Source organism: Caproiciproducens galactitolivorans (genome assembly GCF_004768785.1).
Lineage (GTDB): Bacteria > Bacillota > Clostridia > Oscillospirales > Acutalibacteraceae > Caproiciproducens > Caproiciproducens galactitolivorans.
Map to the genome: position 1 here is coordinate 1 of NZ_SRMQ01000004.1, position 115,343 is coordinate 115,343.

A 115,343-nucleotide genomic window follows, 5' to 3' on the forward strand; every position below is an offset into this window, starting at 1 on the left:
GCGTGTGTAAGCACGGTAACGTGTTCAGCTTGGCAGTACTAATAGGCCGAGGGCTTGACCATATTTTTCTTGGTCTCCCTCATTTCTCACTTCTGCTTTGTTTCCTTTATTCAGTTTTCAGTGTACAAATGAAAGACCTGTCCAAAAAACAGGTCTTTTTGTTATCCGCTTCGGTGTATACAACCAACCGTTCTGCTAACGGAATCAAACACGGATAGCGGTTTTCATTATTTCGAAGCCGAAAATCGGACAATGCATTATAATTTAAGCGATAGGGCTTGCGGAAATGGCTCCGTTAACGGGCCGTAGGGCCATGTAATATGCCTATCGTTTTCTGAAAAAACGATAGGCGCTATGGTTCTTTATATGCGAGTGCATATCGCGTGTGTTTGGCGCTTGGTATTGCTTATTATACGAATACCCCCGGGTTATGGAGGCTCCGGTTACTTCGCATTGAATAGGAAAACCAAACGAAACGGCACCCGATCCATTTATTATTTCAGGACACTTCTACGGCAGGGATCTCCAGCAGGCGCATCGTGCCAAGGTGCTTTTAATCATTGCAATTGTTTTGCTTGCTTTTGTTATCGTGGCGGGCATTGCCTGTGCGGCTAGCCTTGTTTCCAGTATTCTTTCTTCCGCAGAAGGAATATTTTACGAATAAAAAAATTAAAAAAACACTTGCAATTTGTCGGCAAACGTGGTATTATAATAAAGTCGTCACGAGAGATAATAGTTGGTGCTGATGATGATGAGGGTCCACCCGTTCCCATTCCGAACACGGAAGTTAAGCTCATCGATGCCGAAGATACTTGGCTGGCAACGGCCTGGGACAATAGGAAGGTGCCGACATCTTAAAGCAGTCATCCAATAGGGTGGCTGTTTTTTTATTTGTTTTGTAATTCGAAAGAATCTGGTTATAGCCCGGATTTCGAAAGGTTTCGCGGCGAGCAAAAAGGCAAGCGGATTTTATTATAAATAATAAGGATTCATGCGCTACAAGTTGCAATTTCCGAATATCCATGATAAGATATTTAGTGATTTAAAGCATAAAGTAATTGAAGTGACGAAAGAAAGGAATCCTCTAACCGGGGAGTGGGATAGATCTTATGATTATTGTAATGAAAAAGGATTCTACACAACAGGACGTGGAGAAAATCGTTGAAGTCCTAAAGGAGCACGGTTTAGGCGCGAACCTTTCCACCGGGTCGCAGGCGACGATTATCGGCGTTTTGGGCGACAAGACAAAATTAGGCGATTTTGATTTTGAATTAATGGAAGGCGTTGAGAAATGCGTTCCGATTATGCATTCCTATAAGCTGGCAAGCCATGAAATGTGCCCGGACGGGCGTGTGGTAGAGGTCGGCGAGCTGAAAATCGGCAAAAAAAAGCTGGTCATAATGGCAGGCCCGTGCGCGGTTGAGAACGAGGAGCAGATTATGCATGCGGCTCTGGGTGTAAAAGCCGGCGGCGCGCAATTCCTTCGTGGCGGCGCCTATAAGCCGAGGACTTCCCCCTATTCCTTCCAGGGCATGGAAGAGGAAGGACTTAAACTGATGCGCAAAGCCGCCGACGCCACCGGATTGAAGGTTATCAGCGAAGTAGTGGCGCACGACCAGATTGACACAGCCGGAAAGTACTGCGATATGTTGCAGATTGGCGCGCGCAATATGCAGAACTTCCGCCTTCTGCGGGAAGTCGGGCGCTCGAAAATCCCGGTGCTTCTGAAACGGGGAATTTCCTCTACGATTGAGGAATGGCTCGACGCGGCGGAATACATTATGAGCGAGGGTAACTATAATGTCGTGCTCTGCGAACGAGGGATCCGCACCTTTGAAACCGCCACGCGCAATACGCTGGATGTTTCCGCGGTTCCGGTCGTGAAGGAGCGGAGCTGCCTGCCGATTATCATTGACCCGTCCCACGCGGCGGGGAAAGCAAGGTATGTTGCCGCCCTGTCGCTGGCGGGGATTGCCGCGGGTGCGGATGGGCTGATTATCGAGGTGCACCCGAACCCGAAAGCCGCGATGAGTGACGCCGCGCAGCAGCTCACCCCGGAAAGCTTCGGACAGTTAACGAAAAAAGTCGGAGAGCTTGCGCGTGTTGTCGGACGCGAAATATAGAGAAAGACGACCGTTTTTCCGGCCGCCATTTTTATGTGTATTATCCGGCATAGGGGAACGAGGTCAACGTGATGGCTACAAAATACTTGCGCGGTTGGCGCAAATCGATGGGACAGCGTGGATGATCCTTTAGATTTCACCGATGAAAAAGCGCCTTATCGAAGAGGAAATAGAATATACAATATGTATAATAAAACAAAAATATTACAAAAGGCGAAATCCTTGCTATGCGCCATCATGACAAAAATAGAAGCCGGAACATATACTCTAGGGATAATTATTTTCTTATTATCCAGGTAGTTGTCAATTTTATTTGTCAAAATCTATACAATTGGGAATAATTTCGACTGAATTAACGCTTTGTTGATCGCCGGGGCAAGTATGGCGCAGGCGGCAAGTTTCAGGCAGTCAAACAAGACAAAGGGGAAAACCGTCGCCGAAAGGGCCTTTACCCAGCCGACGTTTGCGGAAACTGCGAAAAATACGGAGCCGAAAAGGTAGCAGATGAAAAGCGCAGCGAGCATGGCGGGAACACAGGCGGCGGTGTTTTTCTTTTTACTCCGCTCCAATATGAAAGCTGTTGCGAACGCCATAATCGGATAAGCGACCAAAAAGCCGCCGGTCGGGCCGAAAACAACGCCAGGGCCGCCCTTCCATCCGGCGAATACGGGCAGGCCGACAATCCCCAGCAGAAGATAGGCAAGCTGGGACAGAACCGCAAACCGCTTCGGCAGAATCGCCCCGGACAGGAACACAGGAAGCAGGGAAAGAGAAAGCGGCACCGGCGTAAACGGCAGCGGAAGAATGAGTTGGGCAAAGACTATCGTCAATGTGGTGAAAAGTGCGGTAACTGTTAGTTGCTTTGTTTTCATAAAATTCTCCTAATCTTTTTTATTTTAAAGTATAGCATTGAAATTTTAATTGTCAACCTTTATATTAATTATAAGTTTACGATAGACAAAAAATGAAATGACGCGCTCGTAACAGTACGATACAGCCCAAAAGCGCGTGAAATTAAGAGATATACGTCGGCAAATTAAAATATTGGCGATTTGCTCTTGACACTGCCGCCGCAATATGGTACTATCATACATGCAAATCCTTTGCGCCGGATTCCAGCGCGCTTTTTTAAAAGGCTGCCCTGCCAAAGGGGCAGGGTTTTTTATAGGATTCAAACAAATTTCAGGAGGTATAGTCATGTCCACCTATATGCCAAAGGCCGGCGAAGTTGAGCGTAAGTGGTACGTTCTCGACGCAGCAGGCAAACCGCTGGGGCGCGTAGCCGCGCAGGCCGCCATGCTGCTCCGCGGAAAACACAAAGTCACCTATGCCCCGCACGTTGACTGCGGTGATCATGTGATCATCATTAACTGCAAAGATGCGGTTCTCACCGGAAAAAAGCTGGAAAAGAAATATTATTATCATCACACAGGGTATATCGGCCATTTAAAAGCGGTTCGTTATGACACCCTTATGGATCAAAAGCCGTGCAAAGCCATGGAACTTGCCGTTAAAGGCATGATCCCCAACAATACCATCGGCCGTGCAGCCATGGGCAGACTTCGCTTGTTCGAGGGCGCAGAGCATAAGCATGCCGCCCAAAAGCCGCAAGTCTGGGATCGATAAGGGAGGAGGACTAGAGAATGTACGAGAAAGCACCCTATTTTTATGGAACCGGAAGAAGAAAAAGCTCCGTTGCCCGCGTAAGGCTTTATCAGGGCACCGGCAAGGTTACCATTAATGACAGAGATATCGACGATTACTTCGGATTGGATACCTTAAAGCTCATCGTTCGCCAGCCGTTGGTTCTGACCGGCACGAACGAGAAGTTTGACATTGTCTGCCGTGTTGCAGGCGGCGGCGTTACCGGGCAAGCCGGCGCAATCCGCCACGGCATTGCAAGAGCGCTGCTCCAGTACGATTCCGAAAATTTACGTTCTCCTTTGAAGAAGGCCGGGTTCCTGACCCGCGACCCGAGAATGAAGGAGCGCAAGAAGTACGGTCTCAAAGCGGCCCGTCGCGCACCTCAGTTCTCAAAGAGATAATTTCCATCTTCAAAACGAACGTTTTCGTGGGAAATCCACGAAAGAAAGAGCCTCCAATTGTAGGATTGAAACCTACGATTGGAGGTTTTTGTTTGTGCTTAAAAGAGGTTCCCTGATGCGGAAGCAAGGAATCGCATCCAAGCGAAATGCTTCTTTTCCGGCGCGAAAACCGATTTTTCCTTTTCTAATATATATTATAGAAGTAAGTCTGTCGGCTGTTTTTACCCCCGGATTTTAAGCGGGAAACCGGTTTCAGAAGTACAAATTTCCTTAGAATTTCAAGGCGAAAATGGATCGGAACAAGGCGCTTTCTTCAAAGGGAAATAATGTTCTTGCAGAAGAAATGGATAACCAGCGGAAAGTATGTGTGTTTCCCACATATTGGAAAATCTAGTGATAGAATCAGTTCCAATTTTAAAGCTCCATGGGAGAGGATTTCCCTTACATTATATATGGAGTTTTTACCCCTTTTTACGCTTTTCCTTTCAAGCGTTTCCTATACTATATATAGTATGTTCTCCGGACGGATATCGAATCTTTTAAAATAAAAATAGGGATGTGTAACGAAGGGATATTCTAGACGAGAAAAAACGGGGAAACTTCGTTCTTGGAACAGCAAGCTAAGTTCGACACGATTCGTCAATACAAAAAGTACAGTGAAAAAATCCAGGTACAGAGCCAAAATTTGAAGATTTTCTCTTTTTAAGATAAGCTAAAAAAAGAAAACTGTTGTCAAAAAATAAAGAATAAACAACGCTGTAATAGTTGTAACAACTTTGTAACTATGATTTTCTTACACTTTGCACAGAAAAGCCATTTTTAAAAACCGTAAGGAATGTGAAAATAATGTCAAATCAGCAATTACAGAAGGGAAAGAAGATTTTAATGACTTTTAGCATTGTGCAATATGCACAAACCAAGTCGTGTTAACAATTTGACAGCTATGCATTCGGTGGATATAATTACGCCATTGACGCATATCCTGAAAAATAGACGTGTGCCAATGTGGTGGGTAAAGCCCATATTTACTGTGCAAAAGCAAAGAAAAGGGTGACTGAATGCGAAATTTCATACGAAATAGAGCAGATTTTAAAAGCACAATAAAAAGAGTGGCTGCGCTTGCAATTATGATTATGATTACGGTCGGTTCGGTCGTCACGGTAGCGGCTGCAACTCGTAACGCTGTAATCGACTATAACGGTGAAAAGAAGAGCGTTCAGCTTTTTAGTGACGAAACCGACGATATCCTTACCGCGGCAAAAATTACGGTAAGCGACGAAGATTTGGTTGTACGCAGTCCTCAAACCGCTTCGGACGGTTCCATTCAACTGATTGTCCGCAGCGCGTATTCGGTAAATATTGAAAACGGCGGCGAAACAAAAGCCGTCACATTGCACTATGGTGACACAGTGGCGCAGGCACTTGCACAAGCGGGTGTTACGCCGGGGAAAAACGATGCAGTTTCTCCTGCGGCGGACACACCGATTACAGGACAGACCGATATCAAGGTGATAAAACGCTATAATGTCAGCATTGCGGCGGACGGGAAAACCACCCCGGTGGTCGTCAGCGAGGGCACAGTAGCGCAGGCGCTGGACGAAGCTGGTGTGGAAGTCGGGAAAAACGACATCGTCAGCGTGAAACAGGATGCCGCCGTAAGCGAAGGCATGAAGATCGCCGTCGCAAGGGTCGAGTACCGCCAGGTTACCGCCCAGCAGGCGATTCCTTTTCAGAACCGCACGGAAAAGAGCGCCAGCCTTTACAAGGGGCAGAAGCAGATCCGTATTCCCGGAAAAGCCGGCGTTAAGTCGGTTGTTCTGAATCAGAAGTTTGTCGACGGCAAGCTTGCCGGCAGTGAAGAAATTTCAAGCACAGTAATTTCGCAGCCGGTGGAGCAGGTGACCGTAGTAGGTACGAAGAAAAGAGTCGGCACGGTTGAAAACGGCGACGGAACCTTTACCGACAAGAACGGGAAGGTCGTACGCTACCGCAAATGCGTTTACGGAAAATGCACCGGGTACACCGGCGGCGGCTGGACTTCTACCGGTCAGGCGGCGGCGTTCGGGCTGGTGGCGGTAAATCCGCGGATTATTCCTTACGGAAGCAGGCTGTATATCACTTCGCCCGACGGCAAGACGGTTTACGGCTATGCAATTGCGGCGGATACCGGCGGCGGTGTTATGAACGGCAGAATTGTTGCCGACCTGTATTTCAATACAGTTGGCCAGTGCAGGCAGTTCGGCATCCGCAACATGAATATCTACGTTCTGTAAAGCGAAGCGGGGGAAACCCCGCTTTTTCCAGGAAAGAATAAGCGAGGCGGTTTTATGCGATACCTGTATTCCGCGATGTGGTTCGCGGCGGGGTTGATCCTGATTTTCCGTCTGGGCAGGGAAAACCGTATTTTTTATATTGCGGGGACGTTCTTCCTTTTCCTCGGCGGATGGTGGCTTGCCTTTGCGGCGGGAGCCGCTAACCTGTTTGCCGGCGTGTGGGGCTGGGTTTACCGCATTATTACGGCGGCGGCGCTGGTGATCTTCTGCTTTGCTTACTATAAGGAAACACAGAAAAAGAAAGCGGAAGAAACGGGCGGCAAGCCGGGTGAAGATGAATAACAAGAAAAGAGCTTCGTTTTTACGAGGCTTTTTTACTGCCAAAAAACGGATTTGTGCATACAATAGTGTGCGGGGCAAATATATTTAAACCGCTTTATTATAGATCGTCTGCCGGGACTCGCTCCCGGCAGGCACTATATAAAGTTTTGGGAACCGGTTCCAAGAAGTTGAAATCCTTGTGAAATTAAGGTAAAATAAAATATATATGGATGGAGGGATGAAAATGTTGATTGCACCTTCCGTGCTCTCTTCGGATTTTTCACAGCTTGGAAATGAAGTAAAAAGAATGGATATCTGCGGCGCAGACTGGATCCATCTTGATATAATGGATGGGCATTTTGTTCCCAACCTTACGTTCGGCGCGCCCGTTGTGCAGGCCGTGCGCAAATTTACGGACAAGCCATTTGACGTGCACCTGATGATTGACGAGCCGCTCCGGTATATGCCGGACTTTTTAAAGGCCGGCGCGGATATTGTTTCGTTCCATCTGGAAGCGCAGTCCGACCCGCGCGAAACGATTGCTGCCATTAGGGCGGGCGGTGCAAAACCGGCGATTGCCATTAAGCCGAAAACACCGGTGGAAGAGGTGTTACCTTACCTTGACGATCTTTACATGGTGCTGGTCATGACGGTAGAGCCGGGCTTCGGCGGCCAGAGCTTTATGGCCGATATGATGGAAAAGGTACGCGCGCTGAAAGCGAAAAAGCCAGACCTGCTGGTGCAGGTGGACGGCGGCATCAATCCGCAAACAGCCGTTACGGCGGCGCAGGCGGGCGTGGATATCTGCGTTGCCGGAACAAGCGTATTTAAAGCCGAGGACGCGCGCGAGGCGATCGATGCCCTGAAAGCGGCCGACGAACAAAAATAAATTCAATTTGTCCTTGACTTGATAGAGTAAATGGGGATGACGGTGTGATATTGCGGCACGGCATAAAACTGGATCAGCAAAAAGCGGCTTCCCTTCGGCACAAAATTCAGGATCTTCCGACCGCGGAAAATCAAAAAAAAACGGAGTGGCTTCCGCTGCGAAAAGGGGAACTGAATTCCAACGCGATTATCGCGGCAGCGCAGGCCGCCGGAATTGTGGACGAGTTCGACGGGGTGCCGCTTTTTCGAAAGCTGAAAAAGCTGCGCCGCCTAAAACCGGATATGATCGTCGCGTGCTGCTTTGACGAAGACCCCTGCACGACCAGCGCGATGGCCACACTTCGGGAAAATACGAACGCTATTATCGCGGGGCTGGTGCTTGCCGGGAAAGCGTGCGGCGCAAAGGAAAACAAAATCGCTGTCGCTACGAAGCACGAGGCGAAAATGATACAGAAAATAAACCCGCAGGCCGATCTGATTCTTGCCGGCGAGATGTATCCGGCGCGCGCCCTTTTGAAAAGGAAGCTGTTTGCGAACAGGAAAAATGCCGCCTATATCGGCGCGCAGGCCTGCGCTGCCCTTCTTGCTGCCATAGACGACGGCGAGCCCCAAACCTCTACGGTCGTAACGGTGGCGGGCGACGGCGTGGAGCATTGGCGCAACGTCCGGGCGCGTATCGGAACGCCGCTGAAGGAACTGCTTGAATTCTGCGGCTTAAGTGAAAAAACCTCGCTGGTGGTAACCGGTTCCTCGATTACCGGCAGGGCGGTAACGGATTTAAACGAGCCGATTGCCGCCACAACGCGCTGTGTGATTGCCTTGAAAAAGGCTCCGAATTATAAAGAGTATCCCTGTATCGGCTGCCAGCGTTGCGCCCGCGCATGCCCGCGCGGTATTGTGCCGTGGAAGATACAGCAGGAGATGCAGAACGCGAAGCCGAACCTGGTCCGGCTGACGAATGTGCAGAAATGCATCCGTTGTGCCGCGTGCACGGTCGCGTGTCCTTCGGGAATCGATTTGACCGGCGCCGTCCGGAAAGCGGCGCAATTAAAGAAAAGCGGTGACTTCATTGACATTACTTAACGCGAAAACTCCGTATCTGAAAAAAGAAACCTCCGTTTCCTCCATGATGCGGGACACGTTAACCGCGCTCGCCTTTCTGCTGGTTCTGCCGGTTGCGCGCTACGGCGCCCGTCCGCTTGCGATGGCGGCAGTTACCCTGGTAGCCTGCGTGTTGTGTGAAATCGCGTGGAGCCTGCTTCAGTCAAGAAGCATCAATACGTCCGACTGTTCCTCCATGGTGACGGGCCTGATCATTGTAATGCTGATGCCGCTGAACGCGCCGCTATGGCTTCCCTGTGCTGCCGCTGCGTTTGCAATCTTGGTTGCAAAAAAGCCGTTCGGCTCTACTGGGCATACGCCCTTTAACCCTGCGGCGGCGGGCATGGCGTTTATAACGCTCCTGTGGCCGCAGCGGATCTTTTCCTATTTCAACCCGTCAGCGGGTGAAGTGCTTCCTGTGTTTGCGGACTGCAATGTCGAAACCGCCCCTTCCCCAGCTGCAGTCCTGAAAAACGGGCTGAAACCGGATATCCTTCCGTTTGATATGCTCTGGGGTGTGTTCGCAGGCCCTGTTGGCGCAACCGGGATTCTGGTACTGTGCGCCTGCGGGCTGTATTTGTTTTTGAAACGGACCGCGAACTGGGAAATTACGGCCGGTTGCCTTTTTGCGGGCGCAGTAATGGCGGCGCTCTGGCCGCGGATTGCGTGTGCCCCGCTGACTTCCATAAAATATGAGTTGATGTCGGGTTCCCTTCTGTTTTGCGCTGTGTTTATGCTGACCGATCCGGTCACTTCGCCCCGGACGGGTTTCGGAAGGGTGCTTTACGGACTGCTTGCCGGTGTCCTGATCATGCTTTTCCGCCGCTACGGCGCGTATGAGCAGGGAGCCTGGTTTGCGATTCTGCTTGCAAACGCCGTCGTACCGCAGATCAACAGCCTGGTTTGCGGCGACCGCAGATGGGGGGAGGAACTGTATGAGGAATAGAAGGGTCCTTCTTCGGGAAACCGGCACGATCTTTTTAAACGGCGTGCTTTATAAAAATCCTGTGCTGGTCGGGGCGCTTGGGATGTTTCCGGTGGTTTTTGCAGGGAACGATTTGAAAAACGCCGCCGAACTTTCCCTTTTGTATTTTTTTCTTTCGGTTCCCTTGTCGCTCTTTTTCTGTCTTGTGGGGGAAATGGTTCCTGCGTGGATGCGCCCGGGATTGGTGCTGGCTTCTTCCGCGCTTTTTTACCTCCCTGCGGCATGGCTAACCGATAAGATTGAACCGGGTTCGATCGCTTCGCTCGGTATGGCGGCAAGCCTGATGATCTGCAATTCCATGATGCTTTCCCGCGCGAACGAATACGCGCCCACGCATATCGGCTGGGCTGTGGCTGCCGACGCGCTGGGCTGTTCCGCTGGATTTATGCTGGTAATTACGCTGACCGTATTGGTGCGCAGCCTTTTGATGACCTACGCCGACACCCAAGGGGCCATCAGCGTTTCCATGCCGTTTTTCGGTTTTTTGATTTTGGGCTTTTTTGCCGCGTTTGTCCAATGGATTAACGAGAAACGCAGCCAAAAGTCCATAAAGAAGAGGTAGCGTATGACGACTTTTGTGCAGATGCTGATCGCGGCCCTGCTTGCCGTTACAGCGGAAAACATCCTGTTTAACGGCGGTGTGGGATTCAGCCACGTGCTCCGTGCAGCGCGCCGCCCGAAGACGCTCGGCGTATATTCGCTGTTTGTCACACTTTTTTCCCTGCTTTCCTCCGTGGGCGGATTGTGGATTAGCACGCAGATGGCGAGCAGCGTATTCCGCCCGGTTTTGTTTCCCTCCGTCGTTGCTTTTTGCGCCGTACTGGAGTATGTTTTGGCGGCAATGGTTTTGAAAATGCTGTTTCTCCCGTTTTATAAACGGTACGGGCAGGTGCTCGCGCCAGCGGCGATCAATACCGTGGTGCTTTCCATACCGTTTGCTGTGAACCGTTTTTCGCTAAGCCTATCCTCCGCGGCGGGGTATGCGCTTGGAACGGGAATCGCTTTTTATTTCGCTGCGGGGATTTTGGCCCACGCGATGCCGGGGCTGAAAAACGATGCGATGCCAAAGGCGTTCCGGGGGCTTCCCGCAATGCTTCTCTATATTGGAATCCTTTCCATGGCCTTCGCTGGGCTGACGGGTGCCAAGCTCTTTTAAGGTTGGGGTGCACAGCGTTTGCTCCTGTTGCCTTCAAAAAAATCCTCCCGGCTGGTTTCCGGGAGGATTACTTAATATTTGACTGCTTTCATAAAATCGTCCACTTGATTTTTGTGGGTGAGGGTTGCTTTGCCGTAAATGACCGTTTTATTCATGCGCACCAGCGTGTGGGTCAGCTCGCCGTTTACATAGGTGTATTTGTTATAGGATGAGGAGTCCACATTGGTAGCTGTTCCGCCTGCGCCGTTCGATATGCTGGATTTTATGCTTTTGTAGGACTGCTGCGCGGAAGTTTCGGAGGAAAAGGCAAGATACGTTATCGTTGTGCCGGTTTCGCTTTTTGTCGCTTCGAGGCTTTTTTCAGCACTTACGCTGGAGCCGCTTGTGTCGGTTACTTTAAAGCCCTGGGCTTCGGCCTGCTTTTTAAATTCGTCCGCTGTAACTGCGGTGCGCGCCGAACAGCCCGCAAGCGCGAACAGGGCGGCAGCCGCGAGCACGGCGGCGCATACTTTCCACATTCTTTTCAATGTAAAACCTCCAATTTTCGGGAAAACTTATTACGCTCATTATAATACGGAGCGCCGCCGTTTACAAGCGAAAACAGGCTTCCGAAAAAGAAATACCCCTCAGAAGGAAGAAAAACCAGGGCGCTTCCGGTTTTCTTTTAATTTATTTTATGTAATTTATTAAAGAAAATCGTGAAAGAAACTGGGGCAAAATTTCCCAAAATCAACCTTGTAAAATCTTGCATAGCTTCGCTTTTCCTGCGGATAATAAGCAATGACAACACCGTAACAGGAGGGAAATAAATTTTGAAAGCTACAGGAATAGTCAGAAGAATTGATGATCTAGGCCGCGTTGTCATCCCAAAGGAAATCCGCCGCACACTTCGTATCCGCGAAGGCGATGCGCTTGAAATTTTTACCGATACGCAGGGAGGGGTTATTTTTAAGAAATATTCTCCCGTGGGTGAACTCTCCTCTTTCGCCGGGCAGTATGCGGACGTGCTTTCCAAGGTGGTCAGCCTGCCGACCCTTGTCTGTGACCGCGACCATGTCGTTGCGGCGGCGGGGGTTCCGCGCAAAGAGTTTTTGGAGCGCCGCGTTACTCCCGAACTGGAGGAGTATATGCAGAATCGGCAGAGCTTCGTGAACAAGGGAAATACCCCGCTCAAGCCGATTGAAGGCATTGACCGCACAGCGGAAGTTATCTGTCCGATTATTGCTTCCAGCGACGTAACGGGAGCTGTTATCCTGCTGTCTAACGACGGCAATGAAACCCCCACCGAAAGCGAAACAAAGCTGGCGCAGGTCGCCGCGTCGTTTTTAGGAAAGCAAATGGAAGAATAAGCGGAAAAAGGTGCAGATTTGCCCTTGCATTTAAGCGTTTGTTGTGATATTATAAACAAGTAATATTATGAAGGATGAAAGAGTGGGGCGACCCGCTCTTTTGTTTGTATTATGAGGTGAACGGATTGTCAAACAGGAAAAAGGGCGGGAATACCGTTGACGTGGTCTGGAAGCTTGCCGCTCCGATTGCGGCCGGCCTTGGCCTTACGATTTGGGACGTACGCTTTGTGAAGGAAGGGGCTGGTTGGTTCCTGCGCATTTTTATCGACAAGGAAGGCGGCGTGGGCATCGAGGACTGCGAGGCTATGAGCCGCGCGATCGACGATCCGCTCGACCAGCTTGACCCGATTGATCAGTCTTACTGCCTGGAGGTTTCTTCCCCCGGAATGGAGCGCGAGCTTGTCCGCGAGGAGCATTTCTGGGCGTTTTTGGGGGCAAAAGTCCGGGCAAAGCTGTTTCACCCCCTGGAGGACGGTCGGCGTGAGCTTATCGGAACGCTCCGGGATTTTCAGGAAGGTACGATCATTTTGGAAACGGAAAAAGGAGAAACCGTTTCACTTGCCCAAAAGGATGCCTCGTCCGTACGGCTGGTGGAAGATGATATTGTTGGAGGTATTGAGGAATGAACAGCGAAGTTTTCGAGGCTCTTTCCCTTCTGGAAAAGGAAAGGGGCATCCCGGTCGATTTTATGATCGACAAAATTAAAAAAGCGATTGTTACGGCCTGCAAGAGCAGCTACGGCAACGATGATTGCGTGATTAACATGGAACCCGAAACAGGTACGTTTGAGGTCTACCTGCGCAAGGCCGTCGTTGAGGACATAACCCATCAGGGAAAGGAAATCCTTTTGGAGGATGCGCGCAGCATTGACCCCACGGTGGGGATCGGCGACATGGTCAATGTTCAGCTCAATACCAAGGAGTTCGGGCGCATTGCGGCACAGACCGCGCGCAACATTATCCGCCAGGGCATCCGCGACGGCGAACGCGGCCAGATGATGCAAGAATTCCAAAGCAAGCATCAGGAACTGGTGAGCGCGCTGGTTGAGCGCGTTGACCCGCGCACCGGCGCGGCGACGCTGTTGATTGGAAAGGCGGAGGCAATCTTGCCGAAAAGCGAACAGGTCGGCGACGAAAAGCTGACTGAGGGCGACCACATCAAGGTGTACGTGGTCGATGTAAAGGAAACCGAAAAGGGACCGCGCGCCATGATCAGCCGCGTCCATCCCGATTTGGTGAAACGCCTGTTTGAAACCGAAGTGCCGGAAATTTACGACGGTACTGTGGAAATAAAAGCGGTGTCCCGCGAAGCGGGCTCCCGCACAAAGATTGCGGTGCTGAGCCATAACCCTGATGTAGACGCGGTCGGCGCATGCATCGGCGCGCGCGGCGCGCGCGTATCCAACATTGTCAACGAACTGGGCGGCGAAAAAATCGATATTGTCGAGTACAGCGAGGATCCCGCGAAATTTATCGCTTCCGCGCTTTCACCCGCCAATGTCCTTAAAGTGGTTCCCGCGGAGGACGGTTCGCACGCGTGCCGCGTAACGGTGCCGGAAAACCAGCTTTCCCTAGCCATTGGCAACAAGGGGCAGAATGCCCGCCTTGCCGCCAAGCTGACGGGCTGGAAAATTGATATAAAGCCGGAGAGCGGATTCTACGGCGAAGACGAGGAAGAATAACCCAGATAAGGCGGTGAGAGCGATGCAAAAGAAGAAAATACCGCTTCGCATGTGCGCGGGGTGCGGGGAAATGAAGCCAAAAAAAGAACTTGTGCGGGTTGTAAAATCGCCCGAAGGGGAAATCTCCCTTGACCTTACGGGGCGCAAACCGGGGCGCGGCGCGTATGTCTGCAAAAGCATCGATTGCCTGAAAGCCGCACGGAAATCGAGAAGATTTGAAAAATCCTTCTCCTGTAAAATTCCCGATGAGGTTTACGATCGTATGGAGGAGGAAATCAGCCAGAATGAATGAAAAAATACTGCAGCTTCTTGGCATTGCGCGGCGGGCCGGAAGGCTTTCGCTCGGAAATGACGCGGTGATCGAATCGCTGCGAAAAAGAAGCGCAAAACTCGTGCTGCTTGCAAAGGATCTGTCGCGCCGAACGTCGGGCGGGGTACGGTTTGCAGCCGACAAGGAAGGAATCGCTGTTCAGGTGCTTCCCTCCACGATGGACGAAATCAGCATGGCTCTCGGAAAGCGAACCGGAGTTGTTGCGGTGAATGATGCCGGGTTCGCTTCCAAGTTGCTTACGCTGTGCACAGCGGAAACGGCCGGAACTGAGGAATGAGGAGGAATTTGATATATGATGATAAAATACAGGGTTCATGAGGTGGCAAAAGACCTGAACGTACCGAATAAGGAAGTCATCGACACATTGCAGAAATATACCGGCGAAGTAAAAAAACATATGACCGCCCTTGACGAAAACGAACTCGATCTTGTTTTTGAAGCCTTTACGCAGAAGAACAGCTTGGAAAATCTGGACGCGTATTTTGCGGAAGGGAACCAGAAGGAAACCGTTGTCGAACCGGAAAAGCCGGATGTTTCCATCCAGCCGGAAAAACCCGCCGCATCTTCGCAGCCCGCAAAAGAGGCGCAGAAACCCGCGCGCAAAGCGGTGAAACCGGGCAAAATTACGCCGGTTGGCCCGAAACCGCAGCAGAAAACACCCGTTCCTTCCAAACCGGTTCAGAATACCCAGCCGAAAAAACCGCAGCCGGTGCATAATACCGACAACAGCATCCGCCGCCCCATGGGCCGGATTGTCGACACCCGTGCTTCCCATGTGGAGCTGGATAAATACAACGAGAAGTATGACCGCCTCGCTTCCGAGAAGATCAACACTAATAACACCGTACAGAAGCAGAAGCTGACCCAGCGCAGCAGCCAATACCGCAACAAGCCACGCAATTCCCGCAAGGAAACCGAGGCCGAGCGCCTGCGCCGTATCGCGATGGAGCGCAAGGCAAAGCCGATTACCGTTCAGATTCCGGAAGAAATCACGGTTGGCGAGCTGGCTATGCGCTTAAAGGCAACCGCCGCGGAAGTCATCAAAAAGCTGATGGGCTTGGGCGTGTTTGCCACCGTAAACGATGTGATCGACTTTGATACGGCTTCGCTTGTGGCGATGGAATTCCACGCGAAGGTGGAAAAGGAAGTCGTCGTTACCATCGAGGAGCAGATTATCGACGACAGCGAGGATGAGGACGACAACCTTGTGCCGCGCGCGCCGGTTGTTGTCGTTATGGGCCATGTTGACCACGGAAAGACCTCCCTGCTCGACGCGATCCGCCACGCGAACGTTACCGCAACTGAAGCAGGCGGAATTACCCAGCATATCGGCGCCTATCAGGTAAAGCTCGGCGACCGCGAGGTTACGTTCCTGGATACGCCGGGTCACGCCGCGTTTACCACCATGCGTGCAAGGGGTGCGCAGGTAACGGATATCGCGGTTTTGGTTGTCGCTGCGGACGACGGCATCATGCCGCAGACCGTTGAGGCGATCCACCATGCGAAGGCGGCGAGTGTTTCGATTATTGTCGCGATTAATAAGATGGATAAACCCGGCGCGAATCCCCAACATGTTATGGAACAGCTTACCGAATACGACCTTGTGCCGGAGGAATGGGGAGGCGATACTCCGTGCATTCCGGTTTCTGCGTTGAAGAAGACCGGCATTAAGGATTTGCTCGAAATGATCATCTTGGTCGCCGATATGAAAGAACTGAAGGCAAACCCGGACCGCGCGGCAAAGGGTACCGTAATTGAGGCAAGGCTCGACAAGGGCCGCGGCCCGATCGCTACGATGCTGGTGCAGAACGGTACGCTCCATACGGGCGATATTCTGGTTGCCGGCACCACCGTCGGGCGTGTGCGCGCCATGACGGACGCGAACGGCAAAAAGATTGATTCCGCGGGTCCGAGCGTTCCTGTGGAGATTACCGGTTTGGACGATGTGCCGACGGGCGGAGACATTTTCAACGCCGTTTCCGACGAACGCCTTGCAAGGGAGCTGGTGGAACAGCGCCGCAACGCGCTGAAGGAAGAGCGGTTCAACGCTCGCACGAAGGTTACTCTTGACAATCTGTTTGACCAGATGAAGCAGGGCGATATGAAGGAACTCCAAATTATCGTCAAGGCGGATGTGCAGGGTTCCGTGGAAGCGGTAAGGCAGTCGCTGGAAAAACTGAGCAACGACGAAGTCCGCGTGAATGTCATTCACGGCGGCGTCGGCGCGATCAGCGAATCCGACGTTATGCTTGCAACCGCGTCCAACGCTATTATCGTCGGCTTCAATGTGCGCCCCGACCCCGTTGCCGAGGAAAATGCGAAGCGCGACGGCGTGGATGTGCGTTTGTACCGCATTATTTACGATTGCATCGACGAAATCGAGTCCGCCATGAAGGGAATGCTTGCACCGAAATACCGCGAGGTTGCCCTTGGCAAGGCGGAATGCCGCGAAATTTATAAAATTTCCAATGTGGGCACCATTGCCGGATGCCATGTTACGACGGGCAAGATTACCCGTACCGCGGAGGTCCGCGTTGTACGCGACGGCATCGTGATCACCGAGGATAAAATTGCGTCCCTGCGCCGCTTCAAGGATGACGTAAAGGAAGTGGCCGAAGGCTACGACTGCGGCATCGGGCTTGAAAAGTTCAACGACATTAAGCAGGGAGACATTTTGGAAGCCTTTATGATGGAGGCTTATAGAGAATAAGGCACAGACTGATGGCAAATCTTTGCAACCGCAAAATTGTTCGCAATTTTGCCTCCTAAGTTGGCTGCGCTTGCAAATTCCGGCACATACGAAAGTATGCTCCTCCCTTACGGCGCTTGCCTCCTTATCTTGCACGTTTTGTCACAGGCTGCCCGTTTTCCAAACCGAAGGTTATTTAAGAATAAACCCAATGAGTGTTATATTACGGAGGTATGAAATGGCCAGCCACAGAATGGGGCGCATTACCGAGGATATTAAACGCGAGCTTACGGCCATTTTCCGCGAGCTGAAAGACCCGCGGATCCAGGGGCTGATCAGCGTTGTCCGGGTAGAAGTTACCAACGATTTATCTTTCTGTACAGTTTATATCAGCGCGATGGAGGGAATGGAGCGCGCGAAGCAGGCGGTTACCGGGCTGAAATCCGCTTCCGGCTTTATCCGCCACGAGCTCGGCGCGCGCCTGCAGCTCAGGCATGTGCCGGAGCTGCTCTTCAAGCCCACCGATTCCATTGAATACAGCGCGAATATTTCACGGATACTCAATGACCTAAGGAGTGATAAAAAAGATGGTTAGCCGGAACGAAGCGGCTGAGTTCCTGCGCGGGGCGGATGATATCCTGATCCTGTGCCACCAATACCCCGACGGCGACACCCTCGGTTCGGCTACGGCGCTTTGCCGCGGGCTGCAAAAGCTTGGGAAGCGCGCCATGATCAAATGCTCCGACCCGATTGTGCCCAAGTACGATTACCTTTTCGGCGGCGTGGAGAAGCAGGAATTCACTCCGAAGGCGATTGTGGCGGTGGATATTGCCGACACACAATTGATCGGTGAGCCGAATCAAAGCTTGTACGGCGAGAAAATTGACCTATGCATCGACCACCATCCCTCCAATATGGGGTACGCGAAGCGTTCCTGTGTGGACCCGAAAGCGGCGGCGACCTGCGAGATTATTTTTGACGTGCTGAACCTTTTGAATGTGGAAATCGACCGTCAAATCGCGGACTGCCTTTATACGGGGATTACCACGGATACGGGCTGTTTTAAATACATTAACGTCACGCCGCGGACGTACCGCATTGCGGCGGACTTAGTGGAAAAGGGCGCGGACGGCAACCGCATCAACCGCGAAATGTTCGACACGAAATCCCGCGCGCGCATCGGGATGGAGCGCCGCGTGATGGAAACCATCCGTTATTATTACGATAACCGCGTCGCGGTCATTAAAATAACCTTGGAAATGATCCGCAGCACCGGGGCGACGGAGGGCGATATCGAAGGGCTTGCTTCGATCCCGCGTGCGATTGAAGGGGTGCTGGTCGGCGTTTCGCTGCGCGAAAAGCCGGACGGCACCTGCAAAGTTTCGCTGCGCGCTCGCCCGCCCATCAACGCTTCCGATATCTGCGCCGCATTCGGCGGCGGCGGACATGCTGGTGCGGCTGGCTGCACGTTTGATACCACCATGGATCAGGCGGAAAAGCAGATGCTGGAGGAAATTCGGAAACATATATGAAAATGCGAGGGAGGACGCGGCGTGAACGGCGTTATTGTATTGGATAAGCCGCGGGATTTCACTTCGTTTGACGTGGTCGCGGTGATGCGCCGGTTGTGCGGCGAGAAAAAAATCGGCCATACCGGCACGCTGGACCCCATGGCGACCGGGGTGCTGCCCCTGCTTTTGGGAAAGGCGACGCGGGCGGCTTCGCTTTTGACGGACACGGACAAGGAGTATGCGGCCGGGTTTGCGCTTGGCTACTCTACCGATACACAGGACAGCACCGGCAAAAAGCAACAGGAAAGCGCAAAAAAGGTAACAAGGGAACAAATTGAGGCGGTATTGCCCTATTTCCGGGGAAATATTTTTCAGCTCCCGCCTATGTACTCGGCGGTGCAGGTCAACGGCCAGCGGCTTTATAACCTTGCCCGCCAAGGCGTCGAGGTCGAGCGCGAAAAGCGCCCGGTAACCGTTTACCGGTTGGAGCTTACGGATTTTGACAAAAATACCCAGAGCGGCGGCCTGCTTGTGCGCTGCTCGAAGGGGACGTATATACGCACCCTCTGCGCGGATATCGGCGAAAAGCTGGGGACCTTCGGCGTTATGACCTCGCTGAGGAGGACTTCGGCGGCGGGCTTTACCCTTGCGCAGGCGATTACGCTGGACGAAGCGCGGGTGCTTTCCGTTCAGGGTTCGCTTTCGAAAAAGCTCCTGCCGGTGGAAAGCCTGTTTTTGCATTTCCCTGCGGTTCGGGTAACCGGGGCGCAGGCGAACCGGTTTCGAAACGGCGGCGGGCTTTCCCTGGACCGCACGTCCATTTCCCCCCGCGCCAGGGAAAACGGCGCGGTTTTCCGCGTCCTTTCTCCCAACGGCGTATTTCTGGGGCTGGGGAACGTGGATACCGGAAAAGCGGAGCTATGTGTGCTTCGCCTATTTTGTGACAGCATGGACAAAACAGATGGAGCGAAGACAAAATGAGGATAAACTATGATTTAACACCCGCACTCGCTAATACTGCGGTCGCGCTCGGTAGTTTTGACGGCCTGCACGTCGGCCATCAAAAGGTAATCGGTTCGGCGGTGGAAGCGAAAAAAGATGGGCTTTTGCCCGCTGTTCTTACCTTTGCGCGCAACCCGCTCGCCGATCTGGGCGGCTGCGCGGGCGGTGAAATCCTTTCGCAGGAACAGAAAATCCATATTCTGGAAAAATTCGGCGTGGAACAGCTCTATATCCTGAATTTTTCCACGATCAAGGATTATACCCCGGAGGAATTTGTGGACCGGGTGCTGATTCGGGTCTGCCATGCAAAGCAGGTTTGCTGCGGATTCAACTTTACGTTTGGCTGTGGCGGAAAGGGAAATAGCCACACGCTGGAGCAGCTTTGCGGCGAGAGGGGCTTGAAAACCAAGATTGCCGAAGCCGTCCTGCTGGACGGGGACACCGTCAGCTCCACGCGTATCCGCGGTTTGATTGCAAACGGGGACGTGGACGAGGCGGCCCGCCTTCTGGGAAGACCGTACGGTTACCGCTCGCCCGTTCTGCACGGGCGCAAGCTGGGGCGCAGGCTGGGAACCCCCACGCTGAACCAGGCGATTCCGAAAAATTTCGTGCTTCCCCGGTTCGGGGTTTACGTTTCCCGGGCTGTTTTTGGCGGGAAGGAATACTGCGGCGTGACCAATGTCGGAATTAAACCGACGGTCGGCTCGCCTTGCGTTTTAGCGGAAACTTGGCTTCCGGATTACAGCGGTGAGGATTTTTACGGAAAAACCGTCCGCGTGGATTTGATGAAGTTCCTCCGCCCGGAGAAAAAATTTGCCGGGTTGGACGAGTTGCGAGCGGAAATCCACAAAAACGGGGAACAGGCAAAGGAATATTTTCAAAAAAACAGGGCAATATTCGAACAAGGCATATAGAGGGCAAAAAACAATTTACAAAAAAAGTTTAGCATGTTATAATAAAAAAGTATGATGCCCCTTTCCCGGATAAAGGAGCAAGCCCCGCTGCGGGGAATTCACCAGCCTTTTTCTGCGATTGAGGGTCTATTATTAGAAAGGGTGGAAAATAATGTTAAAAGAAGAAAAGACAGAGATTATTAAAGAGTATGCTTTGCATGAGGGCGACACCGGTTCTTCCGAAGTGCAGATTGCGATTCTTACCAAAAGAATCAACGATCTTACCGAGCATTTGAAGACGCACCAGAAGGATCACCATTCCCGCCGCGGTCTTCTGAAAATGGTCGGTGCAAGAAGGAACCTGCTTAACTATTTGCAGAAACGCGATATTGAGCGTTACCGTTCCATCATCCAAAAGCTTGGTATACGCAAGTAATCCAGTCCTTTAGGGCAGGCGGCCATGCCGCCTGCCTTAAGGCTTTTTTATTAAAATCAAAAAACGGGCTGAAACGGGACTTAGCAGTGAAACGGGCGCCTGCGCGTTGGACGTCGGTTTTATTGCTAAACCTGTTTTTCCCGTTTGAATTGGAGGAAAACTATGTTCGAAAACTTTAAAGTTTATGAAACAGAGTTCGCCGGGCGTCCGCTGGTTATTGAAACCGGTAAAATGGCCCAGCTTGCGAACGGCGAATGCTTGGTTCGTTATGGGGAAACCGTGGTTCACGTTGCCGTAACCGCTTCCCCGAAACCGCGCGAGGGCGTGGACTTTTTCCCGCTTTCCGTTGACTTTGAGGAAAAGCTCTATTCCGTTGGCCGTATCCCCGGTTCTTTTCTGAAACGCGAAGGCCGCCCGAGCGATAAGGCGATTTTGACCTCCCGCGTCATCGACCGCCCGATTCGCCCGCTGTTCCCGAAGGATATGCGCAACGACGTTTCCGTTGTCTGTACGGTTATGTCGGTTGACCACGATTGCTCGCCGGAAATTGCCGCCATGGTCGGTACTTCCATTGCGCTCAGTATTTCCGATATCCCGTGGAAGGGCCCGATTTCGGGTGTTTCCGTCGGCTATGTGGACGGGCAGTATGTTATTAACCCGACCTCTGAACAGCGCAAGGTTTCCCAGATGGCCGTAACCGTTGCTTCCACCGAAACCCGCATTGCCATGATTGAGGCGGGCGCAAACATCGTTTCCGACGAGGTGATGTATAACGGCATTATGGCCGGGCACGAGGCAAACCAGAAAATTATTGCCTTCATTAAAGGGATTCAGGCTGAGATCGGCAAAGAGAAGTTCTCCTACCCAAGCAATGAGCCGGACGAGGAGATGCTCAACGCGATCAAGGAATTCGCCTTGGAAGATGTGAAGCTCGCCCTCGACACAGACGATAAAAACGTGCGAGACGCAAGGCTCAAACCCATTTATGAAAAGGTACACGCGAAATTCGACGAGATTTACCCCGACCAGGAGGCAAAGATCGACGAGTGTATGTATAAAACGCAGAAATATATTGTACGCCGCTGGCTTCTTGACGAGCAGAAGCGTGTGGACGGCAGAAAGATGGACGAGATGCGCCCGCTTGCTGCGGAAGTAAGCCTTTTGCCACGCGTGCACGGTTCCGGTATGTTTACCCGCGGCCAGACGCAGGTTCTGACCGTTGCAACCCTCGGCCCCGTCAGCGATGCCCAGATTCTGGACGGCATTGACGAGGAAGAAACCAAGCGCTATATCCACCAGTACAATTTCCCGTCCTATTCGGTCGGCGAAACAAAGCCGAGCCGCGGCCCGGGCCGCCGCGAAATCGGGCACGGCGCCCTTGCGGAGCGCGCGCTGGTTCCGGTTATCCCGAGCGTGGAGGAGTTTCCGTACGCTTACCGCCTTGTTTCCGAGGTGCTTTCTTCCAACGGTTCTACTTCCCAGGCATCCATCTGCGGCTCCACGCTTGCGCTGATGGATGCCGGCGTGCCGATTAAGGCACCGGTTGCGGGTATTTCTTGCGGCCTGATTACCGAAGGCGACCGCTGGATGACCATGGTTGACATTCAAGGGGTGGAAGACTTCTTCGGCGACATGGACTTTAAGGTTGCCGGTACGCACGAAGGAATTACCGCCATTCAAATGGACCTGAAAATTGACGGCTTGACTCCGGAAATAATCAAGGAAGCCCTTGAAAAGACGCATAAAGCAAGAAATTATATCCTTGACGAAATCATCTTGAAGACTATCCCGGCGCCGCGCGAAAAGCTTTCTAAGTACGCGCCGAAAATGTTCTCCACTTTAATTCCAATTGATAAAATCCGCGAAGTCATTGGCTCCGGCGGAAAGATTATTCAAAAGATCTGCGCCGAATGTGACGTGAAGGTTGATGTGGAAGAGGATGGGCACGTGTATGTTTCCGGCCTCGACGCCGAAAACTGCCAGCGTGCGCTGACCATCATCGACACGATTGTGAACGACCCCGAGCCGGGTGCAATCTACAACGGTAAGGTTACCCGCATTATGGACTTCGGCGCGTTTGTTGAAATTGCGCCGGGCAAGGAAGGTCTTGTCCATATTTCCCGTTTGGATGTGAAACGCACCGAGAAAGTGACCGACGCTGTCGATGTCGGCGACGAGGTCATGGTCAAGGTGCTTGAAATCGACGATAAAGGCAGGCTGAACCTTTCCCGCCGCGACGCTTTGATCGAGGTGGAGGGCCTGAAGCCGGAAAATGAAATTTCTGACGCACCGCGCCGTTCGTTCCCACGCAGGGATGACCACCGGCATGACGACCATCGCCGTAGCGACCGTCCGCGCGCAAGTAACGGTTTTATTGCCAATACCAATAAACCGCGCGGCTCCAAGAGCTGATCAAATACAATTTTTCTCCTGGGGTATCTGCCCCGGGAGTTTTTTTCTGCCCAGTGCAATTGATAGTAGCGCGGCCGAACCGACCGCGCTTTTTCTTCGATTTTGCGTATCATTCGAAACGCTTCTTCAAAATCATGTGAAAATGTGCTATAATTTTACTTACATGGACCCTGTAAAAGAATGTGAAAAACGGTTTTTCAGGCGGTGCAATGGCAGCCTGCCGGGAAGGAAATCCGCAAAAACAGGATCAATAAAATTTAGGAGAAAAGATATGTCGGCAATAACACAGGCAAAAAGAATCGTTGTCAAGGTAGGCACATCCACCCTGACGTATGAAAACGGAAAACTGAACCTGCGCAGGATGGAAACGCTGTGCAAGGTGCTGAGCGATCTGCAGAATTCCGGCAGGGAAATTATCCTTGTCACGTCCGGCGCAATCGGCGTGGGCGTTGGAAAACTCGGGCTGCCGGAACGACCGCAGGAAACGGAACGCAAGCAGGCGGTCGCGGCGGTCGGCCAGTGTGAGCTGATGTTTATGTACGACAAGCTGTTCGGCGAGTACAACCGGATGGTGGCGCAGGTTCTTCTGACCACCGACGTCATTGCGAATGAACATAATAAGCGCAATACCCAGAATACATTCAATGAGTTAATCAAAATGGATATTATTCCCGTTGTGAACGAAAACGACTCCGTTGCCATCGACGAGCTGGTTGGCAACAATTTTGGCGACAACGACACGCTTTCCGCAACGGTGGCAAGGCTGGTCGATGCCGATTTGCTGGTCATCCTGACGGATATCGACGGCCTGTATGATGCGAATCCGCGCGTGGACGCGAATGCCAAACGCATCCCCTATGTGCCGGAGGTCACCGATGAAATCCGGCGACTTGCGGGCGGCACTGGCTCCAACCGCGGTACGGGCGGCATGAGCACTAAGGTGAGCGCGGCGGCTTATGCCAACGAAGCGGGTATCCCTTGCTGTGTGATGAGCGGCGCGGACCCGAAATCCCTGTACCAGCTTTTCGACGGCGTACAAATAGGGACAGTTTTCGGCACGAAAAAGAAGTAAGATAGAACAAAGGGGGTAACGGCATGACCGTATTGGAGCAGATGGGGAAAAACGCGAAGGAAGCGGCCCGCGCGCTGGCAACGGCGGGGTCGTTAAAGGACAAGGCGCTTCTTCAAATGGCCGCGGCAATTGAAAGCGGCGAAAGAGAGATTCTTGCCGCCAACGCGCAGGATGTGAACACCGCGCGCCAAAGCGGTATGAGTGAATCTCTGCTGGATCGTTTGACGCTGAACCGCGACCGTATCCTTGGCATGGCGGAGGGGATCCGCTGCGTGGCGGCGCAGGAAGACCCGGTCGGCACCATCGTGGGCGGGGGCGTTCGCCCAAACGGGCTGAAAATTGAGCAGGTGCGCGTCCCGATCGGAGTTATCGGCATGATCTACGAAGCAAGGCCGAACGTCACGGCCGATGCGGCGGCGCTCTGCCTGAAAGCGGGCAACGCGGTGATTCTGCGCGGCGGAAAAGAAGCCTTCCTTTCCAACCGGTGCGTGGCGGAAATCCTGCGCGGCGCGATTGAAAAAGCCGGGCTGCCGAAAGACGGAATCCAGCTTGTACAGGATACCAGCCGCGCGTCCTCCTTAGAAATGATGCAGCTTACCGGATATCTCGACGTGCTGATTCCCCGCGGCGGGAAAAGCCTTATCCGGTCCGTGGTGGAAAATTCGCGGGTGCCGGTGATTGAAACCGGCGCGGGCAACTGCCATGTTTATGTGGACGACAGCGCCGACATCGATATGGCGGCGGAGATTATTTTTAACGCAAAGACTTCCCGCCCGTCCGTCTGCAACGCGATTGAAACCATTCTTGTCCATAAGGATATTGCGGAAAAGGCGCTGCCCGCCATCAAGGCGCGGCTGGACGAAAAGCATGTGGAAATCCGCGGCTGCGAACGGACGCGCGCAATTCTGGGCGGAGATATCGTCCCCGCGCAGGAGGAGGATTGGGTGACGGAATACCTTGATTTTATCCTCGCGGTCAAAGTGGTGGACAGCATCGACGAAGCGATTGACCATATCGCGCGGTATTCCAGCGGGCACAGCGAGGCCATCGTTACCCGAAGCTATGAGCGCGCGCGGGAATTTACCGAGCGGGTCGATTCCGCGGCAGTCTATGTCAACGCCTCCACCCGTTTCACCGACGGCGGCGAATTCGGGCTGGGCGCTGAAATCGGAATTTCCACACAGAAGCTGCACGCGCGCGGCCCCATGGGCGTAAATCAGCTTACCTCCACAAAGTTTATTATCAGTGGAAGCGGTCAAATACGATAGAAAGCGGAGTTTATTCAGATGAGCAAAAAACGAAAGAAATCCATTCCGGGCTTTTCAGCCGACTATCGCGATGCTTATAACAAGCCCAATCAGAAGATAGACCCCGTTGAGCCGGAGGAAATGGAGATCGACGATTTCCTTCCAGAAGACGAAACCAACGGCGATGAAGAGCTTTTAGCCAAATGGGATGACGGTTTGAACCCAGATGAGCCGGAGGATGCCGTGGAGCCGGAACAGCCGGCAGAGCCCAAGCGCACCGGTACGCACCGGCGCCGCCGTTACGGCGTGGCGGCCGGCACCCTGGTGCTGCTTCTTGCGCTGGTCGGCGTATGCTTTATTGCCGGGACAATCGGAAAGAGCATTTACCGCGCGGCTACCGACGACAGCAAGCTGCGAGCCTATGATTCCTTCCTTACAACCGTCGTCATGCAGGATCCGCAGCCGTTTGCTTCGCCGGATAAGGCCGATGAGGAATTTGTGCTGAACGCTTCGCTTTGGAAAACGATTACGGCGAACGGCGGTTCCAACTACAACAGCTACGACGACAGCGGAAGAGTCCTTGTTCCGCTTGGCGACGTGGTAAACGCTTGCCATGAGCTTTTCGGGCCGGACTGCCAGCTTCAGCCCAAAACACCGGCCAAGGAAACCTTTTTTGAATACAATTCCGAAAAGAACCAGTTCCATGTCGCACTATATTCTTCGGACAGCAGCTTCACGCCCTATACGGAAAGCGCAAAAAAGCAGGGGGATACCACCGTGCTGCGTGTCGGATACGTTTCGCCAAGCGACGCGTCGCGCAACCAGACCACGAGTGCCGTTGTAACCCCCAAGCCTACAAAATATATGGAGTACATACTCAAATCCGATCCGAAAACAAATCAGGAATACATCTACGCCATTCGGACACCGCAGGAAAAGTAATCACAGCACCAGATAAAGCAGCGCGAAGATCAGCCCGGTGTCCGCGCGCTCTTCAATGAGGAGCAGCATCAGCACTAGGATGAGCGTTCGCTCGCTGTCGTCGAACAGGGTGTCGAACAGATTCCGGAACGGAACCATCTGACCTCCTGTGTTGTTGGAATGCTGCGGAGTGGGCTTTTCTGCCGGGGAAGCGGTTGGCGCAGCCGCCGAACGCTGGGAGGACGGGGCATTGTTGCGTGCCTGGTTTGCCCCCGGCGGATTCGGGATATTTCGATTCGACTGTGAAACAGCAGCCTGTGCGCGCGACTGCATTTCGCGCGCGCGCCGGATTGCATCTTGCTGTAGGCGCTGCATATCGTAATTGTAACTATCAGCCATGTTCCACCTCAGAGAATACCGCTGCTTCTTAGCAGCGGTAGCAACCGGACCAGTTGAAGGATTTTAATGGATTCGTCCAGCTTTTTTTGGCGCGCCGGGCTTAAAAGCGGCCGCAGGGCGCGCAGCAGCCGTGTGTTGTCGTCTTCCTGCCGGAAGTTGGACAGCAACGGCATAATTCTCGTAACCATTTGCAGGACTTCCGTATCAATTCCCGGGGAGCCCCCCTGCGCCGGTTCCTCCGGCGCAGGGGGCGGCTGTTCTTGTACCGCGCCGCCCAGAAGCCCGGCAAGGCTCTTCAGCTTTTCCAGACTGCCGGGATTGTTCAGCAGCTCGCCGAGCTTCGCGGCAAGATCATCCATTTATTTTCCTCCCTTGAATTTCTTCATCATCTCTTGCGCCTGCGGCGTGCTTAATATTTTTTCAACCTGTGTTTTATCCGATAAAATACTGTCAAGCTTCTTTTTGTCTTCCGGGCTGAGCTGCTTGAGAAGACTTTGCAGGAGCTTTTGGTTTTCCTCCTTGCTTTGCATACAATCACCCCGCTATCATTGTATGATACGGGAGTTTAATATATGACGGCCACGGGCCGCGAATCATCTGGAGGTTTTGTTCATGCGAATATTAGTGGTCTCGGATACGCACCGGGACGAAGCAAATCTTCGGCAGGCGATTTTAAGCCAGCCCTCCGCCGAAGTGGTTATCCATCTTGGCGACGGTGCCGACGAAGCGTTGCAAATGAAAGACAGTTTTCCTGAAAAAATGTTTCTGCTTGTCCGCGGGAATTGCGACTGGAGCAGTACGCTGCCGAACGAAGGGGAAATTACCCTTTGCGGCAAGCACATTCTATATACCCATGGGTATACATACAATGTAAAATACGGATTGTATAATATTACCATGGCGGCGCGCGAACGGAAAGCGGATATTGTCCTGTTCGGCCATACCCATGATGCGCTGACCGATTACGAGGACGGGCTGTATCTGATGAACCCCGGTAGCCTGCATGGATCCAGGGGAACATATGGAATAATCGACCTATCCGCCGCCGGTGTTGTGACCAATATCCTGAAAATTTGATTGACACCTGGTAAAACAAATGGTAATCTTTAGTTGTTGATAAGCAAAAAATCTCATGAGGAAAGGGATGTCTCTATGTCTGAATTTGAAAGATGGCTCCGTATGGAGCTGGACGACTCCGATTTGACGGAAGAGTTGAAAAGTATAAAGGACCAGCCGGATGAGATAAACGATAGATTTTACCGCAATTTGGAATTTGGAACAGGCGGGCTTCGCGGCGTAATCGGCGCGGGAACCAACAGGATGAATGTTTATACCGTCCGCAAGGCAACCCAGGGACTTGCGAATTATCTGAACAAGCACGGGAGAAATCCGTCGGTTGCAATTGCGTACGACAGCCGCATAAAGTCCGACGTGTTCGCAAAGCAGAGCGCGGCGGTCCTGGCGGCAAACGGTATTAAAGCGTATATTTATCCGAAGCTTTCACCGACCCCAACGCTTTCCTACGCGGTTCGTCACTTAAAATGCGATGCGGGCATCTGCGTTACAGCAAGCCATAATCCCGCCAAATACAACGGGTACAAAGTTTACGGAAGCGATGGCTGCCAGATTACGCTGGAGATGGCGGACGAAGTTCTGAGTGAAATTAACAGCTTGGATATTTTTGAGGACGTTAAACGCATCTCTTTTGACGACGGTCTGAAAAACGGCATGATTGAGTATATTAAGGATGAAGTAATCCACGCATTCCTGAGTGATGTGCTTAAGCAGAGAGTTCTGAAGGACGACTGCTCCAACCTGAAAGTGGTGTACACGCCGCTGAACGGCACGGGGCTTGTCTGTGTAACCCGTATGATGAGCTTAATCGGCATTCAGGATGTTACTGTTGTTCCGGAACAGGAATATCCGGACGGAACCTTTAAAACCTGCCCGTTCCCGAATCCCGAAATCAAAGAGGCGCTGCAGAAGGGATTGGATCTTTGCGAAAAGGTACAGCCGGATCTGTTGCTTGCAACCGACCCGGACTGCGACCGCTGCGGAATCGCGGTAAACCAGAACGGGAAATTCGTACTGATGAGCGGCAACGAAGTCGGTGTGCTCCTGCTCGACTTTATCGCCCGCCACCGCAGGGAGAATGGCACTCTGCCAAAGAATCCGGTTGCGGTGACAACCATCGTCAGCACCGATATGGCGGACGCGGTTGCGAAGGACTACGGCATAGACATGGTGCGTGTGCTTACCGGTTTCAAGTATATCGGCGACCAGATTGGCCTGCTGGAGGCAAAGGGCGAAGCCGACCGTTATATTTTTGGATTTGAAGAAAGCTATGGCTATCTTTCCGGCAGTTATGTCCGCGACAAGGACGCGGTAAACGCAAGCATGCTCATCTGCCAGATGGCTTATGCTTATAAGCAGAAGGGCATGACCCTGGTAGACGCGATGGAAGCGCTCTATCACAAATACGGCTACTACGAAAACGCGCTGCTGAATTTTGCCTTTGAGGGCGAAGAGGGCATGAAGCGGATGGCCCGGATTATGCAGAACCTGCGCGAAAATGTGCCGGCGGAAATTGCTGGCGTAAAGGTGGCCGGCTGGAGCGATTACGAAGCTTCCAAGCGCTGCGACGCGGGCAAGATAAGCGAAATCAAGCTGCCGAAGTCCAATGTGCTGGAATACCGGCTGGAAAACGGAAGCAAGCTGACGGTACGTCCCAGCGGAACCGAACCCAAAATCAAGATCTATATTTCTGCGAAGAGCAAGGAAAAGGCGGCTGCGGAAGAGCTGATTGAAAAGCTGAAAGAAGCAGCGCCGGTAGTTTTTGGAATTCAATAAAAAATAGCAAAAGAGTATTGACAAACAAGTTTGTATGTGCTATTCTATCTATAGTTATACAGCACAGAACAATCGAGGTTCGCGCGATATATTGGAATTAGCGCCATGCATTTTTGCATACCATCCGTTGGATGGTAAGGTCTGTATAATCTGTAAGAACAAGAGGTTAGGGAATCTTCCTTAACCTCTTTTTTTGAATTTTCTACAAAAAATTAGCTATTAGAATACGAAATATCCGGCATTAGGGGGCTCTGAGGCGCTCTATTTTGCGTCGGGTTTTTCCCTTTTCCGCTCGACCATTCGTTGCGGCAAACAAGCTTTCTCAACGCGCTTTCGGTGCATTTTCAGCGTGTTTATTTTATAAAGCGAATACGGGGAAAGCAAGAATCTTTCATGTTTTTATTATATAAAAAACAGCCCCGCCCTTCCCGCAAGGAAGGACGGGACTGGATTGTTTTATCCGTAGAGGAATTAGATTCTTGCCACGCCGGATTTGCGGGCAGCTTCGGCAACTGCCTTTGCAACGGCGGAAGCAACATTGCGGTCGAGGGCGCTCGGAATGATGTAATCGGCAGAAAGCTTGTCGTCGGAAACAAATCCGGCGATTGCATACGCTGCCGCAATCTTCATTTCGTCGTTGATGTCGCTTGCGCGTACGTCAAGCGCACCGCGGAAGATGCCAGGGAACGCCAGAACGTTGTTGATCTGGTTGGGGAAGTCGCTGCGGCCCGTGCCAACAACGGCTGCGCCTGCGGCGAGGGCAATGTCCGGCATGATTTCCGGAGTCGGGTTTGCCATCGGGAACAGGATCGGGTCCTTGTTCATGCTCTTGACCATTTCCGCCGTTACGCAGTTTGGAGCGGAAACGCCGATGAATACGTCGGCACCCTTGAGCATGTCCGCAAGGCTTCCGCTGCGCTTTTCGTGGTTGGTGATCGCGGCCATTTCCTCTTTCTCTTTATTCAGGCCGTCACGTCCCTGGTAAATCGCGCCATGGCGGTCACACATGATAACGTCCTTCAGGCCGAGCGCGATCAAGAGTTTAATAATTGCGATGCCGGCCGCGCCCGCGCCCGAGGTAACAACGCGGATTTCGTCCAGTTTCTTGCCGGTCAGCTTCAGCGCGTTGAGCATGGCGGCAAGGGTTACAACGGCGGTGCCGTGTTGGTCGTCGTGGAAAATCGGAATGTCGCAGCAGGCTTTTAACTTTCTTTCAATTTCAAAACAGCGGGGTGCGGAGATATCCTCCAGGTTAATGCCGCCGAAACTTCCTGCGAGCAGACGGATCGTGTTGACGATTTCGTCCACATCTTTGGATCGAACGCAAAGAGGGATCGCGTCCACATCACCAAAGGTCTTAAATAACGCGCATTTACCTTCCATAACCGGCATGCCGGCTTCCGGGCCAATGTCGCCCAATCCGAGAACTGCGGTGCCGTCGGTTACGACTGCCACCAGATTGGAACGGCGGGTCAGCTCAAAGCTCTTGTTAACGTCCTTCTGAATCTCCAGGCAGGGCTGCGCTACGCCCGGAGTATAGGCAAGGGAAAGATCCTCGCGGGTCTTTAGCGGTGCGCGGCAAATCATTTCGATTTTACCGTTCCATTCGTAATGCTTTTTCAGCGATTCCTGTGCGTAATCCATGAATATACATTCCTTTCAAAACAAATTAAATATTGAGAGACGAAATAGTTTCCTTCAATACGTTTGCACTATGGACGAATTTTTCCTGTTCCTCAGCAGTCAGATCGGGCACCTCCATCGGCGCTGCACCCCGCGCGTTGATAATGTACGGTAGGCTCAGGCACACGTCGTTAATGCCGTAAGCGCCGTGCAGCATGCCGGAGCAGGTGACAACGGTGTTGGTGTTGCGGAGGATGCAGGTGCAGATATGGCGCGCCGAAAGTGCGATGGCATAGAAGGTGGCGCCCTTCAGCTTGATAACCTGTCCGCCGGAGGTATGTACATCTTCCACGATCTGGTCAAGGTCAAGACCCGGGAAGTCCGGATTTTTTGCCTTCATTGCGTTAAGATAGTGGTTCAGCGGCATGCCGCCAATGCTGGCGAGGGACCACGGAACCATGGAAGAATCGCCATGCTCGCCAAAAACATCCGCGTGAACGTTTTTGGGGCTGATTTCGATTTTGCTGGCGATGATTTCGCGCAGGCGGGCGGAATCAAGCAGAGTGCCGGAACCAATTACATGGGATTCCGGAAGACCCGTCACTTTCATGATCGTATAAGTGATGATGTCGACCGGATTGCTTACAACGACATAAATCGCGTCCGGCGCGTAACGAACCGCGTCTGGCATAACGCTCTTGATAATGTTGACGTTCCCCTGTGCAAGGTCGATCCGGGTCTGACCTGGTTTGCGGGCGCTGCCCAGTGTGACGATGACAATGTCGGAATTCTTGATGTCGCAGTAATCACCGGCATAGATGTTGACCGGCGGGCATAGTGCGGTGCCCTGGATAATATCCATTGCTTCGCCCTTTGCTTTGTTTTGATTGATATCGACCAGTACGATTTCAGAAGCGACACCGCTTACCGTAAGGGTGTATGCGATGGTTGCGCCAACGTTGCCCGCACCTAAAATGCTGATTTTCGTCCCTTTTTTCATAACAATCCCTCCGACTTAAATGTAAAATTTCCCAATAGAGCGTTTAAATGCCGAAAGTAACGAAATGGATAAATTATGCTAAATTTCATTACAAGCGAAATAAAAGAACTAGTGTTAAAAAAATAACGCATATTTTTACAATAATTTGCACAAAAAAAAGTAAGATCACATTTTTCCGCTCACGCTCATGCGGTAGCCGACCCCGGCTACGGTTTGGATGTACCTTGGATGTGCTGGGTCCTGTTCGATTTTTCTGCGGATATTGGCCATGTTTACCCGCAGAATCTGGTGGTCACTTTGCGCAAAATTTCCCCAGACGTGGTGAATAATGTGCGAATACGTAAGTACATTGCCCGCGTGGCTTGCAACCAGCGATACGATTTTGAATTCAATCGGCGTCAGATGTACGTCCCTGCCGTCTACGGTGACAAGATGCCTTTCGAAATCGATGAACAGACCACCCCTGCGGTAAACCCCGCCGGGAAGATCTTCGCCGGATTCCATTTTCATGCCATGACGGATCGCGGTGCGGATTCGGGCAAGTAATTCGGCTGTGCCGAACGGCTTTGTAATATAGTCGTCAGCGCCCGAGTCAAGCGCCTGAACCTTTGTTTTTTCATTTCCCCGTGCAGACACGATAATAATCGGAATTCCAGACCATTTCCGAACGGCTTTCAGAACTTCCATTCCGTCCATATCGGGAAGGCCTAAATTCAAGAGGATAACATCCGGACAATGTGACGAAACCATCGATAAGGCAAAAGCACCGGTTTCGGCTTTGAGCGGACGATAATTGTCGGCGGCCAGTACGGCAGCAATATGATCGCTTACGGCGGCCTCGTCCTCAACAATTAAAACTGAAGCTTTGCTCGTCATCTTATTCAGCTCCCCTCAGCGGCAGCTATATTTCCGTTCCCGCTCCATTATCGCCTGCTTTGTTTTCCTTTGCTTTTTGTGTCATGGATCCCTTTTTGCAAGCGGACTGCGGTTTGCAATCAAAATGGAGATAGGGACAACTCCTTTCGGCTTGGTTATGCAGGTTAAAGCGTCCTTTAATCTGCATACCGGAACACTTGCCGTAGCATGAACCCGACCCCTGTTCAATTCTCTGATTCCAATCACTTCCCGCCAGTATCATAGTTTATTAAAAAATTACGGTATTCGCATATATTATATCACAGGTTATTTAAAGAAAGAAAGGGCAAAACCATAAAGAAAACGTTAAGAATTTCTGTGTATATTGTATATTTGGAATAAAATGTAATTTTGGGGACAAGTAAATTCGGAAAGCCGTTTCCCTTGTGGGCGGACCATGGTATAATAAATAAGAATTAAGAAAAACACAGGGGGAAAATACATTGAACATTAAGCTGATTGCGCTGGATATGGATGGCACCTCGTTAAAAACAGATAAAACCATGTCGCCGAAAACCACCCGGGTTTTACGGGCCGCAGCGCAGCGCGGAATACACATCGTTCCGGCGACCGGGCGCGTACGCAATCTGATCCCCGACCAGATTCTGGAAGTTGGCTCCATCCGGTATGCAATCACGGCAAATGGTGCAACGGTTGTGGATTTGGAAAACGACACCGTGATTTACGAGAACCTGATGACCGAAGAACAATCCGGCCGCTTGGTAAAATACCTGATGGGCTGCAATGTGCTGGTGGAAGCCTATACCGGCGGAGACTCCTATGTGCAAAAAAGCCAGCTTGACCTGGTTTCAACCTTTAAAGATTATCCGCAGCTTTATGTCGATATGTTTCTGAAAAAACAAATTGCCGTAGATGATCTGCCGGAATTTCTGAAAAAGGGGAAAAGAAGGCTGGAAAAAATCAATGTTCCTTTCATGGAACCGGAGGTGCGGGAGAAAATCTGGAACAAGCTCAGCGAAACCAATGAGTTTGCCCTGACGTCCTCGTTCAACAATAACCTTGAAATCAACGGTGCCACCACAAATAAGGGGGACGCCCTTCGGCATCTCTGCGAAAGGTTGGGCATTAAAGCGGAAGAGGTCATTGCATTTGGTGATGAAACCAATGACCTTAAGATGCTTGCATTCGCCGGATGCGGCGTCGCCATGCAAAACGGCTGCGACGCGGCAAAGAAGGCTGCCGACTTCGTAACGCTCTCAAACGACGAGGACGGTATTCCCTACGCTTTGGAAAAGCTGGCGGGAATTAAAGCATAAGCCCGGGGATGTAACATAAAGGAAGTTTTTCCAAATACATAAAAATGCGCCTCGATTCAGCCGGTAAAGCTGTTTCAAGGCGCATTATTCATACGGTTATTTCCACCGGTTTCGTTGCAGGACGACAACCCGCCTATTTTCCGCTTTTGCGCTTCTGCATGTGGTAGGCAACTTTCAAAAGCTGTTTGTCCGGCAGGAACCTTCCGAATCCGTGGGCGAGTTTCATGGTTATTCCCGGAACAATAACCAGCTTTCCCCGGAACATTTTGCGGATAGCGTATTCGGCAACATACCGGCTTTCCAGCCCTTTTACGCTGAATTTTACGTCGGCAACCTCGTCGAACTCCGTCCGGACGGGGCCGGGGCAGAGCGCACAGATGCGTACCTTGCTGCCCGCGCGCCGAAGCTCCTCGTAAACTGCCTGCGTCAACCGGAGGACATACGCTTTTGTCGCGTAATAGGACGACAGAAGCGGACCGGGCTGGAAAGCGGCCGCGGACGCAACATTCAGAATATAGCCGGAATTCCGCGCTTTGAAATCCCGCAGGAAAAGCTTTGTCAGGATATGCACCGCCCGGACATTCGTATCGATCATCCGAAGCTCCCTTTGCAGGTCGGTTTCGTCGAACGCGCCGAAAACGCCAAAACCCGCGTTATTGATTAGGATATCAATGTGCTCGCCCTTTACCTGTTCGTAAAGCTGGATGCACGCGGCGGCGTTGGACAAGTCGGCGCAGATGATTTTCACGTTGGTTTTTAATTCGTTCTTTACCTGCTCCAGCCGTTCCAGCCGGCGCGCGACTAGAATCAGATCAAAACCCTGTTCGCTCAGCACAGCGGCTATGTCGCGCCCGATCCCGGAACTGGCGCCTGTAATCAATACTTTCATACAATCTCCTTTTTCGGCTTCTTATTGCTCTACTTTCAAAATAAACTCAAAAAACTTGCATTGTTCATAATTTATTCATTGTTTATTAAAATAATTTGTGCTATACTACAAACGAAAAAGAGGAAGAGGAAAATAGCCACGCAATACAACTATTCAGAAGACCGTCATGCCGGACTGCACCGGATGGCGGCCTTTCCGTTTTTACAGGATTTTTACTGTGTCCGCATAAAATAGGCAAGGCACTTCCCAAACGCGGCCGGTATGCTGTACGTTTCCGCAAGCTCCCGCTGCCCCGCCCAAACGAAGGCCTGCGTTTCCGGCAATGCGATGGGGACAAGGTAGTTGGTCATATGCCATTCGATATGGGAAAAAATATGCTTGGAAGGGGGGATCGGTACGATCTTTTCCGCCGTAACGCCCAAGATTTTCAACTGTTCTGCCGCTTCCTGTGGAGAAAGCTTGCCCAAAACATTCGGAAATTCCCAGAGCCCGCCTAAAAGCCCTTTGCCCGGCCGCTTTTGAAGCGCTGCCCTGCCTTCGTGAAGAAGCAGGAAAACCGTCCGCTCTTCGATTTTCCGCTGCTTTTTTGCAGCTTTTATGGGCAGCTCCCGCTGCGCCCCCAGCGAATGTGCGGTGCAGAGCGAAGAAAGCGGGCATTCCCCGCATTTCGGTTCGGCGTTTGGAAGGCAGACCGTTGCCCCCAGCTCCATCAGGGACTGGGTAAACGTCCCAGCCTGCTTTTTCGGATAGATTTTTCTTAACCTGTCCGCAAATTCACGCTTTACGGCGGTTTCACTAATATTTGACCGGTCACCCGTCACGCGCGCGATGACGCGCAGAACGTTGCCGTCCACTGCGGGAACGGGCTCGCCGTAGGCGATAGAGGCGACTGCCCCGGCGGTGTATTCCCCGATTCCGGGAAGCCGGAGCAGTTCCTCCGGCTTTTTGGGAAGAACGCCGCCGTAATTTTTCATAACAACCCGCGCCGCCTTTTGCAGGTTGCGCACGCGGCTGTAATAGCCCAGCCCCTCCCACAATTTTAAGAGCTGTTCCTCCGGCGCGTCTGCAAGCGAGGAAATCGTGGGCAGCTCGGACAGAAAACGTTCAAAATAAGGTTTCACAGCCTTAACCCGTGTCTGCTGAAGCATAATTTCGGAAACCCATACACGGTACGGCGTGGGGTCGTCCCGCCACGGGAGGGCCCTTGCGTTTTCCGCGTACCAGCAAAGCAGAGGCTGCACGATTTTCGTAAGTTGATTTTCCATGAACCGTCCTTTTATTTTTCTTTGATTGTACCGCTTCGGTAAGCCTGAAGCAGTGCGTCCAGTTCTTCAATCTGCCGGCTTAGGTCGGCGCCATTGTCCGTATCCGCAACGGTCACACGCTTTTTAATTGCTTCCACAACCATGACCTTCGGTGAATTTTCCTCTACGCAGCATCCGGTTTTCAGCGGTTTATGTTCCGCCAGCGCCAGATAGCGCGAGTTGAAGATGAAGGTGTACCCCCCGATTCCCGTCTGCGATTGGTACGCCTTGGAAATACCTCCGTCGATCATAAACAGAAGCCCGTCGCCCTTGACCGGGTTTTCGCCTGCCTTGACCGGCACATGACCGTTGATAATATGGGACGTTTCGGGGTCAAGGCCGAATTCCCTTAATATCATTTCGCAGGCGGAACGGTGTTCAATATGGGTGTAATATGGATTCATTTTCTCATAATGCGTTTCCTTGTCTTCGATGAAATAGCGTTCGAAGGTGGAGAGCTTTTCTTTGCCGAACAGCGGCGATTTCGCACCGCACCACAAGTACCACATCATATCTTTCGCATTTTCTTTTTCGGCGGAACCGCAGGGCGCAAAATAGGCGTTTCGCGCCACACCGTCGAGGAATTCCAGATATTCGCGTCCGGAATGGTTTGTTCCGAACGATTTGATGACGTCCAGCCGGCCGTCTTCCGTCAGCGGGATGCAGCCGTGGTAAAGCAGGTTACCGTTGATGCGCAGGTACATGCTGCCGTGGGAATATAAGAAGCGGATATGCTTATGAAGCCGTTCGCTGTGGCAGAACGAAGCGGTGATGGTTTTCATCAGCTCGGTCTCGGCTTTCGTAAGCTCTAGCGGGTTGTTGGGGTCTACGGTGGGGAACAGGTTGTCGCGCAAAGGATATTCCTTTCCATCAAGCTTGATGGTTCCCTTTTTAAAGTCGATTTTATCGAGAAGGATACGATCATCCATTCCGTATTCCGGATGTTTCTTAATCAGCTGCCCCTCCACCTTGAACTGGATAATCGCCATGGCCTTGTGCATTTTTGCGGCCAGAGGGATGTCGACCGGGTCGTACTGGTTTTCGTCCAGAATATGCGGGATAAAGACTTCGCACGGGTCGTCGCGGTAAGTCTGCTCCGCAAAAACGGACAGCGGGCGCAGGTTGATTCCGTAGCCGTCCTCCAGAAGGTCAAACGTATTGTAGCTGATGCCAAGCCGGATTACGTTGGCGATGCAAGCCCAGTTCCCGGCGGCGGCACCCATCCAGGAAATGTCGTGGTTGCCCCACTGGATATCGACGTCGTGGCAGTTGATTAGCGCGTCCATAATGGCGTCGGCGCGCGGTCCGCGGTCATAAATATCGCCGATAATATGTAGTTTATCAATCAAAAGCTGCTGAATTAAGTGGCACAGGGCGGTGATGAATTCTTCGCTCATGCGCGTTGCAACAATAGAACGGATAATTTCGCTGTGGTAGTGCGGCTTGTTGCTGCAGTCCGCGTGGAGCAGCTCGTCGATGATATACGCGAAGCTTTCAGGTAGCTTTTTCCGGACTTTTGAACGCGTGTACTTGGAAGCGGCTTCCCTGCACACCTCCACTAGACGGTAGATGGTGATGCGGCACCAGTCGTCAAAATCCTGCTCCTGCTTCCTCTTTTTGGGATATTCGGTTTCAGGGTAATAAATCAGTTTGGCCAGAGCGGTGCGCTCGCCTTCCGACATGGACTGCTCGAACAGCTCGTCGATTTTTTTTCGTACAACGCCCGAAGCGCTTTTCAGTTGATAAAGAAACGCTTGTTGTTCTCCATGCAGGTCGCTGAAAAAATACTCTGTACCCTTTGGAAGGCTGAGAATGGCTCTGAGGTTGATGATTTCGGACGCGGCGGCCTGTGCGTTCGGGTAATCCTTTGCCAGAAGCTTTAAGTATCGCTCGTCAATCATGAAATTTACCTCCTCATTTTATTCAGCTTCAGGGGACGCTGATAGAGTTTAGATGCGTTTGTAACAATAATATATTGAGATTCTTGTATATTTTGTCATTCTTACCTTATAGTTTAGACTATTTCAAAAAGAAAATCAATGATCATGATGTAAAATATTAATGAATGAAAGCGGATAAAGAGTTGCATTATGTTGAAATATGGGATATAATAAAAAGAATGCAAAAAAATAATTAGTATAATACGGAGGGATATTTTTTGTCAACCAAACAAACCGTAACGGGCTATCTGCCTGATGAAAGGCCGCCTTTTTTTAAACTCCTGCTGTTCGCCTTCCAGCAGATCATCGTCATGTTCCCGGCAACCGTACTGGTAGCGCTTCTGACCGGCTTTCATGTGTCCACCACGATATTTGCCAGCGGGCTTGCCACCATTGGATTTATCCTGATTACGGGGAGACAAATCCCTTTGTTCTACGGCTCCAGCTTTTCCTATATTACTGCGATCTGTTCCATTACGGGCGCGAAAGCGTTCGCCGGACCAGTTGCGGACGACAAGATTGCCGCCGCGCAGTTCGGAATCGTGCTTTCCGGCCTTGTTTCCATTGCGGCGGGCCTGATTATTAAGCAATTCGGGCAGGAAGCGATTGAAAAGGTTCTGCCTGCAACCATCACCGGCAGCATCGCCCTGGTGATCGGCCTTTCCCTTGCCGGAACCGCGCTGGGCGATCCGGTCAACCTTCCGAACGGGGTTTCCGAGGCTTCCAAGGCGCTGGCACTAAATCTTTCTTGGACGATCTGTATTGTTACGCTGCTTGCTACTATCCTGTTTTCCGTATATTTGAAAGGCACCTGGGGTCAGATTCCGATTCTTCTAGGGCTTCTGACGGGATATGTCTTGGCTCTGATTCTCGGTGCTGTCAACCATATCCCTTTCTGTGATTTCAATAAAATCCCGGAAACGCAAACGCTCTTTTCCATTCCCGCAATTGGCTTTGCGCTTCCCCATTTTACCTTGCCGAAGGCAGATTGGGCGGCGGTCGCGGCCATTATGCCGATTGCAATCGCAACGATTCCGGAATCCACCGCGCACCTATATCAGCTGGATATTTACGTCAATAATCTTGCAAGGCGGAAAGGCTCGGACAAAAAGTACCCCATTTCGGACAAGCTCGGCCTGAACCTTGTCGGCGACGGCCTGGGCGACATGATCTCCGCTTTAATCGGCGGTCCGGCGGGCACCAACTACGGCGAGAATCTGAGCACCATGGCCATTACGAATAACTTTTCCACGCCCATGCTGATTACAGCGGCGATTATCACCATGATTATTTCCTGCTTTACACCGCTGACCGCAGCGGTCTACTCCATACCGAACGCGGTAATCGGCGGCATTTCCATTTACCTGTTCGGCGTTATCGCTTCGCAGGGTATTACCATTATGATCAGTAAGAAAGTCGATATGTTCGATTCACGCAACCTCGCGGTTATCGCTACGGTTTTGATTATCGGCATCGGCGGCAGCTTCGCGTTTTCCGACGGAATGATCCCCATGTTCGGCGCAAAATTCCCGGCGATTGCGACAGCGGCTATTTTCGGTATTCTCCTGAACCTACTTTTGAACATCGGCAGGCCGAAGCCCGAGGCACAGTCTGAGGACTAACAATAAAAAATGCTTTCAGGGCGTCCGTTTTAACGGGCGCCTTTTTCTTATTTGTGTTTATGAAACTCCCTTTTGTGACTCCGTAAAAGAAAGAAGAAAGCAAACTTTTGTTAAGAAAATAAACAAATGTCCAAATATGACAAATGGCGGAGCAATGTAGAAATTGTTCGAAATGTGAGGAATATTGAAGGGAAACGGGAGCTTCGTTTTGGTATTGGTTACAAATCTTTGGTAGATTGCGCCAAAGCTGCCCATTGAATCTTTAGTGAATATAACAGCGTTCTTCTATTGCATAAAGAGAATAATCTGCTATAATTAACTTACAAATTTTTACAAGCAAAAAAGGGGGAAGGCAAGCTTGAAAATTCGGAAATATCTCATCTCTTTATTGGCTGCCTTTTCCATTGTTCCCGTGCTTACGGTTATGATATCAAGTATCTCACTCTTTCAGAGTAAAACGGCGGAGTTTTTGCAGAAAAATGCCGAAAGCGAAGCCACGCAGGCGGCGGATATTGTCGACCAGTTTTTTGCGCAGAGAAAGTCGTCGCTGGAGGTTACGGCGGATCTACCGGGCGTGAAAGAGCTTTTGTTTTTTTCGAACGAAGGAAGGTCGGAGAGCGAGCTTGAACCATACCGTCAAATGGCGATTAATATATTGAAAACAATGACCTCCAGGCAGACGGCTATCCGCGATGGAAATTCTCGGGGAAATTACGTAAAGCGGTCGTGTCTGGTGAACCGGGAAAATATCGTCATTGCTTCCGACGACAGCGAGATTATCGGCACGCGTTCCACGATTGGCGAAAATATGCGTGAGCTTTCGGCGGATAAAATGTATATATCCAATATTATGAAGAATCCGATTTTTTTACAGGGGCATAAGTATTTCGAAGTAGCCGTACCGATTTTTTCCGGAAGCAATTACGAGGGATTCATCCAGTCCACCATTGATATGACGTATTTTGATCAGATCTGCCGCCGTGCGTTTATGGAAACCGGGCGAACCTTTATTATCGACCCCATGGGGAATATTGCGAGCGAACAGTTTACGGATACCGACGGAAACACGCTCGACAATATCAAATGTATGAACGGGAACAGCGATTTTTACCAACAGCTTCAAAAGATGGATTTGGAGAAACATCCGAGTGGTGCTATTTTTTACAGCGTCAACGGGGAAAACAAATGTGGATATTACTCTAGTGTGGCGGGGGACCGCTGGATCGTTGTAAGCGCGGTTAAACAGGAGGAGCTTCTGCATCCCATCCGGCGCATAATTAACATTTACATAATCTTGCTGTTGATTTTTATTATCCTGATGATCGGCTTTTCCTGTTTAGCGGCCAACCGTTTTTTAAACCCGATCCGGGATATGTCCGCCGCGTTTGTAAAGGTGGAACAAGGGGATTATCAGACCCAGCTTTCCGGTACATATAAAGGAGAATTCGCCGAAATGGCGTCGTCGTTTAATCATTTAATTGAAAAAATTAAGGAGGATACCGATGTGTTAAAGCTGAATGAGACACGTTATGCGCTGATTATGGAAGAAACGAATCAGGTTGTTTTTGAGTGGGATATTCTTCTCAATCAAATCTACCACACGGTTTACTGGACCAACAAATTCGGATTCTCCGCCGTGGAGGAGCATCCGGATTCGGAAATTCCAAAATTCCGCCAGGTCCATCCGGATGACCAGATCATTATGGATGACCTGTTCCGTTCCATTCTACAATCGAAGCAGCCCGGGCCGGTTGACGTGCGCATGAAAGACATCAGCGGCAAGTATATCTGGTGCACGGTGAATGTGAAGGCGCTGTACGACAAGGAGAATAAACCGTACCGTGCAATCGGCCTCATTACCGATACGGATCGGCAGAAGAAGAAAATCCAGCAGCTTGAAAATAAATCCCAGATGGATTTATTGACGCAGCTCTATAATAAGGTAACTGCGGAATCACTAATCAAGAAGCATCTGAAGGATTGCTCCCGGAAGCTTTTACAAGGCTTTATTATTATCGATATTGATAATTTCAAGAGCATTAACGATATGCTGGGGCATATTTTCGGCGACGCTGTTCTGAAAAAAGTGGCGACGGAAATCAAGGCCCTTTTCCGCGCAACCGATGTGATCGGCAGGACGGGTGGCGACGAATTCATCGTTTTCATGAAAGATTTGGATTCCAGGGAACTGCTGAGCCAGAAAATGAAGGAAATCTGCGAGGTGTTCCGCAACGCCTATACGGGCGAGGACGGAACCTATAAGGTATCCGCCAGCGTCGGCGGGGCGGTTTTCCCGGATGACGGCACTACGTTTGCAGAGTTGTACCGGCATGCGGACGAAGCGCTTTACGACGCAAAGGACAGCGGGAAAGACAGCTACCGCCTGTATTCCGGTGCGTTAATGGAAGAGGCGCAGTAAATCGAAACAAAGCCCTCTGGCGAAAATGAACCGAACCAGTAAAAATGGACAATAGACAAAAGCTCCTTATGTAGGGAAATGAAAGTACTACATAGGGGGCTTTTTGTGCTATCCGCATAATCTGAAGCAGTTCAAAAACCGGAGGGAATTTTTTAGTATTGATAGGGCTGCCGGTATTCCTGTGCAGGCTGGACAAGGCCAAGCTCCGCCGGATTCAGCATGTTTGTCTGGATCGCGCGGTCGCGCAGGTAAATATAAAGCTCCGTCATGGTTGCGTTAAAGTAAGGAATGACGAACAGAATCCCGACACCTAAGCAAAGCGTGCCGAGCAGGAACCAGCCGAGGAAGGAAAGCTCAAGGACAAGGATATTCCATTTTTCCCCGTTGGTCATCATGCGGCTGATTTCCCGCGCTCGGCTCCCCGGAAGGGACGGATTGTCCGCCAGCAGGTAGGGAACCATAGTGTATTCCAAAGCTTTTATAATTCCCGGAACTACAAGGAGAAGGGACCACAGGCCGATTAAAAGGTTTGTAACAAACATGGCGCCTACGCCGTTTGAATAATTCAATTGGAAACCGCTGAAAACCGTTCCGAAATCCGTCACGCCGAAATGATTGTGCAGAAAAAAACGGCAGGTGCCGATCACAAACGGCATGGAAACGAATATCATAAGAAGAATATCTCCGTAGGGAGGTAAAGTCCAAGCCATATGGATCCCTTTTGTCAGAAAGCTGTACCCGCCGCCGAGCAGGCTTGTCAGAAGCGAAACAGCGAAAGCCACCCAATAACGCCCGGTGAGTGCAATTTTTGCGTTCGATTTTAGAATGGTTCTATTCCACATAGAAATCCCCCTGTAAAAAGTATCCGTTTGTAAAGCGATATCATATTTATATTCAAATTTTTCTTGTTTGTGCCCTAAACCCAAAATTAAGATTTAGATAGAAAAGGTGCTCCGCCGGCATTGCGCATGGGCCAAAAATGCCGCCGCCCCGTTCCCAGACGCCAGGCGCCCCCTTAACCGGGGTTTTGCCAACCGGTGTCTGAAAACGGACACGGCGGATACCGTTCTTTTGATTATACGAATGCTGGGCGCGGATTAGTCGATCGGATCGTCATTCCACGCATACATTTTGCGAAGCTCCTTGCCGACTTCCTCAAGCTGGTGGCTTGCGGCAATGCGGCGGCATGCGTTGAAGTGCGCACGGCCGTTCTTGTTTTCGGCAATCCACTTGCTGGCAAAGGTGCCGTCCTGAATTTCGGAGAGGACTTTCTTCATTTCTTTCTTTGTTTCTTCCGTAATCAGGCGCTTGCCGGTTTCGTAATCGCCGAATTCCGCGGTGTCGCTGATGGAGTAGCGCATGAGGGAGAAGCCGCCCCTGTAGATCAGGTCTACGATCAGCTTCATTTCATGGATGCACTCGAAATAAGCGTTTTCCGGTGCGTAGCCTGCTTCGACCAGCGTTTCAAAGCCGGCCTGCATCAAAGCGGTTACACCGCCGCAAAGCACGCACTGTTCGCCGAACAGGTCGGTTTCAGTTTCAATCTTAAAGGTGGTTTCCATAACGGCGGCTCTTGCGGCGCCGAGCCCGGCGGCGTAGGCAAGCCCGAGATCATGCGCATGGCCGGTGTAGTCCTGCGCCACGGCGATCAGGCACGGAACACCTTTTCCCGCGGTGTATTCGCTGCGGACGGTATGGCCTGGCCCCTTCGGCGCGATCATAAATACGTCGACATTCTTCGGCGGCTGAATCTGGCCGTAATGGATGTTGAAGCCGTGCGCGAAAGCGATTGCCTTGCCTTCCGTAAGGTTGGGGGCAATGTCTTTTTTATACATATCGGCCTGACGCTCGTCCGGAATCAAAATCATAATAATATCGGCGGCCTTCGTCGCTTCTGCGACGCTGAGAACCTTTAAGCCGGCGGCTTCTGCTTTTTCCTTGCTCTTGCTGCCTTCGTAAAGGCCGACAATTACGTTTACACCGCTGTCACGCAGGTTCAGCGCATGGGCGTGGCCCTGGCTGCCATAGCCGATAATCGCAACGGTCTTCCCTTTAAGCAAATTGATGTCGCAATCTGCTTGGTAATAGATTTTTGGCATTTCTAATTCCTCCTGGCCTTACGGCAAAATATTAACGAAATACTTAAGCGAAAATGCTCAAGCATTGGTTGGCGGTTTAAGGATTCTTCTTTTTTGTGGTGGTGGCGCCTTTTTCAATGGCGAGCGTGCCGGCACGGACGATTTCCTTAATGCCGTACGGCCTTAAAAGGCTGATGAGTGTCTGGGTGCGTTCGTCATTGTCGCACAGGCGGAGCGTCAGCGAAGTGGTGGCAACGTCGACAATCTGCGCCTGCATCAGCTCGGCAATTTTCATAATTTCCGCGCGCTGTTTGGTGTTGCAGCTTACCTTGATCAGCGAAAGCTCGCAGCTTATGAAGCGGCCGGGTTCCAGAACCTTCACCTTAATGACGGGTATCAGCTTGTTGAGCTGCTTTTCCACCTGCTCCACAAGGTATTCGTCGCCGTTCACCACAATGGTGATGCGGGAAATGGTGGGATCCTCCGTAATCCCGACAGCGAGGCTGTCAATATTGAAGCCGCGGCGGGAAAACAGGCCGGAAACCTTGGAAAGGACGCCCGGCTGGTTTTCAACTAAAACGGAAAGGGTATATTTCATTCAGCCGCCTCCTATATCGTCGGCGCGTCGGGATCCACCCGGCACACCAGTATAAACGCTTTGTCGGATTTGAGCATTTCCGCCGCAAGCTTTTCGGCTTCCTCGTTGGAGGAAGCAAGCGCACAGCGGATTCCGTAGGCTTCCGCCAGCTTCACAAAGTCCGGATTGCCCTCCAGGACTGTCAGCACATAGCGGCTGCCGTACTTTTTTTCCTGAATTTCGCGAACCATGCCCAAACGGTCGTTCTGCATCAGGATGATTTTTATATTGACGCCGTACTGGCAGACGGTGCCAAGCTCGCACATCGCCATCTGGAAGGAACCGTCGCCGCAGATGCACAGAACCTGCCGGTGCGGCTTCGCCAGCTTTGCGCCGATGGCGGCGGGAAGCGCGTAACCCATGGTGCCGAGCCCGCCCGAAGTGAGGAAACGGCCTTCCTTTACGTTGAAATTGCGCGCGGCCCATATCTGGTTCTGCCCTACGTCGGCGGTCAGAATGGCGTCTTCCTCCATCATGGAGGAAAGCGAACGCATAAAGGAGCGCGGCTCCACAAAGCCGCTTTGGCTGTCCGGTTCGCCGACTGGCTTATATTCGTCTTTATAGCGCAGGACGGTGTCAATCCATTCCTGCGGCACGGAAACATTGGACTGCTCGGCAAAATCGCGGAGCACCAGCCGAATATCGCCCACAATGGGGATATGGGCGGTCATATTCTTGCCGATTTCGGCAGGGTCAATATCAATATGGATAATTTTTGCCTTTTCCGCCATTTGTTCCGGGGCGGAAACCGCCCGGTCGCCCACTCGCGCGCCGCAGAGGATCACAAGGTCGGCTTCGCTTACGGCGCGGTTTGCGTTTTTGTGCCCGTGCATGCCGATCATGCCAAGATACAGCCGGCTGTCCATCGGAACCACGCCAATGCCCATCATGGTGGAAACGACGGGGATGCCGCTTTTTTTCGCGAACGCGACCAGTTCATTCCGCGCGCCCGCCAGCACGACACCGCCCCCGCAGACCAGAACCGGGCGCTTTGCTTCCTGCATGGCGGCAAGTGCCTTTTTAATCTGCATGGCGTGTCCCTGTGTGCGCGGCTTGTAGCCGATAATTTCCGCGCGCTGGGGATAGATAAATTCTGGGACTTTAGAAAGCTGAATATCGACCGGAACGTCGATCAGCACCGGACCGGGGCGTCCAGTAGAGGCAATGTGGAACGCTTCTTTAAAAATCCGCGGCAGGTCCGAGGCGTTTTTTACCAAATAAGAATGTTTGGTAAACGGCTCGCATGCGCCGGTGATGTCCGCTTCCTGAAACACGTCGCGGCCAAGCAGTTCGGAACTGACCTGACCGGTAATGGCGATCAGGGGGACAGAGTCCATGTACGCCGTAGCAATACCGGTAATCATGTTGGTGGCACCGGGGCCGCTTGTCGCAATGCAGACGCCCGGTTTTCCGCTCGCCCTTGCGTAGCCGCTGGCTTCATGGGCGGCGTTCTGTTCCTCGCGCACCAAAATGTGCCGGATCGGTGAGCGGTATAGGTAGTCTAGGAAAGGGCAGATGGCCGCGCCGGGGTACCCGAACGCAATCTGCACGTTCTCGCTTTTTAGGCATTCTACCATGATTTCCGCTCCGCTTATCAATGCATTCACCTCAATAAATTTACTTGGATGTTATTCCTTATATTATAGAATTTTTGCCGGAACCCGTCAAGAAATTTTAGCGAACTAAATTGCTAAATTATTGCCGGTTCTTTCCCGTTTTTTCGTTACTGCTGATGAGATTTGTGCCCCTGCCCGAACCCCCGGCTTTGCCGCGGGAAAAAAGAAAGCCGTCCGCTTTGGTTCCCGGCGGATTTGCATTTGATTAAGAATAACAATTTCTGCAATAATTAATCCGCTTTCCGGGAATTATAGAGGAAGATTATCATGAAAAACGAGGGCTAAAATCCATGAATAAAAAATTTAGCAGAAAGCATCTGGTTTTTATGTCACTTGGGAATATTATCGGCTCGGGCCTGTTCCTTGGAAGTTCCACGGTTTTGTCCGTCGCGGGGCCGGCTGCGATTCTTTCGTATCTTTTCGGCGGGTTCATCATGGCGCTGGAGGTCATGTTCATTACGGAAATGTGCGTGATCCATCCGGCGCCGGGCGCGTTCCGGGTTCACGCCTCCGAAATCTTCGGACCGTGGATCGGCTTTGTGAACGGCTGGATGTTCTGGTTCAGCGGCGTTCTGGGAATGGCGAGCGAAGTTGCCGCGGCCGCCGTTTTCACGAGCTTCTGGTTCCCAAACGTGCCGCTTTGGATATTCTGCCTCGTCTATGCGGTCGTCATGACGGGGATTAATCTAAAGGATGTAAGAGGATTAAGTGAAATCGAAATGATTCTGGCTTCGGTAAAGGTGATCGCATTGGTTTTCTTCATCCTCTTCGGTTTTTCCGTTCTGCTTGGGTTCGTCCCGGGATTCTCCGTGGTGAACCGCCCGTTTGCGTCGTGGGAAAGCTTCTTGCCGAAAGGTGTAAACGGCGTGTTCGCTTCCATGATTATGGTGATGTTTTCCTTTACGGGAACGGGAATCATCGGCCTTGCCATCGCGGAAACAGAAGACCCGGCTCGAAATGCGCCTGCCGCGATTTTTATTATTAATGCCGTTGTCATTCTGCTTTACAGCATCTCTGCGCTCTTCCTCGTGTTGCTGATTCCGTGGGATACGCTGTCCCCGACGGTCAGCCCGTTTGTCACCGTCCTCAACCGTTTGAAAATCCCGTTTTCCGACAGCATCCTGAATTTTATTGTCCTGTCCGCTGCGCTCTCCGGGTTGAATTCCTCGATGTACAGCTCGTCCCGCATGCTGAATTCCCTCAGCCGCGGCCGGCAGGCTCCGGCAATTTTCCTCAAAAATAACAAAAACGGCGTGCCGGTTTACGCGCTGGTTGTAAGCAGCGTGGCGTTGCTTTTCACAGCGGTTTTATCGTACTGGCTTCCGCAGAAGGTCTTTGTCCTGCTCGCGACCGCCAGCGGCTTTCTGGCCATGTTCAATTGGCTGACGATTTCCGTCACCCACTATTTTTACCGCAGAAAAACGCTTCGGGAAAATCCGGAAAAGCTGCGCTACAAAGCACCGGGCTATCCCTTTACTTGCTTCCTGGAAGCGGTGCTGATTTTGGCGGTTCTGGCAACGTCGCCGTTTTACGAGGGGCAGGTGTCCGCGCTGGTCTGCGGGGTTATCCTTTTTGCAGCGCTGATTCTGTGCTATTTGCTCTTGAAAAAATTAAAGATTTTAACCTGAATTTCCAAAGAAAAGAAAGTTATTGCTTTCTTTTCCGCTCTTTCTTTCGTTTTCATCCGTTGTAGTAGGATTATGGGGAACAAGTACAAAATTTCCCCTAAAAATCCGCTTGTCTATGCATTGACAAAAAAATAACAATATGATATATTTTTAACATTAATAGCAACGGCGGCATAGCCCGTCAGCTCCTGTAGGGACAAATTATATGAGAGGAGAGTTCCAATTGGAATCGGTGTGTGACGTAATCCAATTAGACAAGATACTGGAAAAGTATCAGTATGATCCCGGAAGCATAATTGCCATTCTTCAGGATACACAGGAGGTGTATCATTATCTTCCCCGGTGCGTTTTTCCCTATTATTCGAGCAAGCTGGGAATCAGCGAAGCGCAGATTTTCAGCATAGCGACTTTTTATGAGAATTTCTCGCTGGAACCAAAGGGAAAATATGTCATTAAGGTTTGCGACGGAACAGCTTGCCATGTCCGCAAGTCGACGGCTATTCTTGAGCAGCTCCGCAGCGAACTGGGGCTTTCCCCTTCAAAAAAAACGACGGACGACCTTCTTTTTACGGTGGAAACGGTTTCCTGCCTTGGCGCCTGCGGGCTTGCCCCGACATTGACGGTGAACGATAAGGTAATGGGAATGATGTCTCCGGATAAAGTGAAGGAGCTTCTGACAGGGCTGAAGGAGGGAACGATTGATGCTTAAATCCCGTGAAGATTTGCAAAACCTCCGCGCGCTTTACAAGGAGCGGTTGGACCGCCAGAAAGTAAAAATCCTGATCTGTGCCGGAACCGCCTGCGTGGCAAACGGTTCGCTGAAGCTGTACGATACCTTTATGAAGCTGATCCAGGAAAAAGGAATCAACTGCGTGGTTGACCTGGAGCATGAGCCGGAAGGCGACCCCATCGGCGTGAAAAAGAGCGGATGCCACGGCTTCTGCGAAATGGGCCCGTTGGTGCGCATTGAGCCGAAAGGCTACCTGTACGTAAAAGTAAAGCCCGAAGACTGCGAAGAGATTCTGGAAACCAGCGTGGTTGGCGATACCTGCGTTGAGCGGCTGACATACCACAAAGGGGACGAAACCCACAAACATCAGGAATCCATTCCGTTCTATAAAATGCAGAAGCGCGTGGTGTTGGAGCATTGCGGGCAGATTGACGCAACCTCCATCGGCGAGTACATAGCGAAAGACGGCTACACCGCGCTGGAAAAGGCGTTGTTTGAAATGACGCCGGAAGAAGTGCTGCGCGAAGTTGAAATTTCCAACCTGCGCGGGCGCGGCGGCGGCGGATTCCCGACCGCGCGCAAATGGTCGCAGGTAAAACGGCAGAAGGCGAAGGAGAAATACATTGTTTGTAACGGCGACGAGGGCGACCCCGGCGCGTTTATGGACCGTAGCGTGATGGAGAGCGATCCCCACAAGATGCTGGAGGGCATGATCCTCGCGGCATACGTCTGCGGCGCGAAGCAGGGCTATATCTATGTCCGAGCGGAGTATCCGCTCGCGGTAAAGCGCCTCGGCATCGCCATTGAGCAGGCGCGTGAGCTCGGTATCCTGGGCGACCATATTTTAGGGACTGACCTTTGCTTCGATATAAAAATTAGCCGCGGCGCGGGCGCGTTCGTCTGCGGCGAGGGCAGCGCGCTGACCGCTTCCATCGAGGGCAAGCGCGGTATGCCGCGCGTAAAGCCGCCCCGTACGGTTGAGCATGGCCTTTACGACAGCCCGACGGTATTGAACAACGTGGAAACCTACGCGAACGTTCCGGCGATTGTCCTGAACGGAGGGCAGTGGTTCCGTTCCATCGGCCCGGAAAACAGCCCGGGAACCAAGGCATTCGCCCTGACCGGCAACATCGTGAACACCGGCTTGATTGAAGTGGCGATGGGAACTACCCTGCGTGAAATCATCTACGATATCGGCGGCGGCATGCGGGACGGTGCCGAATTCAAAGCCGTGCAGATCGGTGGTCCTTCCGGCGGATGTCTTACGAAGGAACACCTTGACCTGCCGCTGGACTTTGACAACCTGAAAAAGGTCGGCGCCATGATCGGCTCCGGCGGACTGGTTGTTATGGATGAACACACCTGTATGGTGGAGGTTGCCCGCTTCTTCATGAGCTTTACCCAGAATGAATCCTGCGGAAAATGCGTGCCCTGCCGTGAAGGCACCAAGCGCATGCTGGAAATTCTGGAGCGGATTGTCGCCGGAAACGGCCAGCCGGGCGACGTTGAACTGCTGGAAGAACTTGCGGAAACCATTTCGGCAACTGCGCTGTGTGGCTTGGGCAAATCTGCGGCGCTGCCGGTACTCAGCACGATCAAGTATTTCCGCGACGAGTACGACGCGCATATTAACGACAAAGTCTGCCCGACGAAAACCTGCCAGAAGCTGAGGAAGATTTACATAGATCCCGCCCTGTGCAAGGGCTGTTCAAAGTGCGCCAGAAATTGTCCCGCAGGGGCGATTACCGGGCAAATTAAATCGCCGTTTGTCATTGACAGCGCAAAGTGCGTGAAGTGCGGCGCGTGCGTCAGCGCCTGCGCGTTCCATGCGGTAAAGGAGGATTAATGAAATGAGCAGAGATTTTGTAATGGTCGACAATATTCCCGTGGCAATCGAGGGCGAGAAAAACCTGCTCAGCCTGATCCGCAAGGCGGGCATTGAGCTGCCAACCTTTTGCTATCATTCTGAACTGTCCGTATACGGCGCCTGCCGTATGTGCATGGTTGAAAATAAATGGGGCGGTATGGAAGCCGCGTGTTCCACTCCGCCGAAGGCCGGTATGGTGATTTACACCAATACGCCGAAACTCCGCCGGTACCGCAAAATGATTTTGGAGCTTCTGCTGTCCAATCACTGCCGCGACTGCACTACCTGCGAGAAAAACGGTGAGTGCAAGCTGCAGGAGCTTGCAGAGCGCTTCGGAATCAAGCGCGTCCGCTTCCAGAATACGGCGGATCAGCCGAAGCTGGACGATTCTTCCCCGTGCATTGTACGCGATACCAATAAATGCATCCTCTGCGGCGACTGTGTGCGTATGTGCAACGAAGTGCAGAACGTCGGCGCCATCGACTTTATGTCGCGCGGAGCGAAAATGACGGTTAGCACCGCGTTCCATATCCCGATTGCGGAATCCAACTGCGTGGGCTGCGGCCAGTGCGCCGCTGTTTGCCCGACGGGCGCGATTGTGGTGAAGAAGGAAACGGATCAGGTTTGGGCCGCGCTCAATGATAAAAAGACCAAAGTTGTGGTACAGATTGCTCCCGCCGTGCGTGTGGGCCTTGGCGGAAAGCTGGGTCAGAAGGCCGGAGATGACTTAATGGGCAAGATCGTCGCCGCGCTCAAGCGCATGGGTGCGGACGAAGTGTACGACACCGCGACCGGCGCGGATTTAACCGTAATGGAGGAAGCGAACGAGTTCATTGAGCGTTTGGAAAGCGGTGAAAACCTGCCGCTGTTCACCTCCTGCTGCCCGGCGTGGATTCAGTACGTGGAAAAGAAGCATCCGGAGCTGCTCCCCAATGTTTCCACCTGCCGTTCGCCGATGGAAATGTTCGGTTCCGTTCTGAAGGAGGAAAACAAGCACTCCCGCCGCAAGACCGTGGTCGTGGCGATTATGCCCTGCACCGCGAAAAAATTCGAGGCGGCAAGGGAGGAATTCAAGGAAAACGGCGTGCCGTATATCGATTACGTCCTTACCACGCAGGAATTAATCCAGATGATTAAGGAATCCGGTATCTATTTCTCCGAGCTGGAATCCGAAGCGATCGATATGCCGTTTAGCGACAAGAGCGGCGCGGGCGTGATCTTCGGAGTGACCGGCGGCGTTACGGAAGCGGTTATCCGCCGTCTGGCCGAGGATAAGTCCAGCGCAGAGCTTCGTTCCATCGCGTTCAACGGCGTGCGCGGAATGCAGGGCTTGAAGGAAACAACCGTCCAATACGGCGAACGCGAGCTGAAAATCGCCATTGTCAGCGGTCTGAAAAACGCGGAAGACCTGATTCAGCGCATGAAGAGCGGCGAAACGCATTACGATTTCGTAGAAGTCATGGCGTGCCCCGGTGGCTGTGTCTGCGGCGCGGGTCAGCCGATTACCGACGCGGAGGGCAAGAAAAAGCGCGGTGCCGGCCTGTATGCGGCAGATAAGATGTGCAGCATCAAGCGTTCGGAGGAAAACCCGGTGGTTATGTCCCTGTACGGCGATCTGCTGAAAGGGAAGGTTCATAAGCTCCTTCATGTGGATTATCAAAAGGGGAACAGGTGATTGCTATGACCATACGCGTTTGCGTCGGAACCTCCTGCCATTTGAAGGGCAGTTATAATGTCATCGCTGTTTTTCAGCAGTTAATCGAGAAGTATAAGTTGTATGACAAAGTAAAAGTGAAAGCGGCCTTCTGCATGGGTAAATGCGGCGGTGAGGGTGTGTGCGTAAGCATCGACAGGGGCCAGCCGCAAAGCGTTACCGGCAGTACCGCCAAGGCTTTCTTTGAGGATAACGTACTTCCGGAATTCCATAAGAAAAAAGCAAACAGCTAAAAACAAAGGGCGCGGGGACAAACCCCCGCGCCCTTTCCGTATCTTCATCTATCGGAAATTCCGATCATGCTTGGGCAATTGGTATTTCTCCGAACTAAAGAAAAATATAACAAATGTTATCTTATTAAGCCAGAAAGGCTTTTCCCTTAATAAATTATTAGGGAAAAAGCCTTTTCTTATTGATTGTCTTCATTTTCGGAATTCCTATTGGGAATTTAACAATAAATTACTTTGAATTCTTATTATTATAATTATTCAATGCCTTACCCAACTTAAACCCATAAAAATAATTGTAATATAAACCAAAATTCTCAAAAAAGACTCTATTACTGCTATTGCAGGTAATAACATAAAACTCCCCATCATCTTTAACTCCTTTTATATTAATACTCAATTACAGCATATTTTCTATTGAGAATAAAAATGAATTTGTCAACTGGAATTCTGCACTTCCTATGATTTGAACGTCAATGAAAACCTGTAAGAAAGCATGTACACGAAAGGTAGTTGGGGATACCCGGGAGTGCTGGGGGATTGTTTTGAACCCTCTCGACGGGAATTGTGAATTCCCCTGCGAGGACTTTGCATACTTTCGTCCGATACCGAAAGTAAGGGCCCTTCCAGCCTGAGGGTAAACTAAATTATTACCGGATTCTAAAAATTAAAAAGAGCTTAATCTCGTTTTTCCTACAAGCATGAGAAGCAAGGAAACCCAATTGTCGTTAATCACGACAATTGGGTTTCCTTATATAAAAATACTGGCTATGCTCTTGACGGGGTGCGGTGTTCTACGCGGTCGAGCGCCTTAATCAGGATGACGGCGACCACAGCGGTGAGAATCCCTTCGGGGAGCATGTAGCTTCCGTTGTATGTAAGGGAGTAGAGCCAGACCGGCATATCCTTCGGCGCGTAGTCCTGCCAGATAAGGATTCCCGAAGCGAAGCTGCACAGGAACCGCAGGAATGTTACGACGGCTGCGCCGACAGCGACGCTGACGGAACGGTTCTTAAACGGCTTGCCGAAGAACGCCGCGATTCCCAGTACGGTGAACGCAAGGACGTAGTCTAAGAGCACAACGCCGGCGAAAGCGGCAAAGCTGTTTGCCGGCGGCGGATTGAATTTGATCAGCATTTGCAAAAGGCTGTGCACGAACGCGGTGCCGGCGCCCCATTTTAGCCCGTGGCGGTAAGAAACCAGAACCAGCGGCACCAAGCTTCCGCAGGTAACCGAGCCGCCCTGCGGCATTTCGTAAATTTTGAACATGCTCAGTACGGTCGACATGGCGATCATCAGAGCGCATTCGACGAGAATCAAGGTATTGCTCTTTTTCATAATTACCCTCCGAAAATTGTAAATTTTGAACCGAAAAACAATACCCGGGAAATAAAAAACGCTCCACGGATTCCGCTGGAGCGTTAAAAAGCAAATTTCCTACGCTGGCATTATCCAGATCAGGTTTAAGGGTCAAAAACGTCGATTCGCTTTCTCTCAGCCGAGGTTACTCAGCGCCCCTGTGTATTCAGTTCAATAATATATATTACAGAAAAGGCATTGATTTGTCAAGTGTTTTTGTGAATAAAATGACAAAGTTCCGCCGGGCGCGGCAAATTTCGCGCTTTAATCAGGAATCAGGAGGAGTTCTTTCAGCTCCGCAAGGTTGTGTGCGAAAACCCTGCCGCCCTTTTCTTCCATTTCCTCTTTTGTTCCAAAGCCGTATAGCACGCCGATAAAATGGGTGCCGGCCCTCTGCGCGCCTTCAATGTCGAAGTGTGTGTCGCCGATCATAACGGCGTTTTCGGCCTTTACTCCGCAGTGCTTCAGGCACGATTCCAGCAGCACGTATTTTTCACCGCTGTGTTCTGATTCATTGGGGCAGGCGATATAGGAAAAATAAGGCGAAAGCTTAAAATAATCCAGAACGCGGTAAGCAATAGGGTCGGGCTTGGAGGTTGCCACAGCCATCGTTGCGCCTGCGCTTTTCAGTTCCTCCAGAAGTTCCATAATGCCGGGATAGGGGGTGTTTTGGAACGCGCCGGTCGTGTGGTAGACTTCGCGGTAATAAACGCTGGCCTTTTCCGCCTGTTCCGGCGTCATGCCGCAGAATTTAACGTAACCGTAATAAAGCGGTGGTCCGATAAACTTGCGGAGCACCTGATGGCTGGGAACCGGGAGCCCCATTTTTTCAAGGGAGTACTTAACGCAGGAGGTGATGCCCGGTTCGGAATCGGTGAGGGTGCCGTCCAAATCAAATAAGATTAAATCGTATGCTGGTTTCATTTGATCAACCCTTCTTTTATTGATTTTTTCTGTTTTCTGCTTTTTCCTCAAAACGATCCTTTTTCACGCTTACCCGCTCGTGCGTGCCGGTTGCAATCAGCCCGGCGTTGTCGTAGGCTTCCAGCTTGAAACGGTATATGCGCCCGTCGATTTCCGTCAGCTCGGCGGTAACGCTTACCTTGCAGCCGAGAGCAGTAGGGGCAAGATGCTCAACGGTAATGACAGAGCCCACAGTAGTGTAAGGTTCTTCCAGGTTTTTTTGCGCCAGCTCGGCTGCCGTCCCTTCAAAAAAGGCGGCAACCATCGGAGTGGCAAGCACGCGCACGCTTCCGCTGCCGAAATTGACGGCAAGCATCTCTTCCTTGACGGTGTATTCGCGGGTCAATTTTGTCTCTTTCATTGAAATTGCCTCCTGTATCATGATATAATAAATGATAAACGAATGGAAATAGCCGGAAGGAACCGGACTTTGTCTTTAGTATAACATACTCTGTCGGATTAATAAATAGAAAACAATAACCGGAGGGCAGCCTGCTGGCTAAATTCCGAAATGGCAAAATTTCCAAAACGTCGGTTGCGGGTTTGCTGCTCCGGTTGCGGCGCTTGCTGCCCTGTTTGTACGATTTTTGACGCCTGACGGCTTTTTGATATTTTACTGGGAGGGGAACGGATGCCTCAAACTTCGGGCGCTGGCCGCGGGCGCATTCATTTGATGGACGAGCTGCGCGGCTTTGCGGTTTTCTGCATGGTCTTCTATCATGGCTTTTACACGCTGGCCTTTCTTTATAACAGCAAAGCGGGCATGTTTCTGCTCGACTTTTTTATGCCCGCAGAACCCTATTACGCCGGACTGTTTATGCTGATTTCCGGTATTTCCTCGAACCTTTCACATTCGAATCTTCTGCGCGGTATAAAGCTCCTCGGCGTGGCGCTCGCGGTTACGCTGATTACCTGGCTTGTGGTGCCGGAAGAAGTGATTGTGTTCGGCATCCTGCATTTTTTATCGGTCTGCATGATTTTGTACGGCCTGTTAAAGCCCCTTGCCGACCGTTTCCGCTTTTCGTGGGTTGCGGTTGCGGCCTGTGCGGTGCTTTACGTCTGCACCATGGGGATTTCCAGCGGATACCTTGGCATTTCGCCACAGATTGGCGTATCGCTCCCGCAGTCGCTTTATCAGACAAACTGGCTCGCGCCGCTTGGAATTTACAGCAGTACGTTCCGAAGCGCGGACTATTTTGGGCTGTTCCCGTGGATTTTCGTATTCGCGGCGGGTACGTTCCTTGGCAAGCTGGCCGTGCAGGGACGTTTCCCCGCGTTCTTTTATCCGTCGCGCGTCCCGTTCTTTTCGTGGCTTGGGCGGCACGCCCTTATCATTTATATTGTCCATCAGCCGGTGATTTACGGCGTATGCTACGCCGTTTCCGCTGTCGTAAAATGGATACAGTAAAGCATTTTGATCTTTTCGGAGGGATTTCATGGATTTTGTTTCAATATTGGCGCAGCAGTTCCAACTGCAGCAGTGGCAGGTGCAGAAGGTGATTGAGCTGATCGACGAGGGGAACACCATCCCCTTTATCGCGCGTTACCGCAAGGAGGCACACGGTTCGCTCGACGACCAGATGCTCCGGAACATAGCGGAACGGCTGGAATACCTGCGTTCGCTGGAAAAGCGGAGGGAGGAAGTAACCGGGTTGATTACCGCCGCCGACTGCATGACGGACGAAATCGCCGCCGCCCTTGCCGCCGCGGAAACGCTTTCGGAAATTGACGATATTTACCGCCCGTTCCGCCCGAAGCGGAAAACCCGCGCGTCCGTTGCGAAGGCGAAGGGGCTGGAACCCCTTGCAGACGCGATTTTCGAGCAGAAACCGGATTCGCCCTACCCGATCGATCTGGCGGAAGGCTATGTGAACGCCGAGCTTGGCGTAGAAACCCCGGAGGACGCGCTTGCGGGCGCGCTCGATATTATTGCGGAGCGCATTTCCGACGACGCGGGCGTGCGCAAGCGCCTGCGCGTGGTCGCCATGGCGCAGGGGGATGTGGTTTCCAAGGCCGCGAACCCGGACGAGGATTCTGTTTACGCCCAGTACTACGATTTCCGCGAGCCATGCAGAAAAATTGCCGGCCACCGCGTGCTTGCCATTGACCGCGGCGAGCGCGAGGGCTTTTTGAAAGTGACGATCGATCTGGACCGCACGCGCGGGCTTCATATTGTGGAATCCACCTTCGTAAAAGAAAACAGCCCCTGCTCCGAAGCCGTCGGGCAGGCGGGGGAAGACGCTTACGACCGGCTGATTTTCCCGTCCATCGAGCGGGAAATCCGCAATTCGCTGACCGAAGCTGCGGACGAAGCGGCAATCAAAGTTTTCTCCGTAAACCTGCGCCAGCTTTTAATGCAGCCGCCGGTGAAGAACCGCGTCGTGATGGGGCTTGATCCTGGCTACCGGACGGGTTGCAAGGTGGCGGTGGTTGACCCGACGGGCCGGGTGCTGGATACGGGCGTGATTTATCCGACCCATTCCGAGAAAAAAGTGCAGGAAGCAAAGCAGATCATCTCCGATATGATTAAAAAGCATAAGGTGGAGGTGATCGCCATCGGCAACGGAACGGCTTCCCGGGAAACCGAACTGTTTACCGCCGACCTGATAAAGGAACTGCATGGCGGCGTTGCCTACATGGTCGTCAGCGAAGCGGGCGCCTCCGTTTACTCCGCGAGCAAGCTTGCGGCGCAGGAGTTCCCGGAATACGACGTCACCCTGCGCAGCGCGGTTTCGATTGCGCGCCGTTTGCAGGATCCGCTTGCCGAGCTGGTAAAAATCGACCCGAAGGCGATCGGCGTGGGGCAGTACCAGCATGATATGCCGAAGAAACAGCTTGACGAGGCGCTTGGCGGCGTGGTCGAGGATTGCGTAAACACGGTGGGCGTGGATTTAAATACCGCTTCGCCGTCCCTTCTGGAAAAGGTGGCGGGCATTTCCGCTGCGGTGTCGAAAAATATTGTCGCCTACCGCGAGGAAAACGGCGCCTTCCATTCGCGCGGGGAACTGAAGAAAGTGCCGAAGCTGGGGCCCAAGACCTTCGAGCAGTGCGCGGGTTTCTTGCGCGTAAGCGAAAGCGAGAATATACTGGATAATACCGCAGTCCATCCGGAATCGTACGACGCGGCGAAAGCCTTGCTTTCCCTTTGCGACTACGATATGGACAGCGTGAAAAAGAATCGTATTGGCGAGCTGAAAGAGCGCGTGATGAAAATTGGGGAGGAAACCGCCGCCCAGAAGCTGGGCATTGGTCTGCCGACGCTCCGGGATATTGTAACGGAGCTTCTGCGCCCCGGCCGCGACCCGCGCGACGAGCTGCCCGCCCCGATCCTCCGCACCGACGTGCTGAGCATGGAGGATTTGAAGCCCGGCATGGAATTGAACGGGACGGTGCGCAACGTTATCGATTTCGGCGCGTTTGTCGATATCGGAGTGCATCAGGACGGCCTTGTGCATATCTCGCAGATCTGCGACAAATTCATTAAGCATCCGGGTGAGGTGCTGAAGGTCGGCGATGTGGTTAAGGTGCGCGTGCTTTCCGTTGACATGGCGAAAAAGCGCATTGCCCTTACGATGAAATAGGATGTGCAAAAAGATTAAGTCGCTTTTTTATATTTGCTCCGAAGCGGAGCACTAAATCAAGGAAGAAAGAAATAAAAGAGGGAAACAATCATGAAGCTTGGTATCGTAGGCTTGCCGAACGTAGGCAAGAGTACCCTTTTCAACGCAATTACCAACGCGGGCGCGCAGTCTGCAAACTATCCGTTCTGTACCATTGAGCCGAACGTGGGCGTGGTGGCGGTTCCGGACAAACGGCTGGACAAGCTTGCGGAGATGTACAACCCGGAAAAATATACGCCCGCAACGATTGAATTTATGGACATTGCCGGCCTGGTGCGCGGCGCAAGCAAGGGCGAGGGGCTGGGTAATAAGTTCCTTGCGAATATCCGCGAGTCCGACGCGATCGTCCACGTTGTTCGCTGCTTTGACAACGACGATATTATCCATGTGGAGGGTAGCGTCGACCCGAAGCGCGACATTGAAACAATTAATCTGGAACTGATCCTGTCCGACTTGGAGGTGCTGGACCGCCGCATCGAGAAAACGCAGAAAATGATGAAGGCGGACAAGAAGTACCAGGCTGAATATGATTTCTTCCTCCGCGTAAAAGAGGCGCTGAACGCCGGGAAATCCGCGCGCAGCGTGGAATGTACCGAAGAGGAGGCAGAGCTTCTCGGCTCCGTTTCCCTTTTGACCAACAAGCCTGTGATTTACGCCGCCAATGTGAGTGAGGACGACTTCAAGGGCGGCATTGAAAAGAATCCGTATTTTAAAACCGTAAAGGAAATTGCCGACAGCGAGCACGCCGGCGTTCTGCCGATCTGCGCGCAGATTGAGGCGGAGATCAGCAGCATGGACAAGGACGAGAAGGAGCTGTTCCTTGCGGACATGGGGCTAAAAGAGTCTGGGCTGGACCGCCTGATCAAGGCCTGTTATGATTTGCTTGGCCTGATTTCGTACCTGACCGCCGGTCCGCAGGAGGTTCGCGCGTGGACGATCAAAAAGGGCACGAAAGCGCCGCAGGCTGCCGGGAAAATCCATACGGATTTCGAGCGCGGCTTCATCCGGGCAGAAGTGGTTTCCTTCAACGACCTGATGGCCTGCGGAAGCATTACCGCTGCCAAGGAAAAAGGTTTGGTTCGCAGCGAAGGCAAGGAATACGTTATGAAGGACGGGGACGTTGTCCTGTTCCGGTTTAACGTATAATTTGTAGCGGACGTAAAGCTTGAGGATGTGGGGCTCCTCAACCTCCAAAAATTTTATACGGGGGAAGTTTTTTATAAATTTGTAAAATTTTACAATTGTTAGATTGAAGCACAGGAAAATTTATGTATAATATCTTTAGGGATACACAGGCTAAATAATAAAAAGACTGAAGGAGGAAAATGAGATGGAGTTAGGCAGCAAAACAGAAGCGAATCTGATGGCCGCGTTCGCAGGTGAATCACAGGCGAGAAACAAGTACACCTTCTACGCTTCCAAGGCAAAAAAAGAAGGCTACGAGCAAATTGCGGCGATTTTTGAAGAAACCGCCAACAACGAGAAGGAACATGCAAAGCTGTGGTTCAAATTACTGCAGGGCGGGGAAATCGGCCCTACGCTGAAGAACCTTGAGGATGGCGCTGCGGGCGAAAATTACGAGTGGACATCCATGTACAAGGAATTCGCCGATGTAGCCGAGGAGGAAGGCTTTACGGAAATCGCGAAGACCATGCGCCTGATCGCGGAAGTGGAAAAGTCCCACGAAGAACGTTACCGCAAGCTGATCCAGAATATGAAGGACGACATCGTATTCAAGGCGGGCGAGGAAACCATTTGGGTTTGCCGCAACTGCGGTTACATCCATGTGGGCAAAAACGCTCCGGAGAAGTGCCCTGCCTGCAAGCATCCGCAGTCTTATTTTGAGCGCAAGGCGACAAACTATTAATTTTTTGAAGTCTTGCATAAAAAAGGCCTTCCCGGACGCTTCGGGAGGGCCTTTGCTATCGAAAAATTATTCTGCCTGTGCCAGTTCAAGCACTTTTTTTGCCAGTTTCTCGTCAACGACCAAGGTGTTGATATAGCCGCCGCGCACAGCCGCCAGCACAGCTTCCGCTTTAAACTCCGCCGCGCTGATACCGATCGACCAGTGCGCCGCACGCATTGCTTCGAGCGGTGCGCTGATCGCAAACCTGCCGTTTAAGGGGATTTCGTTTCCGTACCGGTCAATCGGATGGGCAAGAAGCTGCCCGACCGCCCCTTTTTCGATCAGCTCCAGCCGGTCCCGTTCGGTAAGGTAGCCGGCTTTGCGCAAGGTGGAGTTGGAATCGAGCGATCCGATTCCGGTCAGGATAATATCGGTGTGCATCGCCTTTTTCAGCGTGGCGCTGATTTGCGGCTCCGCCACAAGGTAGGAATAGACCACTTCGCTTTCCACGTAAATCGGGGCATAAATATTGGAATAAGTTCCGCCTAGCTTTTTCGATATGCGAAGAGCCAGCTCCAAACCGTCCAGCTTGGGGTTGCCGGTGGCAAGGCAGCCCACCATCTGCACGACGTTTACATTGTAATAGTCCTTCGTTTCAATCAGATCGCAGAGGATTTTCAAGGCGGAACCCCATGTGATTCCAACGGTTGTGTTGTTTTCCATAATGGTGCTGAAAAGCTGGTTTGCCGCTTCGCAGCAGCGGCTCAATCCCCTTTCGTAATCGTAATTGCCGCTTACCACAACCGCTTCACGCAAGCCGAGGTTTACGCGAAGGCTGTGGGAAAGGGCGGCGTTCTTGCGAATGGGGCTATGTACAATCACTTCTACCACGCCGCTTTCCTTGGCTTCATCCAGAAGGCGGGAAACGGTGGGGCGCGAGGTGCCTAAAATATCAGCAATGGCGCTTTGGTTCAAGTCCTGCTCATAGTACAGTTCTGAAACCCGGACCAATAAATCCATTTTTTTGTCCATTTCAATTTTTTGCTCCTTTTCGACGCGATTTTGTGGAATTTTATGTAAGAATTATAACACAAAGATGGAAATTTCGGAACAAGAAATTGAAAAAAAGTCCTTTTTGTTCGGGGATGGAAGCGGAACGGAAATCCGCGGGAACTTCCCAGCTTCGTAGACGGAAACAAGTGGAGGGGCCCTATTTTCAATAAAGTCTGGAGGTAGTTTTAATGAACGCGATTTTAGAGAGAAGAAGTATCCGGAAGTATACGGGCGAAAAAGTTAGCGACGCGTTGGTCGAAGACCTTCTGCGGGCGGCGATGGCCGCTCCCTCTGGCGGGAATGAACAGCCGTGGGAGTTTATTGTTGTGCGGGATAAAGGGATACGGGAGAAAATCACCGAGATTCATCCTTATTCTCAAATGCTTCCCGGCGCGGATTTGGCGATCATCGTTTGCGGGGATGTTTCCAGGGAAAAATATAAGGGCCTTTGGGTGCAGGACTGCGCCGCGGCAACGGAAAACATCCTGATTACCGCACAGGAAAAGGGCCTTGGGGCGGTATGGCTCGGCGTTTACCCGGAAAAAGACCGGATGGACGGTCTTGAAAAGCTGCTGGGTTTGCCCAACGGTGTTTATCCGTTTTCCATTGTGTCTGTCGGTTACCCAGCCGAGCACAAGGAACCGGCGGACCGCTTCGATAAAGCGAGAATCCACTACAACAAATGGTAATAAAAAACACAAATATACCAGTTGTTGAATTGTAGTTGGTTTAAAAGCGCGCAAGCGTTGGAACGGCTTGCGTGCTTTTTTTATACACTTTCGCGGTGGACAATCATCAAACTCCACAAAAAATCATTCTAGAATTTGTCAATCTACGACTTGTAATATAACGTTATAGTATGATATAGTATGTTACAGTAACAATGATGAAAGAGCGGTGGATTTTATGCAAGCTGAAAGAGAAGAGTTCCTTGTATTGCTGTCGAAGAATATTTTTACAGCAGCCGAGGGAAAGCCGTTGGATGGATTCCTTGTGGTCAAGGGAAACCGCATTTGTGCAGTCGGTCCCCGCAGTAAAGCGGAAAGCTGGGTCAAACAGGCCAAGCGTGTGATCGACGTTGGCAAGCGGGTGGTCACTCCGGGCTTTGTGGACAACCATACCTTTTTTTCGGGTTATGTCCTGCGCAGCATAGGAGTCGATTTTACCGGAATCCGCTCCGATGTGGAAGGAATCGCCGCGATTAAGGAATATCGGAAAACCCGCCCGGCCGACAAACCGGTTTTCGGGCATTGCTGGGAAGCAGAGGGCTTCCAGTACAGCGGGGAGGATCTGCTCAGTAAGGAATTCCCGGATCTTCCGGTTGTGATCTTTACGTTTGACCGCGACACCTGCTGGATGAATCAGGCGGCGCGCGACAAATACGGCTTTACGCCGGAAGAATGCTACGCCGAAAAGCTCTACCGCATGATGCCCGAATATTTAACCGAGGAGGGCATCGAGCAGAAGTATCTGGACTACATCCAAATGCTGAACGAACGCGGCGTTACTACCATCAAGGAAATGAGCTTCGACACGTACTACGGCTTTACCGATGTGATGGAACGGCTGGAAAAGGATGACCGCCTGAATATGCGCGTCGCCTTTATGTCGCAGCCGGTCGGCGAAGGCATCAACATTGCCTACGGCGAAGCGATGCGTGAAAAATTCAAGGGGGATTTTGTCCGCTTTGAAGGGTTTAACCGCATGACCGACCGCGGGATCGCCCGCTTTTTGGGCGAGCTGATTGAGCCGTACGCCTCCAAGCCGGACACAACCTGCCTTGTGCCGGTGGAATGGGAACTGATTGAGAAGGAAACGCTGGAAGCGGACCGGCACGGTTTCCGTTTCTCCCTGCACTGCCAGGGCGACGGGGCTGTGCGGCATACGGTCGATCTGTATGAGAAATGCGAAAAGGTAAACGGCAGGCTCAAAAACCGTCACGCCATTACCGACCTGGAATACACCCATCCCGCCGATTTGGAGCGCATGGGCAGGCTGGGCGTGATTGCGGAGGTTTACCCGCAGATTCAGTCGCTGGATAAGAAGCAGGATATTATGGATATGATTGAGACCCAGCTTGGCGGGGACCGCGGCAAAAACTACTGGAACCGCCGCAAAATGTGGGACAGCGGCGTATGCGTAACCTGCGGCACAGACCTGCCGCTGCTGATTCCCGATATTCCGGAATCCATTTACTGCGCGGTCGGCGGGTACTTCAAGGATGGCGAAAGCTTCAACCGCCAGAATATGCTCACCGTTACCGAGCTTCTTACGGCGTGGACAAGGAACGGGCAGTACAATTGCTACAATGAGGACCGGCTCGGCACGCTGGAAGCCGGGAAGCTGGCGGATATTGCCGTTCTGGACGCGGATGTTTTCCACACCCCTGTTGAAAAGTTACGAGATGTGAAGGTTTGCCTTACGATTTCGGACGGACGCATTGTACACAATACATTAAGGTAAGGGGGATTTGTCGTGGCTCATTTAAGGCGGGAACAGGTAGCGGGCAAGAATACCCATTATGTCTATTATTCGCTGGACTATTTCCTCGACGCGCAGCAGCGGGCGGGCTTTAAAACCATTGAACTGCTGGGCGCCGCGCCGCATTTTTTAATTGACTACACCGGGTTTCAGGACACCGCCGAGGTACGTGAAAAATTGGAGAGCCGCGGCATGAAAATCGGCATTTTTACCCCGGAATGCGCGGCGTACCATTATCTTTTGTGCTCGCCTGACCCGGACTTCCACAAAAGGAGCATGCAGTACTTTCAGCAGGGCATAAAGGCCGCAGGGATGCTTGGGGCGAAAATTATGCTTATGAACTGCATTGGCGGCACCTGGGACGAAGCCCCCGGCGCCACCTACGAGCGCGCGGTGAAAAGCTTGAAGGAGCTTGGCCCGGTGGCTGCAGAAAACAATGTGACGATTGCGGTAGAAACGGTTTGCCCGGAGGAATCGAAAATCATTACAACGCTTCCGGAACTGGAGCGGCTTTATAAAGATGTGGGCCACCCCAATGTAAAAATTGCGCTGGATACGGTTGCCATGGGGGTTGCGGGGGAAACGCCCCGCCAGTGGTTTGAAACCTTCGGCAAAGAGATCGTGCACTGCCATTTTGTTGACGGGAGGCCGTACGGTCACCTTGTCTGGGGCGACGGTCTTTACCCGATGGATCGCTACATTCAGGTGCTGAACGATTTTGGCTATGAGGGGTACCTCGGGCAGGAAATAACCGACGGGCAGTATTTTGCGGATCCTGCGTCGGCAGATTTGCGGAATTTCAAGGCTTTTGAACCGTATTTTATCGATTGAAAAGGGGGAGGACCGGTTTGGCAACGATTCGGCGTGAACAGGTAGCAGGTATGAATATCCACTATATTCATTATTCTTTGGATTATTTTCTTGATGCGCAGCAGCGCGCCGGCTTCAAAACCATTGAGCTTTGGTGCGCCGCGCCGCATTTCTGGCTGGATCATATGACGTACTCCGACACAAAAGCGGTCGGCAGAAAGATAAAAGATCGCGGTCTGAGCGTACAGGTGCTCACCCCGGAAAACTGTACCTATCCCTATCAGTTTGCTGCCAAGGAGCCTGCCCACAGGGAGCGCAGCTTTGGCTATTTTGCAAACGGAATCCGCGCGGCCGCGGAATTGGGGTGCCGGTTTATGGAGGTAAACTCCGGTTGGGGCTATTGGAACGAGGAAAAGGAAGAGGCGTGGAAGCGCTCGCGGGAAATGCTGTGCCGCCTGGCGGACGTCGCCGGCCGGGAGGGTGTTACGCTGGTCATGGAATCCCTTCGCCCCGAGGAATCCCAGCTTGTAATTAATTTGGAAAGCGCGAAGCGGATGTTCGACGAGGTAAACCACCCGAACTTTAAAGTGATGGTGGATACCTGCGCCATGGGGGTTGCGGGCGAAACGTTGGAGGACTGGTTTCAGGTGTTTGGGGACAACATTCAGCATATGCATTTTGTCGACGGCGAGCCGTACGGACACCTTGTCTGGGGCGACGGGAAGCACCACCTCGGCAAGTTTATCCAGACCCTGAACGATTACCATTATGAGTGCTATCTTGGGCAGGAAATTACGGACAGCCGTTATTTTGCGGACCCCGCCGCGCATGATCTGCGCAATATGCACAACTTTGAAAGATACATGGATTGATTCGAATTCTATATTAATACTATTGGAGGAAATGAAATGAACGCAAAAAATGTTATTGCAGATGTGTTAAAGGAGAAAGGCCGGATTAAGCAGGTGTACTGGGTAGCCTGCGGCGGCTCCTTAATCGATTTGTATCCGGCGCATTTTATGTTGAACGCGGAGTCCGAAACCGTGGAGTCCGGCTGGTACACCAGCAAGGAGTTCCTGGTTCTCCCCCCGAAAAAGCTCAGCAAAGACAGCCTTGTTGTCGCCTGCTCGCATTCGGGCAATACGAAGGAAACCGTGGAGGCCGCCGTTTTGGCAAAAGAGCGCGGCGCGGCGGTGATCACCCTGACCGATAAGGCCGGTTCCGCCTGCGACAGGCCCGATTTTATCTCCTGGGTGTATCCGTGGGGCGAAGGCGTTTCCGTAAGCGAAACCCCCGGCTGCATTTCACTTGCATTGGCAAGCGAGCTGCTCGCCGCGCAGGAGGGCTTCGCGAAGGAGGATAAGGTAGCGGACGCGATTTCGAAGATGGACGAAATCATCAAGGGCGCTGTCGCCAAGGTGAACAGCGGAATGACGCAGGAATTTGCGGAAAAATACGGCGAGGAGCCTTTCTTCTATATCCTGGGCAGCGGTGCCGCTTTTTCACAGACCTATGGCTTTTCCATCTGCTCCCTTATGGAAATGCAGTGGAAGAACTGTGCGTACCTGCACTCCGGGGAATACTTCCATGGCCCGTTTGAGTGTACGGAAAACGGCGTGTTCTATTTCCTGCAAAAGTCAGCCGGAAAATGCCGCGTAATGGATCAGCGCGCCGAGGACTTCCTGAAAACCCATACGGACAAGCTGATGGTTCTGGATGCGCTGGAACTAGGTATGGACAAAATCAACCCGGAGGTGGTAGATTACTTCAACCCGATTCTGTTCTACGCGATGAACTGCGAATTCCGCGAGGCTTTGGCGAAGAAACACAACCATCCGGTGGACACCCGCCGCTACATGGGGATTGTGGCTTACTGATTTTAAAGAATCTGCCCGGGATTTGCCGCGCGAAATCCACAGGGCATTCCATAAACTATTAGACGCGCGGAGAAAAGGTGGTAAAAATGGCGGAATATAATGTTAAGGTTCTTGGCTTCGGCGACAATGTCGTCGATAAATATGAGCATATCAAAACGATGTACCCCGGCGGAAACGCCGTAAACTTTGCGGTTTACGCAAAAATGTTCGGCGCCCGGCGCAGTGCGTATATGGGCTATTTCGGCGACGACAAGGAAGCGGAGCATGTGATCGAATCCCTTCGGCAGGAGGGAATCGAAACGGTGAAATGCAAACAGCTTGTCGGTGAAAACGGCTGTGCCCGCGTTACCGTTATCAACAATGACCGCGTGTTCTTAGGTTCCAACGAGGGCGGTATCCGTGGAGAAACGCTGTATGTGCTCGACCGCTTCGACCTGGAATACATCCGGGGGTTCGACTTGGTGCACAGCGGAAATTACTGCTTCACCGAGCGTCAGCTCCATAAAATTAAAGAGGCGGGGGTTCCGCTCTCCTTCGATTTTTCGGATGACTCTACGCCGGAATACTATGCGCAGGTTGCCCCGTTGGTGGATTATGCGTTCATGTCCTGCAGCGAAATGTCTGAGGAAGCCATTCAGGAGCATTTGAAAAAGGTGACCGGCTACGGCGTGAAAATCGCGGTTGCCAGCCGCGGCTCCGAAGGCTGTATTGCATACGACGGAAGCCGCTTCTATGTGCAGCGTGCCATTCCCGTAGAGAAAATGGTTGACACAATGGGCGCGGGCGACAGCCTGCTCACCTCCTTCCTTGTCAGCTATATGGAAAAGGTGAAAGAGGGAAAAGCAGGCCAAGATGCGATCGCGGAGTGCCTTGAAAAAGCCGCCGGATTTGCTTCCAAGGTTTGCGGCATGGCCGGAGCATGGGGCCATGGGAAAAAATACGAATAAACCGCAAGAAAGACGAAATTGGCTTGCCAGTTTTAAGGAAGATGCAGAGAGGGCCGGCATCCTGTCCAAAAGGATGCCGGCCTTTGTGCGGGCAAAAAATTCTGACGGTGTGCCTTGCGGGTTCGAAAAGAGCCCGGCAAGGGAATAAATTTTACAAAGAGTATAGAAGCTGTCGCACTTTGCAAATAGCAAAATAGAAAGCTCACAAAAGGATCCCCCGGCACAAGTTGCCGGGGGACTTTTGCGAATGGAGGAAATCTTCCGTGTTTTCTGTTTTATACCTTGTGGGGCGTGTTAAATTTATACTCGGAAAGAGTCTGGACGCGCTTTCCGTCCGCCTGGAATTTTTCCAGCATTTTTTGTTTCAGCAGAGCGCTTGCCGTTTCTTCGCGGTCTTCGCCCCAGTCGAGGATGCGGGGGATTTCTTTCTTACTAAAAAAACGCTGCATGAATTTGCGCGCCAGAACCAGCAGAATCCGAACGAGGGCTGTGGCCGCAACCACGAAGGAAAGGATTCCCCAGATGTTGGAAAATCCATTTTGGGCTACCTTAAACCAGAGCAGCTCCAAAAAAAGATACAGGCCCAGCCCGGAAAAATCACCGCTCAGTTTTTTATTGACACAGCCCGCACAAACATAATTGCTGTAAAGGCAGTCGTCGAATACCAAGCGTCCGGTGTCCGGCTGTTCGGCGCAGGGGGTTCCCACATGGATTTTTCCTTTGTTTTCGGTTTCTTTTCCGCAAATTACGCAATATCCCATTTTTATACCTCATCGTTCTTTTTCGGTGGAAGTTCCTCAATGAAACGGAGATGTACAAGCGCATGGTAAACGCCTTCCTCCCGGATGGTTCCGGTCACCATGGCGGCAATATCCGCAAGCGCCCGCGGGGCGTTTCCCATGGCGACGGCGATTCCTACGTTTTGGAACATGGCGCAGTCGTTCAGGCTGTCCCCGAAGGCGACCGCGTTCTTGGGCTGCGCGTGGTAATGCTCGAGAACCCGCGCAATGGCGGAGCCCTTGTCGCGCCCCTTGCGGACGCATTCGCAGAAAGTTCCGTTTTCATTGGGATAAAGGTCGTAATACCGTTCCAGAAAGCCTTTTATGGGGTCCAACTCTGCGGCGCTTGCCACATGCAGGGTGAATTTTTCAATATCCTGCGTGGTTTCCAGTTGCTCCATACGGCAGATGGCTGGCAAGGGGTTTTCCCAGCACAGCGGAACCCCGCCTTTTACAATATACATCTGATCCGTACCTTCCAAAACGCCGGAGATGTTGTGCGAAAGCATTCTGGATACCGTTTCCCGAAGCAGAATAGGGGGAATGGAGCGTTGGAACAGGGTTTTCTCTTTCAGGGTAATATTGGCGCCGGCGCCGGAAATAATCCCGTGAAAACCGATCGATGTAATCGCGGGATACACGTCGCACAGGGTGCGCCCGGTGCAGACAAAGATGCGGTGCCCCTGAAGGCGAAGCTGCCGCAGGGCATATTTGGTCATGATCGAGGGGGCGCGGTCGTTTTCCGCGATAGTGCCGTCAATATCAAAGAAGAAATATTTTTTCGGAATCGGTATCACTTCCTTTATCTTTATAAGGAATGCATCAGCTCTTTCGTTGAAATATACAGGGCATCAAAAATTTTGCGGTGCTTTTGGTAAACCGCATGGTTTTCCATGTTCGGGTGGATTTCCATAGCAGGCTTGACCACAGCTTCAAGCTCGCCCCAGCTTTGGTAGGCACCTACAGCGAGGGCCGCCATAATGGCGTCGCCGTATGAAGCGCCGAAGGTGATGCTGGATGTGCAGACCGTTCTGCCGAGGATGTCCGCCACGATTTGCAGCCAGACCGGATTTTTGGTTCCGCCGCCGACCGCCATGATCTTTTTGACGGGTAGGTTGTTTTCCTCTAAAATATCAAAATGCTGAGCGATGGAGTAGCCGATGCCTTCCAGCGCGGATTTGTACAGGTGCGACCGGGTGTGACCCAGGTTAAGCCCGAAGAACATCCCCTTTGCGAACGGGTCGTTCAGGGGCGTCCGTTCCCCCGCAAAATAGGGGAGGGTGATCAGCCCGTCGCTGCCCGCGGGTATTTTCTCAATATCTTTTGCCATTGCGGCGAATGCGTTCTCGCCGCCTGCCGCCTGCGCCGCAGCCAGGTCGGAATACAGGTTGTCGCGGAACCATTTCGTCAGGGTGCCCGCAGTATTGGTTCCGGCGCAGACGCTGTACGTGCCCGGGATGATAAAGGTGCCCGGCCAGACCCGGTTGTCCTGGATCAGCTTATCCGCAAGATAAACAAAATAGCAGGAGGAACCGAGCTGAACCATAATATCCCCCGGCTGGAACACCCCGGTGCTAATCGCCTCCGCGCCGGAGTCCCCGGTGCCGACCAGCACGCTGGTGCCTTCCTGCAGGCCGGTTTCGGCCGCCGCCTGCGCGGTGATGCCGCCGGCAATCTCGGTTGCCGTCATAACTTCCGCCAGCTGGGATGGCTTGCAGAACATGCCGCACATCGCTTCGTTTACTGTATCGTTTTTCAGGTCGTAAAGCGGGGCGAAGTCCTCCGCAAGATATTTGTCGATGCAGTACCGCCCAGTCAGCTTTGCCGTGATATAGGACGAGGCGGTCAGGAATTTATACGTTTTCGCGTAAACATGGGGAAGATTATTTTTAATCCACAGGATTTTCGGGGAAATATCGGAGGAGCATATCGGGTGGCCGAAAACAGTTTCCGCGTTCTCCCCATAGTACTCGTTCAGGTAATCGATTTCCTTGTGGCTTCTGGAATCGATGCCGTACAAAATCGCTTTGCACAAAGGCTTGCAGTTTTCGTCCACGGGTAGGCAGTCGCACCCTAGCGCGCTGATCCCAAGGCAGGCGATTTTGGAGGGCGAAATCCCCGATTCCTCCAGAAGTGCGCGGCTTACGCTGCAAACATCGCCCCACCAGACCTTTTCCGCGTCGTGTTCAAAATAGTTTGGCTGAGGGTTTTCAATATCGTGTGTTTTCGACTGGTATGCAACCACTTTGCAGTTCTCGTCAATCAGCACGCCCTTTGTCTCGTTGGTGCCCACGTCAATTCCCATGAAAAATTGAGAGCTCATTTTCATCCTCTTTTCTATTCTAAGCCGTTCCGGAACGCACGTACTTTTTCCATGAATTCAGAAACGCGGTTTACGTCAATTTTTCCATCAAATTTCCCGTTTTCCTTGAATGTCGTGCCGACATAGGAGCCGTCCGCAATACGCAGCACGGATTCTACGTTGGAAAGATTGCACCCCGTTCCGCAGAATACCGGAGTTTCGCCCGCGGCGGCCTTTATCTCTGCAAGCAAAGACGTTTCGGGACCGCTTCCTGCCATTCCGCCCGCAACCACAAGGCAGTCCGGCGCGCAGTTGAAGATCATGGTTTTTGTAATGCTGGCAAGATCCCTGTCGTTTAAATAGACTTCGCCCTCTCCGTTAATAAAATACGTCAGGCGTAGTTTGTCCAGCCGGAGCGCGCTTTTCAGCCGTATCGTTTCGCCGATGTCGCGGTCAATCACGCCAAGGTCGCCCACCCAACCGCCGGTGAACATACAGCGAGTAAACTGGGCGTCCGTTGCGGCGCAAAGCTCGATGGTTGCATCGGGGTCGTAAATCGCTTCCGCGCCGTAGGGGATCCGGAAATCGTCCGAAAGCGCGCCAATCACCCTCCCCATTGCCGCCAGCGTGACGGCGGAAACCTTTTTCTGGTACGGCAAGCTGAATTCATTGGTGATAAGAACGCCGTCCACGCCGCCGTCCTGCAGGGCCTTTAAATCCGACCGGGCCTGTTGGATAACCTTATCCATTGAGCTGTTGTTTATGTAGAACGAAGGATCACCGGGAAGTGCCCTTAAATGCAGCAGCCCGATAATCGGCTTTTCTGTATGGAATAGATCCTTTATCCAGGACATTTTTGTACCTCCAAGTTATCAAACGGTATGACGTAATAATACGACATATTCAATGCCAAGAAAATTGCTCATCCTGCGGAAAGCAAAACGAGCATACGAACGACAATTATACCTACTATTCTACGATTACAATCATACTATAACATATGCTAATGGGGAATACAATTATAAATTTTGTACAATTTATCAGTTTGATTTAATCTATTGTAACGAAATTTAGACTTTCTATCCACTTTTTCAGGGGATAATTTTCTTAATGAATTAAAAATCTATTGTAAAGAAACGAAATATGTAATATAATAAATATAAGTTGAATTAGAACGTTATTTTATTGAAAAAGGTTTGAAAGGACAAATTCTATGGGTCTTTCTTTAAATATGGAGTCACAAACTCCCCTGTATCAGCAGCTAATGGAGGAAATAAAGCGAAAAATTGACATCGGCGAATTCCGCTACGGCGATAAGATTCCCAGCGAGCCGGAGTTTATGAATATGTATTCCATCAGCCGGATTACCGTGCGCAAGGCGGTGGAGGAGCTTGTTACGGAAGGCTACCTTGTGAAAAAGCAGGGGAAGGGTACTTTTGTAAACAAGCCAAAGCTCAAGCGTAAAATCGAAAATGTTTTGAGCTTTAAAAACGCCTGCATTGCCTGTGGCATGAAACCTTCCCACACCCTGGTGGACCGGAAGATCATTAACCCCGGTGTGGATGAAAAGAATTTTTTAAACCATGGAAGCAACGATAAAATTATATTTACGCAGAGGGTGCTGTCGGCGGACGGCGACCCCATTATGCTCGAAAACAATTATTTCCCCATTAAGGGCTTTGAATTTTTACTGGAAGAAAAGCTCGACAGCTCTTTGTATACGCTTTTGAACAGCAAGGGGATTTATCCCGCGGGTTCGGAAACCTGTACGCTGGAGCTGGTGCGCGCGACCGCTTATACAGCTAAGCTGCTCCATGTTTCGCTTGGCGAGCCACTTTTTTACATGATTGCCAACATTACGGATAGCAATAACCGCCCGGTGCATATTGGAAGGCAGTATATTGTCGGTAGCCGGTATATATTCAATCTTCCTTGATCTATACAAATACATACGATGGCAGCATCCCTTGCAGCATCTCTTCAAGGGATGCTGCTTTTTTCTTATAAATAAAAACGCCCGGCTGCGGACTCAAAAAGGCGTATTGAAAGGAAAAATCAAAAAATTCCTCAGGTTATTCTTGTGCGGAAACACAACTGAAAAATATGACGAAAAAATGAACAAATTTTTTAAGGAATCCACAAATCTGTTAAATACTATTGACAATGGGTGTGAAAATTGCTAATCTCTATATGACGATGTATTACGACATATGACATGCTAATACGATTACAGCAAGCCTTTGTAAGCACAGCGGAATGATATTAAGGAGGAGAACTATGTCTACTGGAACTTCAGCTTTATTAAAAAAGAAAAAATTCACGCTGCCCCACGTTTACACAATTGCCTTTCTGCTTATTGTTTTTGTTGCCATCCTCACCTGGTTCGTACCCAGCGGCGAATTTGACCGAAAGGAAATTGAAACGGCGGCAGGAACCCGGTCGGTAGCCATCGCCGGAACATACCACCTCGTTCCAAAGGTGGACGAGGACGGAACCGACCATCGTCAAGACATTGCGGACATTCTTCAGGCGCCGACCAAAGGAATTCAAGCGGCTTCCGATGTTGTGGCGTTTGTCCTTCTGATTGGCGGCACATTCCAGATCATCAACACGACGGGCGCAATTAACGCCGGCATGAAACGCGTTGTAAAAAAGCTGCGCGGCAAAGCATCTTTGATTATTCCGATTTCCATGATTCTTTTCGGGCTTGGCGGTACGTCGTTTGGCATGTCCGAGGAAGCGCTTCCGTTCTACGCGATCTTTATGCCGATCATCATGGGGATGGGGTACGACTCCATGACGGCGTTCATGATCGTTTTCCTGGGGCCGCAATTAGGATACTGCGCCTCCACTACGAACCCCTTCAACGTATTGATTGCGCAGGGAATCGCGGGCATCTCCGGAAATCCGCAGTTGGGCTTCCGCTTTATCCAGTGGATTATTTTCATGGCGATGGGTATTGTTTTCGTCATGATGTATGCAAAGAAAGTAAAAAACAATCCGGAAAGCTCCATTACCTACCATGACGATATCGCGAAGCGCGAAGAATTCCTTGTGAACGCTCAGGAAGAGGACAGCGAATTCACGCTAAGGCAAAAGCTCGTCCTCCTTGCCTTCACCCTTGGCATGGGGCTCATCATTTTCGGCCTAGTCAAGTTCGGGTGGTATATGGATGAAATCTCCATGGTCTTCCTTGGAATAGGGCTGGCTTCCGGTATTCTCGGCGGGTTGAAGGAAAAAGAAATTGCGGAACAGTTTGTAATTGGCTTGAAAGATTTTGCATATGCCGCCGTTATTATTGGCGTTGCCCGCGGAATCCTTTCCGTTGCGGAAAACGGCCTGATTATCGACACAATCCTGAATGCTCTGGCCACTTCCCTGCAGGGTGTTCCGACCGTCATCTTCACAACAATGATGTATTTCGCACAGAGCCTGATCGCCCTGTTAATCCCCTCTTCTTCCGGACAGGCTGCCCTTACCATTCCGGTTATGGCGCCGCTTACCAGACTGATGGGCGTTAACCCGGAAGCCTCTGTAACCTGCCTCCAGTATGCAAACCAGTGCATCAATACCATCAGTCCCACCGCCGGTATGACGGTTGCAGGGCTTGCGGTTTGCAAAATTTCTTTCCAACAGTGGTGGAAAACCTGCTGGAAGCTGTTCATTGTCATGACGGTTCTTGGTATTGCCTTTACCGCGATTTCCGGTATGCTTCCTGCTTAATCCAATCCCATTGGCACTGGGGATATCCGGTATTGTACTGAACAGAAAACAACATTCCCTGATTTCGATACAGGTTTTGCCGGCGCCATAAACATGGCGCCGGTCGCGTTTTTCACCCAATAACAGGAATTATTTGATAAAAGATAGGAGTTTATTATGAAATTCAAAAAAAGAATTGCGGCGACGCTTGTGAGTGTGCTTCTGACGGCGGGGCTGATAACCACGGCCGGCTGCACGAAGTCCGAAACAGCGGCGCCGGCCTCAAACGCAACAAAAAAAGTACTGCGGGTTGGCATGGAATGTAACTACGCCCCCTACAACTGGACGCAGGCGGACAACTCTAACGGTGCGGTCCCCATTGCCAACAGCGGCGGCGAATACACCAACGGGTACGACGTGATGATGGCGAAGAAAATCGCCGACGCAATCGGCTATGAACTGCAGATTGTGAAAACAGAGTGGGACGGCCTTGCGCCGGGCGTGGTTTCCGGTAAGCTGGACGCGGTTATCGCCGGCATGAGCATTACCGAAGAGCGCAAGAAAACCGTTGATTTCACCGACCCGTACTATAAGGCAACCATCTACGCGCTGGTCCGCTCCGACAGCAAATATGTTTCCGCAAAAAGCGTGGCGGATTTAAAGGGAGCTTCCTGTACCTCCCAGCAGAATACCGTCTGGTACGATATGCTAAGGCAGATTCCGGACGCGAAGATTCAGCCGGCCATGAAAAATGTTCCTTCGCTAATCGTCGCCCTCTCTTCCGGTAAAACCGATGTTTTTGTAACGGACAAGCCGACCGCAATGGGTGCCGTGTATGCCAACAAAAAGCTGGTGATGCTCGACTTTTCGGGCGAAAACGGCTTTCAGGCTTCCGATGAGGATGTGAACCTCGGCATTGCGGTGTCCAAGTCGAACCCCGAACTGAAGGCCGCCATCAACAAGGCCCTTTCCGCCATCAGCGAGACGGACCGCGACAAAATCATGCAGGATGCGATTGCCAAACAGCCTTTGGCGCAATAACGCGAAAATACAGGAAGTGAGTTGTCAGTTATGAATCTCCCCGGCGACGCCGACTTTTTCGGCTGGGTTCTCTATATTGCAAAACATTACGGCGTAATTTTCCTAAACGGCGCGGGCATAACGTTCCTGCTGGCGCTGGTCGGCACGCTGATCGGCTGCGTCATCGGCCTTCTGGTCGGCGTGTTGCGCACGCTCCCCGTCCGCAGGGACGCAAACACGTTTGTAAAAACCCTGCACAGGCTGCTCCAGTTCATTTTGGCCGCCTACATCGAAGTTTTCCGCGGCACCCCGATGATTGTGCAGGCAATGGTGCTGTACTACGGTTCCATGCAGGTGTTTAAAGTAGATATGACGCCCCTCTTCGCGGGCTTCTTCGTTGTTTCCATCAATACCGGCGCGTATATGGCGGAAACCGTCCGAGGTGGGATTGGCTCGATCGATATCGGCCAGACGGAAGGTGCTATGGCTATCGGGATGTCTCACTGGCAGACGATGCTGTACGTCATCTTGCCGCAGACCCTGCGCAACATCCTCCCACAGATTGGAAACAACCTCATCATCAATATCAAGGATACATCCGTTCTTAATGTCATTTCCGTAACGGAGCTGTACTTTTCCGGGAACTCCGCGGCCGGCGCCTTTATGCGCTACTTTGAAGTGTTCTTCATCATTTGTGTGATCTACTTTATCATGACCTTTACATGCTCGCGCCTGCTTCTCTGGATCGAGCATAAAATTGATGGTTCCAGCTATTACTCGCTCGTAAAGAGCGACATGATGGCCGACCCTTCGGGTCATAATCCTGTCCAAATGGGAGGAGGGAAAACATGGACGAACTGAAATCCCCCATTCTGCAGGTTCGGCATCTGAGCAAGAGATTCGGGGACAATGTGGTGCTTCGGGACATCAACTTTGAAACCCGGCACGGCAATGTAATCTGTATTATCGGTGCTTCCGGCTCGGGAAAATCCACGCTGCTGCGCTGCATTAATATGCTGGAAACCCCAACCTCCGGCCAGATTTTGTTCCACGGGCAGGATATTACCGGGAAGGGGATAAACATCAACGCCTACCGCGCCAAGGTGGGCATGGTGTTCCAGTCCTTTAACCTGTTCAACAATATGACCGTTCTGGGAAACTGCATGGCGGGCGTTACGAAGGTTCTGAAAAAGGATAAGAAAACGGCGGAGGAAACCGCGATGGAATACCTTTCCAAGGTTGGCATGGCGGAATATATCAACGCAAAGCCGCATCAGCTTTCCGGCGGGCAGAAGCAGCGGGTGGCGATTGCCCGCGCGCTGGCGATGGAACCCGAGATGCTTCTGTTCGACGAACCGACCAGCGCGCTGGATCCGCAGATGGTGGGAGAGGTGCTGGAGGTTATGCGCAGCTTGGCGAAGGAGGGCATGACCATGGTGATCGTTACCCATGAGATGGCCTTCGCGCGTGACGTTTCGTCCCGGGTGGTCTTTATGAAAGACGGCGTTGTCGCCGAGGAAGGCGAACCGGCAGAACTTTTCGAAAACCCAAAGCAGGAAGCCACCAAGGACTTTTTGGCGAGATTCCGGAATAAGTAATGTAAGGATCTATTAAAATAAAAAACGGAGTTTCTGTTCGAAACAGAGCTCCGTCTTTTTCCTTTGTGCGGCTGTTAATAAGCCAAGCCGCCGTTATTCCCTTTTAACAATCGTGGCGCAGCCCATGCCGCCGACACAAAGGGCGGCAAGCCCCTTTTTCGCACCGCGCTTTTCCATGGTATGCAGCAGGGTGACCAGGATGCGGCAGCCGGAAGCGCCCACCGGGTGGCCAAGGGCAATTGCGCTGCCATTCACGTTGATTTTGTTTGTGTCCAGGCCCAGTTCCTTTATCACAGCAAAGCTCTGGGCGGCGAAGGCTTCGTTGGTTTTGAACAGGTTGAAGTCCTCCGGCTTCATGCCGGTTTCCCCAGCACTTTTTTCACGGCCGCCACGGGGACGATTTCCATGATGGACGGCTTAACGCCGCCAAGCGCGCCCACTACCCAAGGCCGCCATGGACTCAACGCCAAGCTTCTTTGCTTTTCAGAAAAAAGTGCTGTTCCAAAGAACAGCGCTTTTTCTTAATTTATTCGGTTTGGAATTTACACAATTCGAGCGGGTTTGCGCCGCTTTGCGTGTTGTTATTTCAGTACCGAAACCTGATAGCCCACAGAATATTCTTTCCCGGCTGGGAGTACAATCCGGTAGGGCTTATCCTCAAAATTTCCGCTTTCATCTGTAAGCGCCGGAAGCCCGTTCCACGGCTCAAGGCAGACGAACGGCGCCTGCTTTTTTGGCGGCGTCCACAGCACTAGGACTTGGAAACCGTTAAAGTCAAGCTCAACGCCGGTCCCGTCGCTTTTCTTTACAAGTCGGACCTTGCGACTCTTGAGATCCTTTGCAATGAGCGCGTCAACGTCAAAATCGCTGTAGAGAAGGGGGAAGGTGTACGATTCAATGCGCTTGCTGAATTTATAATCCTCGCTGAACAGGCTGTTTTCGTCCGTATAATAAAGGTCGGTATTCTCCGCTTTCTCAAATTTCAGCTCGTAGTCCTCGATCGAGCCGTCCACGCAAAAGCCGGGGTGCCCGCCGATGCAGAACTGCATATCGCCGTTTCCTGTGTTTTTTACCGTATAAGTGGTCTTGTAGCCGGCTTCGGAAATTTCATGCGCGATGGTAAGCGCGAAGTCATACGGGTACTGCGCCCTTGTTACCTCGTTGGAAACTAGTGTGAAAACGGCCCTTGTGTCGGTGCACTCGGTCAGTTCAAACTGACTTTTGCGCGCAAATCCATGCTTTGCTGTTGCGGAGCAGACGGTTGAACCGAACTTCACTTTGTTGTCTTTCAGCGCGCTGACGAATGGGAAAAGAATGGGAGCGTGTCCGGTCCAATACTTTGGGTCGCCCGTCCAGACGTATTCCCTCCCGTTGTTTTTGTACGAGATTAATTCGCCTCCAAGCGTGTCAACGATTCCTTGCGCACATCCAAGTTGTAATGTTTTTTGCATTTTGAACGTTCCTCCGTTTTTATGATTTCAGATGGTAACAGTTACCTTTTCTATTATAGCGGGCGGTGGAAATGAAAATTGTTCGAAATTAACATTAAAAATATTTCTTTCTAAATAGAAAGTATCGCGTTCTTTTGTAGAAGCCCCAAAACCGCAAACGGAATTTCCCACTTCATCCTTTTTCGGGAATTGGCTTCGGCTGTTTTCAAGTAAATTTCATTTTCTAATGCACGCTTGCTGTTTTCGTGGTAAAATATATCCATATGCAAGTTTTGAAAATGCAGGTTATGCAATATCGATAATTTTTTCGGTCACATAGAAGCCGGACTAAGGTGTGTGGGTTTCGTGACTGGAATAAAATAAATGGAGGTAAGGCATATGTTTGAAAAAATGATCGAACTGCTGAAATCGAAACAGAGGAGCTTGGTTTTTACGGAAGGAACGGACGCGCGTATCCTCGAAGCGGCTCATCGTCTGCATAAGGAAAAAATCCTTCAGCCCATCCTTTTGGGCAACCCGGACGAAGTGCGGGCCGCAGGGGAAAAATGCGGTTTCCCTGTCGATGACGGAATCGAGATTATTGATCCGCTGAATTACAGCGATATGGAAGCAATGGTTTCGATGATGGCAGAGCTGAGAAAAGGGAAGGACGATGAAGCAGCCTGCCGTGCGGCGCTTCGGAAATCCAACTATTTCGGAACCATGCTTGTAAAAATGGGAAAAGCGGACGCGCTTTTGGGCGGGGCAACCTATTCCACCGCCGACACGGTCCGTCCGGCGCTCCAGATTATCAAGACCAAGCCCGGCAATAAGATCGTATCCAGCTGCTTTATTCTTCACCGCAGGAAAGATGATGCCGAGGAGCTTTACGCCATGGCGGACTGCGCCATCAATCTGGACCCGAACGAAGACCAGCTTGCCGAAATCGCGGTGGAAACGGCCAAAACGGCGAGAGTTTTCTCCATTGATCCCCGCGTCGCGCTGCTTTCTTACAGCACGCTTGGTTCCGGCAAGGGCGAATCCGTAGAAAAGATGCGCCGGGCGATGGACAAGCTCAAGGCGCTGAATCCGGACTTCCCGGTTGACGGCGAGCTTCAGTTTGACGCCGCTTTCTCCCCGGAGGTAGCGAAAACAAAGGCTTCCGGTTCTTTGGTTGCGGGCAAGGCGAACACGTTCATCTTCCCGAATATTGACGCCGGAAACATTGGCTATAAAATTGCCCAGCGCCTCGGCGGGTTTGAGGCTTATGGCCCGATTCTCCAAGGCCTGAACGCGCCGATCAACGACCTTTCAAGAGGCTGCAACGCGGATGAAGTTTACAAAATGTCGATCATCACAGCGGCGCTGATCTAAAATAATAAAGGAGAAAGAAAGAACCGCGCCTGCCGTTTCAAACGGCAGGCACGGTTCTTTCTTTTTGGAAATATATTATCCATCGGAGAACTCGCGCCTAGCTTTGTATCAGCTCGAAGCCCATCCCGTCCGTAATATAGTCAAGGTACGGCAGGGACGCTTCGTCGATCTGCCCGACAATGTTGACTTTCGGCTCAGGCTCCAAGTCCCTCCGCGCAATTTCCAGCTCGCCGGAATAGCGCAGATAGCCTTCGTTGCTAACGGAAATACTTCCCCGGATTCGGGGCTTTACGGCCTGCGCGGGGAACAATCTGCCTTGTGAAGCATAGGCTCTGGATTCTTGGGAGCGGATTACGTATTCGCTGGAATCCGGGCGGTCATGGTGGATTCGATTCGTAATGAAACGGTACGCAGGGTCAATATCGGCTTTCAGGCTGACATAGCCCTGTGACAATTTCCCGACGTTTTCCCACGCTTTGTCGCTGATGTCAATGTCTCCCACTATGCAGATATCCGTGTGGCAATCCTTTATCAGTTGAAGCATGCTGAGCAATACGTCGGCGCGGCGGTGTGCTTCCACGGTGGGAAGCCCCATCTTGAGCGGCCCGCGCAGTTCCTTATCCCCGGCAACAAAGGCCATGGTGGTCATTCCAAGCTGGCGGAGGTTATCGTTGATGCTTCGCGTTTTCGCAATGGATAGTCCCGTCAGCGGTTTCGGGTAAAAATTATGGCACGCGCTGAACCGGGTGAAGTCCGCATTCCGCTTCTGCAGTTCACGGATATCCTTCTCAAGGAGGGTGCTTGCGTTGAATACAATCTGAAAGCTTTTCGACAGGTCAATGATCTGCTCATACGTAAAGCCGTAGTCCACGCGCAAATGGGAAATCGAAGTCTGCTTCAACTCCTCAAAGCGCCGGTAGCCCAGTTTTTGCAATGTCCTCGGGCCAATATCCACAATCAGGGAAATGGAACAGCGCTTGCACAAATCCAGCAGCCTTTTTACCTCTTCCGCGTAATTTTCAACGCTTTCTTCGGGAATGTGCAGCGAAGTGAAGGCATAGCCCAGATTTGCCCGCTTTGCTTTTTCGATGATCTCTTTATTCTTTTCATAGCCTGTTCCAAGATAAAGGGAAATTCCAAATTGATTCATCCGTTTTTCTCCTGTTATTTTTCGTTCTCGCCGTAGACCTCGTTAATTCTGTTTTCATCCACACCGAAGAAATAGGTAAGAAGGAAGCCACCGGCGTAGGCTGCGACCATCGAAATGGCGTAAAACAGCTGCTGCCCCGGAACCACAATCAAAAGGCCGAACAGTCCGGACACACCCTGTGAAATGGTGCCGATGTGGAACAGCGAAGTGAGGATTCCGCCCAGACCGGCCCCAAGGCAGGCGGTGACAAACGGTTTGCCGAGCGGCAGGGTAACCGCATACATCATCGGCTCGCCAATGCCGAGGATACCAACCGGCAACGAATCCCTTGTCAGCCTCTTCAGCTTCTTGTTTTTGGTTTTCAAAAACAGGGCAAAGCCCGCGCCAACCTGGCCGCCTCCCGCCATCATCAGGATGGGAAGAAGGTAGTTTACGCCCTGGGTTGGTCCATCGGGGTTGTTGAGCATGACGTGAATCGGGGTTAACGCCTGATGCAGGCCGACCGCCACGAGCGGCAGGAAGCCTGCGGAAAGGATATAGCCGCCCACAACGCCTAAAGAAGTATAGAAGAAGTTCAACAGCCAGTAGATTCCGCTGGTAAAGAGCGCGCCGAGCGGCTGAAGCACAATCAGCGCAATCAGGCTGCCGAAGATAACCGTAAGCAGAGGGGTGAAGAACGTATCGAGGATGTTGGGCATCCATTTGCGGATCCATCTTTCCAGATAGGCAAAGAAAATTCCGGCAAACAGCGCGGCCAGCAAGCCGCCCGCGCCCGGGTTGAATACTTTTCCCGTTAACGGAAGAAGAACGTCCGCATCGTGAAACTTCGTCAGCAGGGGCATGGATGTGTTGGCAATGGACATTGCGCCTGCAAGAGCGCCTAAAACCGGCGAACCTTTGAATTCCTTGGCAGCGTTCATTCCTACCAGAAGGGGCAGGTAGAGGAACAGCGCCCAGCCCATGGTGCGGATACATTCATACCACCACAGGCCGCTCAGCGCGCCGCCGGAGGAAACATTGATGACATTGCATATGCCGTTGATCAGGCCCGCCGCAATAATGCCGGGCAGAAGGGGGATGAATATGTTTGCAATCCGCTTAAGGAACTGCTGAACGGGTCCGTTATGTTTTTCTTTATTGATCGCCTTGTTTTGCTGCGCAAGGTTTTGCGCGCTTTCTTCGGCCTCTTCGGAGCCAAGGGCAAGGCCGGTAAGCTGGGAAAACGCCGCGCCTACCTTGTTTACGGTTCCCGGCCCGAACACGATTTGAATTGTGTCTGATTCAACCACGCCCAGAACGCCGTCAATCTTTTTTATGGCCGCAATATCCACTTTGGCTGGGTCGATAATTCCCACGCGAAGCCGCGTCATGCAGGTGGCGTTGGCGCGGACATTTGCCTTCCCTCCAATGGCCGACAGGACATCTTGTGCTGTCTTTCGATAATCCATAGTACACATACCTCTCTTTCATAAAATCAGGGCGCCGCAAAAGAACCGTTTCCTGCTTCTTCCCGCAAGGGGAGAATCCAGGTTTTCTTCTCCAATATGCCCTTCCGTTGCTTCGACTACATTTATTATACATTTTCGAATTTATAAGTCAATAATATTTTTAAATAATGTATATATTTAATGAAATTTTATTTTACATTTTATTTAGAATCCAAATGGATTTTTTTGATTTAGAAATAATTTTATACTTTGTTGCCTATTTAATTTCATGTTTATTAAAATTTTATGGATATTTTGTAATAAGCAACATTCGTAGAATATAGTGAATAGATAAAATATAAGAAATTATATTTACTATTTTTTCAACTATCGTTGAATTTATATTTTAATATTGCTATAATAAAAACGGCCTTTCATTGAATGATTTTAATACTGTCAAAAAGGAATAAGGGGAAATGTGGAATGTCACTGAATTTAAATGAATTGGATACGGAAAGCGTGAATCCGAAAAGCAAAAATATCGATACGATGGATACGATGGGTATTCTGAATATCATTAACGAGGAAGATAAAACCGTAGCGTACGCCGTGGAAAAAACGTTACCGGATATCGCTTTGCTGATTGACGCCGTTTACCCCCGCATGCTTAAGGGCGGGCGGGTGATCTATATCGGGGCCGGTACCTCCGGCCGGCTTGGCGTGCTGGACGCCAGCGAATGCCCGCCAACTTACGGCGTGGACGCTTCCCTAATACAGGGCATGATTGCGGGCGGCTTTGGCGCGCTGCTGAAAGCAAAGGAGGGCGCGGAGGACGACCCTGCCTTAGCCCGGCTTGACCTTGAGAAAATTTTGCTCACAGCGGATGATACGGTAATCGGCCTTGCCGCGAGCGGGCGCACCCCCTATGTCATAGGCGGACTGGATTATGCGAATGAAGTCGGCGCTTACACCGGCGCGATCAGCTGTGTGAACCATGCGGAAATCTCCAGGCACGCAAAGGCAAAAATTGAAGCGGTCGTCGGGCCGGAGGTCATCACCGGTTCTACCCGGATGAAAGCGGGGACGGCGCAAAAGATGATTTTAAATATGATTTCCACTTCCCTTATGATCAAGTACGGGAAAGTGTACGGAAATTTAATGGTGGACGTGCAGCCCACCAATGAAAAGCTTGTGGAGCGCGCGAAGCGCATCATCGCATCCAGCAGCGGATGCAGCTACGAAGATGCCGCAGGCTTTCTGGAGAAAAGCGGCTCCAATGTAAAAATTGCAATTTGTATGGCGCTAACTGGCCTTTCCCGCGAAAATTGTGATATAATTTTAAAAAGAAACCAGAACAATATTTCCAGAGCGATCCGCTCGCTGAAAGAGGGCTCCTCTGAAACCGTTCAAGCAAATGCAAAGTAGCGGAAAGGATTTTGCGCCATGAGCTGTGTTTACAAGATTCGTGAAGGAATGGCAAGCTATACCGATACGGAAAAAAAGCTTGCGGATTACATCTTGCAGCATGCAAGCCAGGTCACCTTAAATTCGGCACAGATACTGGGGGAGAAGGTCGGCGTTTCGGCTGCTGCGGTGATCCGTTTTGCCCATAAGCTCGGCTACAGCGGGTTTACGGCGATGAAGGTTGACCTTGCGCGGGATACTACGGATGACATCATGAATTTTGACGACATGATCAATGAGCACGATACGATGGCGATGGTGGTGAAAAAAGCGGAAAACTTGAATACAATGCTGCAGAATCAGGCTTATCGGCTTTTGAATATTGAGAGTCTGGAAAGGGCGGTCAACGTTTTATTGAACAGCCGGACAATCTATCTGTTCGGCGTCAGCGGCTCCGGGAATGTCTGTACGGACTTTATGGAAAAGCTGAGCAGAATCAACCGCCATGTCGTTTACCATAAGGATTTTCACGACCAGTTTGCGTCCGCAGCCCATATGACGCCCCAGGACGCCGCCCTTGCGGTAAGCTACAGCGGGAAAACGCACGAAGTAAATACAGCGATGCAGTTTGCAAAGGAATCCGGCGCGGCTACAATCGCGATTACACAATTTAAAAAGACCCCGCTGACTAAGCTGGCGGACGTCTTGCTGTATATTCCAACAACGGAGCGGGAATTGCGCCTTGGGGCGATTGCCTCCAGGAACGCTTCGCTGATTGTGACGGATCTTCTCTATCTCGGCATTGCGAAAAATGATATTGAGAAAACAAAGGAATCTTTGGTAAAAACAAAAGAGGTTGTAAAACGTTTGAAATAAAGAAATGCGCCACCGCGGATAGGCCTGCGGCGGTGCATTTTTCTGTCGCCATTGCTTCACTATGCGAAGGAATGGCGATTTGTACGGAATAAAATCCACCAGCTCTGCTGGTGGGTAAAAATCTTTAGCTATGGACAAAAATAAAACTCCCCGATATATTAAAGTTCAGGTCTGTCAACCTAACAAAAATATCGAGGAGGTCTTCAAGATGAAAGCGAGCAAAAATACATTTTTTGTATATCAGAGGATAAAAGGGAGCCAAACACTTACAAAGCTTCCGTAAAATTAAAATATTGTCTAACTTTTGGGGGCATTTTATTTACAGCCGAAAGTATAATCTATTGTCCAAAGCATTAAGGCCTAAGCAATGCTACTTAGTATGACTGCCGTTGAATTCACAATGTTAGGCAAACACAGTTCCATTGCATGGCTCAATCCGGCCTGAAGCGACAACTCAAACGGTTCAATCCCTATGATTAAAATAGTGAAAGCCCCTGTTGTCTTCAACAATGGAATGAGATGCTGATTATGCATGGATAGACCATTTTGTAAGCATGCCGAACATTCTTTCAGGTTAAATAGATGAATACTTCCCGGTTTGTATCCGGCGTATAAAGCGTCTACGATGACAATGCGCGACGCATGAATTTTTGATAAGCAATAATAAATATCGGACTCGGCAATTATGAATTCAAGGTGATCATCTTTATTCCGTTCCATTAGCCTTCGCACCACTTCGCATCCGACACCGTCGTCACAGTAAAGGCTGTTTCCTATTCCGACAACTGAAACATTATTCATGAAACCACCTGATAGACTTTTGTTTCATTACCCGGACATAAAACATGGGTTGCGCAGGAAACGCATGGGTCGAAGGAACGCAAAATGCGCCCTATTTCGACCGGATTATAGGTATCGTGGATTGGAGTACCGATTAGAGATAATTCGGACGGTCCTTGTGTTTGCCCGTCACGCGTGGAAAAGTTCCAAACAGACGGCGTAATAATCTGATAAAAAGCAATTTTTCCTTCGTTTATTTTCATCCAATGGCCAAGAGCACCCCGAGTGGTATCGATCAGCCCCATTCCCTTCGCCCGCAGTGGCAGTTCATAACGGTTTTGTGTCTCTACGCCAGGTACAACCTGATCCAGTAAAACTGTCAGGATTTCTATGATTTTATGCGTTTCATAGACACGCGCAACAATCCTGTCCATAGCGGAAACATGATTTTCGTAACACCCGCATAAAATCTGACGCGCAAGTGGCCCTACTTCAAAAGGTTTTCCAAGGTATCGCGGCGCCTTGATCCAGGAATACGCTTTTTGTTTCTGCATATCCGGTTCCGAGACTGTTTCAAAAGGTTCATAACTGTCTTTTCCCGAATACCATGCGTAGTCGATGGATTCGGTTATGTTGCGTGCGTCAAACGGCTGTTTTACCCCATCCGTCATGATGCAAGGTTGAAGATAGAGCGTTCCAAGTGAATCATAACCTTGAAAGCAACCATAGCTTAGAAGATTCCCACATCCTCCGCCTAAATGGAAATAGTCCTGATAAGCGTTTGCGATTACCCCCATATCACTGACCATTTTGTTGTCAACAAAATCACGGATCACAGACAGCAGAGATTTCATATGGATTACGTTGTCCGTAGTCGGTCTGACGGTAACCCCGCCAATAAAAATGCCATGGTTATGAGGAGCTTTTCCACCAAGTACGGCCAGCATTTCATGGGTCTGCATACCGACTTTTAATGAGTCAAAATAGTGGTTTGAGATTGCTTCCGTCTGCTCCGGCGATAGACGGAAGTCATTGCCGACAGTATCAAATAGTGGAAATTTTTCCGGAAGCCGGACATAATCTGGAACAGTATATTGATAAAAATGCCGGATATGGTTCTGCAGAAATTCACAACCGTGGACAATATCCCGCAGGATCTTCCCCTGTTCGGAAGGGATAATACTAAGTGCATCTTCCAGAGCGAGAGAAGATGCCATGGAATGAGCTGCGGAACAGATTCCGCAAATGCGCTGAGTAAAATATACGGAGTCAAACGGGCTGCGGTTTAGAAGAATCTTCTCAAACCCACGAAATAGGAACCCACTATTCCGCGCATCCTCGATAACGCCGTTATTAATGGTCGCTTCTATCTGCAAAAATCCACTAATTCGCGTAAGGGGGTTAATTAAAATATGTTCCATATGTTTCCTCATTTTGTTGTGTCATAAGAAATGAATGGTTCCATTTTATCGGGAAATCCAAACTGTGCACAGCCAATACACGGTGTGCTGGCTCCAACAGGCCAATTCGTACGCCCGTTCCATTTACGGACCGGGCAGTCGATTCGGGTAACAGGCCCCCGGCAGCCCAGTTTGAACATACATCCTCCATCGCCGAGTTTCTGTGCAAAAACGCCGCGGTCAAACAGAGAACGGCGCTCGCAGCGGTCGTGAATGGTATGTGCGTAAAACATTACCGGCCGGTTCATTCGATCAAGTTCCGGTTCTCCATACAGCAGCAAATATGCAAGGGTTCCCACAAACCAGTCAGGGTGGCAGGGACATCCGGGCAGTTGAATCACTTTTCGCGTAAGTACGTCTTGTATTCCAACGCAATGCGCCGGGTTTGGAAAAGCTGAAGATATTCCCCCATGGGATGCACAGGCTCCCACCGCAATGACCGACTTAGCCCGCTCTCCAAGCATTTTCAAAGCAGCAAGGGCTGTCAGCGGCTTTCCATCCATTTGGCCGATAATATTATAATAACCATCATTTGCGGTCGCGACAGCACCCTCTACTGCCAGAATATATGGCGTCGCCACAACGCTTTTCAGTTTCTGCATGGCAGCGTTTCCCTCAGCGGCCATCAGGCTGTTGTTGTAGATAAAACGAATCATGTGGGTGATTAGGAAGGTAAAATTCGGCTGACTGCCATCCAGCAGGGAAATAATATTGCCAGAGCATCCGGTAAGTTCCAGCCAGACAAGATTGATATCCGGTTTACATGATACGGAAAACCGGTCCCGCACTTCCCTCATCAAACACTCTGTTAAATTTTCATAACCATTCATTCCACCATCGTCCCCACAATAGGCAAATTTTGTAAGATTGGATGTCCAGCATGGCATGACGCAAATTGTGTGGATAGATCATTCCCTGCTGTAAGGCCAAAATGGGTTGCAGCTCCCCATGCAGCATTGTTCGTCACGTCATAGACAGTACCGTTCACAGCGACATAGGCAGGCATGCCGTTTTTTCCGTTATACCTTGAGAGTTCTTCCTTAGTAAAAATTCTGTTGTTCTGAAAAGGCAGCGTCCTGACGGCATTGCTTTGCATTTTCAGCTCTGCACCCAAGTTGTTAATCAAATAGAGATCATAAATCTTACATCTTATATGGTCCAAAATATTGCTTTTGGTTATTTCGTCTGCCGTAACCTGCAAGAGGTTTACACTTGTACTGAAATCTTGGATTATTTTATTCATTTCATCACGGCGGTTCATTGCGATTCTCCTTTAAGGTTTATTCGGATTTGCTTTATTATATTCCACCGTAATTTCCTCTGTGTTTTCCCAGAGCTCTGAACTTTATGGATATCCAGTCAAATAATTCCGGCTGGCAGTTCTAGATAAAACTGCCAGCCGGAAAATCTTCACTATTTTTAAGAGTTTTAGTCAGTTTCTGTATTTTAATGAAATCGTCTGGAACCTCATTTTAACGGCTTATCTTACCTTTTGCAGTATCTTAACGATATCCTCAGTATTAAGAACCTTACCGTAAGAAACAATCTTTCCATCTATCACAAGGGCAGGTGTTGACATGACGCCATAGGCTGCGATTTGTGAGAAATCGGTCACATGGTCAATTGTCGTATCCATGCCGAGTTGTTCCAGCGCTGCTTTAGCAGCGGCTTCAAGCTGATTGCATTTTGCGCAGCCGCTTCCAAGCACTTTTACACTTGCGCCTTCGACTTTAGCGCTCTCAGCCTTGGCCATGCTTTTCGCATCGCAGTTTCCTCCGCAGCAGGAAGTCGTTTCTTTCTTTTTCTTTCCGAATAGTGACATATTCATTACGCTCCTTTATTAGTTGTTGTTATTGGTTAGCAGCAATTGCTCCCGCAGGAGTATGCTGATTTACTGGCTTTCCCCTCATAAAAAGTTTTCAGATTGTTCGGCAGTTTATAGTCGCCGCAGTAACAATCACTTGTTGTTCCGAATATGGTTTTCAGAATTGCCTCGGCAAGCATCTCATTGGGAGGCACTTCATAACTTTCCCCATTGTATTCAAATACCCGACAGTCAACATCAGCTCCGTTGATTTCGCTGCAGCATCCGCAACGGTTCTCTTTTACGAACCCGCAAATATCCTGACCGTTTACACGGATCGTCGGAGAGGAAAGAAATCTAAACCTCTCGGCGATCTTGTTATACTCGATATCAAAACCGGCAAGCTGCAGCGCGGGGTAAGCGTCGCCATTACTTCATCAAGCACAGTATCCGTTCCGATGCAGCGGTTACAGGTCTGCAAAATCAAGATCTTGTAACGCAGGTGCCGCACTCCGCGCATATCAGATAGTCAATAATAGGATACCATGTCTTTGCCATAACACTTTTCTCCTATATGATAAATCCTTGAATCGCGTTGAAAAAATAGCCTACAAGGATAATGCCTATGGTACAGATGCCGATGAACAGTGCCAGCAGCTTCGGTTTGACCGCCTTGCGGAGCATGATCATGGACGGAAGGGACAGCGTTGTGACAGCCATCATAAATGAAAGGATAGTACCAAGCTGTGCCCCCTTATATAATAGTGCCTCAGCAATCGGAATAGTACCGAAGATATCGGCATACATCGGGACCCCGATTAGGGTTGCCAGAACGACGCCAAAGGGATTTTTGCTTCCCAGCACGAGCGATACCCATTCTGCCGGAATCCAGTTGTGAATGACCGCGCCGATGCCTACACCGACCAGAATATAGGGAAACACCTTTTTGAAGGTGGAGAGCATTTGCTCTTTTGCATAAATCAGTCGGTCTTTTTTTGTCAGGTCTGGCGATTCGATGTCCACACTACCCGCTGACAGGATAAAGCTCTCAACATACCGCTCCATATGCAGTTTTTCAATAATCGTGCCTCCGACGACTGCGACGATCAGCCCAACAATAACATAAATAATTGCTACTCTTGCACCGAAAATGCTCATCAACAGAAGCAACGATCCGAGATCCACCATTGGGGAAGAAATCAGGAACGAAAACGTCACACCAACAGGAAGCCCTGCGGATGTAAACCCAATGAATAGTGGTATAGAGGAACAGGAACAGAACGGCGTCACCGTGCCAAGGAGCGCCGAAATGCAGTTTGCCCAGACACCGTGGAAACGACCGAGAATCCGTTTGCTGCGCTCCGGTGGGAAGTAACTTTGGATATAACTGATGAGAAAAATCAGCGAACACAGAAGTATCGTGATCTTAATCACATCGTATAAGAAAAACTCAATGCTTCCACCCAACCGCGCCGATGTATCAAGTCCAATAGCGGTCAGGCCACTTCGGATTAGGCCATCCAGCCATTTCATAGCAAGGATCTGGTATTGGAAAAAGTCCCAAATTAATTTTAGTATCTGCATGAGAGATAAACCTCACTTTCAATAACATCAAAAAAATTTGATGTATTCTGTTCTTAAAAAAGCCATCGTCAGGATGGCTTTTTAGATTTGCAACAAATTTTTTCTTCTGTAACCGCGTTGGGCGTTGTCAGTTTTTTTAATAGATTACCGGTATAGGCGCTTCCCTTTTCACTAATTTTGTAATGCGTCCATTTGCCTTCCTGCCGACTCTCCACAATACCCGATTCAACCAGAATCTTCATGTGATAGGAAAGCCCCGATTGCCCCAAGTCCAACTGTTCCGACAAAACGCAGGCGCATTTTTCCCCGTCGCGCAGAAGTTCAAGTATCCTAAGGCGTTTTTCGTCGCAAAATGCCTTGAACACTTTTGCCTGTTCTTCATATACGGTTGACAAGCTATCACCTCATATCAAAATTATTTGATATGTTATTAATATATACGTCAAATCAAGTTTTGTCAATATGAAATCAGGAAGTATTGACTGGAAATAATAACCCAATAGTAAGATTAAATCAGAGACTCCCTTAATAAACTCTCGTTTTCTTCAAATATCTTCGTTTTTTAGAGCATTTGATTTTATTGGGCTACTATTTTTCCAAACCAGCAGGCGAATAAAGCGAAAAAAAGGTTTAATCCTGCATTCATTCCACCCATCAGGTATTCGCCGTCGGAAAAGAATGAGACGGTTTCATAGCTGAAAGTGGAGAAAGTGGTAAGGCCGCCCATAATCCCTGTAGTTAAAAATATTCTGGCATTTGCAGAAATAGGCCAGATACTGGTGCTTGCTTCCATGATGAAGCCCATGGTGAAGCCGCCAAGGACATTTACAATAAGAGTTCCTATGGGAAAATCGCCAAAATATTTTGCTGTAGCGGTCGAAATGATGCAGCGGAGCGCGGTGCCAAGGAAGCCTCCCAAGCCAACTATTAAGATTCTACTGAGTTTCATAAGAAATATACCACCCTCAAGGCAAAAATATAAGCTTCTACCTTTTCTCAAAGTAGAAGCCGTTAGCATTGACTGCATTATGGTGAGCTTCATCACCAAATCGCTATATTATTATTATACAACTTTCATTGCTTTATAAATTTAATAAAAGATACGAAAACGAACCAAAAGGTAGAAAATTATTAATTTTTCGGTTTGATTTTGTGTATTTATTACAATTTGAGCAAAAGATCATCCACGCTTATTCGGGATTTTCACCATTTTTTGGATGCCCAGTATAACTACCGGAAGGATTACTGTTAAATGACAAATTGAAATATAAGGATTGTATTACTGATCAACACTAGATAAAATTGACAAACAATGAATTGCTATTTTTAATATTGAAGATTGCTTTCCCAAGTGCTATACTATGCAAGGGATGAAGCTCCCCTTTGGAAATGTCCAAATTGTTGCTGAGAACAGCTGATGGCTTCTACTAAATTGGTGAAGTCATCAGCTTTTTTACGCATGCATTTCCAAAGGGGAATTTTTTAGTTTGATAGCGGGTGGGTAAAATGGAAGATTTTATTAGACCGTTCAAGGAAAGCGACTGGAATAAAGTCCAAAAAATATATCATCAGGGAATTGATACGAATTTAGCGACATTTCAAACAATGTGTCCAACTTATGAAATATGGAACAAAACATATCTACAGAAATGCCGTTACATATATGAGCAAAACGGGAGAATTCTCGGTTGGATTGCGTTGTCGCCTGTTTCAAATGAAACTGCATATTCTGGTGTAGCTGAAGTTAGTGTCTACGTGGAAAACAAGTCAAAGCATCAAGGAATTGGAACATTGCTATTAGATAAAGTCATAAAAGAATCAGAAAAAGAAGGATTTTGGACGTTACAAGCGACAATAATGCATAATAATTATTCTTGCATTTTGTTGTTTCAAAAGTGTGGATTTCGGGAAGTCGGTTTTCGTAATAAAATAGCTCGTGATCGGTTTGGAACTTGGAGAAAGACAGTACTTATGGAAAAAAGAAGCAAATCAGATATGTTAAGCAACTGTTGCGATTCGAAACCAGTCTAACTACGTTTTCTCTGTTCACGTTTAAGATTATTTATAAAAGCAATGAATACAGCAATAGAGAGTACTTCTATTATAACGGCATACAGAATTACATAAAGAACTGACCGCTCATATATAAAACCCATGGCTGAATTTCCAATTAACATTGCCATTCCATATATTGTGTTAAAATAACCAAAGGCTTTTCCTCTATCGGCAACAGGGGTAATATCAGATATTGCTGCTTTCATAACAGTTTCATGAATGCTCATTACACATCCCCACAATAAAATGCTGATGACAGCAAAAGCAGTTGAAGTAGAGAAGCCTAAAACTGATACAGCAATACTTAAAAGCGAAATAGATACGAGAACTTTTATTCCCATACGATCATAAAGCTTTCCGATAAAAACAGCAAGCAATCCATCAATTGCCATAGCAACTGCATATAATGTTGGAATTGCCGCTTGGTTTAATATTCTTTGAAATAAAAAGTGATAGGAAAGTATAGGAAAGCCGGCAAAGCCAAGAACACTAAAAAAAATGAACAGAGAATATAACCAATAATCAGCCGATACCTTCCTTTTTGAAGCTTGCGGTTTTTGATTTGCTGCCCCTCCGGACACGGTGATTGTTTCAAATTGCGACGGATTCGGATACTTATGCTTTGTATATAATACGACGGCAATCGTTAAAATTGCAGGAGCCCACATAATTTGAACCCCCTGCTTATACCCGCCAAAAGATGAAAGACATACCGTAAAAATAAGAGGCCCAATAATTGCGCCGATCTGGTCAAGAGCCTCACTAATACCAAAACCAAATCCAGATCCTATATGCTTTGTTGCATGTGAAATCATAGTATCTTTGCCGGGGCTGCGTACCGCTTTGCCAATTCGTTCAAGAATAATAAATAGTGCTGCAATTTCCCAATGCTCAGCCAAAGCCAGTAATGGAACTGAAATAAGCATAGCATAGCCTATAGTCGTCACAATCCAGCTATTACCGGTTTTATCAATAAAATATCCCGAAACAGCCCGGATTGCATATCCCAGGAATTCTCCAAAACCCGTTATAAGTCCAACTGCCACGGCATTGGCACCCAATACACCTAAATAGCTGCCATAGATACTACGCGCTCCTTCATAAGTAATATCCCCCAAGGCGCTGATTAATCCAAATAATAGAATAAATTCAAGTGCGAGATTTTTCTTTTTAGTTGTTTTATCCATATATTATTGTCTCCCAAATGTTGTTTCTTTTTTGCGCAGCAATTTCTTAGCATTGCCTAATCGGCAGCACATCTTTCTAATTTTGAAAAGCTTAAAAGAATTAAAGATATTATTGCACAAGCAGCTCCGAAATAAAAAGTTGCTGCCGGTGCAACTTTGTCCCATAGGAATCCGGCAATTAAATTTGCAGGTAAGGACATTAGTCCGAGAGAAGCATTAAAAAATCCGTATGCTGTGCCACGCTGATTATCAGGCACAATATGTGCAACTAACGCTTTTGCTATACCCTCTGTCGTCGCATAATAGAACCCGTAAAAGATATAAATGATCCAGATTTGCCATGCTTGATTTGCAAGAGCAAACCCGACATAGGCGATTGCGTAAATCAGCCACCCGGCTTGCATGACTTTAACCCGCCCGATTTTATCGGACAACGCACCTGCCGGTGTGGATAGGAGCGCATAGAATAGGTTAAACAGTGCATATACAACAGGAATTGCGATGACGCTGACACCTACATTTTGAGCACGTAAAATTAAATAGGAATCACTTGAATTTCCTAAAGTGAATATTAGCATTATAATCAGAAAATATAGGAATTTGCCTTTTAAGAGTGTCCAATTAAACTTACTCCCTTGGGGTGAATCCGGTTGAGACTTTTCTTTCACGAAAAAAACAATCAGCAAAAGGGTAATGGCTGAAATCAATCCGCCAATATAGAAAATAATTCTGTATCGCATAATATTTTTCGCAAGAAGCCATAAGAGACCGGCGGTAGCAAGTGGGCCAACAACAGAGCCAAATGTATCAAGTGTGCGCTGATAGCCAAAGGAAAATCCCATTTCCCCTTCTTTTGCGGATTGAGCAACAAGCGCGTCTCTTGGCGCATCCTTTATGCCCTTTCCTATACCGTCGGCAAAGCGGAGAACAAAAGCCTGCCATGCTGTAGAAGCAAAGCCGAACAAAAATCGACTGACTGCAGATAATAAATATCCAATAAATACGATTGCTTTACGCTTTTTTAGTTTATCCGACAAAAATCCAGACAAAATTTTGAAGATGCTTACGATTGTTGTAAGGCTACCTTCTACTAACCCTATCATCTCCTTGCTCATGCCAAGGACTGAGGAATAGAATACAGGCAGGATGGGCTGTATCATATCTTGCCCGAATCCTCCGAAGAAAGCTACCCATCCGAGAGTACGAACATTGTTTCTGTTTCGCTTCATGATGATACACTCCTTTTTTCTCCAACAAAAAAACTTCTATTATTTATAATAATAGAAGTCATTAACCCCAGAAATGGGGTATAAGGCGAACTTCATCGCCGTTATTCTAATTGCTTTAAGTTTAGTCATAAGACTGTGTTTTGTCAACTATAATTCAATGCTGCAAATACAATTGATAAAAGTTAGTATAATTCTTGCAGATGCTGATGCAAAGTGCTATACTACCCTTAAAGGGATGAAGCTCCCCTTCGGAATATCCGAATTGCTGATTACAGCTGATGGCTTCTACAAGATTGTAGAGGTTGTCAGCCTTTTTCATCGTCTAAGGGGGGGACTTATCAGATGGGAGGCACTGTCATGAGAAATATCCTTATCCCGATTGACGGAACGGAACGCAGCATGAAAGCGGTTGACTTGGTAAAGTCACTATACATGCCAAAAGACGTGAATATTGTACTGCTCATGGTTCGGGAAGATATTGCGTCAATGTTTTCTGCGAAAGAATTTGATAAGATAAAAAAGGAAATGAAATCGACTTTGGATGCTGTTTCCGATCAAATGCCGGGTTTTCAGGTGAAAAAAGAAGTAGTGATTGGCCGCGCCGGGGAAGGGATTTTGGATTGTGCAAACCAAAATAACATAGATATCATTGTAATGACAAAATCCACCAAAGACGGTTGGTCTCAAATGATTGGATCTGTAGCGTCTTATGTGGTAAAATACGCTAGTTGCATCGTCATGATTGTACCGGAAAACGGTTCCTATGAACGATTGAACCGTAAATTAGTAAGATGCAAGCATATGGATGATATTGTCACCTTGGCAGGGCAAGCCAGTCTGAAAACGAGCACTTGTTATCTGCCGGTTCAAGCGGGAATATGCAGTTATTTTATTACGGTCTTAGAGGGGAAAATGAGGCTGAATCATCTAGCTTTTAACCCGGATGGAAATATGTGGAACCTTCCGCCTCAGAACAAACAGCCGGATCATTACGATTTAAAGAAAGGGGAAGAAAAAGAGATTCAGGTTGAAATACTGGTTTGTTACGACCATCTGGATCAAATAAAAGTAGTAAACCCAAGCATGACGGAACCACTAAAATTCCATTATATTGCCCGCTTTGAGAACACGGAAAACTAAATAAAAGGGAATGAAGTTCTCCCTTGGCAACAAGCCGAAACGAATGGCTGATGACTTCTACAACAAATTGCGGTAGATGGCATCAGCTGTTTTTTACGGTGCTTACCGCTCAAGAGGGAATTTTTATGACCGATGAACCAACTGAGAAATATTCGGGGCCTGTTCCATTAATTGATGGATTTACGACAATTTATAAGCAAAGCATTGAGGAATTGGATAAGTCAGGGTAATTCAATTTATGAAATGGTGTTATATGAAAGTTGATAATGATATGATGCGGCGCATCCCACTTTATTTTAAGTATTTGCAAAATATCCCCCAAAATATACAAGCCTTGAAGCTAAACGCTATCGCAAAGGATCTTTCTATCCCTTCAAAAACTGTCAAGGGAGATATACAGATTCTGTTAGGTATAGAACGTTTCAGAGAAATTAATCGGGAAGAACTTTTTCAAGCGGTTTATCAGCATATGCTCTGCAAATCAGCAAGTGCGGTGGTATTGGTCGGTGTTGGAAAAATCGGGAAAGCACTTTTGGGTTATGCTGGGTTTTCCGTCTACGGTCTCGACATTCTCGCCGGTTTTGATATTAACGAACAATTGATTCGAAAAGGCGTATCGGGAAAGCCGGTTTATCCTGTTAATGAGTTGGAAGCAATATGCCATCGGTTGAATGCGAAGATTGCCATTATTGCGACACCAGGTATCAGCGCGCAAGCGACCTGTGATGCACTGGTCAGAGCAGGTATCGTTGCTATATGGAACTTTTCTTCCGTCCAGCTCAAAGCTCCGAGCCATATGATGATATTCAACGAACGCATGACGGACACGCTTAGATCACTTGCTGCATATGCAAATACAATAACCCAATGTGACATGTCAACAGACGTACAAATTGGAAAGGATTGATGCTTTACGTTCTTCAGCATTTTATTCCCAAATGATGATAAGATTCCTCATCAGGAAGCGGAATCAGAACCGGGCTATTTCAAAGACCTAAATTTGGATCAAATAATCCACCCAATTTTAACCGGCTACAAAACATACCAGCTGGATCGCTGGTTTTTGACACCCCTCGCTAATGCGGATATTATCCAATATCGGCAGGATGTTATGCGTGACCTTGAAAATGATGGGCTACGGGAGCTCATTTCCACTTTTTCTAAAACCATTTTTGAGCTCAATGCCTTTCAAGATCAATTGAGGAAAATTCTGGTTTCCAATGACGCTTATCAAAACAACTATTTGGCCAGAGGACGAATGTTGGATTTTGCAAGTCGATATTGTTCCGTCATCATTGAGGCAGTAAATGGTCTAAATAAAAAGACGATACTTTCGAAAGGCTTACAGAGATTTGTGGACTATCTGCATAACTATCAAGAAAGCGAGAAGTTCCTTACCTTGAAAACAAGCGTGGATGATCTGAAAAAGGAACTTTCCACGGTGCACTATTGTATGTTGATAAAAAACGGCGCCATACGAGTCCGAAAATACGAGAATCAGCCAGACATCAGCGTTGACGTCCGCGAATTATTTGCCCGTTTTCAGCAGGGAAATGTGCAAGAGTACCGCCACAAGCTGACGGAAGAACCTCGGGCAGAGCATGTGGAAGCTGCTGTTCTCAAACTGGTCGCAACCTGCTACCCAAATGTTTTTTCTGATCTGAACGATTTCTGTATGCGGAACTTGGAATTCATTGATCCGGTTATCGCGCAGTTTTCACGTGAAGTTCACTTCTATCTTTCATGGCTGGGATTTATAGCACCTCTCAAAGAAAGGGGGCTGCCTTTCTGCTATCCCAGGCTTACGTCCGGTGCTGACAGGCTCTACGACCTAAACTTCTTCGATCTTGCACTGGCAAAGTCGCTTGGCTCTGAAAACAAGCCGGTTACAAACGATTTTACGCTGGAGCCTCCGGAACGGATTTTAGTCGTCACAGGGCCAAATCAGGGAGGAAAAACTACCTATGCGCGCGCATTTGGGCAAATCCATTATCTTGCAAGTCTCGGCTTGTGCGTTCCGGGAAAAGAGGCATCGCTTTTATTATTTGACCAGATTTACACTCATTTCGAACGCGAAGAAGATTTATCATCACTCAACGGAAAACTACAGGATGATTTGGAACGACTGTATGACATTCTAAGCCATGCCACTTCGAAAAGCCTTATTGTCATCAACGAAATATTTTCTTCAACCACCCTATCGGACGCTATTTTGCTGGGCAACCATATGATGGATGCCATTGTGAAAATCGGCTGTCCGGCTATTTGTGTAACATTTATTGATGAACTTGCCATTTACGGAAAAGAAACAGTCAGTATGATGAGTACGGTAGATGAAAACGATCCTACAATAAGGACCTTTCAAATTGTACGTAAGCCTCCTGACGGACTGGCTTATGCACTTCACATCGCCTCGAAATACCATCTTACTTATGCTCAGCTCAGCGCACGGCTAAAGCAAAAAATGTGAATAGTACCAAGTACGGAAGGAATAGGTAAAAATGGAAGTCAGATTATTAGCTGATGATTTTGATTTTAATATGCAGGAAAAACCCTCTTGTGATTGGAAAACATTGTCTGATGATCTCGAATTAAAACGGATTATATCCGCAATGGGCAACGGGGACGACTTGGTTGAGAATGTATGCGATCAAGTCCTGTCTCATTCTTTGAAAAACATAGAGCAAATTCGTTACCGACAGGATATTCTCAAAGACTGTATTAGTAATTCAGATACCATAAGGAAATTATATAAAATTACTTGTGAAACAAAGGAACAGAAGAGCAGATTATGGTCGTGGTTATCGCCTAATCAGTCTTTGTCAATCAATTATTCAAGCTCCATTACCCTTCTAAAGCTTTATTCCGAAGCATTGTTGAACATCCGTAATGCAGCAGTACGTAATTCGCAGAATTTTCATGCAAAAGGTTGGAAACGATTCATTCAGATGTTGCAAGATGAACTGAGTGATGACTATTTTACACAGGTTAGAGCGTTGCTGAATGAACTAAAAGATGAAGATAACAAAGGAATATTGATTAGTGCTAATCTTGGTAACTATTGTCAAGGTGTGAATTATGTTTTAAGGCGCAAAGAAGGAAAGCATTTTTGGTGGCATTGGAGTTTCTCTCCTGAATTTAACCTAGCGCCAAGGGATGATGCCGGTGCTTCTGATTTTGGAAAAAGACGTGATCGGGCAATTAACGAAAGTACCAATGTTCTTTCACAATCAGCGGAACACATTGGAAACTTTTTTCTGACCCTTCAACAGGAGCTTGCCTTTTATATAGGCTGCTTGAATTTGCACGACAAAATGAAGGAATTAAAGATGCCTCTATGTATTCCTGAATTACTTTCTCTCCGATCTGAAAATAGAAAATTTGATAATTTATACGACATTAGCCTTGCTTTGACCAAAAATACATCGGTTATCGGTAATCGGGTTTGTGCAGAAAATAAGCGCCTTACTATCATTACGGGCGCAAATCAAGGGGGAAAGTCGACATTTCTCCGAAGTATTGGCCAGGCTCAGTTGATGATGCAATGTGGGATGTTTGTCGGAGCTGAATCCTTTCAGGCTCCAATAAGGAATAAAATTTTTACCCATTTCAAAAAAGAAGAGGATAGTTCTATGAAAAGCGGAAAGCTTGATGAAGAACTGTCTCGTATGAATCAAATTTCCGATCAACTCAGTCCCTATTCTTTTGTGCTCTTTAATGAATCATTTGCGGCTACAAACGAACGGGAAGGTTCTGAAATCTGCCGACAGATTACAAAGGCGCTGATTGATAATAAAATTGAAGTATTTTCTGTTACACACCTTTATACTTACGCAATCAGCTTTCTTCAGGATGGACGTCAGGATGTTCTGTATTTAACAGCACAAAGGTCAGAAGATGGAACGCGGACGTTTCAGATCGCTCCCGGGCAGCCAGTTCAAACTGCTTATGGCGAAGATCTGTATCGCAAAATATTTCTTCAAAAAAACTGGGTTTTGCCCAAAACACAAGGAACAGAGTAGTATCCACTTTATATCGTTCCTTATCAAATAAAAGAATGCAGGTTTGGAGAAGCTATTTTCACACCCTGAATCAACTGCGTCATAGTCCTCCAGACTTTGCTGGTCTGGAGGATTTTTTACTATGCGGTTTAAATTCAATTAAAGTACCGGGGAATCGGAGTGTAGAAATGCACTTCAATTCCCCGGCTTTTCTTTTTCCGGATTTAAAGATATGCCTTGTATAAGGCAAAAAAAATACGTACTTTAATAAGCTTTCAAAAAACTGCAATTTTTTGAAGAAGTTAAAGGAACCGACTACCTGCTAGTAGGCGGTATATATAATATATAATTGATTGGTACTAAAGAGGGCGTAGAAAAGGGCAGAAAAAGGAAGAGCCTGTTGCGGACATAGACCGCAAACAGGCTCATGGCGGAGGCGGTGAGATTCGAACTCACGTGCCGATTGCTCGACAACCTGATTTCGAGTTATTTGAAGGCAAGTTCTTATGAGTTTGCGAGAGTAACTTTAGGAGAAGATAAAATCGAGCAAACCCGCATAAATAAAGGCTTTTCAGGCACAAACGCTGAAATTCCAGCGTATGGACACACCGCCCTGATTTAGCAGTTTTCAAGGCGAAGTGTAGAAAAACCGTAGAAAAACAACCGGCGAAATAACCTTAAGATACTTTAGTTTCCCGGCGATTTAAAAAATCAAAACCAAGCGTATCCTACCATTGACATTGATTTTTAACAGTACATCCTGCAGCAGACAGAGCATAATTCTCTGTCCTAAGATCAATGTGATGGGAGGAACGATGATGGCGACCGACTACTCTTACCTTCTGGCTGAATATCCGGAGAAGATAAGTCAAGACCAGCTTTACGAATTTGCCGCATAATCAAACGAAAAGCCACATGGCTTTTGGAGAACGGATATATCCCCTGCGAGGATACCGGCAAAAAGACCCGCAGGTTTAAAATCCAAATAACCGACGTTATTGCATATCTTACCCGCTTGAAAGAATCTCCCGAGACCCTGCTGACACCACCGGGGATATTTTCAAGCGGAATAAAATATAAACCGAAGCGCCAAACGGCGAAGGCAATCAATTCCGAGAAGTTTATGGCAATGCTTAAGAACAAGTGGCACACCTTTCCGGATGCCCTCACGGTAAATGATGTCACAAAGCTAACGGGATACTGCCAAACCACAGTTTCTGAATGGATCAAGGCAGAAAAGATAACGGGGGTATGGTATTATACCAAGTATTTAGTGCCAAAGGACAGCTTGATAAGCTATATGGCAACAGAAGCTTGCCGCATCCATCAGAAGTCCAAGAAGCACATGGAGCTGTTGGAGCAGTATCGAAACCCCTAAATGCTCGGTGCATCCATTTACATGAAAACAAGGTGACTACTTTGCATAGTGTCACCCTGTTCTTGTATCGATTATAAAAATCTGATCCAGTCGTGTCTGCTGTACAGAATTCTTTCAACGTCAACCGCCTTGTTCTTCTCGTCTATGGAAAAAAACACAACGTAATTTTTTACAATTAGTTTCCTGTATCCCATTTGACATAGACGATCGTCTGAAACAAACGGACAGCGCTGCGGCATATCGGACAGACTTAGCATTGCCTCTTCAAGAAGCTCCATCATGCGAGTTGCCGATATGGGAGCTGACAGCTGAGAAGCAATATACCGAACAATGTCCTTAAGGTCGTTTTCGGCTGGTTCAGATACATCTGCCCTATATTTCGCCATCGGCGATGCCTCGCTTAATATCCTTCATGACATCTTGAAGAGGACGCTTTTTACCCGCGTTAACGGCCGATCGTCCTTCGTCAAGCAGGTGATACAGTTCAAGCTTACCGCTGAGTGCCTCATAGGTTTCAATGCTCATAACCGCCAAATCTCCCTGCCCGTTTTTTGTGATAAAAACAGGTTCACGGTTTTCATGACAGAAGGTGGATATCTCATTATAGTTATTCCGCAGGTCAGTACTGGACTTTATATTTGGCACAGCGTTTGCCTCCTTACACAATTCTAAAGATATTATACACGAATTCTTTAGAATATCAATTAAATTTCGCTGACTGCAACTGGTACTGATGATTAGTCCAATTCTTCCACCATTCGATATCCGACGCCTATCTCTGTCAAAATATATTTGGGTGAACCAGGATTCACTTCAATTTTCCTGCGTATATTTGCCATATTAACACGAAGTGTATGACTATTCCCGGCGTAAGGCCCCCATATTTCCTTCATGATATAATCATGTGTCAGTACCTTACCTGCATTCTTTGATAAAAGTGCCAAAATTTTATACTCAACAGGGGTCAGATGAACCGCTTTTCCAGCGAGGAAAACCGAGCGTTTGTCATAGTTTATCTCAAGATCTCCAATAACGTTTTTTTCTTCGCCCTTTCCCTGTGTCCCCATACTTTGTGGACTATGCCGCAAAGCCGTACGGATTCTTGCCAAAAGTTCAGATGTGCCAAATGGTTTTACGATGTAATCGTCGGCGCCAAGATCGAGCGCTTCCACTTTTTCTCGCTCATGTCCACGAGCCGACACTACAACAATCGGTGTTTTCGACCACTCACGAATACTTTTCAGTATTTCAATCCCATCAATATCCGGTAAACCAAGATCCAGCAAAATAACATCCGGCGAATAGGATACTGCCATAGAAAGACCTTTTTGACCCGTACCGGTCTTGATAACCTGATAGCCATTTGAGTTGAGAATAGTTGTTATAAAGTTGCAAATTACTTCCTCATCCTCAATAATGAGAATTGTTGGTTTTATCATAGTCCATCACTTCCTTCCAATGGTAGCGCAAATTTAAATATCGCACCACCTTCTTTTCGATTAGCGGCTTCCATTGTTCCGTTATGGGCTTTAATAATTGTCATGCAAATTGATAGTCCAATGCCCATTCCACGGGAAGAATCCGAGCTTTTTCTTCCGTTTGGTACATAACAGGTAAATAGATAGGGAAGATCTTCTTTTGCAATTCCCTTACCGTGATCAGCCACTTCGAAAACCGCATAGTTTCCCTGCTTACTTAATCTAACTTCAACAGGCGAAGTATCTGTAGAATGCTTAATTGCATTTTCAAGAAGATTAATCAGCACTTGAGCGATCAATGTGCCATCCATGGGCACCTCTAATAGCTCGTCCGGTACAAAGACCTCAATCTTGTGGTGTGGAAACCTCTTTCGGATTCGGTTTACGGCCTCTGCCACTACTTCTTCAGCTGCTTCCGGATTCTTGTTAACCTTGGATTCCCCCTCATTTATTCGTGTGACCGATAAAAGATTTTCTACCATTCGTATCAGCCACTGCGCTTCTTCCTGTATATCCGCATTTAATTTATCGCGTGTACCTTCATCCAGTATTTCTTTATTTTCGCGGATAGCGGAACTGGCTCCAAGGATTCCGGACAACGGCGTACGCAGGTCATGAGCAATTGCACGAAGCAGGTTGCTTCTCATTTTTTCCTTTTCGGCTTCCACAATGATATTACGCTGTTCATCAGACAAACGCTGCCGTTCCAACGCCATAGCCACTTGGGAGGCAATCATACGTAAAAACTGGCGAGTATCATGATTGAGAGCTCCTTTTGTACAGGAAATCCCTAATACTGATAACACCTTTCCTTGCGATAGTACAGGCATATAAAAACCGACCGCTCCCATTAAAGTATCTGTTCCAGAGCCTGCACGTTTTTGGTTGACAAACACCCAATGAGCGACTGCTTTTTCATCTGCGGAATTAAGAACGGATTCATCCACATCACCATTAGCCTGCATGACAATACCATCGATACTTGCTTCAGGGTCGGAAGAAAAGAATACAACTGAACGTTCAAATAAATTCACGATGTATGAGTTGGTTAGTGATATAATATTTTCAAGCCCCCGGGTAACAAGAAGTTTTTTGTTGATTTCGTAAAGAATCTCCGTACGGTGCTCTCTTTGAACAGCCAGTTTAGCCTGCGTCTTTATTTTTGCAGTAAGTGTGCTGGTAGTCAACGCTACCATAAGCATAATAAGAAAGGTAACAGGATAACCTGCCTGAATGGCATTAAACGTGTAAGTGGTTCGGTAAAAAAGAAATTAAAGCTTAGTACACTTGCTACTGAAGCAACGATCCCCCAAATATGTCCTTTTGTATTCCGTGATATGACAAGCACAGAAAGAATATAAGCCATGATAACGTTTTGATCTCCAATTCCAACCATTCGCAGACCAAGAGACGCCAGTGTGGCTACGACAAGCAGCGCTGCTGTTTTTGCACAGTCTATCCAGGAAAATTCTATTTTGCCTTTCCAAATGACTTTGTGCGGCTTTTTATAGTCCCTGCGCACAGTAGCGCCAGGGATAATATGGACTTCTATACTTGGTAAAAGAGAAATCAGTTTATCTTCAAAGTCCATATCGAACATATTTTTAAGAGTTCTCTTGTTGTAACTTTTTCCAACTACAATATTTGTGATACCAGATAATTTCGCATATTCGGCTACAGATATGGCAATATCATGGCCTGTGAGTGAAACAATTTCCGCGCCAAGCTTTCCTGCCAAATCCATATTTTCACGGAGATTTTTTTGCTGCTGAGGGGTTAAATGCTCGCTGTCAGTACTTTCAACATAAAGAGCCACCCACTTTGCATGAAAGGCCTCTGCGGCTCGTGCCGTCCATCTTATACATTTAGCTGAGGATGGGGATGGACCAATACAGGCCAGCATTTTTGTATTCGCCATTTTTTCAGTCGTGAGGCGCTCATTTTGGTTCTCATCGCTGATTCTATCAACAGCCTTGCGCATGGCAATTTCACGCAGGAGCTTTAAATTCTCCCGTGTAAAAAAATGATTCATGGCTGTCTGTACCCGCTCCGGCTTATAAATCTTTCCGTCCTCGAAACGTCTGAGCAATTCATCCGGCTCAATATCAATCAATTCAACTTTATCGGCTTTGTTGAAAATATAATCTGGAACGGTTTCCTTTACCCGAATACCGGTTATTCCCTCAATCACATCATTAAGGCTTTCAATATGCTGAACATTTACGGTCGTGTAAACATCAATTCCTGCATTTAAAAGTTCTTCAACATCCTGAAAGCGTTTTAGATTTCGAACGCCTGCTGCATTTGTATGAGCAAGTTCATCCACTAAAATCAGTTCTGGCTTTCGTTTTAGAGCTTCATCCAGGTCAAATTCTTTGAGCTCTATATTACGGTAAAACACCAATTTAGGAGCAAGGGAGGGAAGCCCTTTTAAAAGTTCCAGAGTTTCAGGACGGGTATGCGGTTCCACGTAACCGACGAGTACATCTTTCCCCATGCGATACTGTTCTTGTGCATCATCAAGCATGGCGTAAGTTTTACCTACACCGGCTGCATATCCGAAAAAAATCTTTAATTTCCCCGAATGATTTTCCTGTTGTGTTTGTATGTCTTCCAGAAGTTGATTGGGATCAGGACGTTTGTCAAAATCATTCATTTTACATCACCTCCTCTCCTCTGTATTTAACTATCATACCACTAATGTATTTTATAGCAAGTGATTCCAGTTATAATGTACAATCTTTTCAATTCTTTCTCCAAAAGATCATGATAATAACTGATTCCAGACTTCCTTGTAATAATTCACATAAATTTACGCTATCATCTACAACAGGAACATAATTTTGCATAACGCATATGAGCAAAACCTCTACAGCCGTGCTTATTCATACTGCTGGATTCCATCCAGAGTGGATAATTTAAAAGCGTAACAAGAAAGATTAAAGCGTTTTGAAGATTTGGCGGTCATCCTTGAATAATTCTGTATATTTTCTCTTCTGAACTTGGCATAAATTCACCTGCATGCTGATTTAAATTGGTTTAGATAGCGAGGTCATTTAATGCGCCGATAGGTCATGTAAAAACACATGACCTTCGTAGCTGTTGACCACTCGCTATATGGCTTACAGCAAACCATCTAACGCAAGGTTAACCTTCAATACATTTACAGCAGGTTCACCGAATATTCCAAGAAAACGGCCGGTAGTATATTTACTAATTATTGCCCGTACATCATCTTCGTTCATACCACGTTCCCGTGCAATACGAGCAACCTGATATTCTGCAGCTTCCGGAGTGATATTCGGGTCCACACCACTACCGGATTTCGTAACTAAATCCATTGGAATATCCGCCGTATTGTCCGGATCTAAGGAATGCAGCCAATCAATACGCTCCTGCACAAGCTTCTTTTGTTCCTTGCTGACTGGCGAAAGATTTGTTGTTCCCATCGGTCTTCCAATCATATATTGGGCACCTGTAAATTTTTGCGCAATCAACGCAGAACCATAATCCTTTTGTGTGCCATCCTTCAAGGTAATTGTTATGATGCTACCATTTGCCTGATTTGGAAATAGAAGCTGTGCGATTCCTGTAACAGCAGCCGTATAAATGATACCGCATACTACAGTCATCGCAAGAAAGCACATAACAGCTGGTCGCAGTATTTTCATTGTTTTAGTCATTTTAATCCTCCTCATCTAATTCCGCAAGCCGTAAGCAACATGTCAATTCCTTTAATAGCTATAAACGGAGCAATAATTCCTCCCAAGCCATAAATCAACAGGTTTCTTTTCAATAGTTTTCCGGCGGGCAATTCCCTATATTTTACACCCTTAAGTGCCAAGGGTATGAGCGCAACAATAATCAGCGCATTGTAGATAATAGCGGACAAAATTGCTGTCGTGGAACTGGTAAGTCCCATAAAATTTAAAGCCGTCAGCTGCGGATAAATGCTAAAAAACAGCACCGGAATAATAGCAAAATATTTCGCCACATCATTTGCCACACTAAAGGTTGTCAATGCCCCACGAGTCATAAGAAGCTGTTTTCCGATGCGCACAATGTCGATAAGTTTGGTAGGACTGGAATCTAGGTCAACCATATTCCCGGCTTCCTTAGCTGCCTGCGTACCGGTGTTCATTGCCACGGCAACATCTGCCTGAGCCAGTGCAGGTGCATCGTTGGTACCATCGCCCGTCATAGCTACCAAGTGACCTTTTGACTGATAATCACGGATTAAATCCAGCTTTGCTTCCGGTGTGGCTTCTGCCAGGAAGTCATCCACTCCTGCTTCTGCTGCGATTGCCGCAGCAGTCATGGGATTGTCACCTGTAATCATAATGGTTTTTATACCCATTTTGCGAAGATCTTCAAATCGTTCTTTAACACCGTTTTTAACGATATCCTTCAAATAAACAACGCCGAGCACTTGATTGTTTTTTTCAACTACCAAAGGTGTACCGCCTTCCCCGGCGACTTTTCTTACGATTTGCTCGCACTCTTCAGGGTATTCTCCACCATTGTCCAATATAAAAGCCTTAACTGCATCAGCGGCACCCTTACGAATCTGAATCCCCTGATAATCAACACCGCTCATTCTGGTTTTTGCTGTAAATGCTATAAAGTTGGCATTCATTTTTGAAAACTCACGACCACGGATACCGAATTTTTCTTTTGCCAGAATAACGATACTTCTACCTTCAGCGGTTTCATCTGCCAATGAAGATAATTGAGCAGCATCCGCAAGTTCCTGTTCTGTGATACCTCTTACCGGCAAGAATTCACTTGCCTGACGGTTCCCCAAAGTTATAGTTCCGGTTTTATCCAGCAATAGAACATCCACATCACCCGCTGCTTCAATAGCGCGGCCACTCATAGCAAGCACATTTGCCTGATTGAGACGGCTCATGCCCGCAATGCCAATAGAGGACAACAGCGCGCCGATGGTGGTAGGAGCCAGGCAAACCAGTAACGCAATCACATTTGTAATGGAAATCGCGGATCCTGTTCCTGCCTGACGGCTTGCAAAGCTCGAAAACGGAAGCAGTGTTGCCGTGACAATTAAAAATATAATGGTGAGTGTTATCAACAGAATTTGTAGAGCTATCTCATTGGGCGTCTTTTTTCTGGATGCTCCTTCAACCATGGAAATCATCTTATCCAAAAAGCTTTCTCCGGCCTCCGCTGTCACCTCAATGACAAGCCAGTCAGACACCACAGTTGTTCCCCCTGTCACGGCACTACGGTCGCCGCCGGATTCACGGATGACCGGTGCGGATTCACCGGTGATTGCGCTTTCGTCTACAGAAGCGGCTCCTTCGATAACCTCACCATCCATGGGAATCTGCTCTCCTGCCCGAACAATGACGATATCCCCCTTTTTTAGCTGGGCAGAAAGCACCTCAGTATAATCATCTATATTATCCTTGGATATCAATTTTTTTGCTTTTACATCCTTACGTGTTTTGCGCAGGGTATTAGCTTGGGCGCGTCCACGTCCTTCCGCAATGGCTTCTGCAAAGTTTGCGAATAATACGGTAAACCACAAGATGAGCGCAATTGCTAAAATGTATCCGCTGGATGCATCTTTGATTCCCGTAAAGGACAAAATGTATAACGCTGTAGTTAGGATGGCGCCAATATAAACGACCAGCATAACCGGGTTCTTGACTTGAATTGCCGGAGCGAGTTTGGCAAAGGATTGCTTAAGCGAATCTATTAAAATACCCTTATTTATACTTTTCTTTTCCATTTCAATCACCTCGTTCTATCGCATTGTAAAGTAATCGGCAATAGGTCCAAGAGCCAGTGCCGGTAAAAAGCTCAATGCGCCGACAATTAAAATAACACCGATTAGCAGTCCCACAAACATTGTGTTTGTTGTTGACAGCGTTCCTTCACTGACCGCAACCGACTTCTTTTTTGCCATATTTCCGGCAAGGGAGATGGCGGCAACCATAGGAATAAAGCGAACCAGAAGCATAATGATCCCACCGACAACATTTGTAAACACAGTATTTGCAGTAAATCCCGCAAAGGCGCTTCCGTTGTTATTACCCATTGATGAAAAGGCATAAAGGATTTCTGAGAATCCATGTGCACCTGAATTGGTCAACCATGAAGTGATATCCGGCATTGATACAGCAGCGGCCGTGCCGAGAAGAGTAAACATTAGAGGTGTCAGAATAATCAGGCATACCATCTTCATATCATATGGTTCAACTTTTTTCCCAAGATACTCCGGGGTTCGACCGACCATAAGTCCGGCGATGAACACTGTCAGCAGTACAAACGCCAACATCCCATATAGCCCACTTCCTACACCGCCAAACACAATTTCGCCCAATTGCATCAGGAACATGGGAATCATTCCTCCGAGAGGTGTAAAGCTATCGTGCATAGAATTGACTGAGCCGTTGGATGCTGCCGTTGTAGCTGTAGCCCACAAGGAAGAAGCGCCAACACCGTGGATAACCTCTTTTCCTTCCATACTGCCAGAAGCAACAACACCATCAAAAGCAGGCCCTGTATACTGCTCACTTATTGTTGTAATACCAAGGGCAACCACAAACAAAATCATCATGGTAATATAAATGGATTTTCCTTGCTTACTGTCTTTAACAGCCTTACCAAATGATACGCATAACGCACATGGAATCAGTAAAAGAGATAAGCATTCAAGTAAGTTTGAAAGTGGAGTGGCATTTTCCAAAGGGAAAGCAGAGTTTGCTCCAAAGAAACCACCGCCGTTTGTCCCAAGCTGTTTGATAGCAATCTGACTGGCTGCGGGACCTAAAGGAATAGTTTGTGCTGCTCCGCTTTCCAGCATAGTTACTTCCTTATAAGGTGAAAAAGTTTGTACAACACCCTGTGAAACAAGCACAAGTGCGAGAACAAAGGAAATAGGAATCAGCACATAGAGAGTAATTTTGGTTAGATCAGTCCAAAAGTTCCCGATGGTTGTTTTCTTTCTGAAAACAAAACCCCGAATTAGTGCAAACAGAACTGCAATTCCAGTTGCCGCCGACACAAAGTTTTGGACGGTCAGCCCCAAAAACTGAGTCAGGCAGGATAATCCGTTTTCTCCGGAATATGCCTGCCAGTTTGTATTGGAAACAAAGCTAGCTGCCGTGTTAAAAGCAAGATGCCAGCTTGCACTTTGAATCCTGGCCGGGTTAAAGGGCAGGATACCTTGCAACAACTGAAGCAGCCAGACAAAGAATAAACCAACGCCACTAAATGCTAAGGCAGATAGAGCGTATTTTTTTGCACCCATTTCTTCATTGCTTTTGACACCCATAATTTTGTATATCCCATTTTCAACAGGAGCAAATATGCGAGTTAAAAAAACTTTTTCACCCGACATGACTTTGTAAATGTAAATTCCCAATGGAATAGATAGACCTATCAACAGTAAAATATATATAATATCCTGCAAAACAATCATGCTCATAATTCCTCACCTCGAAACAGTACATAAAATAAGTAAACCATTAGTGCTAATCCAATAATACCAGTAAGAACCAACACCACATTCATATTCTTATCCCCTCTCGCTTTTTAGCATCTGTACGGCAGAATCATGATTCCTCATACCGCCATAATAATAGCATAGTGACTATTAAGAAGAATACAAAAGATAAAATTCCTATCCAATTGTACTTTGCTCTATCATTATTTCATGCCGTAACCGCCCTTTACTTAATTTTGCAGTAAAGTTTTAGGTATTATGTACTAATATTTATTTCTTACTCACATACCCTGCTTCCCGCTATCATAATAATATATCAAAAAAGATGACAATGAGGTGTCAATTCGAATTAGGAAGACGTCAAGAAAGCGTCCAGATATCGTGTGATCAACAGATTTGGATAGATCATAAAGAATGTCCGGACTGCCGCAGGCATGACACAGGATGCTCTTGCGAAATATGTGGGAGTTACGACGAGGTAAAGAATGGATATAGAACGAAAACAAATACCCAAGAATGCCAGTACTGTTTAAGCTCATCCACACCTATTTCAGCCAATACGTTTTTTTATCCTGAAATTAAACATACAGACGAGGAAAAGAACCGCTCGTGCACATGATTTAGGCTATAATATCAAGTAGGAACACTTCATAGTGACTAAACTATGAAAGAAGGATTCCACACAATGCCCGGTAAAAATAGTATTCCTAAATTCGAAGGAGTTGAACATCTTTTCATACGGCTACTATATTCAGCAGGCGGAAAAAGCTTTGGAACAAGGGCTGATATCCAACGGCAAATATAATGAATTGCTGCTATCTGCTTTCCGTTCCGACCTCGTCTATGGGGAGGAAATCGAAGGGGGCGAATTGCTTGACTGATTCGTTCTTTTTTGATAGCGACTGCATCTCGGCTTTTTTGTGGGTCGAAATAAAAATTTATTGGTTAAGTTATATCCCGGCAGGATCGTTATTCTCGGGATTGCGCACCTAAAGGCAAGAGTATATACATTCCTTTTAGTGGGACAAGCACAGGTAATTTCCATTGATGTGGCTACGGATGCCTATGATATATTATATTATCAGCTTACTGAAAAACCAAAAGCCGGGCATATAGTTATCGGCAAAGGAGAAGCCGCATCCATCGCATTAGCAAAACAGTATGACGGCATTGTAGCAAGTAATAATCTGAAGGTATTTCTTATATATCGCTCAAATGGATCTTAAGCATCTAACCACTAGCGATATATTATTTACGGAACTGAAAAGAGGATACATCACCGAAGCACAGGGAAATACTATTTGGACTAAAATGCTATCTAAACAAAGAAAACTGGGAGTGGCAAACTTTACTGCTTACTTACAGGCAAAGCAAAAATAAAAACGCCTATCGCTCATTTCATAATTTATAACGCAAAATTAGAACTAAAGACTCCAATATTGCAAATTGGAGCCTTATTTATTGGTCGGGGAATCGGAGTGCAGAAATGCACTTCAATTCCCCGGCTTTTCTTTTTCCAGAAGTGAGGAAAGATATGTTGGTACGCTACAAGAAAAACAAGAAACCTGCCTGTTATGATTCTGATGTCCTTGTAACCACAGGCACAATACCGGCAGCCAAGCGGCCTAAGGGACCATTTAAAAGCTGTGGAAACTGCCCATACCCCTCTCACGGTTTTATCTGCTACAGTTCCGAGGAAGATTGCCTTAGAGCCGATATGCAGAAAATAAACAAAAAAGCCAATACAAAACAAAAGTCCATATAAAGGAGATGGACAGAATGGAGTTATGGAAAGTTGATTCCTATACCCGCATCAATAACATCAAGCAGCGGTATGACAACGGAGCGCAGTTTCCAGAAATCCTCATTGCCAATTAAGATATGGGGGAACGGACACGGGAGGCTCCAGCGCAACTTAATCTATTTGACAACGGAGGGATTGATTACTAATCAAAAGCCAAAACAGAAACGCCGTCCCAATCTGAGAAATATTTAAAGGAGAGGATAGATTCCATGAAAAACAATCAGAAGGAAAATAAGCAGGCCCTGCAAATCCCCATAATTTATACCCTATGAAGAAATGGTGCGGCAATTTGGAGAGCCATCTCTCGAAAATTATAACATCGTCTATGACGGTCAGTTCGACACCAACGACCTCGAAGCCATCTACACAAGGTGCAATGCAAATTACCCGCCCGGCTATAACGGACACTCTCTTTCCGTGTCTGATGTGGTGGAGCTGTATGACGCCCAAGGCAGCGAATATCGTTGGACGAACCTATAAGATTCCAAAGGCATGTGTTATTGAATATCTGCTGGGTGAAGAAATGTGCCACATCAAGCTTGGCTGATATGGATTTTTGTCTATCATTGACAATAAGGCGTAGAAAAATCATGTGGATGATTTCCGCATAAAAGTAATAGCTATCTTAAGCTTTCTGTGGTATTGTGGTGCTGTCAATGGTAGGCAAATACGCTGTTATTTCGAAGGAGGATAGCAATGATAACAGGATGCCTACAGCAAAAAAATAATACTTATTACGCTGTCCTTTATACAAAAGTGGACGGCAAAAGAAAGACAAAGTGGATTTCCACCGGATTGCCGGTAGAGGGAACCAGTGAAAGAAAAGCAAAAAAAGCCTTTGACCAAATCCGTTTGGAATATGAACGGGAGCAGGAGGAAAAAAAGCGTCGAGCAGCGGAAGAACGGGCCAGGGAACTGATTGAAGGAAAAAGGAACCCTCAGGCGGATGTTCCCTTTATGGATTACCTTCAAAAATGGCTGATTCAAGCAAAACCCACCATATCCAAGACCACGTTTAAAGGCTACCGCACCATGCTGGACAGCCGAATCAGCCGGTACTTTAAAGAACTGAACATCACCTTAGCGGAAGTTACGCCGCAGCATATACAGGATTTTCATCAATCCATTTTCGATGAAGGGTATACGGCAAATACGGTGATTCACTATCATGCGGTGCTTCGCAGGGCGCTGCAGCACGCTGTGAAAAAGGGAATTATCAGTAGCAATCCTGCCGACAGGGTGGACAGGCCGAAAAAGAATGTGTATCAGGCACAGTTTTATTCGGCGGAAGAAATGGTGGCGCTGTTCGATGCAGTATCAGATGATCCCTTGGAAGTCTGTGTAAAACTGGCCGCTTACTATGGGCTACGGAGAAGTGAAGTCCTTGGTTTGAAATGGGATGCGATCAACCTTGAACAAAAGACCATCTCTATCAAGCACAATGTCATTGAGGACATGGTCGATGGCAAAGCAGTGGCTGTTGGCGAGGATGTGCTCAAAACCAAATCCAGCTTCCGAACCCTTCCGTTGCTGCCATCCGTTGAAAAAATTCTGTGGGCGGAAAAAGAGAAGCAGGAAATGTACCGCAGATTGTTCAAGCGTTCTTACTGCCGGGACTATCTGGATTATATCTGCGTCGACCAAACCGGAAAGCTAATGCGTCCCAACTATGTAACGGAGCATTTTAGCTGGATACTCGAAAAAAACAACTTGAAGAAAATCAGGTTCCACGATTTAAGGCATTCATGCGCCAGCTTACTGCTCGCAAACGGAATATCCATGAAGCAAATCCAGATATGGCTTGGGCACAGCACGTTCTCTACCACGGCGGATATTTACTCACATCTGGACTTCCATGCGCAGATCGAATCCGGACTGGTTATGGATGGCATGTTTGAAAAATCCAAGCGGGAAGAACCTATTGCACTTGAAATGGCGGAATAATTTTCTACGAACTGCTAAGTCGAAACACGGCAAAGCCATATAAAATAAGGATTTTATAAGCATCCGTTTTCTACAAAAGCAGCAAAAACGCCCTCAAAAGAGGGCGTAGAAAAGGGCAGAAAAAGGAAGAGCCTGTTGCGGACATAGACCGCAAACAGGCTCATGGCGGAGGCGGTGAGATTCGAACTCACGTGCCGATTGCTCGACAACCTGATTTCGAGTTATTTGAGGGCAAGTTCCGATGAGATTATCAAGGTGACTTTGAGACACCTTGAAATCCAGCAAACCCGCATGAATCAAGGCTTTTCGGGCGAAAACCATGAAGTTGCCACGCTTCGGCTCAACCCCCGAATTTTACGGTTTTCAGAGCAAAGTGTAGAAAAAGCGTAGAAAAACAACCAGCGAAATAACCTTAAGATACTTTAGTTTCCTGGCATTTATAAAAACATAAACCACAGCGAACCCTACCATTGACATTGATTAAAACTGAATAACGCAAAACAGACAGAGCTGATATCTGTCTGCACCATCAATGCATTGGAGGGATGGACATGGCAACTGACTACTCTCACCTTCTGGCTGAATACCCGGAAAAGATATGTCACGACCAATTTTACAGAATTTGCAGAATAAGCAAACGAAAAGCCACATGGCTTTTAGAGAACGGGTATATCCCCTGCGAGGATACAGGGAAAAAGACCCGTAGGTTCAAAATCCGGATAACGGATGTGGTAGAATACCTTACCCGCTTAGAAGATTCTCCGGAGTCCCTGCTGACACCTCCCGGAATTTTTTCAAGCGGAATAAAATATAGACCCAAGCGTCGGGCAGAGGTTCAA

108 protein-coding genes, 1 rRNA gene, 2 pseudogenes and 6 riboswitches (1 of these 117 running past the window's edge) are annotated in these 115,343 nt (G+C 49.1%); of the genes and pseudogenes, 65 read left to right on the forward strand and 46 right to left on the reverse strand.

Features of this window, described 5'->3' with window-relative positions; translation table 11 throughout:
* Positions 1 to 735 precede the first annotated feature (735 nt).
* A 5S ribosomal RNA gene (rrf, locus tag CAGA_RS05720) occupies positions 736 to 852 on the forward strand.
* Positions 853 to 1,109: 257 nt separating this feature from the next.
* On the forward strand, positions 1,110 to 2,123 hold the full coding sequence (gene aroF, locus CAGA_RS05725) for a 3-deoxy-7-phosphoheptulonate synthase (protein WP_135658776.1): 1,014 nt from the start codon (positions 1,110 to 1,112) through the stop codon (positions 2,121 to 2,123).
* 323 nt (positions 2,124 to 2,446) lie between these two features.
* Here the strand turns inward: aroF and CAGA_RS05730 are convergent, their stop codons facing one another.
* Positions 2,447 to 2,995, reverse strand: coding sequence for a biotin transporter BioY (locus CAGA_RS05730; RefSeq protein WP_135658779.1), 549 nt, complete (start codon positions 2,993 to 2,995; stop codon positions 2,447 to 2,449).
* Between the two features lie 325 nt (positions 2,996 to 3,320).
* Between CAGA_RS05730 and rplM the strand changes: the two genes are divergently transcribed.
* The 9 genes from rplM (at position 3,321) to CAGA_RS05775 (ending at position 10,892) form a co-directional block, all read left to right on the forward strand.
* On the forward strand, positions 3,321 to 3,749 hold the full coding sequence (gene rplM / locus CAGA_RS05735) for a 50S ribosomal protein L13 (protein ID WP_135658781.1): 429 nt from the start codon (positions 3,321 to 3,323) through the stop codon (positions 3,747 to 3,749).
* Between the two features lie 17 nt (positions 3,750 to 3,766).
* The gene (gene rpsI, locus CAGA_RS05740) at positions 3,767 to 4,168 is read left to right on the forward strand and encodes a 30S ribosomal protein S9 (protein ID WP_135658784.1); all 402 of its coding nucleotides are present in this window, start codon (positions 3,767 to 3,769) and stop codon (positions 4,166 to 4,168) included.
* 1,058 nt (positions 4,169 to 5,226) lie between these two features.
* Positions 5,227 to 6,441: a 3D domain-containing protein gene (locus CAGA_RS05745; RefSeq protein WP_135658787.1), complete on the forward strand. Its 1,215-nt coding sequence runs from the start codon at positions 5,227 to 5,229 to the stop codon at positions 6,439 to 6,441.
* A 54-nt stretch (positions 6,442 to 6,495) separates the two neighbouring features.
* The gene (locus CAGA_RS05750; RefSeq protein ID WP_135658790.1) at positions 6,496 to 6,783 is read left to right on the forward strand and encodes a hypothetical protein; all 288 of its coding nucleotides are present in this window, start codon (positions 6,496 to 6,498) and stop codon (positions 6,781 to 6,783) included.
* 223 nt (positions 6,784 to 7,006) lie between these two features.
* Complete coding sequence (gene rpe / locus CAGA_RS05755; protein WP_207669556.1) at positions 7,007 to 7,651, forward strand: ribulose-phosphate 3-epimerase; 645 nt, start codon at positions 7,007 to 7,009, stop codon at positions 7,649 to 7,651.
* A 44-nt stretch (positions 7,652 to 7,695) separates the two neighbouring features.
* A complete protein-coding gene (locus CAGA_RS05760) occupies positions 7,696 to 8,733 on the forward strand; it encodes a 4Fe-4S dicluster domain-containing protein (protein ID WP_135658794.1) in 1,038 nt (345 codons plus the stop codon).
* Entirely contained in the window at positions 8,720 to 9,697 is a 978-nt protein-coding gene (locus CAGA_RS05765) for an RnfABCDGE type electron transport complex subunit D (protein ID WP_243112956.1), read from the forward strand. The genes CAGA_RS05760 and CAGA_RS05765 overlap by 14 nt, the downstream gene beginning before the upstream one ends.
* Positions 9,687 to 10,298, forward strand: coding sequence for an Rnf-Nqr domain containing protein (locus CAGA_RS05770; RefSeq protein WP_167875170.1), 612 nt, complete (start codon positions 9,687 to 9,689; stop codon positions 10,296 to 10,298). Before CAGA_RS05765 ends, CAGA_RS05770 begins: the two co-directional genes overlap by 11 nt.
* Before the next feature lie 3 nt (positions 10,299 to 10,301).
* Positions 10,302 to 10,892 (forward strand): Rnf-Nqr domain containing protein, encoded by a 591-nt coding sequence (locus tag CAGA_RS05775; protein WP_135658800.1) that lies wholly within the window; start codon positions 10,302 to 10,304, stop codon positions 10,890 to 10,892.
* 71 nt (positions 10,893 to 10,963) lie between these two features.
* On the opposite strand, the gene CAGA_RS05780 is transcribed toward CAGA_RS05775, so the two are convergent.
* Positions 10,964 to 11,419, reverse strand: a complete 456-nt coding sequence (locus CAGA_RS05780; RefSeq protein ID WP_135658803.1) for a hypothetical protein — start codon at positions 11,417 to 11,419, stop codon at positions 10,964 to 10,966.
* A gap of 285 nt (positions 11,420 to 11,704) precedes the next feature.
* Here CAGA_RS05780 and CAGA_RS05785 point away from each other — a divergent pair, with 285 nt between their 5' ends.
* The 15 genes from CAGA_RS05785 to CAGA_RS05855 all read left to right on the forward strand — a co-directional run bounded on the left by CAGA_RS05785 (position 11,705) and on the right by CAGA_RS05855 (position 26,457).
* Complete coding sequence (locus CAGA_RS05785) at positions 11,705 to 12,241, forward strand: stage V sporulation T C-terminal domain-containing protein (protein WP_135658806.1); 537 nt, start codon at positions 11,705 to 11,707, stop codon at positions 12,239 to 12,241.
* Between the two features lie 116 nt (positions 12,242 to 12,357).
* Complete coding sequence (locus CAGA_RS05790) at positions 12,358 to 12,867, forward strand: ribosome maturation factor RimP (protein WP_243112965.1); 510 nt, start codon at positions 12,358 to 12,360, stop codon at positions 12,865 to 12,867.
* Positions 12,864 to 13,922: a transcription termination factor NusA gene (nusA, locus tag CAGA_RS05795; RefSeq protein WP_135658810.1), complete on the forward strand. Its 1,059-nt coding sequence runs from the start codon at positions 12,864 to 12,866 to the stop codon at positions 13,920 to 13,922. Before CAGA_RS05790 ends, nusA begins: the two co-directional genes overlap by 4 nt.
* A gap of 22 nt (positions 13,923 to 13,944) precedes the next feature.
* The gene (rnpM, locus tag CAGA_RS05800; protein ID WP_135658813.1) at positions 13,945 to 14,214 is read left to right on the forward strand and encodes an RNase P modulator RnpM; all 270 of its coding nucleotides are present in this window, start codon (positions 13,945 to 13,947) and stop codon (positions 14,212 to 14,214) included.
* Positions 14,207 to 14,530 carry a L7Ae/L30e/S12e/Gadd45 family ribosomal protein gene (locus tag CAGA_RS05805; RefSeq protein WP_135658816.1) on the forward strand — a complete coding sequence of 108 codons (324 nt, stop codon included), beginning with the start codon at positions 14,207 to 14,209 and terminating at the stop codon, positions 14,528 to 14,530. The genes rnpM and CAGA_RS05805 overlap by 8 nt, the downstream gene beginning before the upstream one ends.
* Before the next feature lie 15 nt (positions 14,531 to 14,545).
* Entirely contained in the window at positions 14,546 to 16,963 is a 2,418-nt protein-coding gene (gene infB / locus CAGA_RS05810; protein ID WP_135658819.1) for a translation initiation factor IF-2, read from the forward strand.
* A 217-nt stretch (positions 16,964 to 17,180) separates the two neighbouring features.
* Complete coding sequence (gene rbfA, locus CAGA_RS05815; RefSeq protein ID WP_135658821.1) at positions 17,181 to 17,537, forward strand: 30S ribosome-binding factor RbfA; 357 nt, start codon at positions 17,181 to 17,183, stop codon at positions 17,535 to 17,537.
* Positions 17,530 to 18,474, forward strand: a complete 945-nt coding sequence (locus tag CAGA_RS05820; RefSeq protein ID WP_135658824.1) for a DHH family phosphoesterase — start codon at positions 17,530 to 17,532, stop codon at positions 18,472 to 18,474. Before rbfA ends, CAGA_RS05820 begins: the two co-directional genes overlap by 8 nt.
* A 21-nt stretch (positions 18,475 to 18,495) precedes the next feature.
* Positions 18,496 to 19,434: a tRNA pseudouridine(55) synthase TruB gene (gene truB / locus CAGA_RS05825; RefSeq protein ID WP_135658826.1), complete on the forward strand. Its 939-nt coding sequence runs from the start codon at positions 18,496 to 18,498 to the stop codon at positions 19,432 to 19,434.
* Positions 19,431 to 20,369: a riboflavin biosynthesis protein RibF gene (gene ribF, locus CAGA_RS05830; RefSeq protein ID WP_135658829.1), complete on the forward strand. Its 939-nt coding sequence runs from the start codon at positions 19,431 to 19,433 to the stop codon at positions 20,367 to 20,369. The genes truB and ribF overlap by 4 nt, the downstream gene beginning before the upstream one ends.
* A gap of 151 nt (positions 20,370 to 20,520) precedes the next feature.
* Entirely contained in the window at positions 20,521 to 20,784 is a 264-nt protein-coding gene (gene rpsO / locus CAGA_RS05835; RefSeq protein WP_135658832.1) for a 30S ribosomal protein S15, read from the forward strand.
* Between the two features lie 162 nt (positions 20,785 to 20,946).
* Positions 20,947 to 23,196, forward strand: a complete 2,250-nt coding sequence (locus CAGA_RS05840; RefSeq protein ID WP_135658835.1) for a polyribonucleotide nucleotidyltransferase — start codon at positions 20,947 to 20,949, stop codon at positions 23,194 to 23,196.
* Between the two features lie 271 nt (positions 23,197 to 23,467).
* Positions 23,468 to 24,268, forward strand: a complete 801-nt coding sequence (gene proB, locus CAGA_RS05845; RefSeq protein ID WP_135658837.1) for a glutamate 5-kinase — start codon at positions 23,468 to 23,470, stop codon at positions 24,266 to 24,268.
* Positions 24,269 to 24,291: 23 nt separating this feature from the next.
* On the forward strand, positions 24,292 to 25,536 hold the full coding sequence (locus CAGA_RS05850; protein WP_135658840.1) for a glutamate-5-semialdehyde dehydrogenase: 1,245 nt from the start codon (positions 24,292 to 24,294) through the stop codon (positions 25,534 to 25,536).
* A gap of 18 nt (positions 25,537 to 25,554) precedes the next feature.
* Entirely contained in the window at positions 25,555 to 26,457 is a 903-nt protein-coding gene (locus CAGA_RS05855; RefSeq protein ID WP_135658844.1) for a hypothetical protein, read from the forward strand.
* On the opposite strand, the gene CAGA_RS05860 is transcribed toward CAGA_RS05855, so the two are convergent.
* Genes CAGA_RS05860 through CAGA_RS12640 form a run of 3 tightly spaced genes read right to left on the reverse strand, consistent with a single transcriptional unit; the run spans position 26,458 to position 27,365 of the window.
* Positions 26,458 to 26,835, reverse strand: coding sequence for a hypothetical protein (locus CAGA_RS05860; protein ID WP_135658847.1), 378 nt, complete (start codon positions 26,833 to 26,835; stop codon positions 26,458 to 26,460).
* An 8-nt stretch (positions 26,836 to 26,843) separates the two neighbouring features.
* Positions 26,844 to 27,194, reverse strand: coding sequence for a hypothetical protein (locus CAGA_RS05865; protein WP_135658850.1), 351 nt, complete (start codon positions 27,192 to 27,194; stop codon positions 26,844 to 26,846).
* A complete protein-coding gene (locus CAGA_RS12640) occupies positions 27,195 to 27,365 on the reverse strand; it encodes a hypothetical protein (RefSeq protein WP_167875171.1) in 171 nt (56 codons plus the stop codon).
* Positions 27,366 to 27,447: 82 nt separating this feature from the next.
* On the opposite strand from CAGA_RS12640, the gene CAGA_RS05870 reads away from it, so the two are divergent.
* Both CAGA_RS05870 and CAGA_RS05875 read left to right on the forward strand, forming a co-directional pair.
* A complete protein-coding gene (locus CAGA_RS05870; RefSeq protein WP_135658852.1) occupies positions 27,448 to 27,912 on the forward strand; it encodes a YfcE family phosphodiesterase in 465 nt (154 codons plus the stop codon).
* Between the two features lie 75 nt (positions 27,913 to 27,987).
* Positions 27,988 to 29,685, forward strand: coding sequence for a phospho-sugar mutase (locus CAGA_RS05875; protein ID WP_135658855.1), 1,698 nt, complete (start codon positions 27,988 to 27,990; stop codon positions 29,683 to 29,685).
* A 471-nt stretch (positions 29,686 to 30,156) separates the two neighbouring features.
* Here the strand turns inward: CAGA_RS05875 and CAGA_RS05880 are convergent, their stop codons facing one another.
* The 3 genes from CAGA_RS05880 to CAGA_RS05890 all read right to left on the reverse strand — a co-directional run bounded on the left by CAGA_RS05880 (position 30,157) and on the right by CAGA_RS05890 (position 33,184).
* Positions 30,157 to 31,329 carry an NAD(P)-dependent malic enzyme gene (locus tag CAGA_RS05880; RefSeq protein ID WP_135658858.1) on the reverse strand — a complete coding sequence of 391 codons (1,173 nt, stop codon included), beginning with the start codon at positions 31,327 to 31,329 and terminating at the stop codon, positions 30,157 to 30,159.
* A gap of 25 nt (positions 31,330 to 31,354) precedes the next feature.
* Complete coding sequence (locus CAGA_RS05885) at positions 31,355 to 32,308, reverse strand: L-lactate dehydrogenase (RefSeq protein ID WP_135658860.1); 954 nt, start codon at positions 32,306 to 32,308, stop codon at positions 31,355 to 31,357.
* Positions 32,309 to 32,473: 165 nt separating this feature from the next.
* Positions 32,474 to 33,184, reverse strand: a complete 711-nt coding sequence (locus tag CAGA_RS05890; RefSeq protein WP_135658861.1) for a response regulator — start codon at positions 33,182 to 33,184, stop codon at positions 32,474 to 32,476.
* A gap of 482 nt (positions 33,185 to 33,666) precedes the next feature.
* Between CAGA_RS05890 and CAGA_RS05895 the strand changes: the two genes are divergently transcribed.
* A complete protein-coding gene (locus CAGA_RS05895; protein WP_135658863.1) occupies positions 33,667 to 34,500 on the forward strand; it encodes a Cof-type HAD-IIB family hydrolase in 834 nt (277 codons plus the stop codon).
* Positions 34,501 to 34,633: 133 nt separating this feature from the next.
* On the opposite strand, the gene CAGA_RS05900 is transcribed toward CAGA_RS05895, so the two are convergent.
* From CAGA_RS05900 to CAGA_RS05910, 3 genes are all read right to left on the reverse strand, one after another.
* Positions 34,634 to 35,389, reverse strand: coding sequence for an SDR family NAD(P)-dependent oxidoreductase (locus tag CAGA_RS05900; protein WP_135658866.1), 756 nt, complete (start codon positions 35,387 to 35,389; stop codon positions 34,634 to 34,636).
* A gap of 212 nt (positions 35,390 to 35,601) precedes the next feature.
* A complete protein-coding gene (mutY, locus tag CAGA_RS05905) occupies positions 35,602 to 36,654 on the reverse strand; it encodes an A/G-specific adenine glycosylase (protein WP_135658869.1) in 1,053 nt (350 codons plus the stop codon).
* 11 nt (positions 36,655 to 36,665) lie between these two features.
* Entirely contained in the window at positions 36,666 to 38,594 is a 1,929-nt protein-coding gene (locus tag CAGA_RS05910) for a fructose-1,6-bisphosphatase (protein WP_135658871.1), read from the reverse strand.
* A 257-nt stretch (positions 38,595 to 38,851) separates the two neighbouring features.
* Between CAGA_RS05910 and CAGA_RS05915 the strand changes: the two genes are divergently transcribed.
* Positions 38,852 to 40,255: a uracil-xanthine permease family protein gene (locus CAGA_RS05915; RefSeq protein WP_135658873.1), complete on the forward strand. Its 1,404-nt coding sequence runs from the start codon at positions 38,852 to 38,854 to the stop codon at positions 40,253 to 40,255.
* A 358-nt stretch (positions 40,256 to 40,613) separates the two neighbouring features.
* Complete coding sequence (locus CAGA_RS05920) at positions 40,614 to 42,674, forward strand: sensor domain-containing diguanylate cyclase (RefSeq protein ID WP_135658876.1); 2,061 nt, start codon at positions 40,614 to 40,616, stop codon at positions 42,672 to 42,674.
* 152 nt (positions 42,675 to 42,826) lie between these two features.
* On the opposite strand, the gene CAGA_RS05925 is transcribed toward CAGA_RS05920, so the two are convergent.
* From CAGA_RS05925 to ilvB, 4 genes are all read right to left on the reverse strand, one after another.
* Complete coding sequence (locus CAGA_RS05925) at positions 42,827 to 43,516, reverse strand: DUF975 family protein (RefSeq protein WP_135658879.1); 690 nt, start codon at positions 43,514 to 43,516, stop codon at positions 42,827 to 42,829.
* A 255-nt stretch (positions 43,517 to 43,771) separates the two neighbouring features.
* Positions 43,772 to 44,773: a ketol-acid reductoisomerase gene (ilvC, locus tag CAGA_RS05930; protein ID WP_135658882.1), complete on the reverse strand. Its 1,002-nt coding sequence runs from the start codon at positions 44,771 to 44,773 to the stop codon at positions 43,772 to 43,774.
* A 76-nt stretch (positions 44,774 to 44,849) separates the two neighbouring features.
* Positions 44,850 to 45,350 (reverse strand): acetolactate synthase small subunit, encoded by a 501-nt coding sequence (gene ilvN / locus CAGA_RS05935; RefSeq protein ID WP_135658885.1) that lies wholly within the window; start codon positions 45,348 to 45,350, stop codon positions 44,850 to 44,852.
* Between the two features lie 11 nt (positions 45,351 to 45,361).
* A complete protein-coding gene (gene ilvB / locus CAGA_RS05940) occupies positions 45,362 to 46,987 on the reverse strand; it encodes a biosynthetic-type acetolactate synthase large subunit (protein WP_135658888.1) in 1,626 nt (541 codons plus the stop codon).
* Between the two features lie 308 nt (positions 46,988 to 47,295).
* Here ilvB and CAGA_RS05945 point away from each other — a divergent pair, with 308 nt between their 5' ends.
* The 5 genes from CAGA_RS05945 (at position 47,296) to CAGA_RS05965 (ending at position 53,177) form a co-directional block, all read left to right on the forward strand.
* Entirely contained in the window at positions 47,296 to 48,633 is a 1,338-nt protein-coding gene (locus CAGA_RS05945; protein WP_135658891.1) for an amino acid permease, read from the forward strand.
* 223 nt (positions 48,634 to 48,856) lie between these two features.
* Positions 48,857 to 49,342, forward strand: coding sequence for a complex I 24 kDa subunit family protein (locus CAGA_RS05950; RefSeq protein WP_407932278.1), 486 nt, complete (start codon positions 48,857 to 48,859; stop codon positions 49,340 to 49,342).
* Complete coding sequence (locus CAGA_RS05955) at positions 49,335 to 51,209, forward strand: NADH-quinone oxidoreductase subunit NuoF (RefSeq protein WP_135659071.1); 1,875 nt, start codon at positions 49,335 to 49,337, stop codon at positions 51,207 to 51,209. The genes CAGA_RS05950 and CAGA_RS05955 overlap by 8 nt, the downstream gene beginning before the upstream one ends.
* Before the next feature lie 4 nt (positions 51,210 to 51,213).
* Complete coding sequence (locus CAGA_RS05960; protein WP_135658897.1) at positions 51,214 to 52,905, forward strand: [FeFe] hydrogenase, group A; 1,692 nt, start codon at positions 51,214 to 51,216, stop codon at positions 52,903 to 52,905.
* A 5-nt stretch (positions 52,906 to 52,910) separates the two neighbouring features.
* Positions 52,911 to 53,177 (forward strand): (2Fe-2S) ferredoxin domain-containing protein, encoded by a 267-nt coding sequence (locus CAGA_RS05965; RefSeq protein WP_135658900.1) that lies wholly within the window; start codon positions 52,911 to 52,913, stop codon positions 53,175 to 53,177.
* A 762-nt stretch (positions 53,178 to 53,939) separates the two neighbouring features.
* Here the strand turns inward: CAGA_RS05965 and thiT are convergent.
* The 3 genes from thiT to CAGA_RS05980 all read right to left on the reverse strand — a co-directional run bounded on the left by thiT (position 53,940) and on the right by CAGA_RS05980 (position 55,854).
* Positions 53,940 to 54,509, reverse strand: a complete 570-nt coding sequence (gene thiT / locus CAGA_RS05970; protein WP_135658901.1) for an energy-coupled thiamine transporter ThiT — start codon at positions 54,507 to 54,509, stop codon at positions 53,940 to 53,942.
* Between the two features lie 79 nt (positions 54,510 to 54,588).
* A riboswitch (TPP riboswitch) is annotated at positions 54,589 to 54,700 on the reverse strand.
* 94 nt (positions 54,701 to 54,794) lie between these two features.
* Positions 54,795 to 55,454: an HAD hydrolase-like protein gene (locus CAGA_RS05975; protein WP_135658904.1), complete on the reverse strand. Its 660-nt coding sequence runs from the start codon at positions 55,452 to 55,454 to the stop codon at positions 54,795 to 54,797.
* 16 nt (positions 55,455 to 55,470) lie between these two features.
* Positions 55,471 to 55,854, reverse strand: a complete 384-nt coding sequence (locus tag CAGA_RS05980) for a thioesterase family protein (RefSeq protein ID WP_135658907.1) — start codon at positions 55,852 to 55,854, stop codon at positions 55,471 to 55,473.
* A 270-nt stretch (positions 55,855 to 56,124) separates the two neighbouring features.
* Here CAGA_RS05980 and CAGA_RS05985 point away from each other — a divergent pair, with 270 nt between their 5' ends.
* The 4 genes from CAGA_RS05985 to rbr all read left to right on the forward strand — a co-directional run bounded on the left by CAGA_RS05985 (position 56,125) and on the right by rbr (position 60,980).
* Entirely contained in the window at positions 56,125 to 56,901 is a 777-nt protein-coding gene (locus CAGA_RS05985) for a heparan-alpha-glucosaminide N-acetyltransferase (RefSeq protein ID WP_135658910.1), read from the forward strand.
* A gap of 28 nt (positions 56,902 to 56,929) precedes the next feature.
* Positions 56,930 to 59,074 carry a Tex family protein gene (locus tag CAGA_RS05990; RefSeq protein WP_135658913.1) on the forward strand — a complete coding sequence of 715 codons (2,145 nt, stop codon included), beginning with the start codon at positions 56,930 to 56,932 and terminating at the stop codon, positions 59,072 to 59,074.
* Between the two features lie 90 nt (positions 59,075 to 59,164).
* On the forward strand, positions 59,165 to 60,259 hold the full coding sequence (ychF, locus tag CAGA_RS05995; RefSeq protein ID WP_135658916.1) for a redox-regulated ATPase YchF: 1,095 nt from the start codon (positions 59,165 to 59,167) through the stop codon (positions 60,257 to 60,259).
* A gap of 184 nt (positions 60,260 to 60,443) precedes the next feature.
* Positions 60,444 to 60,980, forward strand: coding sequence for a rubrerythrin (rbr, locus tag CAGA_RS06000; RefSeq protein WP_135658919.1), 537 nt, complete (start codon positions 60,444 to 60,446; stop codon positions 60,978 to 60,980).
* Between the two features lie 66 nt (positions 60,981 to 61,046).
* On the opposite strand, the gene CAGA_RS06005 is transcribed toward rbr, so the two are convergent.
* Entirely contained in the window at positions 61,047 to 61,991 is a 945-nt protein-coding gene (locus CAGA_RS06005) for a sugar-binding transcriptional regulator (protein ID WP_135658922.1), read from the reverse strand.
* A gap of 209 nt (positions 61,992 to 62,200) precedes the next feature.
* Here CAGA_RS06005 and CAGA_RS06010 point away from each other — a divergent pair, with 209 nt between their 5' ends.
* From CAGA_RS06010 to CAGA_RS06035, 6 genes are all read left to right on the forward strand, one after another.
* On the forward strand, positions 62,201 to 62,701 hold the full coding sequence (locus CAGA_RS06010) for a nitroreductase family protein (protein ID WP_135658926.1): 501 nt from the start codon (positions 62,201 to 62,203) through the stop codon (positions 62,699 to 62,701).
* A 217-nt stretch (positions 62,702 to 62,918) separates the two neighbouring features.
* The gene (locus CAGA_RS06015; protein WP_135658929.1) at positions 62,919 to 64,475 is read left to right on the forward strand and encodes an amidohydrolase; all 1,557 of its coding nucleotides are present in this window, start codon (positions 62,919 to 62,921) and stop codon (positions 64,473 to 64,475) included.
* A gap of 12 nt (positions 64,476 to 64,487) precedes the next feature.
* The gene (locus CAGA_RS06020; protein WP_135658932.1) at positions 64,488 to 65,324 is read left to right on the forward strand and encodes a sugar phosphate isomerase/epimerase family protein; all 837 of its coding nucleotides are present in this window, start codon (positions 64,488 to 64,490) and stop codon (positions 65,322 to 65,324) included.
* Positions 65,325 to 65,341: 17 nt separating this feature from the next.
* Positions 65,342 to 66,175, forward strand: a complete 834-nt coding sequence (locus tag CAGA_RS06025) for a sugar phosphate isomerase/epimerase family protein (RefSeq protein WP_135658935.1) — start codon at positions 65,342 to 65,344, stop codon at positions 66,173 to 66,175.
* A 36-nt stretch (positions 66,176 to 66,211) separates the two neighbouring features.
* Positions 66,212 to 67,180, forward strand: a complete 969-nt coding sequence (locus CAGA_RS06030; protein WP_135658938.1) for an SIS domain-containing protein — start codon at positions 66,212 to 66,214, stop codon at positions 67,178 to 67,180.
* 86 nt (positions 67,181 to 67,266) lie between these two features.
* Positions 67,267 to 68,127, forward strand: coding sequence for a PfkB family carbohydrate kinase (locus tag CAGA_RS06035; RefSeq protein WP_135658940.1), 861 nt, complete (start codon positions 67,267 to 67,269; stop codon positions 68,125 to 68,127).
* 275 nt (positions 68,128 to 68,402) lie between these two features.
* Here the strand turns inward: CAGA_RS06035 and CAGA_RS06040 are convergent, their stop codons facing one another.
* From CAGA_RS06040 to CAGA_RS06055, 4 genes are read right to left on the reverse strand one after another with little or no spacing between them, the layout of a single operon-like run.
* The gene (locus CAGA_RS06040) at positions 68,403 to 68,888 is read right to left on the reverse strand and encodes a hypothetical protein (RefSeq protein ID WP_135658943.1); all 486 of its coding nucleotides are present in this window, start codon (positions 68,886 to 68,888) and stop codon (positions 68,403 to 68,405) included.
* 2 nt (positions 68,889 to 68,890) lie between these two features.
* Positions 68,891 to 69,703, reverse strand: a complete 813-nt coding sequence (locus tag CAGA_RS06045; RefSeq protein WP_167875172.1) for an HAD-IIB family hydrolase — start codon at positions 69,701 to 69,703, stop codon at positions 68,891 to 68,893.
* Positions 69,704 to 69,714: 11 nt separating this feature from the next.
* Positions 69,715 to 71,229 (reverse strand): FGGY-family carbohydrate kinase, encoded by a 1,515-nt coding sequence (locus CAGA_RS06050; protein WP_135658949.1) that lies wholly within the window; start codon positions 71,227 to 71,229, stop codon positions 69,715 to 69,717.
* Positions 71,230 to 71,243: 14 nt separating this feature from the next.
* Complete coding sequence (locus CAGA_RS06055; RefSeq protein WP_135658952.1) at positions 71,244 to 72,062, reverse strand: BtpA/SgcQ family protein; 819 nt, start codon at positions 72,060 to 72,062, stop codon at positions 71,244 to 71,246.
* Between the two features lie 359 nt (positions 72,063 to 72,421).
* Here CAGA_RS06055 and CAGA_RS06060 point away from each other — a divergent pair, with 359 nt between their 5' ends.
* From CAGA_RS06060 to CAGA_RS06080, 5 genes are all read left to right on the forward strand, one after another.
* The gene (locus CAGA_RS06060) at positions 72,422 to 73,144 is read left to right on the forward strand and encodes a GntR family transcriptional regulator (protein WP_243112958.1); all 723 of its coding nucleotides are present in this window, start codon (positions 72,422 to 72,424) and stop codon (positions 73,142 to 73,144) included.
* A gap of 341 nt (positions 73,145 to 73,485) precedes the next feature.
* Positions 73,486 to 74,931, forward strand: a complete 1,446-nt coding sequence (locus CAGA_RS06065; protein WP_135658954.1) for a YfcC family protein — start codon at positions 73,486 to 73,488, stop codon at positions 74,929 to 74,931.
* Between the two features lie 156 nt (positions 74,932 to 75,087).
* Positions 75,088 to 75,951: a transporter substrate-binding domain-containing protein gene (locus tag CAGA_RS06070; protein ID WP_135658957.1), complete on the forward strand. Its 864-nt coding sequence runs from the start codon at positions 75,088 to 75,090 to the stop codon at positions 75,949 to 75,951.
* Positions 75,952 to 75,981: 30 nt separating this feature from the next.
* Positions 75,982 to 76,791: an amino acid ABC transporter permease gene (locus CAGA_RS06075; protein ID WP_135659075.1), complete on the forward strand. Its 810-nt coding sequence runs from the start codon at positions 75,982 to 75,984 to the stop codon at positions 76,789 to 76,791.
* Positions 76,779 to 77,528, forward strand: a complete 750-nt coding sequence (locus tag CAGA_RS06080) for an amino acid ABC transporter ATP-binding protein (protein ID WP_135658960.1) — start codon at positions 76,779 to 76,781, stop codon at positions 77,526 to 77,528. The genes CAGA_RS06075 and CAGA_RS06080 overlap by 13 nt, the downstream gene beginning before the upstream one ends.
* 93 nt (positions 77,529 to 77,621) lie before the next feature.
* On the opposite strand, the pseudogene CAGA_RS06085 reads toward CAGA_RS06080, so the two are convergent.
* Positions 77,622 to 77,944: pseudogene (locus tag CAGA_RS06085) on the reverse strand (acetyl-CoA C-acyltransferase); the annotation flags it as partial.
* Between the two features lie 165 nt (positions 77,945 to 78,109).
* Positions 78,110 to 78,979 carry an aldose 1-epimerase family protein gene (locus CAGA_RS06090; protein ID WP_135658963.1) on the reverse strand — a complete coding sequence of 290 codons (870 nt, stop codon included), beginning with the start codon at positions 78,977 to 78,979 and terminating at the stop codon, positions 78,110 to 78,112.
* 378 nt (positions 78,980 to 79,357) lie between these two features.
* Between CAGA_RS06090 and pta the strand changes: the two genes are divergently transcribed.
* Positions 79,358 to 80,332, forward strand: coding sequence for a phosphate acetyltransferase (gene pta / locus CAGA_RS06095; RefSeq protein WP_135658965.1), 975 nt, complete (start codon positions 79,358 to 79,360; stop codon positions 80,330 to 80,332).
* A gap of 97 nt (positions 80,333 to 80,429) precedes the next feature.
* Here the strand turns inward: pta and CAGA_RS06100 are convergent, their stop codons facing one another.
* Together CAGA_RS06100 and CAGA_RS06105 are read right to left on the reverse strand one after the other, a co-directional pair.
* Positions 80,430 to 81,482, reverse strand: a complete 1,053-nt coding sequence (locus CAGA_RS06100) for a MupG family TIM beta-alpha barrel fold protein (RefSeq protein WP_135658968.1) — start codon at positions 81,480 to 81,482, stop codon at positions 80,430 to 80,432.
* A 14-nt stretch (positions 81,483 to 81,496) separates the two neighbouring features.
* A complete protein-coding gene (locus CAGA_RS06105) occupies positions 81,497 to 82,930 on the reverse strand; it encodes a PTS transporter subunit EIIC (RefSeq protein ID WP_135658970.1) in 1,434 nt (477 codons plus the stop codon).
* Positions 82,931 to 83,392: 462 nt separating this feature from the next.
* Here CAGA_RS06105 and murQ point away from each other — a divergent pair, with 462 nt between their 5' ends.
* Both murQ and CAGA_RS06115 read left to right on the forward strand, forming a co-directional pair.
* Positions 83,393 to 84,334 carry an N-acetylmuramic acid 6-phosphate etherase gene (murQ, locus tag CAGA_RS06110; protein ID WP_135658972.1) on the forward strand — a complete coding sequence of 314 codons (942 nt, stop codon included), beginning with the start codon at positions 83,393 to 83,395 and terminating at the stop codon, positions 84,332 to 84,334.
* Positions 84,335 to 84,352: 18 nt separating this feature from the next.
* Positions 84,353 to 85,189 (forward strand): MurR/RpiR family transcriptional regulator, encoded by an 837-nt coding sequence (locus CAGA_RS06115; RefSeq protein ID WP_135658974.1) that lies wholly within the window; start codon positions 84,353 to 84,355, stop codon positions 85,187 to 85,189.
* Positions 85,190 to 85,549: 360 nt separating this feature from the next.
* Here CAGA_RS06115 and CAGA_RS06120 read toward each other — a convergent pair whose 3' ends face one another.
* From CAGA_RS06120 to crcB, 9 genes are all read right to left on the reverse strand, one after another.
* A complete protein-coding gene (locus CAGA_RS06120; protein WP_135658976.1) occupies positions 85,550 to 85,990 on the reverse strand; it encodes a hydrogenase maturation protease in 441 nt (146 codons plus the stop codon).
* A complete protein-coding gene (locus CAGA_RS06125; protein ID WP_135658978.1) occupies positions 85,987 to 87,390 on the reverse strand; it encodes a nickel-dependent hydrogenase large subunit in 1,404 nt (467 codons plus the stop codon). The genes CAGA_RS06120 and CAGA_RS06125 overlap by 4 nt, the downstream gene beginning before the upstream one ends.
* An 8-nt stretch (positions 87,391 to 87,398) precedes the next feature.
* On the reverse strand, positions 87,399 to 88,259 hold the full coding sequence (locus tag CAGA_RS06130; RefSeq protein ID WP_135658980.1) for a hydrogenase small subunit: 861 nt from the start codon (positions 88,257 to 88,259) through the stop codon (positions 87,399 to 87,401).
* Positions 88,256 to 88,690: a cytochrome b5 domain-containing protein gene (locus CAGA_RS06135; protein ID WP_135658982.1), complete on the reverse strand. Its 435-nt coding sequence runs from the start codon at positions 88,688 to 88,690 to the stop codon at positions 88,256 to 88,258. The genes CAGA_RS06130 and CAGA_RS06135 overlap by 4 nt, the downstream gene beginning before the upstream one ends.
* Positions 88,691 to 88,909: 219 nt before the next feature.
* Positions 88,910 to 89,251 (reverse strand): thioredoxin family protein, encoded by a 342-nt coding sequence (locus CAGA_RS06140; RefSeq protein ID WP_135658985.1) that lies wholly within the window; start codon positions 89,249 to 89,251, stop codon positions 88,910 to 88,912.
* Positions 89,252 to 89,286: 35 nt separating this feature from the next.
* The gene (locus CAGA_RS12810; protein ID WP_330566964.1) at positions 89,287 to 89,643 is read right to left on the reverse strand and encodes a DUF2703 domain-containing protein; all 357 of its coding nucleotides are present in this window, start codon (positions 89,641 to 89,643) and stop codon (positions 89,287 to 89,289) included.
* A gap of 160 nt (positions 89,644 to 89,803) precedes the next feature.
* A complete protein-coding gene (locus CAGA_RS06150; RefSeq protein ID WP_135658987.1) occupies positions 89,804 to 90,817 on the reverse strand; it encodes a permease in 1,014 nt (337 codons plus the stop codon).
* Between the two features lie 68 nt (positions 90,818 to 90,885).
* Positions 90,886 to 91,212 (reverse strand): ArsR/SmtB family transcription factor, encoded by a 327-nt coding sequence (locus CAGA_RS06155; protein ID WP_135658990.1) that lies wholly within the window; start codon positions 91,210 to 91,212, stop codon positions 90,886 to 90,888.
* Between the two features lie 182 nt (positions 91,213 to 91,394).
* Positions 91,395 to 91,766, reverse strand: a complete 372-nt coding sequence (crcB, locus tag CAGA_RS06160; RefSeq protein WP_135658993.1) for a fluoride efflux transporter CrcB — start codon at positions 91,764 to 91,766, stop codon at positions 91,395 to 91,397.
* Positions 91,767 to 91,812: 46 nt separating this feature from the next.
* Positions 91,813 to 91,872, reverse strand: a riboswitch (Fluoride riboswitch).
* Between the two features lie 302 nt (positions 91,873 to 92,174).
* A riboswitch (Fluoride riboswitch) is annotated at positions 92,175 to 92,251 on the forward strand.
* 72 nt (positions 92,252 to 92,323) lie between these two features.
* Here crcB and CAGA_RS06165 point away from each other — a divergent pair.
* On the forward strand, positions 92,324 to 92,848 hold the full coding sequence (locus CAGA_RS06165) for a GNAT family N-acetyltransferase (RefSeq protein WP_135658996.1): 525 nt from the start codon (positions 92,324 to 92,326) through the stop codon (positions 92,846 to 92,848).
* Here the strand turns inward: CAGA_RS06165 and CAGA_RS06170 are convergent.
* Both CAGA_RS06170 and CAGA_RS06175 read right to left on the reverse strand, forming a co-directional pair.
* A complete protein-coding gene (locus CAGA_RS06170; protein ID WP_135659010.1) occupies positions 92,845 to 94,059 on the reverse strand; it encodes an MFS transporter in 1,215 nt (404 codons plus the stop codon). The genes CAGA_RS06165 and CAGA_RS06170 overlap by 4 nt on opposite strands.
* A gap of 56 nt (positions 94,060 to 94,115) precedes the next feature.
* On the reverse strand, positions 94,116 to 95,288 hold the full coding sequence (locus CAGA_RS06175; RefSeq protein WP_135659012.1) for an MFS transporter: 1,173 nt from the start codon (positions 95,286 to 95,288) through the stop codon (positions 94,116 to 94,118).
* A 45-nt stretch (positions 95,289 to 95,333) separates the two neighbouring features.
* Positions 95,334 to 95,397: riboswitch (Fluoride riboswitch) on the reverse strand.
* A 113-nt stretch (positions 95,398 to 95,510) separates the two neighbouring features.
* Positions 95,511 to 95,583, forward strand: a riboswitch (Fluoride riboswitch).
* Between the two features lie 62 nt (positions 95,584 to 95,645).
* Between CAGA_RS06175 and CAGA_RS06180 the strand changes: the two genes are divergently transcribed.
* From CAGA_RS06180 to CAGA_RS06200, 5 genes are all read left to right on the forward strand, one after another.
* Entirely contained in the window at positions 95,646 to 96,428 is a 783-nt protein-coding gene (locus tag CAGA_RS06180; protein ID WP_167875173.1) for a universal stress protein, read from the forward strand.
* A riboswitch (Fluoride riboswitch) is annotated at positions 96,426 to 96,495 on the forward strand. It overlaps the preceding gene by 3 nt.
* 186 nt (positions 96,496 to 96,681) lie before the next feature.
* A complete protein-coding gene (locus tag CAGA_RS06185; RefSeq protein WP_167875174.1) occupies positions 96,682 to 97,335 on the forward strand; it encodes a redox-sensing transcriptional repressor Rex in 654 nt (217 codons plus the stop codon).
* 93 nt (positions 97,336 to 97,428) lie between these two features.
* Positions 97,429 to 98,898, forward strand: coding sequence for a MutS-related protein (locus CAGA_RS06190; protein WP_135659018.1), 1,470 nt, complete (start codon positions 97,429 to 97,431; stop codon positions 98,896 to 98,898).
* 31 nt (positions 98,899 to 98,929) lie between these two features.
* Positions 98,930 to 100,450, forward strand: coding sequence for a MutS-related protein (locus tag CAGA_RS06195; protein WP_135659019.1), 1,521 nt, complete (start codon positions 98,930 to 98,932; stop codon positions 100,448 to 100,450).
* Positions 100,451 to 101,351: 901 nt separating this feature from the next.
* On the forward strand, positions 101,352 to 101,807 hold the full coding sequence (locus CAGA_RS06200) for a helix-turn-helix domain-containing protein (RefSeq protein ID WP_243112959.1): 456 nt from the start codon (positions 101,352 to 101,354) through the stop codon (positions 101,805 to 101,807).
* A 71-nt stretch (positions 101,808 to 101,878) separates the two neighbouring features.
* Here CAGA_RS06200 and CAGA_RS06205 read toward each other — a convergent pair whose 3' ends face one another.
* From CAGA_RS06205 to CAGA_RS12920, 8 genes and pseudogenes are all read right to left on the reverse strand, one after another.
* Positions 101,879 to 102,193: a type II toxin-antitoxin system RelE/ParE family toxin gene (locus CAGA_RS06205; RefSeq protein WP_135659021.1), complete on the reverse strand. Its 315-nt coding sequence runs from the start codon at positions 102,191 to 102,193 to the stop codon at positions 101,879 to 101,881.
* Positions 102,180 to 102,452 carry a type II toxin-antitoxin system Phd/YefM family antitoxin gene (locus tag CAGA_RS06210; RefSeq protein WP_135659024.1) on the reverse strand — a complete coding sequence of 91 codons (273 nt, stop codon included), beginning with the start codon at positions 102,450 to 102,452 and terminating at the stop codon, positions 102,180 to 102,182. Before CAGA_RS06210 ends, CAGA_RS06205 begins: the two co-directional genes overlap by 14 nt.
* A gap of 92 nt (positions 102,453 to 102,544) precedes the next feature.
* Positions 102,545 to 103,246: a response regulator transcription factor gene (locus tag CAGA_RS06215; protein ID WP_135659027.1), complete on the reverse strand. Its 702-nt coding sequence runs from the start codon at positions 103,244 to 103,246 to the stop codon at positions 102,545 to 102,547.
* Positions 103,243 to 105,941, reverse strand: a pseudogene (locus tag CAGA_RS12990) (DUF4118 domain-containing protein). Before CAGA_RS12990 ends, CAGA_RS06215 begins: the two are co-directional and overlap by 4 nt.
* Before the next feature lie 466 nt (positions 105,942 to 106,407).
* On the reverse strand, positions 106,408 to 106,956 hold the full coding sequence (gene kdpC / locus CAGA_RS06225; protein ID WP_135659077.1) for a potassium-transporting ATPase subunit KdpC: 549 nt from the start codon (positions 106,954 to 106,956) through the stop codon (positions 106,408 to 106,410).
* A 23-nt stretch (positions 106,957 to 106,979) separates the two neighbouring features.
* On the reverse strand, positions 106,980 to 109,037 hold the full coding sequence (gene kdpB / locus CAGA_RS06230; RefSeq protein ID WP_135659030.1) for a potassium-transporting ATPase subunit KdpB: 2,058 nt from the start codon (positions 109,035 to 109,037) through the stop codon (positions 106,980 to 106,982).
* Between the two features lie 15 nt (positions 109,038 to 109,052).
* Positions 109,053 to 110,738, reverse strand: coding sequence for a potassium-transporting ATPase subunit KdpA (gene kdpA, locus CAGA_RS06235; protein ID WP_135659032.1), 1,686 nt, complete (start codon positions 110,736 to 110,738; stop codon positions 109,053 to 109,055).
* Positions 110,735 to 110,824, reverse strand: coding sequence for a potassium-transporting ATPase subunit F (locus CAGA_RS12920; RefSeq protein WP_135659034.1), 90 nt, complete (start codon positions 110,822 to 110,824; stop codon positions 110,735 to 110,737). The genes kdpA and CAGA_RS12920 overlap by 4 nt, the downstream gene beginning before the upstream one ends.
* A gap of 654 nt (positions 110,825 to 111,478) precedes the next feature.
* Between CAGA_RS12920 and CAGA_RS06245 the strand changes: the two genes are divergently transcribed.
* The 5 genes from CAGA_RS06245 to CAGA_RS06280 all read left to right on the forward strand — a co-directional run.
* Positions 111,479 to 111,637 carry a hypothetical protein gene (locus tag CAGA_RS06245; protein WP_207669558.1) on the forward strand — a complete coding sequence of 53 codons (159 nt, stop codon included), beginning with the start codon at positions 111,479 to 111,481 and terminating at the stop codon, positions 111,635 to 111,637.
* Positions 111,638 to 111,676: 39 nt separating this feature from the next.
* Positions 111,677 to 111,982, forward strand: a complete 306-nt coding sequence (locus CAGA_RS12815; RefSeq protein WP_243112960.1) for a hypothetical protein — start codon at positions 111,677 to 111,679, stop codon at positions 111,980 to 111,982.
* 854 nt (positions 111,983 to 112,836) lie between these two features.
* Complete coding sequence (locus CAGA_RS06265; RefSeq protein ID WP_243112961.1) at positions 112,837 to 113,040, forward strand: YodL domain-containing protein; 204 nt, start codon at positions 112,837 to 112,839, stop codon at positions 113,038 to 113,040.
* A gap of 216 nt (positions 113,041 to 113,256) precedes the next feature.
* Complete coding sequence (locus CAGA_RS06275; RefSeq protein ID WP_135659036.1) at positions 113,257 to 114,504, forward strand: tyrosine-type recombinase/integrase; 1,248 nt, start codon at positions 113,257 to 113,259, stop codon at positions 114,502 to 114,504.
* 551 nt (positions 114,505 to 115,055) lie between these two features.
* Positions 115,056 to 115,343: the 5' end (the start) of a helix-turn-helix domain-containing protein gene (locus CAGA_RS06280; RefSeq protein ID WP_013623327.1), read on the forward strand. The gene runs 303 nt beyond the window's last position; the window shows 288 of its 591 coding nt (coding positions 1-288); its start codon is at positions 115,056 to 115,058; its stop codon lies beyond the right edge, outside the window.

Coding starts and splice junctions, on each gene's coding strand:
- aroF (WP_135658776.1), top strand. CDS start 1,110: ATGATTATTGTAATGAAAAAGGATTCTACACAACAGGACGTGGAGAAA.
- CAGA_RS05730 (WP_135658779.1), bottom strand. CDS start 2,995: ATGAAAACAAAGCAACTAACAGTTACCGCACTTTTCACCACATTGACG.
- rplM (WP_135658781.1), top strand. CDS start 3,321: ATGTCCACCTATATGCCAAAGGCCGGCGAAGTTGAGCGTAAGTGGTAC.
- rpsI (WP_135658784.1), top strand. CDS start 3,767: ATGTACGAGAAAGCACCCTATTTTTATGGAACCGGAAGAAGAAAAAGC.
- CAGA_RS05745 (WP_135658787.1), top strand. CDS start 5,227: ATGCGAAATTTCATACGAAATAGAGCAGATTTTAAAAGCACAATAAAA.
- CAGA_RS05750 (WP_135658790.1), top strand. CDS start 6,496: ATGCGATACCTGTATTCCGCGATGTGGTTCGCGGCGGGGTTGATCCTG.
- rpe (WP_207669556.1), top strand. CDS start 7,007: ATGTTGATTGCACCTTCCGTGCTCTCTTCGGATTTTTCACAGCTTGGA.
- CAGA_RS05770 (WP_167875170.1), top strand. CDS start 9,687: ATGAGGAATAGAAGGGTCCTTCTTCGGGAAACCGGCACGATCTTTTTA.
- CAGA_RS05775 (WP_135658800.1), top strand. CDS start 10,302: ATGACGACTTTTGTGCAGATGCTGATCGCGGCCCTGCTTGCCGTTACA.
- nusA (WP_135658810.1), top strand. CDS start 12,864: ATGAACAGCGAAGTTTTCGAGGCTCTTTCCCTTCTGGAAAAGGAAAGG.
- rnpM (WP_135658813.1), top strand. CDS start 13,945: ATGCAAAAGAAGAAAATACCGCTTCGCATGTGCGCGGGGTGCGGGGAA.
- CAGA_RS05805 (WP_135658816.1), top strand. CDS start 14,207: ATGAATGAAAAAATACTGCAGCTTCTTGGCATTGCGCGGCGGGCCGGA.
- infB (WP_135658819.1), top strand. CDS start 14,546: ATGATGATAAAATACAGGGTTCATGAGGTGGCAAAAGACCTGAACGTA.
- rbfA (WP_135658821.1), top strand. CDS start 17,181: ATGGCCAGCCACAGAATGGGGCGCATTACCGAGGATATTAAACGCGAG.
- CAGA_RS05820 (WP_135658824.1), top strand. CDS start 17,530: ATGGTTAGCCGGAACGAAGCGGCTGAGTTCCTGCGCGGGGCGGATGAT.
- ribF (WP_135658829.1), top strand. CDS start 19,431: ATGAGGATAAACTATGATTTAACACCCGCACTCGCTAATACTGCGGTC.
- rpsO (WP_135658832.1), top strand. CDS start 20,521: ATGTTAAAAGAAGAAAAGACAGAGATTATTAAAGAGTATGCTTTGCAT.
- CAGA_RS05840 (WP_135658835.1), top strand. CDS start 20,947: ATGTTCGAAAACTTTAAAGTTTATGAAACAGAGTTCGCCGGGCGTCCG.
- proB (WP_135658837.1), top strand. CDS start 23,468: ATGTCGGCAATAACACAGGCAAAAAGAATCGTTGTCAAGGTAGGCACA.
- CAGA_RS05850 (WP_135658840.1), top strand. CDS start 24,292: ATGACCGTATTGGAGCAGATGGGGAAAAACGCGAAGGAAGCGGCCCGC.
- CAGA_RS05855 (WP_135658844.1), top strand. CDS start 25,555: ATGAGCAAAAAACGAAAGAAATCCATTCCGGGCTTTTCAGCCGACTAT.
- CAGA_RS05860 (WP_135658847.1), bottom strand. CDS start 26,835: ATGGCTGATAGTTACAATTACGATATGCAGCGCCTACAGCAAGATGCA.
- CAGA_RS05865 (WP_135658850.1), bottom strand. CDS start 27,194: ATGGATGATCTTGCCGCGAAGCTCGGCGAGCTGCTGAACAATCCCGGC.
- CAGA_RS12640 (WP_167875171.1), bottom strand. CDS start 27,365: ATGCAAAGCAAGGAGGAAAACCAAAAGCTCCTGCAAAGTCTTCTCAAG.
- CAGA_RS05870 (WP_135658852.1), top strand. CDS start 27,448: ATGCGAATATTAGTGGTCTCGGATACGCACCGGGACGAAGCAAATCTT.
- CAGA_RS05875 (WP_135658855.1), top strand. CDS start 27,988: ATGTCTGAATTTGAAAGATGGCTCCGTATGGAGCTGGACGACTCCGAT.
- CAGA_RS05880 (WP_135658858.1), bottom strand. CDS start 31,329: ATGGATTACGCACAGGAATCGCTGAAAAAGCATTACGAATGGAACGGT.
- CAGA_RS05885 (WP_135658860.1), bottom strand. CDS start 32,308: ATGAAAAAAGGGACGAAAATCAGCATTTTAGGTGCGGGCAACGTTGGC.
- CAGA_RS05890 (WP_135658861.1), bottom strand. CDS start 33,184: ATGACGAGCAAAGCTTCAGTTTTAATTGTTGAGGACGAGGCCGCCGTA.
- CAGA_RS05900 (WP_135658866.1), bottom strand. CDS start 35,389: ATGAAAGTATTGATTACAGGCGCCAGTTCCGGGATCGGGCGCGACATA.
- mutY (WP_135658869.1), bottom strand. CDS start 36,654: ATGGAAAATCAACTTACGAAAATCGTGCAGCCTCTGCTTTGCTGGTAC.
- CAGA_RS05910 (WP_135658871.1), bottom strand. CDS start 38,594: ATGATTGACGAGCGATACTTAAAGCTTCTGGCAAAGGATTACCCGAAC.
- CAGA_RS05925 (WP_135658879.1), bottom strand. CDS start 43,516: ATGTGGAATAGAACCATTCTAAAATCGAACGCAAAAATTGCACTCACC.
- ilvC (WP_135658882.1), bottom strand. CDS start 44,773: ATGCCAAAAATCTATTACCAAGCAGATTGCGACATCAATTTGCTTAAA.
- ilvN (WP_135658885.1), bottom strand. CDS start 45,350: ATGAAATATACCCTTTCCGTTTTAGTTGAAAACCAGCCGGGCGTCCTT.
- CAGA_RS05945 (WP_135658891.1), top strand. CDS start 47,296: ATGAATAAAAAATTTAGCAGAAAGCATCTGGTTTTTATGTCACTTGGG.
- CAGA_RS05955 (WP_135659071.1), top strand. CDS start 49,335: ATGCTTAAATCCCGTGAAGATTTGCAAAACCTCCGCGCGCTTTACAAG.
- CAGA_RS05960 (WP_135658897.1), top strand. CDS start 51,214: ATGAGCAGAGATTTTGTAATGGTCGACAATATTCCCGTGGCAATCGAG.
- CAGA_RS05965 (WP_135658900.1), top strand. CDS start 52,911: ATGACCATACGCGTTTGCGTCGGAACCTCCTGCCATTTGAAGGGCAGT.
- thiT (WP_135658901.1), bottom strand. CDS start 54,509: ATGAAAAAGAGCAATACCTTGATTCTCGTCGAATGCGCTCTGATGATC.
- CAGA_RS05975 (WP_135658904.1), bottom strand. CDS start 55,454: ATGAAACCAGCATACGATTTAATCTTATTTGATTTGGACGGCACCCTC.
- CAGA_RS05980 (WP_135658907.1), bottom strand. CDS start 55,854: ATGAAAGAGACAAAATTGACCCGCGAATACACCGTCAAGGAAGAGATG.
- CAGA_RS05985 (WP_135658910.1), top strand. CDS start 56,125: ATGCCTCAAACTTCGGGCGCTGGCCGCGGGCGCATTCATTTGATGGAC.
- CAGA_RS05990 (WP_135658913.1), top strand. CDS start 56,930: ATGGATTTTGTTTCAATATTGGCGCAGCAGTTCCAACTGCAGCAGTGG.
- ychF (WP_135658916.1), top strand. CDS start 59,165: ATGAAGCTTGGTATCGTAGGCTTGCCGAACGTAGGCAAGAGTACCCTT.
- rbr (WP_135658919.1), top strand. CDS start 60,444: ATGGAGTTAGGCAGCAAAACAGAAGCGAATCTGATGGCCGCGTTCGCA.
- CAGA_RS06005 (WP_135658922.1), bottom strand. CDS start 61,991: ATGGACAAAAAAATGGATTTATTGGTCCGGGTTTCAGAACTGTACTAT.
- CAGA_RS06010 (WP_135658926.1), top strand. CDS start 62,201: ATGAACGCGATTTTAGAGAGAAGAAGTATCCGGAAGTATACGGGCGAA.
- CAGA_RS06015 (WP_135658929.1), top strand. CDS start 62,919: ATGCAAGCTGAAAGAGAAGAGTTCCTTGTATTGCTGTCGAAGAATATT.
- CAGA_RS06030 (WP_135658938.1), top strand. CDS start 66,212: ATGAACGCAAAAAATGTTATTGCAGATGTGTTAAAGGAGAAAGGCCGG.
- CAGA_RS06035 (WP_135658940.1), top strand. CDS start 67,267: ATGGCGGAATATAATGTTAAGGTTCTTGGCTTCGGCGACAATGTCGTC.
- CAGA_RS06040 (WP_135658943.1), bottom strand. CDS start 68,888: ATGGGATATTGCGTAATTTGCGGAAAAGAAACCGAAAACAAAGGAAAA.
- CAGA_RS06050 (WP_135658949.1), bottom strand. CDS start 71,229: ATGAGCTCTCAATTTTTCATGGGAATTGACGTGGGCACCAACGAGACA.
- CAGA_RS06055 (WP_135658952.1), bottom strand. CDS start 72,062: ATGTCCTGGATAAAGGATCTATTCCATACAGAAAAGCCGATTATCGGG.
- CAGA_RS06060 (WP_243112958.1), top strand. CDS start 72,422: ATGGGTCTTTCTTTAAATATGGAGTCACAAACTCCCCTGTATCAGCAG.
- CAGA_RS06065 (WP_135658954.1), top strand. CDS start 73,486: ATGTCTACTGGAACTTCAGCTTTATTAAAAAAGAAAAAATTCACGCTG.
- CAGA_RS06070 (WP_135658957.1), top strand. CDS start 75,088: ATGAAATTCAAAAAAAGAATTGCGGCGACGCTTGTGAGTGTGCTTCTG.
- CAGA_RS06075 (WP_135659075.1), top strand. CDS start 75,982: ATGAATCTCCCCGGCGACGCCGACTTTTTCGGCTGGGTTCTCTATATT.
- CAGA_RS06080 (WP_135658960.1), top strand. CDS start 76,779: ATGGACGAACTGAAATCCCCCATTCTGCAGGTTCGGCATCTGAGCAAG.
- CAGA_RS06090 (WP_135658963.1), bottom strand. CDS start 78,979: ATGCAAAAAACATTACAACTTGGATGTGCGCAAGGAATCGTTGACACG.
- pta (WP_135658965.1), top strand. CDS start 79,358: ATGTTTGAAAAAATGATCGAACTGCTGAAATCGAAACAGAGGAGCTTG.
- CAGA_RS06100 (WP_135658968.1), bottom strand. CDS start 81,482: ATGAATCAATTTGGAATTTCCCTTTATCTTGGAACAGGCTATGAAAAG.
- CAGA_RS06105 (WP_135658970.1), bottom strand. CDS start 82,930: ATGGATTATCGAAAGACAGCACAAGATGTCCTGTCGGCCATTGGAGGG.
- murQ (WP_135658972.1), top strand. CDS start 83,393: ATGTCACTGAATTTAAATGAATTGGATACGGAAAGCGTGAATCCGAAA.
- CAGA_RS06115 (WP_135658974.1), top strand. CDS start 84,353: ATGAGCTGTGTTTACAAGATTCGTGAAGGAATGGCAAGCTATACCGAT.
- CAGA_RS06120 (WP_135658976.1), bottom strand. CDS start 85,990: ATGAATAATGTTTCAGTTGTCGGAATAGGAAACAGCCTTTACTGTGAC.
- CAGA_RS06125 (WP_135658978.1), bottom strand. CDS start 87,390: ATGGAACATATTTTAATTAACCCCCTTACGCGAATTAGTGGATTTTTG.
- CAGA_RS06130 (WP_135658980.1), bottom strand. CDS start 88,259: ATGAATGGTTATGAAAATTTAACAGAGTGTTTGATGAGGGAAGTGCGG.
- CAGA_RS06135 (WP_135658982.1), bottom strand. CDS start 88,690: ATGAACCGCCGTGATGAAATGAATAAAATAATCCAAGATTTCAGTACA.
- CAGA_RS06140 (WP_135658985.1), bottom strand. CDS start 89,251: ATGTCACTATTCGGAAAGAAAAAGAAAGAAACGACTTCCTGCTGCGGA.
- CAGA_RS06150 (WP_135658987.1), bottom strand. CDS start 90,817: ATGCAGATACTAAAATTAATTTGGGACTTTTTCCAATACCAGATCCTT.
- crcB (WP_135658993.1), bottom strand. CDS start 91,766: ATGAAACTCAGTAGAATCTTAATAGTTGGCTTGGGAGGCTTCCTTGGC.
- CAGA_RS06165 (WP_135658996.1), top strand. CDS start 92,324: ATGGAAGATTTTATTAGACCGTTCAAGGAAAGCGACTGGAATAAAGTC.
- CAGA_RS06170 (WP_135659010.1), bottom strand. CDS start 94,059: ATGGATAAAACAACTAAAAAGAAAAATCTCGCACTTGAATTTATTCTA.
- CAGA_RS06175 (WP_135659012.1), bottom strand. CDS start 95,288: ATGAAGCGAAACAGAAACAATGTTCGTACTCTCGGATGGGTAGCTTTC.
- CAGA_RS06180 (WP_167875173.1), top strand. CDS start 95,646: ATGAGAAATATCCTTATCCCGATTGACGGAACGGAACGCAGCATGAAA.
- CAGA_RS06185 (WP_167875174.1), top strand. CDS start 96,682: ATGAAAGTTGATAATGATATGATGCGGCGCATCCCACTTTATTTTAAG.
- CAGA_RS06195 (WP_135659019.1), top strand. CDS start 98,930: ATGGAAGTCAGATTATTAGCTGATGATTTTGATTTTAATATGCAGGAA.
- CAGA_RS06205 (WP_135659021.1), bottom strand. CDS start 102,193: ATGGCGAAATATAGGGCAGATGTATCTGAACCAGCCGAAAACGACCTT.
- CAGA_RS06215 (WP_135659027.1), bottom strand. CDS start 103,246: ATGATAAAACCAACAATTCTCATTATTGAGGATGAGGAAGTAATTTGC.
- kdpC (WP_135659077.1), bottom strand. CDS start 106,956: ATGAAAATACTGCGACCAGCTGTTATGTGCTTTCTTGCGATGACTGTA.
- kdpB (WP_135659030.1), bottom strand. CDS start 109,037: ATGGAAAAGAAAAGTATAAATAAGGGTATTTTAATAGATTCGCTTAAG.
- kdpA (WP_135659032.1), bottom strand. CDS start 110,738: ATGAGCATGATTGTTTTGCAGGATATTATATATATTTTACTGTTGATA.
- CAGA_RS12920 (WP_135659034.1), bottom strand. CDS start 110,824: ATGAATGTGGTGTTGGTTCTTACTGGTATTATTGGATTAGCACTAATG.
- CAGA_RS06265 (WP_243112961.1), top strand. CDS start 112,837: ATGGTGCGGCAATTTGGAGAGCCATCTCTCGAAAATTATAACATCGTC.
- CAGA_RS06275 (WP_135659036.1), top strand. CDS start 113,257: ATGATAACAGGATGCCTACAGCAAAAAAATAATACTTATTACGCTGTC.